The following is a 112,757-nucleotide window of genomic DNA, read 5'->3' as shown; positions in this document are numbered from 1 at the left end:
GGAGGCGCCCGAGGTGAGGCCGACCGTGGTCACGCCCTCCAGCCAGGCCTCGTCGATCTCGTCGGCGTTGTCGACGAGGTGCGAGGCGGCCGCGCCCGCGTCCAGGGCGACCTCGACCATGCGGATCGAGTTCGAGGAGTTCTTGGAGCCGACCACGATGACCAGCTCGGCGTCCTCCGCCAGCTTCTTCACCGCGACCTGGCGGTTCTGCGTGGCGTAGCAGATGTCGTCGCTGGGAGGGGAGATCAGGCCGGGGAACTTGGTCTTCAGGGCGTCGACCGTCTCCATGGTCTCGTCGACCGAAAGCGTGGTCTGGGAGAGCCAGACGACCTTGTCCGGGTCGCGGACCTCGACGTTCGCGACGTCGTCCGGGCCGTCGACCAGCGTGATGTGGTCGGGAGCCTCACCGGACGTGCCGATGACCTCCTCGTGGCCCTCGTGGCCGATCAGGAGGATGTCGAAGTCGTCCTTGGCGAACCGGACGGCTTCCTTGTGGACCTTCGTGACCAGGGGGCACGTCGCGTCGATCGTCGCCAGTTTCCGCTCGGCGGCCTCCGCGTGGACCGTCGGCGCCACGCCGTGCGCGGAGAACATGACGATGGAGCCCTCGGGGACCTCCGCCGTCTGGTCGACGAAGATGGCCCCCTTCTTCTCGAGGGTCTGCACCACGTACTTGTTGTGAACGATCTCGTGGCGGACATAGATCGGAGACCCGTACTGCTCAAGGGCCTTCTCGACGGCGATCACGGCACGGTCCACACCCGCGCAGTAGCCGCGGGGGGCGGCGAGCAGGACTCGGCGGGCAGGAGTCGAAGCAGTCATACCCCCCATCGTAAGGCCGAGCCCAGCGCGTCAAAGATCGGCTTCTTGGGGAGACTGGAGGCCTGCGTTCACTTACGGAGGCACGATGTCCGGCAGCCAGTCCGGTAACCCCGGCAAGTCCGGTGACCCCGGCACCTCAGACACGACCGGCGGTGCCCGCACCGCCGGTGCCACCGCTGCCGAGGGCGAGGGGCTGCGGCGCAGTCTCGGCTTCCGTGATCTCGTCGTCTACGGGTTGCTGTTCATCGCCCCGATGGCGCCGGTCGGGGTCTTCGGGACGCTGGACGCCAAGTCGCACGGCGCCGTGGCCCTCGTCTACATCATCGCCACGATCGCGATGGCGTTCACCGCGTTCAGCTACGCCCAGATGGTGAAGGTCGTCCCCCAGGCGGGTTCGGTCTTCGCCTACGCGCGCGTGGGGCTCGGCAACGGACCCGGATTCATCGCCGGGTGGATGGCGATGCTCGACTATCTGCTCATCCCCGCCGTCGCGTATCTCTTCTCCGGGATCGCGATGGAGGCGCTCGTGCCCTCCGTCTCCCGGTGGGTGTGGACGGCGCTCGCGGTCCTGGTGACGACCGCGCTGAACCTGTGGGGCGTACGGGCGGCCGCGCGGGTCGGGTTCCTCGTGCTCGCCATGGAGATCGTGGTCCTCCTTGTCTTCGTGGTGTCGGCGATCGTCGTCCTCGCGCAGGACGGGGCCCAGCGGGGCTGGCTCTCGCCGCTGAGCGGGGACGGCTCGCAGGGGGCGTTCGCGCTGGGTGCCGTGGTGGGGGCGGTGTCGGTGGCGGTGCTCTCGTATCTGGGCTTCGACGCGATCGCCTCGTTCGCGGAGGAGGTGACGGGGGGCTCGGAGAAGGTGGCGCGGGCGGTGCTGGTGTGTCTGGCGGTCGCCGGTGTGCTCTTCGTCGCCCAGACGTATCTGGTGGCGCTCCTCGAGCCGATGTCGTCGGCGCAGCTGGCCGCCGAGCCGGCCAAGCAGGGGTCTGCTTTCTACGATGCGGTCGACTCCGGGGTCGGGGACTGGCTGCACGATCTGGTGGCCGTCAGCAAGGCGATCGGCGCGGCGTTCGCCGCGTTGGCCGGGCAGGCTGCCGCGGGGCGGCTGCTGTACGCCATGGCGCGTGACCGGCGGCTGCCGGGTGCGCTGTCCAAGACCGATTCGGGGACGCCTCGGCTCGCGCTGCTGTGCGCTGCTGTCGTGACGCTGGTGGCCGCGGTGTGGGCGGCTCGGCGGGACGACGGGATGGATCACCTGGTGTCGGTGGTGAATGTGGGTGCGCTGACCGCCTTCGTGTTGCTCCACGCGAGCGTGGTGGGGTGGTTCGCCGTCCGTCGGCAGGGGGGTCCCGTGAGCTGGTGGCGGCATCTGCTCGTGCCCGTGCTCGGGGCGGCCATCACCATTGCGGTGATCGTGGAGGCTGCGGGGTCCGCGCAGGTCGTGGGGGCGATTTGGCTCGCTGCGGGGCTTGCGGTGCTCTTTGGCCAGCGGGCTCGTCGTGGGGAGTCCTAGGCCGCCGCTTCGCGGCGGATGTTTCTCGCCCGCCCACCCGAAACTCCGGGTCCAGTCCTCGGCGTAGGAACAACGGTGGGCGGAGAAGCACGGCCGCCGCCCCTCGCCGCAACGGAAACCCCGTCCTGTCAGACCCTGCCGATACGCTCGTCGCATGGCCTTGAATACGTCCGCTGATGCTCCGCTGCCTGTCGGCGAGGTGTCGCGGCTCATCGGTGGGTGGATCGACCGGCTCGGTGCCGTGTGGGTCGAGGGGCAGATCACCCAGCTGTCCCGCAGGCCCGGCGCCGGCGTCGTGTTCATGACGTTGCGCGACCCCTCGCACGACATCTCCGTGAGCGTCACCTGTTACCGCCAGGTGTTCGACGCCGTGGCGGACGTCGTCTCCGAGGGCGCCCGCGTCGTCGTCCACGCCAAGCCCGAGTGGTACGCACCCCGGGGGCAGCTGTCCCTGCGGGCCGTCGAGATAAAGCCCGTCGGCGTGGGCGAACTGCTCGCGCGCATCGAGTTGTTGAAGAAGAGCCTCGCCGGGGAAGGGCTCTTCGCCGCCGACCGGAAGAAGACGCTCCCCTTCCTCCCCCAGCTCATCGGACTCGTCACCGGCCGCGCCTCCGCCGCCGAGCGTGACGTGCTCGAGAACGCCCGGCACCGCTGGCCCGCCGTCCGCTTCGAGGTGCGCAACGTCCCCGTCCAGGGTGTGCACGCCGTACCGCAGGTCGTGCAGGCCGTGAAGGACCTCGACTCGATCGACGCCGTGGACGTGATCATCGTGGCGCGCGGCGGCGGCAGCGTCGAAGACCTGCTGCCGTTCTCGGACGAGCAGCTCGTACGTGCCGTCGCCTCCTGTCGTACGCCCGTCGTCTCGGCGATCGGCCACGAGCCGGACAACCCCCTGCTCGATTACGTGGCCGACCTGCGCGCCTCCACCCCGACCGACGCCGCCAAGAAGGTCGTGCCGGACGTCGGCGAGGAGTACGAGCGCGTGCGATGGCTGCGGGACCGGGCCCGGCGCTGCATGGACGCCTTCCTGGACCGCGAGGACCGCGGCCTCGCGCACGCCCTCGCCCGGCCCTCCATGGAGAATCCGCACCGCATGATCGAGGAGCGCGAGGAGCAGGTCTCGGCCCTCGTCGACCGCAGCCGCCGCACCCTCGGGCACCTCCTGGACCGCGCCGAGTCGGAGCTGACGCACACCCACGCGCGCGTGGTGGGCCTCTCCCCCGCCGCGACGCTCCAGCGGGGGTACGCGGTGCTGCAGAAGCCGGACGGCGCCGTCGTGCGGGCCCCGGAGGAGGTGACCCCCGGCGAGGAGCTGCGGGCACGGGTCGCCGAGGGCGCGTTCACCGTACGAGCCGCGGAGCCCGCGCGGCCCGCGGAAGCCGGACCAGCCGAGTAGGGCTCAGAGCGCAGGACGCGCGAGCCGCACAAGCCGTACGAACCGACATTTAGGGTGGGGCACATGACCAGCAAGACGGACGAGGCCACGAGCCCGGCGGACGCACTCGGCTACGAGCAGGCGCGGGACGAGCTCATCGAGGTCGTACGCCGCCTGGAGACGGGCGGCACCACCCTGGAGGAGTCGCTCGCCCTGTGGGAGCGCGGCGAGGAACTGGCCAAGGTGTGCCGCCGCTGGCTGGACGGCGCCCGCGCTCGCCTGGACGCCGCCCTTGCCGGTGGCGACGGGGACGCGGACGACGGCGACGAGGACGCCTGAGACAGAGGATCGACCCCCACCTCACGGCTGTGAAGCGGATCACCACCCCCCGCTTTTTGTTGAAGATTAAACCGCAACGCCGTACCGTCGGTGACGCAAGCTGATCCACGCACGCACCGAGAAGGTTGATCATGTCTCTCGTCCTTGACCCCGCCGCACAGGACCTGCTCTTCCGCGAGGCCCGCACCGCGAACTCCTTCACCGATGAGCCGATCACCGACGAGCAGGTGCAGGCGATCTACGACCTGGTCAAGTTCGGCCCGACCGCCTTCAACCTGTCGTCGCTGCGCATCACGCTGGTCCGCTCCCCCGAGGCCCGCGAGCGCCTGGTCCAGCACATGGCCGAGGGCAACCAGCCGAAGACCGCCAGCGCCCCGCTCGTCGCGATCCTCTCCGCGGACAACGAGTTCCACGAGGAGCTGCCGGCGCTGTTCCCGCACTTCCCGCAGGCCAAGGACGTGTTCTTCGCGGAGCGTCCGGTCCGCGAAGGCGCCGCCCACCTCAACGCCGCGCTGCAGGCCGCCTACTTCATCATCGGCGTGCGCGCCGCCGGCCTGGCCGCGGGCCCGATGACCGGCTTCGACGCCGCCGGCGTCCAGAAGGAGTTCCTGGACGGCGACCACACCCCGCTGATGGTCGTCAACATCGGCAAGCCCGCCGAGAACGCCTGGTTCCCGCGCTCCCCGCGCCTCGAGCTGGACCAGGTCATCCAGACCGTCTGACCGGCCGAGCGGCTGACCGGCTGACAGCAGTACGAGTGAGTGAGGGCCCCGGCGAATGTCGCCGGGGCCCTCACTCACTCGTACCGTCAAACCACTCAGGACGTCTTCAGCGCCTGCGCCATCTCCGTCAGCTGCCCGAACGACGCCGTGCCCGCGACCACCGTCGTCGCGCCCTTGTCCTCGCGCACCAGGGCGTCGTACGTCTGCCCCTCGTAGCGGTGCCACGTCTGGCCGGCGATCTTCTCGGTGGCCTTCGTCCGCACGGCCCGCTGCGTGGCCTCCTCGATGAACTTGACCGGCTTGGCCGTGGACTGCTTGACCGCGACGTACTCACCGGACGGGTCGAGGAAACCCAGGTGCCAGCTGTCGCCCTTGGAGCCGTCGAACCGCACCGACGTCGGCTTCCACGCCTTGGCCAGGCCCTCGGGGGCGGCCACGGGGTAGGCCGCCGCACGTCGCGCGGTCAGCAGCTCGATGCTGTAGTCGACGCGCTTGACGGGGGCCTTGGAGTCGTCGTGCGGGATGAAGACGTAGATCACGCCGGCGACGAGGGCGATCACCGCCATCGACCACAGCATGTTCCGTACGGTCTGCTTGCCTTGTCTGCCTGCCACGCCCCCATGTTCTCAGGCCCCGGCCACGCCTCCTCCCCCGGTGCTCCCCTCACCTCCCCCGGCGCCCGATCCGCTCATGCGTGGGGCCCTCTGCTCATTTTGTCGGCCTACGGATAGAGTCGTGCCACACCCTCATCCGGCCGTCGTCGTATCAGCAGAAAGGTGCGCTCCGATGACCGAGCATCATCTCCCTTCCGAGCTCGAAGTCTCTCCCGAGGCTCCCGACCGCAACCTCGCCCTGGAGCTCGTCCGGGTCACCGAGGCCGCCGCCATGGCCGCGGGCCGCTGGGTCGGCCGCGGCGACAAGATCGGCGCCGACGGCGCCGCCGTCAGGGCCATGCGGACCCTCGTCTCCACCGTCTCGATGAACGGCGTCGTCGTCATCGGTGAGGGCGAGAAGGACGAGGCCCCGATGCTCTTCAACGGGGAGCGCATCGGCGACTCCACCGGCGCCGAGGTCGACATCGCCGTCGACCCGATCGACGGCACGACCCTGTGCGCGAAGGGGATGCCGAACGCCATCGCCGTGCTCGCCGCCGCCGACCGCGGTGCCATGTTCGACCCGTCCGCGGTCTTCTACATGGACAAGCTGGTCACGGGCCCGGAGGCCGCCGACTACGTCGACATCAACGCCCCGGCGTCCGTCAACATCCGCCGCGTCGCCAAGGCCAAGGGCCGCTCGCCCGAGGACGTCACGGTGATGATCCTGGACCGCCCCCGCCACGAGGGCATCGTCAAGGAGATCCGCGAGACCGGCGCGCGCATCAAGTTCATCTCGGACGGCGACGTCGCCGGTTCGATCATGGCCGTGCGCGAGGGCACCGGCGTCGACATGCTCATGGGCATCGGCGGCACCCCCGAGGGCATCATCTCGGCCTGCGCGATCAAGTGCCTCGGCGGGACGATCCAGGGCAAGCTGTGGCCGAAGGACGACGCGGAGCGCCAGCGCGCGCTCGACGCGGGCCACGACCTGGACCGCACGCTGTCGACGACCGACCTGGTCCGCGGGGACAACGTCTTCTTCGTCGCGACCGGCATCACGGACGGCGAGCTGCTCCAGGGCGTGCGCTACGCCGCGGAGACGGCCTCGACCTCGTCCCTGGTCATGCGCTCCAAGTCGGGCACGATCCGCAAGATCGACTCCGACCACCGGCTGGCGAAGCTGCGCGCCTACAGCGCCATCGACTTCGACCGCGCCAAGTAGCCGCGGGGCCGAGCAGGAACATCGCCAAGTAGGCTCAGGAGCGCGCGAGTTGCGCACACCGGAGGGGGCGCCCCGTGCGGGGGACGCCCCCTTCGGCGTACGCAGGAACCCGACCGCGGAACGGACCAAGGGAACGGACCGGCGAACCGGAGCCGGAGGAACTAGCCGGCGGCGGCGATCGGGCCCGCGGACGTGTGCGCGGCCTTCTTGAGCTCCACCTCGCGCCGGCGCCGCCGGGCGAGCACCACGCGGCGCTCCGCGGCCGTGAGGCCGCCCCAGACGCCGTACGGCTCGGGCTGGAGCAGGGCGTGCTCCCGGCATTCGACCATCACCGGACAGCCGCCGCAGACGCGCTTCGCGGCTTCCTCCCGGGACAGGCGTGAGGCGGTTGGTTCCTTTGACGGGGCGAAGAACAGCCCGGCCTCGTCTCGTCGGCACACCGCCTCGGTGTGCCATGGGGCGTCCTGGTCATGACTGCGCACTGGCACCCGCTGGGCCGGAACGGCGACCTGCAGGGACTGATGCGACGGCTGCAGCACGGGTCTACTCCTGACGACGGCTTCGCGAGCGAGAGACGATGCAGCAAGCTCTACCCGCTGTGCACACGCCTATGCACTGAGTTCCGATGAACGGAATATCGCGCCGCCAGGGGCCCTGATACGCCCCTCAGTGGCCGAGATGTCTACGCAGGTGCTTGTGCAGGTCCCGGACGATTTTGCCCCGCTTTGCCTTCGCCTCGATGTTGCCGAGGACCGCGAAACCGTCGACGAAGACGACCGGCGCGTCCCGCTCGGCCGAATCGAGCGTGTCCACCTCGAAGTTGCCGAGCACTCCGGTGCCGTTGCCCCGCAGCGAGACGTTCTCCGGGACGCGGATCTCGACGTTCCCGAAGACGGAGATGGCCCTGATCACGACCTGACGCTGCTCGAAGATCGCCTCGCTGAGGTCGATCTCCACGTTGCCGAAGATCGCGTACGCGTGCGTGCGGCGGCTCACGCGCCAGCGGCCCTTGCGGACGGAGCTGCTGAAGACCGCGACCATGTTCTCGTCGGCGACCGGGGGCACCACGCCGTCCGACGGCCGGGAGGGGACGGGCTCGGGCGCCACCCTCGGGTGGGCCGCGCCGCTCGCCGCGGGCAAGTCGCTGACCAGCGGCTCCAGTTCACCCATGGTCTTGGCGCGGTAGACCCCGTCGATCCGCTCGCCGTGCTCCTCGGCGGTCAGCCGGCCCTCGGCGAGCGCCTCGCGCAGGATGTCCGCCGTGCGATCCCGGTCGGCGTCCGACGCACGCAGGCCTGCGGGCCGCGGTTCCGGGTGGGTCTGCTGAGGGCGCTTTTCTAGGTCCACACCAGTCAGCGTACCCAAACGCGATAGATCGCGACTACCCCTGTGGACAACCCGGTGACCGACCCGGTGTACGGCGGCGAGCTCTACTGAGCCTTACCTCACAAGCCCGGCCGTCCCGTCGCGTTCTACGCTGGATGGCGCGTCGCCAATGGAGGCCGCGCCGCTGTCTGCCGAGTGAGGAATGGCCGTAATGCCAGAGTTCGAGTACTCCGATCTGCTCCCCCTGGGAGAGGACACCACCCCGTACCGGCTGGTGACCTCCGAGGGTGTCTCCACGTTCGAGGCCGACGGGCGGACGTTCCTCAAGGTCGACCCCGAGGCGCTGCGCACGCTCGCCGCCGAGGCGATCCACGACATCCAGCACTACCTGCGGCCCGCGCACCTGGCCCAGCTGCGGCGCATCGTCGACGACCCGGAGGCGTCGGGCAACGACAAGTTCGTGGCCCTCGACCTGCTGAAGAACGCGAACATCGCGGCCGCGGGCGTGCTCCCCATGTGCCAGGACACCGGCACGGCCATCGTCATGGGCAAGCGCGGGCAGAACGTCCTGACCGAAGGTGAGGACGAGAAGGCGCTCTCGCACGGCATCTACGACGCGTACACGAAGCTGAACCTGCGCTACTCGCAGATGGCTCCCCTGAACATGTGGGAGGAGAAGAACACCGGCTCCAACCTCCCGGCCCAGATCGAGCTGTACGCGACCGACGGCGGCGCCTACAAGTTCCTCTTCATGGCCAAGGGCGGCGGCTCGGCGAACAAGTCGTTCCTCTACCAGGAGACGAAGGCCGTACTGAACGAGACCTCCATGATGAAGTTCCTGGAGGAGAAGATCCGCTCCCTCGGCACGGCCGCCTGCCCGCCGTACCACCTGGCGATCGTCGTCGGCGGCACCAGCGCCGAGTTCGCCCTGAAGACCGCGAAGTACGCCTCCGCGCACTACCTGGACGAGCTGCCCGCCGAGGGCTCGCCGACCGGCCACGGCTTCCGTGACAAGGAACTTGAGGAGAAGGTCTTCGAGCTGACGCAGAAGATCGGCATCGGCGCGCAGTTCGGCGGCAAGTACTTCTGCCACGACGTCCGTGTGGTGCGCCTGCCCCGGCACGGCGCCTCGCTGCCCGTCGCCATCGCCGTCTCCTGCTCGGCCGACCGCCAGGCGACCGCGAAGATCACCGCCGAGGGCGTCTTCCTGGAGCAGCTGGAGACGGACCCGGCGCGCTTCCTGCCGGACACCGAGGACTCCCACCTGGACGAGTCCGCTGACGTCGTGAAGATCGACCTCAACCAGCCCATGGACGCGATCCTCGCCGAGCTCACCAAGCACCCGGTGAAGACCCGCCTCTCCCTCACCGGCCCCCTCGTCGTGGCCCGCGACATCGCGCACGCCAAGATCAAGGAGCGGCTCGACGCGGGCGAGGAGATGCCGCAGTACCTGAAGGACCACCCCGTGTACTACGCGGGCCCCGCCAAGACCCCCGAGGGCTACGCCTCCGGCTCCTTCGGGCCGACGACGGCCGGCCGGATGGACTCCTACGTGGAGCAGTTCCAGGCGGCGGGCGGCTCCAAGGTGATGCTCGCCAAGGGCAACCGCTCGAAGCAGGTCACCGACGCCTGTGACGCGCACGGCGGCTTCTACCTGGGCTCGATCGGCGGACCCGCCGCGCGTCTCGCCCAGGACTGCATCAAGAAGGTCGAGGTCGTCGAGTACGAGGAGCTCGGCATGGAGGCGGTGTGGAAGATCGAGGTGGAGGACTTCCCGGCCTTCATCGTGGTCGACGACAAGGGCAACGACTTCTTCCAGAACCCGGCCCCGGAGCCGACGTTCACGTCGATTCCGGTGCGGGGTCCCGGTCTGGCGTAAGCAGTAAGTACTGCGGTCGGGCCCCTTCACACGCGCGTGGAGGGGCCCGACCGCATCCGTCAGGCGAACCGCTGGTTCGCCGCCCCCGTGCACTTCTGCAGCCGCACCGGCTCCTTGGCCCCCGCCAGGGTCAGGCAGAGCCCGGTGGCGGCGGCGGGACGCACCGTGCCCGCCTCACGCACGAACTTCTGGTTGCCGCCGCCGTGGCAGTTCCAGAGGGTGACGGCGGTGCCTTCCTTGTACGCGCTGTCGGGCACGTCGAGGCATCGGTCCTGGGTCAGGCCCGTGTGCAGCGACCGCTGCCCGCCTGGCCCGCCGTCGTACCACCACGTCTGGTTGCGGTTGCCGGTGCAGTCCCAGCCCTGGACCTTGGTGCCGTTGCGGCTCTTGGACGCGTCGGCGTCCACGCACGTCCCCGTGCCCGCGTTCTTCAGCGGCTTGTACGCGTCGTCCCAGGCACCCGGATACAGCTTCGGGCTGCCCGTGCTCGCCGGGTCGGCGCAACTGGCCTCGCTCCGGCCCGAGTTGTAGATCTGCGTCAGGCAGGACGCGAAGGCCGCGTGGCCCCGGGCGTTGGGGTGGAAGGACTGGCGTACGGAATTGGAGTCCGGCGGGAAGGGGTTGGAGAGGTCCACGTAGAGGCCGCGCGCCCAGGTGTCCTCCATGCAGACCTCGTGGCCGTGGAAGAGGCGGGAGTTGTCGAGGTAGGTGGCGCCCGCGTTCTTGGCGGCCTTGCGCATGCCGGTCGCGAAGGTCGGCACCGCGTAGTTGCGGCCCCATTCGGTGTCGGAGTCGTAGCCGAGACCGCCGCAGGCCAGCTTGCCCGGGAACGTGGGGTTGTCCCGGAAGTCGGGGCCGATCGGGCTCGGGTAGCCCATGGCGACGAGCTTGTAGTCGCCCTCCTGGTAGCCCGCGTCCTTCATGACGGTCTTCAGGTCACGGATGGACTGCTCGACCTTGGGCACGAGGCCGTCGACCCGGGCCTGCCAGCCGTCGTTGTACTTGCCCGCGCAGGCGCCCTGGCTGAGCAGGAAGCGGGTCACGCAGTCCGTCATCACGCCGGAGAAGTCGAGGTCGTCATTGGCCCCGATGACCAGCAGGATCGTCTTGATCTTGGTGTTCCGGGCCTTGATGGCGAGGTTGTCGCTCTGCACCAGCTCGTCGGCGTACTGCTTCTGACCACCGATCCTGATGTTGGCGGTCTGCGCTCCCGAGCAGGCGACGTTGTACGTCTCGTCCGCGGGGATGCCGGTGTGGTGGATCGCGGCGTCCGGGGAGCGGTGGCACCAGTTGTCGGGGCCGTCGGTGCCGGGTTCGTACGTCCCGACGCCCTCCCCCGAGATCTCGCTGTCGCCGAGGGAGATGAGGCCGGTCCTGCGGTCGGCGAGCGGGCGCTCGGCCGGGTCGCCGTACAGCTTGGTGGCCTCGGCCGCCCTGATCTTCTCCAGTTCGGGCGGCAGGGGCGTGGAAGCGGGTGCGACGCTCCCGCGGTCCGTGCCGTCCGGCGCGCCGTCCGCCGCCTGGGCGGGTGTGCCCGCCACGGTGCCGAGCACCGCCGCCATCGCCACGGCCGCCGCGAACGTACATCGCGGCCTGCCCCGGCGGCCCTGTCTGGTGCGCTTCATTGCGCCTCCCCGGTTGGTGTTACCCACGGTTTTACTGGTGAGTAGGAGCCGGGGGAATACCTAGAACAAGACAAGTGCTCAACTTTTCAGCGGGGTGTGACGGAGAGGTAGGTTCGAGGCATGACCAGCGACGCCAGCGCAAGCGCAAGCGGTGAGTACCGGATCGAACACGACTCCATGGGCGAGGTGCGGGTCCCCGCACACGCCAAATGGCGGGCGCAGACGCAGCGGGCGGTGGAGAACTTCCCCGTCTCCGGACAGCGCCTGGAGCGCGCGCACATCGCCGCGCTCGCCCAGGTCAAGGCGGCGGCCGCGAAGGTCAACGCGGACCTCGGGGTGCTCGACAAGGACGTCGCCGAGGCGATCGCGGACGCGGCGGGCGAGGTGGCCGAAGGACGCTGGGACGAGCACTTCCCCGTGGACGTCTTCCAGACCGGCTCCGGCACGTCGTCCAACATGAACACGAACGAGGTCCTCGCGACGCTGGCCTCCGAGCGGCTCGGCCGCAGCGTCCACCCGAACGACCACGTGAACGCCTCCCAGTCCTCGAACGACGTCTTCCCCTCCTCGATCCACATCGCGGCCACCGGCGCCGTGACACAGGACCTGATCCCCGCGCTCGACCATCTGGCGGCCGCCCTGGAGCGGAAGTCGGCGGAGTTCGCCGACGTGGTGAAGTCGGGGCGCACGCACCTGATGGACGCCACGCCCGTGACCCTGGGCCAGGAGTTCGGCGGGTACGCCGCCCAGGTGCGCTACGGCGTGGAGCGCCTCAAGGCCTCCCTGCCGCGCCTGGCCGAACTGCCGCTCGGCGGCACGGCGGTGGGCACCGGGATCAACACCCCGCCCGGCTTCTCCGCGGCCGTGATCGAGGAGGTGGCGCGGGTCACGGGGCTTCCGCTCACCGAGGCCAGGGACCACTTCGAGGCGCAGGGCGCGCGGGACGGCATCGTCGAGACCAGCGGGCAGCTGCGGACCATCGGCGTCGGCCTCACGAAGATCGCCAATGACCTGCGCTGGATGGCCTCAGGCCCGCGGACCGGCCTCGCCGAGATCAACCTGCCCGATCTGCAGCCCGGTTCCTCGATCATGCCGGGAAAGGTGAACCCGGTCATCCCGGAAGCGGTGCTCATGGTCGCCGCGCAGGTCACCGGCAATGACGCGACGGTCGCCGCGGCGGGCGCCGCCGGCAACTTCGAGCTGAACGTGATGCTGCCGGTCATCGCCAAGAACGTACTGGAGTCCGTGCGGCTCCTCGCCAATGTCTCGCGGCTCCTCGCCGACAGGACGGTCGACGGCATCACCGCGAACGCCGAGCGGGCCCGGGAGTACGCCGAGTCCTCGCCCTCCGTGGTCACCCCGCTGAACAAGTACATCGGATACGAGGAGGCGGCGAAGGTCGCCAAGAAGTCCCTCGCCGAGCGGAAGACCATCCGGGAGGTCGTCCTGGAGAGCGGGTACGTCGAGCGGGGCGACCTCACCCTGAAGCAGCTGGACGAGGCGCTGGACGTGCTGCGGATGACGCATCCATAGGCTGTTCTCCCAGACTGTTTTCCTTTACGCCCGGACAAGTTCTGACCACCTTGTCCGGGCGCCGACTAATATCTCTGCATGACAGACCTCACCACGCCGCCAACGACGAGCAGCGAAGCAGCACGCTGGGCCCCCGGCTCCCACGTCCTGTGGCGGTACAAGGAAAACGCCGGGAACGGCATTCACATCTGCCGGCCCGTCACGGTCGTGCGGGACACCGAAGAGCTGCTCGCCGTCTGGATGGCCCCCGGCACGGAATGCGTGAAACCCGTGATGGCCGACGGGACTTCCGTGCACCAGGAGCCGCTCGCCACCCGCTACACGAAGCCGCGCGCCCTGCGCAGGGGCCACTGGTCCGGCACCGGCGTGCTGAAGCTGGCCCGCCCCGCGGAGCCGTGGTCGGTGTGGCTGTTCTGGGACCCGGGATGGCGGTTCAAGAGCTGGTACGTGAACCTCGAGGAGCCACGCACCCGTTGGGCCGGAGGCATCGATTCCGAGGATCATTTTCTGGACATCTCCGTGCGGCCCGACCGGACATGGCAGTGGCACGACGAGGACGAGTTCGCCCAGGCCCAGCGCGCCGGTCTGATGGGCGCGGAAAAGGCACGGGACGTATGGGCCGCCGGGCATGCCGCCCTCGACGTGATCCGCTCGTGGGGACGGCCCTTTTCGGACAACTGGCAGCACTGGCGGCCCGATCCGGACTGGGCGATTCCCCCCCTTCCGGATGACTGGGACCGCACGCCCGCGCATGTGACGTCATGAGACCCTTGATGCGCCCCCATGGTTCAAACGTAGGATCGTCCTCCGCAAGGGCGCACAGCAGCAACTCAGCAGCAACTCCCTGAGCTTGCGCGTTGCCTGACAGGATGTCATCGAAGGGCGGCAGAACGTGAGCGAGGCGAGCGAGTTCGAAGGGTACGGCGGGCCATCCGGCCCGCTGCCCGACCGGACGGGCCAGGCCGAGGCCTTCGACGCCATCGGCAGGCACTACGACGAGGCCTTTCCCCACAAGGACGGGCAAGTGGCCGCGGGCCGCCGGCTCGCCGAGGCGCTGCCGCCCGGGTCCCGGGTGCTCGACGTGGGCTGCGGCACCGGCGTCCCGACCTCCCGTCAACTCGCCGAGGCCGGGCATCACGTCCTCGGCATCGACCTCTCCTCGGGCATGCTCGACCTCGCCAGGAAGAACGTGCCCGCGCACCACGCCGAGTTCCGGCAGCTCGACGTGGCGGCGCTGCGCGCCGAAGGCCCGGACGGCGTCGGAACGTTCGACGGGATCGCGGCATTCTTCGCGCTCCTGATGCTGCCGCGCGCCGAAATCCCGTACGCTCTGCGGCTGCTGCACGGACTGCTGCGCCCCGGCGGCCTGCTCGCGCTGTCCATGGTCGAGGCCGACCTGGACGACGCGGGAATTCCGTTCCTGGGGCACACAATCCGGGTATCCGGTTACCTGCGGGAGGAACTGCGGCAGGTCGTGCGTGACGCGGGCTTCGACATCGTCGACGAGGACACGTACTCCTACGCCCCGGCGAGCACCGACGTACCACCAGAACACCAGCTCTTTATGCACTGCCGACGCGGCTGACCCACGTAGCCACCGGACACCAAGGCGCAGCCCCGGACGGACGGATTCGAAACGCGTGACGGAGCACTCCATCCCCGACGAGGGCCGACAGCCCCGAGCTGCCCGGCCCGCCGCCCCCGCGGAACCCCGCGGGGCGCAGGCGCGTGCCCGGAAGGCGCGGGACACCCCCGGCGCCGCCGCTTTCCCCGCACAGGCCCAGGCCCGTACGGGCGACTGCACCGCGAGCCCGAGCGACGAGCACTCCCAGCCGTCCGGGCTCCCCGGACAGCAGCCCGACCCGCACCGGCCGCGCCCCGACCAGGGGTCCGGGCAGGGCGGCGGACACGACGAGCCCGACGGCGTCCCCCCGGGCGCCCCCGGCGGTGAGGAGCGGCGTACGGGACAGCCACGACCTGCGGGCTCCGGTCCCGCGGCGATGCGGCGCGACGGCGACCGGCTGCGCTTCGTGGGCGCCGCGACCCGGCGCATCGCCCGCGGCATCGACCTGGACGAGATCGTCATGGGCCTGTGCCGGGCCACGGTGCCGACGTTCTCCGACGCGATACTGGTCTATCTGCGCGACCCGCTGCCGGTCGGCGAGGAGCGGCCCAGCGGTGCGCTCATCCTGCGGCTGCGCCGCACCGACCGGCTGCGTTCGATCGAGGAAGGCGCGGAGGAGCCCGACACCGACGGCGCCGCCCTGCCCGCCCTGCAGGTGCAGAGCGACCTGGTGACGACCGCCGAGCTGTGCGAGGTGCGCCCCGGCGGCGCCCTCGCCGAGGTCCTGCGCGGCGTGCGCCCGGTCTTCGCCGACGCCCCCGCGGCCCGCGCCGCGCTGCCCGAACTGCTCGGCGAGGGACGGACCGTGCCGTCCGGGCAGCGCACGATCCTCGCCCCGCTGCGGGGCCGGCGCCGGGTGATCGGCGCGGCGGTGTTCCTGCGCCGCCCCGACCGGCCCGCGTTCGAGAACGACGACCTCCTCGTCGCCGCCCAACTGGCCACGCACAGCGCGCTCGGCATCGACAAGGCCGTGCTCTACGGCCGCGAGGCGTACATCGCCGACGAGCTGCAGCGCACGATGCTGCCCGAGACCCTGCCGCGCCCGACCGGCGTGCGCCTCGCGTCCCGCTATCTCCCGGCCGCCGAGACGGCCCGGGTCGGCGGCGACTGGTACGACGCGATCCCGCTGCCCGGCAGCCGGGTCGCGCTCGTCGTGGGCGACGTCATGGGGCACTCCATGACATCGGCGGCGATCATGGGCCAGCTGCGGACGACCGCGCAGACCCTGGCCGGGCTCGACCTGCCGCCCCAGGAGGTCCTGCACCACCTGGACGAGCAGGCCCAGCGGCTCGGCTCGGACCGCATGGCGACCTGCCTCTACGCGGTCTACGACCCGGTCGCGCACCGCATCACCATCGCCAACGCCGGTCATCCGCCGCCCGTCCTGCTGCACCTGGGCGGCCGCGCGGAGGTCCTGCGGGTCCCGCCCGGCGCCCCCATCGGCGTGGGCGGCGTCGACTTCGAGGCCGTGGAGCTTGACGCGCCCGCGGGCGCCACGCTGCTGCTCTACACGGACGGCCTCGTCGAGTCCCGCCTGCGTGACGTGTGGACCGGCATAGAGCAGCTGCGCGAACGCCTCGCCGCCACCGCCCAGTTGACGGGACCGGACCATCCGCCGCCCCTGGAAGCCCTCTGCGACGACGTGCTCGACATGCTCGGCCCCGGCGACCGGGACGACGACATCGCGCTGCTCGCCGCCCGCTTCGACGGCATCGCGCCGAGTGACGTCGCGTACTGGTTCCTGGAGCCGGAGGACGCCACGCCCGCCCGCGCCCGCCGCCTGGCCCGCAGCGCCCTGGAGCGCTGGGGCCTCGAGGAGCTGACCGACTCCCTGGAGCTCCTGGTCAGCGAGGTCGTGACGAACGCCGTGCGGTACGCGTCACGCCCCGTGACCCTGCGCCTGCTGCGTACGGACGTGCTGCGCTGCGAGGTCGGCGACGACGTGCCGCAGCTGCCGAGGTTGCGGCAGGCGCGGGCCACGGACGAGGGCGGCCGGGGGCTTTACCTGGTCAACCGCCTGGCCCGGCGGTGGGGTGCGACCCGGCTCAGCACCGGAAAGGTGGTCTGGTTCGAGCTGAACCACGGCTGAGCGCGCGGCAGTGCACGGCGAAGGCGCCGGAAGCATCCGCTTCCGGCGCCTTCGCCGTGCCGTGTGGCCGTCAGTCCCTGCCGGGCCGCCCGTTCGGGTTCTCCGGGATCTCGATGGAGTCCGACGGGTCCGGCTCCTCCGGATCGTCCGTCGGGTCCTGCGTGGTCGGGTCGTCCGTCGGCGGCTCGGTCGTCGGGGTCTCGGTCGGCTTGTCCGTCGTCGGGTCGTCCGTCGGCGGCTTCGTCGTCGGGTCCTCGGTCTCCGAGGGCTCCTCCGTCGGCTCCTCGGGGGCCTGCGTGGTCGGCTCCGGGGGCGGTGCGATGGCCGCGCCCATCGAGGTGTCCAGGTCGAACTCGCTGGGCGAGCCCATCGCGTCGAAGGTGTACGCCGCCCAGATCTGCGCCGGGAAGCTGCCGCCGTCGACGCGCGGCAGACCGCCCGCGCCCTTCATGGAGACCTGCTTGGACTGCTCGGCGGTGCCCGCCGCGCCCTCGCCGAACAGGCCGACGGAGGTGACCAGCTTCGGCGTGTAGCCGGTGAACCAGGCCGACTTGTTGTCGTCGGACGTACCGGTCTTGCCCGCCACGTCCTGCACGGGGCTGCGCACCGCGCGGCCCGTTCCGTCGTCGACCACGCCGGTCAGGACCGAGGTGAGCGAGTCGGCGGTGCCGCGCTTGACGACCTGCTCGCCGATCGCGTCCGGCAGTTCGATCGAGCGGTCCTTGTGCTCGACGGACGCCACGATCTGCGGGGTGACCTTCTTGCCGTGGTTGTCGAGCGTCGCGTAGACGCCCGCCATCTCCAGCGGGCTCGCGCCCATGGTGCCCAGGGTCTGGGCGGGCACGGCGGGCAGATCCTCGACGTCCATGCCGAGCTTGCCCGCGGTCTCCAGGACGTCGTCCATGCCGACGTCCACGCCCATCTGCGCGAAGACGGAGTTGATGGACTTGTTCATCGCCTTCTGGACGGTGACAGGGCCGTAGCTCTTGTCGTCCTCGTTCGGCGGCGCGAAGGCGACGTCGCTGCCCTTGACCGGGCGCTCGCTGGTGCCGTCGTAGACCGTGCTCGCCGTGATCGGCCGGCCGGACTGCGTCGTGGCGCCCTTCTCCAGGGCCGCGGCGAGGATCAGCGGCTTGAAGGTGGAGGCGGGCTGGTAGTCACGCCGGGTGGCGTTGTTCGTGTAGTGCTTGACGTAGTCCTCGCCGCCGTACATGGCAAGGACCTTGCCGGTCTTGGGGTCGACGGACGCGGCGCCCGCCTGCACCCGGGCGTCGGCCTTGCGCTTGTCGGGGTCGAGCTGCTTGTTCAGCTTCTTGTCGACGGCCTTCTCCAGAAGCTGCTGCTTCTTCTTGTCGATGTTGAGCGTGATCGTGTAGCCGCCCGCGTCGAACTGCTCCTCGCTGAGGTGCCCGGCCTTCATGACCTCGGCCTTGGCCTCCTTCACGAGATAGCCGGCCTGGCCCTCAAGGCCGGGCGCGGCCTTGGGCTCGTCCGGCTTGTCGAAGGTCAGGCCCTCGCGTTCGCTCGCCGACAGCCAGTTCTCCTCGACCATGTTGTCGAGCACGTAGTTCCAGCGGGCCTTGACCAGCTTCTTGCTGGCGGGCGTGGCGGAGCTGTAGTCGTACTGGCTCGGGGCCTGGAGGAGTGCGGCGAGGTAGGCGCCCTGCGTGACGTTCAGCTTCTCGGCGTCGATGCCGTAGTACGCCTGGGCGGCGGCCTGGATGCCGTAGGCGCCGCGGCCGTAGTAGCTGGTGTTGATGTACCCGGCGAGGATCTTGTCCTTGCTGCTGTTCTGGTCCACCTTCAGCGAGATGACCAGTTCCCGGAACTTACGGGTCACCGTCTGGTCCTGCGTCAGGTAGTAGTTCTTGACGTACTGCTGGGTGATCGTCGAGCCGCCCTGCTTGCCCTTGCCGGTGACGGTGTTGATCAGGCCGCGGGCCGTGCCCTTGAAGTCGACGCCCTTGTCCTTGTAGAAGGACTTGTTCTCGGCGGCCACGAACGTGCGCTGCACCTTCTTGGGCACCTTGGCCAGGTCGACGACCTCGCGGTTCAGCTCGCCCGTCCTGGCGATGACATCGCCGTTCTTGTACTTGTAGACGTTGCTCTGGAGCTTGGCCGCGGCGTTGCCCTCGGGCACGTCGACCATCATGTAGAGGACGACGAAGCCGAGCATGCCGAGCAGGCAGAGCCCGAAGAACGTCCCGAGTATCTTCTTCAGCGTGAAGAAGCGGCGTATGCCCGTGCGCTTGGGCTTGCCGCCACCGGCTGGGCGTACGCGCGCTGCCCGGCGCGCGCCGCGCTGCCGCGCCTGTCGCTCTTCCGCTCGGCCCATGGCTCTGAGTGCTCCGCTTCCGTCTAGTCCACATGCGTACGTCGAGTCAGCTCATGAAGCTAACACCGCACCCTGGGACAAACTCCTGCCGATCCGGTCTTTTCCGGACGTGACAATGAGCACCTGTCCCTGATTACCGACGAACGCAGGACCGCAAAGGTTGCCCGGCTTTCGAACCTGTGAGCTCCTCGTGACAGGTATACATGGCACGTATACACACGGTGTAGAGTGCTCCGCATGTCCATCGGTCACACCCTCCTCGGCCTTCTTGAGTCGGGCCCGCGCCACGGCTACGACCTCAAGCGCACCTTCGACGAGAAGTTCGGGCACGACAAGCCACTGCACTACGGGCAGGTCTACTCGACCATGTCCCGCCTCCTGAAGAACGGCCTCGTCGAGGTCGACGGGATAGAGGCGGGCGGCGGCCCCGAGCGCAAGCGGTACGCGATCACGGACGCCGGCATCACCGATGTCGAGCGCTGGCTCGCCACCCCCGAGAAGCCCGAGCCCTACCTCCAGTCGACCCTCTACACGAAGGTCGTCCTCGCACTCCTCACCGACCGCGACGCCTCGGAGATGCTTGACGCCCAGCGCGCCGAACACCTGCGCCTGATGCGCATACTCACCGACCGCAAGCGCAAGGGCGACCTCGCCGACCAGCTGATCTGCGACCACGCCCTCTTCCATCTCGAAGCCGATCTGCGCTGGCTGGAACTCGCCGCCGCACGCCTCGGCAAGCTCGCCCAGGAGGTCCGCTCCGCATGACCCCCGCCGGTTCCCTTCTCACCGCCTCCGGGCTCCGCAAGGCGTACGGTCCGACCACCGCGCTCGACGACGCCGAGTTCTCCATCCACCCCGGCGAGGTCGTCGCCGTCATGGGCCCCTCCGGCTCCGGCAAGTCCACGCTCCTGCACTGCCTCGCGGGGATCGTCAAGCCCGACTCCGGCTCCATCACGTACAACGGCCGCGAGCTCACGGGCCTGCCGGACGCCACGCTGAGCGCCCTGCGCCGCAGCGAGTTCGGCTTCGTCTTCCAGTTCGGGCAGTTGGTCCCCGAGCTGACGTGCGTGGAGAACGTCGCGCTGCCGCTGCGGCTCAACGGCGCCAGGCGCAAGGACGCCGAGGCGACCGCCCGTACCTGGATGGAGCGCCTGGAGGTCGACGACGTCACCGGCAAGCGGCCCGGCGAGGTCTCCGGCGGGCAGGGCCAGCGCGTCGCCGTGGCCCGCGCGCTCGCCACGAGCCCGCGCGTGCTCTTCGCCGACGAACCCACCGGCGCCCTCGACTCCCTCAACGGCGAGCGCGTCATGGAGCTGCTCACCGACGCCGCGCGCTCGACGAACGCCGCCGTGGTCCTGGTCACGCACGAGACGCGGGTCGCCGCCTACTCCGACCGCGAGATCGTCGTACGCGACGGCCGGTCGCGGGACATGGAGCGGGCGATATGAGTCTCGACTCGCGCACCAGGGCCAAGACGGCTCCCCGGCCGCCGCTCGCCGACGCCACCGCGACGGTGTCCAAGGGGGGACCCCGCGCCTTCGTCCGCGACCTCGCCATGGGCATCCGCTTCGCCGTCGGCGGCGGCCGTGAGGGCTGGACGCGCACCCTCCTGACGGCCGTCGGCGTCGGCCTCGGCGTGGCCCTGCTGCTCGGCGCCGCGTCCGTGCCCACGCTGCTCCAGCACCGCGAGGACCGCTCGGTGGCCCGCTCGGCCGAGGACCAGTTCTCCGGCAAGAAGGTCGAGCGGTCGGACTCCACGGTCCTGCAGCGGGACGTTCCCACCGACTTCCGCGACGCGACGGTGAGCGGCCGCGTGCTGCGTGCCGACGGCGCGCACCCCGCCCTGCCGCCCGGCCTGGAGAAGATGCCGGCGGACGGCGAGATGGTCGCCTCGCCCGCCCTGCGCGAGCTCCTGGACAGCTCCGAGGGCGCCCTCCTGAAGGAACGGTTCGGCGACTACCGGATCACGGGCACCATCGGCGACGCGGGCCTGACCAACCCCAGGGAGCTCTACTACTACGCCGGTTCCGACGCCCTCACCCCGGCCAAGGGCGGCCACCGCGTGGCGGACTTCGGCTACAAGGAGCCCGCGGAACCCCTGGACCCGCTGCTGATCGTCCTGGTCGTCCTGATCTGCGTGGTCCTGCTGACCCCGGTGGTCATCTTCATCGGCACGGCCGTCCGCTTCGGCGGCGACCGGCGCGACCGGCGTCTTGCCGCGCTGCGTCTGGTCGGCGCCGACGCCCACAGCGTGCGGCGGATCGCGGCGGGCGAGGCCCTGTGCGGCGCGCTGCTCGGCCTTGCGCTCGGCGGTCTGTTCTTCCTGGGCGTGCGCGAGGTGATCGGCACCCTCGAAGGGTGGAAGATCAGCGCCTTCCCCTCCGACGTGGTGCCGGTGCCCGCCCTCGCCGTCCTCATCCTGCTCGCCGTGCCGGTCACCTCCGTCCTGGTCACGCTGATCTCGCTGCGGGCCGTCTCCATCGAGCCGCTGGGCGTCGTGCGCAGCACCAAGCCCCGCAAGCGCCGCGTGTGGTGGCGCGTCGTGATGCCGCTCGTCGGTCTCGGCATCCTGCTCGTGTCGGGCCGGGTCAGCGGCGACTACGCCCCGCCGGTCTTCGCCATCGGCGCCGGCGCGACGCTCACCCTGGTGGGCCTTGCGGTGCTGCTGCCCTGGCTCGTGGAGACCAGCGTGGCGCGGTTGCGCGGCGGCGGGCCCGTGCCCTGGCAACTGGCCACCCGCAGGCTTCAGTTGAGCAGCGGTACGGCGGCACGTGCGGTCAGCGGCATCACGGTCGCGGTGGCGGGTGCCATCGCCCTGCAGATGCTGTTCGTCGCGATGCACGACGACTTCAACACGACGACGGACAACGACCCCGGCCGGGCCAAGATCTCGGTCCGCGCGGACGTCGGCGACGGCGCGCTCGCAGGGCGGATGATCGAGAAGTTCCGCGCCACCAAGGGCGTCAAGAACGTCATCGCCACGACCTCCTCGTACGTCGTGCGGCCGGGCAAGCTGGAGAGCGGCGAGGACTTCCGGCCCCTGACGGAGCTGACGGTCGGCACCTGCGCGAACCTGCGCGAGCTGGCCCGCATCGGCTCGTGCCGGGACGGCGACACCTTCGTCGTGCACACCGGCAACAAGAGGCTGAACGCGTGGGTCGACAAGTCGGCCCGCCCCGGCAAGCCGATCGACCTGAGCGTCGACAGCTGGGACGACCCCGGCAAGCGGCACGTCCCCTGGACACTGCCCGCCGACGCCCGCACGGTCACGGCCCGCCCCGACCCGGGCGGCGACCTGCACGACGGCATCTACGCGACGCCCGGCGCGATCGACATGTCCAAGATGAAGGACGCGTCGACGACGGCGATGATCCAGGTGGACCCCAAGTCCCCGGACGCCGAGGAGTACATCCGCAACACCGCGGCCCACGTCGACCCGTTCCTTCAGGTGATGACGCTGCGGTCGGTCGAGCGCGACAAGCAGTACGCCACCATCCAGAAGGGCCTGCAGATCGGCGCGATGGCCACGATGGCGCTGATCGCGGCGTCCATGCTGGTCTCGATGATCGAGCAACTGCGGGAGCGCAAGCGCCTCCTCGCCGCCCTCACCGCGTTCGGCACCCGCCGCGCGTCGATGGCGTGGTCGATCCTGTGGCAGACCGCGATCCCGGTGGCGATCGGCCTCGCGCTGGCCGTGGCGGGCGGGCTCGGCCTCGGCTGGGTCATGGTCCGCATGATCGAGAAGTCGGTCACCGACTGGTGGCTCTTCGCTCCCCTGACGGTCGCGGGGGCCGCGCTCGTCGCCGTGGTGACGGTGCTCAGCCTGCCGCCGCTGTGGCGCATGATGCGCCCGGACGGCCTGCGCACGGAGTAACTCCCGCTCCAGGGGCGGCAGGTACGGCGGTACGTTGCCGGTGCGGGGTCACACCACCCGCACCGGCAACGGCTTCACGGCCCCCCGCATCGCCGCGGCGAGCGCCTCGTACTCCGCCGCGCGCGCGGCGCCCGTACGCATCGCCAGGGCGATCCGCCGGGTCGGCGCCGGGTCCGCGAAGTACCCGGTGAGCAGCTGATTGCTGCGGCTGGTCTCGACGCGGACCGCGGTGCGCGGGAGCAGCGTCACACCGAGCCCGCCGGCCACCAGCTGTACGAGGGTGGAGAGCCCGGCGGCCGTCGTGGTCACCGGGGCGTCCGCGCGCCCGGCCTCCCGGCAGATGTCCAGGGCCTGGTCGCGCAGGCAGTGCCCCTCGTCGAGCAGCAGCAGGTTCAGCTCGCGCAGGGCTTCGCGCGGGATTCCCTCGCGTCCGCCGAGCCAGTGGTCGAGCGGCGTGACGAGCACGAAGTCCTCGTCGAACAGCGGGAGTTCGGTGACGCCGGGCACGCCGAGCGGCACGGCGAGAAGGAGCAGGTCGAGACGCCCCGCCCCGAGCCCCTCAATCAGCGACGAGGTCTGCTCCTCATGCACTTGGAGGTCCAGGTCCGGGTACTTCTCGTGGACGAGCCCGATGAGCGTGGGCAGCAGGTAGGGCGCCACGGTCGGGATCACGCCGAGCCGCAGCGCCCCGGTGAAGGGCGCGCGTACCGCGTCCGCCTCCTCCATCAGCGCCCCGACCTCTTCGAGCACGGCCCTGGCCCGCACCGCGAGGCGCTCACCGGCCGACGAGAGAAGGACCTTGCGGGTCGTACGCTCGACCAGGGTGACACCGAGTGTCTCCTCCAGGGCGGACACGGCGCCGGAGAGCGCCGGCTGGCTCATCCCTATTGCTACCGCCGCGTCCCTGAAGTGCAGATGTTCGGCCACGGCCGCGAAGGCGCGCAGCTGCGCCAGGCTGGGCTGCTTGCCCCTATTTATGGCTCTCACTGATAGCCACCTCCGATCAACAGAACAGAGTGTAGCTATTTCCCTAATCAATGCACTCTGTGCCACGATCGACAGCAGTCCAACCCCCTGGAGCCCCTTACCCGGGTTCCTATGCTGCAAGGAGAGTCCGTGCTCACTGTCGGTGACAAGTTCCCCCAGTTCGATCTGACCGCCTGCGTCTCCCTGGAGAAGGGCGCTGAGTTCAAGCAGATCGACCACAAGACCTACGAGGGCAAGTGGAAGATCGTCTTCGCGTGGCCCAAGGACTTCACCTTCGTGTGCCCGACCGAGATCGCCGCCTTCGGCAAGCTGAACGACGAGTTCGCTGACCGTGACGCCCAGATCCTCGGCTTCTCCGGTGACTCCGAGTTCGTGCACCACGCCTGGCGCAAGGACCACCCGGACCTGACGGACCTGCCCTTCCCGATGCTGGCCGACTCGAAGCACGAGCTCATGCGTGACCTCGGCATCGAGGGCGAGGACGGCTTCGCGCAGCGCGCCGTCTTCATCGTCGACCAGAACAACGAGATCCAGTTCACGATGGTGACCGCCGGTTCCGTGGGCCGTAACCCCAAGGAGGTCCTCCGGGTCCTCGACGCCCTCCAGACCGACGAGCTCTGCCCCTGCAACTGGACCCAGGGCGACGAGACCCTCGACCCGGTCGCGCTGCTCTCGGGCGAGTGAACGGAAGGTACTGACATGGCACTCGACGAACTGAAGTCCGCCGTACCGGACTACGCCAAGGACCTGAAGCTGAACCTCGGCTCGGTCATCGGCAACTCGGACCTGCCGCAGCAGCAGCTGTGGGGCACGGTGCTCGCCTGCGCGATCGCCTCCCGCTCCCCGAAGGTGCTGCGCGAGCTGGAGCCCGAGGCGAAGGCGAACCTCTCCCCCGAGGCGTACACCGCCGCCAAGTCGGCCGCGGCCGTCATGGCGATGAACAACGTCTTCTACCGCACGCGCCACCTGCTCTCCGACCCGGAGTACGGGACGATGCGGGCCGGCCTGCGGATGAACGTCATCGGCAACCCGGGCGTGGAGAAGGTCGACTTCGAGCTGTGGTCGCTCGCGGTCTCCGCGATCAACGGCTGCGGCCAGTGCCTGGACTCGCACGAGCAGGTGCTGCGCAAGGCCGGCGTGGACCGCGAGACGATCCAGGAAGCCTTCAAGATCGCCGCCGTGATCCAGGCGGTCGGCGTCACGCTGGACTCTGAGGGATTCCTGGCGTAGTCGCCTCGAGCCCAACTGAGCGGCCCCGCCCAGCTTCTGCTGGGCGGGGCCGCTTTTCGGTTACACCGTGGTGCGCGTACCGGAATCACCGGCTTCGCCGAGTTCGTCCTCAAACGCCGGACGGGCTGAACTCTGCCTACCCGCCCGCACCCGGCGACGGGGAAGCCGGAGGCTCCACCGGGGCGACGTCCACCGCCGTCGCCCCCCGCGGCTGCGGCGCCTGCTTCAGCGCGGCCTCGCGGGAGTACGCCCGCAGGTAGCCCACCACCGTGTTCGTCACGGCGACGAGCGGCACGGCCACCACCGCCCCGCCGATCCCGGCGACAAGACCGCCCGCGGCCACCGAGAGCACCACCGCCAGCGGATGCACCCGTACGGCACGGCCGAGGATGAACGGCTGCAGGATGTGACCCTCGATCTGCTGCACGGCAAGGACCACGACCAGGGTCATCACACCGGTGAAGACGCCCTGCGTCACCAGGCCCACCACCACGGCGAGCGCGCCCGAGATGACCGCGCCCACCAGCGGGATGAACGCGAACAGGAAGATGAAGACGGCCAGCGGCACCGCCATCGGCACCCCGAGGAAGTAGATCCCGAGCCCGATGAAGATCGCGTCGATCAGAGCCACTATCACCGTGCCGCGCACATAGGCCGTCAGCGTGCGCCAGGCACGCGGCCCCGCGCCCGCGATGCCGGGCCGCGCGGGCGCCGGGACCAGCTTCAGGACCCACTGCCAGATGCGCTTGCCGTCGTACAGCAGGAAGAGCGTGGAGAACATCGCGAGCAGGATGCCCGTCATGGCCTCCACGATGACGGTGACGCCTTCGAGGCCCGCCGACGTCAGTTCCTCGGTGTTCGCCCCGACCGCCTCGCGCAGGCTCTTGGCGATGTCGTTGATCTGGTCCTCGGTGACGTGGAACGGGCTGGTGAGCAGCCAGTTGCGCAGATCGTCGATGCCGTCCTGGACCTGACTGGAGAGCGTGTCCGCGTTGTCCATGACCTGCCAGACAACGAACCAGCCGACCAGGCCCATGATGACGAAGCCGAGCACGGCCGTCACGACCGTCGCGAGCCCTCTCGGTAGTCCGAGCCGCTTGAGCCGGGCCACCGTGGGCTGGAGCATCGCGGTGATGAGCAGCGCCGCGACGAAGGCGAAGACGACGAGCTGCACGGCGCTGATGACCTTCATAAGGACCCAGAGCGTGCCCGCGAGCACGAGAAGGCGCCAGCCGGCCTCGGCCGCGACCCGCATCCCCCACGGAACCGCCGCGACGGGGTCGGGGCGTGCCGCCACGTCCGGGGCGTACGAGGGCGGGGCGGGCACGACCTGCTCCTCCGCGGCCGCGTCGCCCTCGGCGGCGGCGGCCTCGTCGGCGTAGGACCGCCGCGAGGTCCTGATGCCGTCCTCAGGGCCGGAGTCGGGCTCGTCCCGCCCCATCCGCTCCCCCATCTGCGACAGCCCGGCACCGAGCCTGCCGATCCACCCTGGCACTCGCGACATGATCCGTCCTCTTCCCCCGTCTTGCCCCACCACTCCCCCCTGGAAGTTGTCGGAATGACCGTACACGGCTGAGACCCCCCACCGAAGGACGGTGAGGGGCCTCAGAAAGGTTGAGCGATACGCGGCTCAGTACCAGTTGTTCGCCTGCCAGAAGTCCCAGGCTCCGCACGGGCTTCCGTAGCGGTCGTTCATGTAGCCGAGGCCCCACTTGATCTGCGTGGCGGGGTTCGTCTGCCAGTCGGCACCGGCCGAGGACATCTTGGAACCGGGCAGCGCCTGGACGAGGCCGTAGGCACCCGAGGAGGGGTTGCTGGCCTTGTAGTTCCAGGTGGACTCGTGGTTGACGATGTTGCTGAAGCACTGGAACTGGTCACCGGGGACCATCTGCCGTGCCATCGCCTGGACCTGCGAGACGGAGTACGAGGACTGCGGGGCGAAGTCCGAGGCGTCGCGCGCGGAAGAACGGCTGGCCTTGGTCTCGGCCTGGTCGCGCTCCTTCTTGGCCGCGGCCTTCTCCGCCTTCTCGGCGGCCTCGGCCTTCTCCGCGGCCTTCTGCTTCGCGATCGCCGACTCGGCGGCCTTCTTGCGGGCCGCTTCTGCCGCGGACTTCTTCGCGGCCGTGTCCGCAGCCATGGCCTGTGCGTCGGCCTGCTGCGTCAGGGACGCGGTCTGCACCTGGGCCTGCTGACCCGCGGGGATGTCTGCGAGGAGTGTCGCGTCGCTTGCTGTCGCCTCGAAGTCGTTGTCATTCGAGGCGCCCGGGGTGCTGCCCGAGGCGACACCGACAACAGCGCCGACGGTGGTGACCGCGGTGGCGGATGCCACGGCGAATCCCCGGACCGAAATCCGGCTCACACGGTTTCCTTCCAGCATCGCCCGCTAGGTGACCTCGCGGACGCAATCTTGCCCCTGACGCTGGCCTCCGCTTGGTATCGGTCACGGGAGGCACGGGCCCGGTGGGCAACTCCCGTGACGGGAGCGCCGCGTGGTGCTCGGGCGGCATGCGACGGCCACTATGAAGTTCTGGGTTTCCTGTGTTGCCGTACCCCTGGGGGTACACGTGTGTCGCATGCGGGGCCTGACAGGACCCAGACTCTGCCCCAGCCGGATGCCGCAAGGCAATTCTCCGTGCCGTGTGAAAGCTCACACCTCGTTTGCCCCAGGAGTTTTTCGGAAAAGGGCGGACGCCATGACGCCGCCCGGCTAAGCTCCTTCGCTTCGCCGGGCGGCGCCAACTACCGCGTAACCAGGGTGAACTGGTCAGATCTGGCCGTCCTCCAGCATTTCGGTCACCAGCGCCGCGATCTGCGAACGCTCCGATCGGGTGAGCGTGACGTGGGCGAAGAGCGGATGGCCCTTCAGCTTCTCGACGACGGCAACTACCCCGTCGTAGCGCCCCACTCGGAGGTTGTCGCGCTGGGCGACGTCATGGGTCAGGACGACCCGGGAGTTCGCTCCGATCCTGGACAGAACGGTCAAAAGGACGTTCCGCTCCAGGGATTGGGCCTCGTCGACGATCACGAACGCGTCATGCAACGAGCGCCCGCGGATATGGGTGAGAGGGAGCACTTCGAGCATCCCGCGCGCCGTCACCTCCTCGATGACCGCCTTGCCCGCGACCGAGCCCAGCGTGTCGAAGACCGCCTGGGCCCAGGGGCCCATCTTCTCGGCCTCGGTGCCCGGCAGATAGCCCAGCTCCTGCCCGCCCACCGCGTACAGCGGCCTGAAGACCATCACCTTCTGGTGCTGGCGGCGCTCCAGGACCGCCTCGAGTCCCGCGCAGAGCGCCAGGGCCGACTTGCCGGTGCCCGCCCGGCCGCCCATCGACATGATGCCGATGTCCGGATCGAGCAGCAGATCCAGCGCGATGCGCTGCTCCGCACTCCTCCCCTTGAGGCCGAAGGCCTCCCGATCGCCGCGTACGAGACGGACATTGCCCTCGGCCGTGACACGGCCCAGCGCCTTGCCCCTCTCCGACTGGATGGTGAGGCCCGTGTGGACGGGCAGGTCGGCCGCCTCGGGCACATACAGGGTGTCCTCCTCGAAAAGGAGGTCCACCTGTTCGCCGGAGAGGGTCAGTTCGGACATTCCGGTCCAGCCGGAGTCCGTGATGGCGAGCTCGGCGCGGTACTCCTCCGCGAGGAGGCCGACCGAGGACGCCTTGATCCTCAGGGGCAGATCCTTCGACACGACGGTGACGTCGTATCCCTCTGCCTGGAGGTTGCGCGCTACGGCGAGAATCCGTGAGTCGTTGTCCCCCAACCGGTAGCCGGCCGGAAGCACGCCGGGATCGGAGTGGTTGAGCTCGACGCGCAGCGTGCCGCCCAGGTCGCCGATCGGGATCGGCGCGTCCAGGCGACCGTGCCTTACCCGGCAGTCGTCCAGGAGGCGCAGGGCCTGCCGGGCGAAGTAACCGAGCTCGGGATGGTGCCGCTTCGCCTCGAGTTCCGTGACCACGACGACGGGCAGCACGACTTCGTGCTCGTCGAAGCGGTACATGGAGTTCGGGTCAGCGAGCAGAACGCTGGTGTCGAGAACATAGGTGCGCCTGTCGGGCATGCGGCGCTTTGTGCTGGTCACCACGGAAGGACGTACCCCCTCGGATGAGGTCGGGGAGCGACGGGAAGGATGCCGGGAGAAGTCCGGACCGGTCTCGTGCCGCATGCGCGGGCCGAGCTCCGGCCCTCCACTTCGCCCGTACTCACCGCACGGTCGTCCTGGTGCAAAGGGCCTCCCGGGCGGACGGCCCCATGCCGTCCGCTGAGATACGACATCCGTGAATCGGATGTCGACCTGGAAGGCTTATTCCCTCGAACGTGCGCAGCCATGCCAGGGCATATGACGGCGCGTCCGTGAACTCTGGGTTACTCGCGCCCCACCGACACGAGCACCTCGCGTGCCCCGTGGGCCGTCAGCCGCCGTAGCGCCGGTGCCTGGCCGCGTAGTCACGCAGCGCGCGCAGGAAGTCGACCTTGCGGAAGGCCGGCCAGAAAACTTCACAGAAGTAGTACTCGGAGTGGGCCGACTGCCAGAGCATGAAGCCGGACAGGCGCTGCTCACCACTCGTTCGGATCACCAGGTCGGGGTCCGGCTGGCCGCGGGTGTAGAGGTGCTTGGAGATCAGGTCGACGTCGACGGTCTCGGCGACGTCCTCCAGGCTCGTGCCCTTATCGGCGTGGTCCAGGATCAGCGAGCGGACCGCGTCGGCGATCTCCTGCCGGCCGCCGTACCCGACGGCCACGTTGACCAGTATTCCCTTGTTGCCGTGGGTGGCCTGCTCGGCCTCCTTGAGGACGGCCTGGGTGCGGGCGGGCAGCAGGTCCATCGTGCCCACGTGGTGCACGCGCCAGCGGCCGTCGGTGGCGAGGCTGCGGACCGTGTCCTCGATGATGCCGAGGAGCGGGATGAGCTCCTGCTCGGGGCGGTCGAAGTTGTCCGTCGACAGCATCCACAGGGTGACGACCTCGACGTCCGTCTCGGCGCACCAGCCGAGGAACTCCTCGATCTTGTACGCGCCCGCCTGGTGGCCCTGTTCGGTGGTCCCGCCGGATGCCTTCGCCCAGCGCCTGTTGCCGTCGAGGATGACCCCGATGTGCTTGGGCACCTGATCGTGGTCGAGGCGGCCTTCCACCCGGCGTGCGTAAAGTCCGTACACCAGGTCGCGCAGGTTCACTTCTGTCAGCCCCTCCATGCAGATGGCAGTCCCCGAAGGCGAAAGCCTACCGCTGTGAGGGCGGGCCTCCGCCCTCGGGTGACGCGGTCCTCCGCCTCCCGGTGGAGCCGGGCCGGCCCTCGGAAGTTGCGTGGCTGAAGTAGCTTCATACCCATGAACGACACGTCTCTGTACCAAGCGGCAGCGGACCGTTACGACGCCATGGAGTACCGGCGCACGGGCCGCAGTGGCCTGAAGCTGCCCGCCGTCTCCCTCGGCCTGTGGCACAACTTCGGCGACGACAAGTCCCTGGAGAGCCAGCGCGCGATCCTGCGCCGCGCCTTCGACCTGGGCGTCACGCACTTCGACCTGGCGAACAACTACGGCCCGCCGGCCGGTTCGGCCGAGCTCAACTTCGGCAAGCTGTTCGCCCAGGACTTCGCCCCGTACCGCGATGAATTGGTCCTCTCGACCAAGGCGGGCTACCTCATGCACCCCGGCCCGTACGGCGAGTGGGGTTCGCGCAAGTACCTGCTGTCGTCCCTCGACGCCTCGCTCAAGCGGATGGGCGTCGACTACGTCGACATCTTCTACTCGCACCGCTTCGACCCCGAGACCCCGCTCGAAGAGACGATGGGAGCGCTCGCCTCCGCCGTGCGGCAGGGCAAGGCGCTGTACGTGGGTGTCTCCTCCTACAACAGCGAGCAGACCGCCGAAGCGGCGCGCCTGCTGCGGGAGATGGGCGTTCCCGCGCTCATCCACCAGCCCTCGTACTCGATGATCAACCGCTGGACCGAGGACGACGGCCTGCTCGACACGCTCGAGGACGCGGGCATGGGCTGCATCTCGTTCGTGCCGCTCGCGCAGGGCCTGCTCACGAACAAGTACCTGAAGGGCATCCCGGAGGGTTCGCGAGCCACGCAGGGCAAGTCGCTCGACCCCGACCTCCTGAGCGACGAGGTCGTACGCCGCCTCAACGGCCTGAACGACATCGCGGCCCGCCGTGACCAGTCGCTCGCCCAGCTGGCCCTCAACTGGGTGCTGCGCGACGAGCGGATGACGTCGGCGCTCATCGGCGCCTCCAGCGTGAAGCAGCTCGAGGAGAACGTCGCGGCGCTGGCGGGCCCGAAGCTCACCGAGGAGGAACTCACCGAGATCGACACCTTCGCGGTGTCGACGCCGGGGACGAACATCTGGGCCGGGCGCGGCTAGTCCTGGCGGAACGCCTCAGCCCGCGTATCCCTGCCCCGGGGCGGGGGTGCGCGGGCGCTTGAACCAGGCGCCCACGTCGCCGGGCGCCAGCAGGATGACCGCCGCGATCGAGCCGAGCAGCGCGAGGGCGCCGCCCGGGTTACCGCCGGCCAGCGCGCCGAGACCGAACGCGATCTGGACGCTCATCAGCACGATGCACGTCACCCGCACTCCGTTGCCCGCGTTCTGGAACGAGAAGGCGAAACCGGCGGCCACCAGCAGGCACACGTTCGCCCCTGCGGCCGCGCCCGCCGTCGTCGCGTCTCCCGAGGCGGCTATCGCGATGGAGCCGAGCACGGTGAGTCCGGCGAGGGCCCAGATGACGATCTGCGCGGCGCGGAGCGAACCAGGCATCTTCTGCGGGGCCATGGGGCCGTACCCGTAAGAGGGGAGGCCGGGCTGGGGGCCCACCTGCGGGCCTGCCTGCGGATCATGGGGCGGCGGAGGGAACTGGTTCGACATGTCCCTGACCATAACCGGCACAAAAAATCGGGCCGGTCCATGGGGGGGAGATGGACCGGCCCGAGGGGGGGTTTCCACCATAACCCTTCGTAAGGGAAGTCGCGCGCATCGGCGTGCCACAACTACTCTCCGAAATCGCGCGGCGACTGCGCGGCCCTGCTCCCACACCGCATTTCGGCCTTGGCGGCATATTCCGGCCCTGCGCGGCAGTAGCCCGTTGGAGGGACGGGGCAGGGGCGCCCGCTTGACGTGGCGGGCGTGGGGGCCGCTAGCTTCGGCCGGCATGGCGACGCTTCTGCTCCCGAACGGCCGGACCCTCCCCCTGGAGATCGCGGACTCCGCGGGCGCACGGCGGCGCGGCCTGCTCGGCCGTGACGGGGTGAGCGGGGCGATGCTTTTGAGCCCGGCGAGCAGCGTGCACACGGTGGGGATGCGGTTCGCCGTCGACGTGGCGTATCTGGACCGGGAGCTGCGGGTGCTGTCCGTGCGGACGATGCGGCCCTGGCGGATCGGCCGCCCCCGGCTGCGGGCCCGGCACGTCCTGGAGGCGGAGGCCGGGGCGATGGCGGGGTGGGGCGTGTGCCGGGGGGTACGGGTGGGGGTCGAGGTGTGACCCGGCCGAGCAGCAGGCCAAGAGATGCAGAGGGAGGGGGCGCGCGGGGCCGCGCAGCCCCCTCCACCGCGCGGCACCGCACACGTGGCTTTGCTCACGCGAATTCGCCTTGGTCTGAACTTACGTGATTCTCGCCGCCGGATCGAGCCAGTCCGGATAACGATGCGGAATCAACGCCACCTGTACCGGGATCACTTGGCTGGTTCGGCCCGCTCGCCACGCTTGGCTAACGATCGACCTCGGCAGGCAACCATCGGCCCGCTTTTCCCGTCAGGCGGCTTTGCCGTCCTTCTTGCACTCGCGGTTGGCCACCAGCTGCTGCATGTTCTCGTCGCCCCACACGCCCAGCGGGATCAGCGCCTCGTTCAGGGACGTGCCGAGGGGGGTGAGCGAGTACTCCACCTTCGGCGGCACCTCCCGGTACACCTCGCGATGGACGATGCCGTCGGACTCCAGCTCGCGCAGCTGCTGGATGAGGACCTTCTCGCTGATGCCGGCGATGTGCCGCCTCAGCTCGCCGAAGCGCAGCGTCCTGCCCGCGTAGAGCGCCCAGAGGATCATCGGCTTCCACTTGCCGCCGACGACGTCCACGGCGGCGTCGAGCCCACAGACGTACATCGCCTTGGTCTCCTTGCCGCTCTCCCCGGCACTCCCGGCGCCGCTCCCGCTCCCCGGATTACCCTCCGCGCCGCTCTTCGGCATGGTCCACTCCTCGTGTCCGCAGAGCCACTTCCCCCGTCGACAGTACCGAAGGAGACCCCCGATGAGCGCCCCTTCCACCGTCACGTGGAGTGCTGCCAACGCCCGGCGCATGGAGCGGCAGTTCCTACGGACTCCGGCGGCGCCGGGTGAGGCCGGACCCGGCGAGGTGGTCGACGCGATGCTCGCCGCGCAGGCCCAGGTGATGTCGGCCGCGGAGCTGTCGGTGGGGCTGCGGATGGACGGGGCGACCCGGCAGGACGTACGGGCCGCGTTGTGGGGCGAGGAACCGAGCCTGGTCAAGACGTACGGGCCGCGCGGCACGATCCACTTCCTGCCGACCGCGGAACTCCCGTTCTGGACGGCCGCGTTGTCCGCGATGTCGTCCGGACCGAGCCCGTTCAAGGCGGAGGACCGGCTGACGCCCTCCCAGACGGAGGAGATCGTGAGCGCGATCGGCGAGGCGCTGGACGGCGTCCGGCTGACCATCGACGAGCTGAGCGAGGAGGTCGTGGCGCGTACGGGGCCCTGGGCGGGCGACCTGGTGCTGCCCGCCTTCCAGGGGATGTGGCCGCGGTGGCGCTCGGTCATGCATCTCGCGGGCCACCGCGGGGTGCTGTGCTTCGCACCGAACCGGGGCCGCAAGGTGACGTACACGCGTCCGCCGCTGTCCGATGCCCCACAGCTCTCCGCGGGGGAGGCGACGGAGCAACTGGTCCAGCGCTTCCTGTACGCGTACGGGCCCGCGAGGCCGCACGAGTTCGCCAAGTGGGCGGCTGCGCCGGACGGCTGGGCGAGCGGTGTGTTCGCGACGCTGGCATCCGCCGGAAAGATCGAGGCGGTGGAGATGGAGGCCGTGGAGACGGAGGCGGCGGGCGCGGGGGCGAGTGGGACGGTGTCCGCGTGGGTGGTCGCGGAGGACACGGAGTTCGCGGGTGAGCCGGTGCGGGGTGTGCGACTGCTGCCGTACTTCGACGCGTACGTGATCGCCTCACACCCGCGGGCCGGCCTCTTCCCGGGCCGGGCGTACGAACGAGCACTGGCCGGGGGCCAGGCGGGCAACTTCCCGGTGCTGCTGATCGACGGAGTCGTGGCGGGAGTCTGGCACCAACGCCGCTCCGGCCGCCGCCTGACGGTCACGGTGGAACCTCTGAAGGCACTGAGCACCGCCGAGGGGCGGGAGCTGGCGGGGCAAGTGGAGCGGGTGGGGGAAGTGTTGGAGGGGGTGGCGGAGTTGGTGGTGGGGAAGGTGACGGTGGGGGCGCACGCGTAGGCCGGGGCTGCGGGCGCCACTGCTCCTCACCCTGTTTACCGCTTGCGGGCGTCGAAGAGGTGGCGGGTGCTGTGGGCGACGAAGGAGCCGTCGGTCTCGATCCGGTCGTGCAGTTCCCGCAGCCGCGACCAGTACCGCTCCACCGAGAAGTCCGGCACCATCCACACCACCTTGCGCAGGAAGTGGACGACGGCGCCGACGTCGTAGAACTCCATCCGCAGCCGTTCCGCCCGCAGGTCGACGATCTCCAGGCCCGCCGCTTCCGCCTCGGCCCGTTCGGCGTCGGGGTGGCGGGCGTTGCGCACGTCCTCGGGCTGCGGGCCGAGGAAGTACTCGACGACCTCGAAGGCGCTGGCGGGGCCGACGTGCTGGGCGAAGTACGTGCCGCCGGGGCGCAGCACGCGGGCGATCTCGTCGAAGTGTGCCTTCACCGGGTGCCGGCTGGTGACGAGGTCGAACGCCTCCGCCGCGAACGGCAGCGGCGCGTCCTCCGGCGAGGCCACGACCACCGCGCCGCGCGGATGAAGCAGCGAGGTCGCCTTGGCCACGTTCGGCGCCCACCCCTCCGTGGCGACGACGAGCGGCGGCAGGGAAGGCGCGGACGCGAGGACCTCGCCGCCGCCGGTCTGGATGTCGAGGGAGGCGGTGGCGTGCCCGAGCCGCTCTCCCATGGCGTGGGCGTACCGCCAGGAGGGCCGCTCCTCGGTGGCCCGCCCCTCGAACCACGAGAAGTCCCACCCCTCGGTCGGGGCCGACTCCGCTTCCGCCACAAGTACGTCGAAACCGCTCATGACCCGATCTTCGCATCACACAGGGTCACAACTCACGCGCATTTCCGCTGATGGTCGCCTCCGGCAGCGAAACCCTGGGCTGTGTTTCGTGACGCAAGGTCGTGGTCTTCCGCACCTCGCATTACTGGAACGTCTGCTTCCACTGCGGGGGCGGGCAGCGGGGCGGGGCGCAGGAAAGTCCCGGACCCGGGCACCACCGCCACCACGCATCTGCTTCACCGAGGCACAGACGCGCAGGTCAGGGTAGGCGTGCAGTCGAGTACGATCTTTGGCGACCAAGAACAAAATGGGGGAACGCAAATGCGCCTGAGCTCGACGACTCGCATCGCCGGAACCGTACTCGCCCTGTCCGCGGCGCTGCTGGCCACCGCCACTGCCGCGCACGCGAGCGCACGATCCGCGCACGAGGACGCCTCACCCACCGCGAAGCCCGGCATATCGACCAGGGCCGCGGTCGGCAAGTACAGCAAGCTCATCAATAAGTCGAAGCAGACGAACTACACGAACCAGAAGGACGAGATCGCCCGCTGTACGGCCCAGACCAAGGGCATGACGTGCATGATCAACAAGACGGCGTCGGCGACGCGCACCATTGACGCGGGTTTCGGCCTCAGCCGCGGCGCCGTCGCGGGCAGCCTGAACATCAGCCAGGCCAAGACCCAGTCCGTCGCCGTGACGTGCAGCTCCCCGGTGAAGAAGGGGCACTCGCTCGTCGCGTACCCGATCGGCACCCGGTACAAGTACAAGATCGAGAAGCACATCACCACGCCTCTCGACTACAAGGCCGGTACGAGCGGGTGGAAGCACGCCTTCAACCCGGCTCCCGCGAAGGTGAGTTGCAAGGTCAAGTGAGTGTTCTCCGCCCTGACCGAGCCATGCCCGCTCGACGCGGCGCGCGCAGCGTGTCGGTCCGTCGGCGCGTCGTGGCCGGGGCCGCTGCCATCGCCGTCGGCGGAGCCGCGATGCTGCTGAGCGGGTGCGGCAGCCACGACGACCCGGACACGCCCGCCCACGTGCCGGTCACCTCGTTCGTCGGTCAGACCGTCGCGCAGGTGGAAGAGGGGCTGCCGGCGGCCTCGTCGATGGTGTCGTACGACCTGTCCAAGCCGGTCACCGGTGAGAAGGCGACCTACGGCACCGCGAAGGACAAGGGGACGCACGCCGACTGGATCGTGGTGGCGGCATGCGCGGACACGAAGGACCTCGAGGACGACACCCGCCTCGCGGCCGGGGTCCTGCGCGCGGACGCGTACACGGACGCCATCGCGCGGGGCGCCAAGGACCATGCCTTCGACCGCTACTTGGCGGAGTGCGGCAAGTAGCTGGCCGCCGGTGGCCGCCGCCTAGCTCTGCGTCCCCGCGTCGCTTGCTCCTGTTTCTCCCCGGGGGAACGTGACCTCGACGCGGCGGTTCTTCTTGCGGCCCTGCTCGGAGGTGTTGTCCGCGATCGGATAGTCCTCGCTGTAGCCGCGTACGGAGTACGTGACCTCGGGGCCCAAGTAGCTCGCCAGCTTGTCGTGCACCGCTTCCGCGCGCTTGCGGGAGAGGGTCTTGCCGTGGCTGTAGGAGCCGAGGTTGTCCGTGAAGCCGAACACCCTGACGGTCGTCGCCTTCTGCGCCTTGGCCTCTTCCGCGATCGCCTTGATACGGGCGTTCGCCTCGGGGTTCAGCTTGTTGCTGTCCTTGGGGAAGAGGACTTCCGCCTGCAGCGCGAACTTCACGTCCGTGTTGGTGTCCTCGCGGCGTTCCTCGCCGCCGAGGTCCTCGACGACCGACTTGATGTCCAGCACCTTCGCCGGGGCAAGGGTCGCGCCATCGGCCAGCTTCAACCCCGGGCTGTTGGAGTCGACCTCGGGGGGCGGTGATGTGGTGGTGCTGCCCGGGGGTGCGCTGGGGTCTTCGTCGTCGGCGAAGGCTGGGGTGCCGGTGAGGAAGACCAGGGCTGTGAGGGTGACCGTCGCCGTCGCCGTCGCTGTGGCGAGGGTACGGGTGCGGGTGCGTGATCGTGGGTGGCCCATGGGTCACTCGCCCTCGGAGATCTCGATGGAGGCGGGGGGCATCGCTCCCACCTGGAAGGCGACCTTGGACGTGCCCTCCGGCGGGGCAGGGAACTGGGCATACCAGTCAGCGGTCTGGCCGGGCTTCACACCGCCGGTGAATTTGGTGCACAGGCACCGCCCCTCCGTGTCGCGGAGAACCAAGTACTTCTTCTTCCCCGCGTTGTCGACCAGGCTCGCCCCGGCCACCGATGACCCGTTCTTGTTCAGCTCGCGCTCTTCGCCTCGCCAGTTGGCCGCAGCCCAGAACTTGCCCCCACTGTTGGTCACCTTGCCGGAAACCGTGACGAAACCACCCTCATCACGGGTGGCGGACGAGACCGTGAGGGTGATGTTCTCCTCCCCCTTCACCTCTGCCAGCACCTGGTCCGTCGCCGGAGCTTTGGACTTCTCGTCCTTGCCCTCGTCGCCCTCACTGCTCTTGGTCGTCGCAGGTGACGAAGCGCCTTTCTCCGGCTTGTCATCACCGCCGTCGTCCCCACCACCACAACCGGCGACCGCAAGGACCAGCCCAGTAGTGATCGCCACAGCGGTCATTGCCCTGCGGGTCTTTTTGGTGCGCCGAATGCTCATCGGTACGGATTCCTTCTTTCGTCGGCCACTCATCAGTCAGCCAGGTGAACAGAGAAGAGAACGGACGCATCCGGAAGATCGTCCAGCTCGAAGTCTTCCGGATCGATCTCGATGGATTCGCCGCCGTCGCATTCGAATTCCACGGCCTTCTCGGGGTCCGCCGAAGGAGCAACATCGCAGCGCGGCTTGATGATGGCGGTGGCTTCGGCCCGGGCGTGCTGGGACTCCGTACCGGGGATGATCGAATCCCCCACCGTGTAGTTGGTCTCGATCTCCGCTCGGAACCCCGGAAAGCCGTTCACTTCGGCCGGGCCGAAGCCGATGACAGACGAGTCGTTGTCCGCAGCCAGCGCGTCCGCCGCACCTTCGGCGCCGTCACCGTCGAAGTTGTCGCCGGCGAGCCAGTCGAGCCAGTCGTCGCCCTCGCCGATGGACGCCCCCAGCCCGTCGACAAGTTCCTCTCTTGCCTCCTGCGCGGCCGCCAACGCAGCGGCGTCCGCAGCGGATTGAGCCCCGTTCCGCGCGGATGCGGCTTGCGCGAACGCGAAGAACGCGAACGCAACAAAGAGCAGAATCCCCGTCACCCAGATGTAGATGGGGAGAGTCTGCCCTGTGTCATCGAGGCGACGACTGCGCCTCAGCCGCCGATCACGTCCGACACCGCGTCCTGGATCGCTCCGGAGATCTGGCCGTCGAGACCCAAGCCGTCGATCAGAACGAAGATCCCCGCAATAAGAATCATCAACCCCGCATACTCCACAAACCCAGCCCCCGCATCCCGCTCCCTCCCCCGAACCCGGGAAGTCACGGTCACCGTCCAGTCGATCCAGACTCTGAGTACGCGTTCCTTCAGCACGACGGCCCCTTCTTTCCCACCCGATACACGCACACGTACACGCATCCGTACTCGCGCCCGCATCGCGGAACACACCGCGAATCGCACTGCCGGCGCAACCGATTCCGACGCCGCTGTCGTCATAGGCAACGTACGCGAGATCTTGTGACCCAACAGCCACTCTCCGCAACCAATACCTTCTGGTGCGCGGAAGTTGGCGAGTTCCCTTCCCCGGTGGCGAGGTCATCACGCGCCTCGGGGGCTTGCGGTGGAGGTACCGGTCGGGTCGTTCGGTGGTTGCTTGCGGTTCACGACTTCCCCTTCCGCGCGTAGCGTGAACTCAGCTTTTGCAAAGGTCAGTTGCGGGATCGCAGGGCGGGCGAAGCCGCGCCCGGGGGGACTGGGGCGATTCTGCCCTTCGGGTGACTGTCCCATATTCAGTTGCACGCGCGAAGTGGTTTCGGCGAGTGGCTTGATATCGGCGTCTGGCCCGCAGTGGTCCGGAGCGGTCATGGCTTCCTCACTTTCCCAGGATCGAGCCGAAGTCCGAGCCCGAGCCGAGAAACATTCCCGCCGCGATCAGAATCATCGTGGCCGGAAGCATGAAGACCAGCGTGACCATCGTTGCCTTGGGGATCGTCTTCGCCGCCCTGCGGCGGGAGTTCTGCGCGTCCGTGCGGCGCATGTCCGTGGCCAGTTGGATCAGTGTGTCCGCGATCGGTGATCCCAACTCCTCGCCCTGTTGGAGTGCCGAGACGAACTGGGAGACCTGTTCGGAGGCGTTCCTGCGGCGCAACTCGTCGAAGGCCTGTCTGCGGCTCACTCCCATGTCCATCTGGCGGAGCGTGATGCGGAGTTCGTCCGCCCAGGGGCCCTCGTAGCGTTCCGCGACCCGGTCCAGTGCCTGGCGGAAGCCGAGGCCCGCCGAGACCACCACCGCGAGTACGTCCAGGAAGTCCGGGAGCGTGCGGTCGATGACCTCGCGCCGTTCCCGTATCGCCTGCCAGATCAGCGCGTCCGCCGCCGTCACGCCGAAGGCGAAGGTCAGGAGGCCGAAGAGCGAGGCGCCGTTGGTGAGGAACACCAGGCCCATTACCACGCCGAAGATGCCGTAGACCGCCCTGCGTGCCGCATAGCGGTCGATCGTCAGGCCTCCCGGGTTGCCGGCCATGTCGATCTTGCGGCGCTTGGCGTCCACCCGTTTCGGGCCCATCAGGCGCAGGACCAGGGGGGCGAAGCGTATGCCCAGGCGGTCCACCGCCGACCCCGCCGTCGATACGCGGGTGGCGCCGACCTCCAGGGCTATCGCCAGGTCCGAGGGGAGTTTCGCCTCCGCCCGGTACATGCGGATGCCCTGGCACACTCCCGCCACCGCCAGGCCCATCACGGCCGCCATCGCCAGAGCGAACATGTCCACCTCTCCTCCCCCTCCCTACACTTCGATCTTGCCGAGGCGTCTGATCACGAAGAAGCCCACCGCGTACAGGCCCAGCGCGATCAGGATCAGCGTCTGTCCCATCGGTGAGCCGGTCACCCGGGCCAGCGCGCCCTCGTTGGACGAGTTGATGAGGAGCAGCGAGCCGAGGCCGAGGAGCGGGACCGTGAACGCCGTCGCGTGCACCTCCGAGAGCATCGTGCGGACCTCGCGTCGCGTCTCCTTGCGGTCCTCCAGGGTCTGGGTGAGGTTCCGGAGGGAATTGACCACCGAGCCGCCCGCCTTGTTGGAGAGGACCAGGGTGGTGACGAGGACGACCAGTTCGCGGGACGGGAGACGTGCCGCCAGTTCGCCCAGGGTGTCGTCGATCGAGCGTCCCAGGGTCAACTGGTCCGCCACCATGGACAGTTCCTCGCCCGCCGGGGACTCCAGTTCCTCCGCCGCCATCGCCAGGGAGGTGCGCAGGGCCAGGCCCGCCGCTGTCGCGTTGGCCAGGATGCGGGCCACGTCCGGGAGTTGGTTGATGAACGCCTCAATGCGTTTCTGGCGTTGCCAGTTGAGGAAGACGACCGCGCTCCAGACCGCCACGATGCCCGCGATCGGGCCGAAGAACGGGGCCAGCGTGGCCGCCGCCATGAGCCAGAGCGCGGCGACGACCGCCACGACGTAGATGAAGAATTCGCCCGCCGTGAGGTCGAGTCCCGTCGCCGAGAGGCGCAGGTGGATGGCCCGGCCGAGGCGGGTGCGGCGCAGGCGGCGGTCGACGGCCGAGAAGCGGCGGCCACGGCCGGCGGCGTCGGCCGTGCCGGGGCCGATCGACAGGCGGTCGACCAGTTCCTGGCGCTGGGCGCGGCCCGAGGCGTACGCCTGGACTCCCGCGACGGCGAGCGTGCAGGTCAGGATCGTCGCGCCGATGGCCAGGAGGGCAGGGTTGTCCATCACGCTCCCGCCGTCCTTCTCGTCGCCGTCATCAGCCGATCGCCTCTCTCGTGTTCAGTACGTCGATGGCCTGCGCCACGCCGAAGCCGGGCGGCACCGGCTCGCCCGCGACGTACAGCCGCTCGGCGACGGAGCGCGGCAGCGGCAGGTGCTCGAAGTAGCCGTGGACGCGGCGGTCCAGGCCGTTGCCGCCCGGCTGGTGCGGCACGAAGCGGGTCACCGGGGCGATGCGGAACTGTTCGCGGCCGTGCGAGACGAGCAGGACGATCTCGGCGATCTTGCGGGAGCCGTCCGCGTGCCGGGCGAGCTGGACGACCACGTCGACCGCCGAGTTGATCTGGTCCTTCAGGGCCTCGAAGGGGATCTGGACCTCGGACATCGAGCCCAGGGTCTGCAGGCGCATCAGGGCGTCCTCCGCCGTGTTCGCGTGGACCGTGGCGAGGGAGCCGTCGTGGCCCGTGGACATCGCCTGGAGCATGTCGAGGGTCTCGCCGCCTCGGACCTCACCGACGATGATGCGGTCGGGGCGCATGCGGAGGCTGTTGCGGACCAGGTCGCGGATGGTGATCTGGCCCTTTCCCTCGACGTTCGGGGGGCGCGATTCGAGGCGGATCACGTGGTCCTGCTGGAGTTGCAGTTCCGCCGAGTCCTCGATGGTGATGATGCGTTCGTGGGCCGGAAGGAGGCCGGAGAGCGCGTTGAGCAGCGTCGTCTTTCCGGAGCCCGTGCCGCCGCTGACGATGATGTTGAAGCGGGCGCGCACGAAGGCGGAGAGCAGGAGCAGCATGTGCTCGTCGAGCGACCCGAGGCCGATGAGCTCGTGCAGCGTGTACGCGCGCGGGAAGCGGCGGATGGTGAGCGTCGCGCCGGTGAGGGCGAGGGGCGGGATGATCACGTTCACGCGCTCGCCGGTGGGCAGGCGCGCGTCGACCATGGGGTTCGACTCGTCGACGCGGCGGTTGACCGTGGAGACGATGCGTTCGATGGTCTGCATGAGCTGGTCGTTCGACGCGAAGCGGAGGGGGAGCTGCTCCACCCTCCCGGCCCGCTCCACGAAGATCGAGTCGGGGCCGTTCACCATGATCTCCGTGATGGAGGCGTCGGCGAGGAGCGGTTCGAGTACGCCGAGTCCCAGGGCCTCGTCCACGACGCGGCGGATGAGCTGGGAGCGTTCCGAGGTGGAGAGGACGGGGCCCTCGCGGCTGATGATGTGGCCCATGACGCGTTCCAGGCGGACGCGGCGGTCCGCCGCCGTCAGGGACGACATCTCGGCGAGGTCGATCTCTTCGAGGAGCTTGGAGCGGTAGACGGCGACGAGGCTGTCGTCGCGGCTCGGGCCGCTGCCCTTGCCGTGGTCGTGCGGGGTCGCCACGCGGTCGCGGAGGCTCATCTGGCTTGCTCAGCTCCCCTCTTCGTCGTCGTCGTTGGGCATCGTGGCCGACTTCGTGACGGACCAGCCCGCGTCCACGAAGGGCAGCAGTGTGGGGACCTGGACGGTGACGTCCGCCGTCGTCGTGGCGCCGCCGCCGCTGATGGCGACCTGGGCGTCGAGGCCGCCGTCCATCGCGGCCATGCCCGCGGCTTCCCCGCCCTCGCCCTGGGAGGCGACGCGGGCCGCCGCGCGGGCGCCCGAGCCCGCCTGGTTGACGGCGTATCCGACGAGGCCCAGCTGGATGGTGGCCAGGCCGATGAGGAGCAGGATGGGCAGGAAGCCGGCGAATTCGAGCATGGAGACGCCTCGGTCGCTTCTCAGGCCGCTTTTGAGACCGCTTCCGAGGCCCTTGCGGCGAGGATTCTCGCGCCGGAGCCGGTGATCGGCGGTGCGCCCGAGCCGACGGCAGCCCCTCACCCGTCCTCACCCTCCTTCGCCGCCCCCGCCTCGCCGCTCACGCTCCACCCCGCGTCGATCCCGGGGAAGAACAGCGGGACGTCCGCGTCCACGTGGGCCTTCCACACCGCTCCCTCGTCCGTGCAGGCCACCTCCGCGCCCTGCCACGCCGACGGCAGATGCTCCTTGGCCGCGGCCTCGCACGCCGCCGCGCCGCCCTCTCCCACCGCGTACGCGGCCGTGGCGGCCCGCGCCGCCTCGTCGGCGGCGTTTCCCGCCAGGGAGAACGTGTAGCCGTACAGCGCGCACTGCCACAGCAGGCCCATCACCGCGAGCAGCAGCGGGAACATCCCGGCGAACTCCAGGGTGACCGCGCCCCGGTCGCCGCCGACGCGCTTGCGCAGGGTCAGTCGCCTGGACCCGCCGGACGAGGCCGCCTCCGGGTCCACCAGGCCGAGCTCGCCCGCCAGCGCCCACAGCGCCTGCTTGACCGTGGACTTGCTGTCCAGGTCCTGCATGCGGCCCGCGTCGACCGCGCCCTGCAGTTCCTTGAAGTGCGCGGGGATGGTCGTACGGGCCACCTTCGTCCCCGTCACCCGTTCCACCAGCGAAGGCTGGATCTCCGCGCCCTTGCCGTGGCGGTTGACGACCGTGAGCGTCTCCTCCGCCTTGCGGATCTGGAGGCGGTCCCACAGGCGCACCATGCGCTTGGCGGCGCGTACGGAGACGACGTCCGGGGTGACCAACAGGATGGCCTGGTCGGCGAGTTCGATGGCCGCCGCGCTCGCCCCGGTGACGTACGTGCCGCAGTCGACGAGGACGACGTCGTAGCGGCTGCGCAGGGCGCTGAGCGTCTGGCGGGCCACCCGGTCGGTGATCTCCTCGCCCCGCTCGCCCTCGCCGGGGGCCAGGAGGAGGCCGATGCCGGTCTCGTGGGTGTAGACGGCGTCCTGGAGGACGCGGGGCGTGATGTCGGTGATCGACGCGAGGTCGGCGATGGAGCGGCGGAACTGGACGTCCAGGTAGGAGGAGACGTCGCCGGCCTGCAGGTCCAGGTCGAGGAGCGCGACGGTGCGGCCGGATGCCCTTGCTGCGAGGGCGAGTTGGACGGCGGCAAGGGTCGTCCCGACGCCTCCCTTGGCCCCACTGACGGCGACGACGTGGCCGCCGCCCGGGGTCTCCCCCGGCCCGGCGTAGAGCTCCATGCCCGCGCTGCCCAGATGCCGGCGCATCCCCGCGGACCAGGCGGCCGCCGCGTGCACGCGCTCGGCGAGGGCGTCGTACGCGAGGGGGAAGCCGACGATGCCGCGGGCACCGGAGTCCATCGCGGCGGTGAGGAGGGCGGGGCTGGTGTCGGCGGTGATGAGGACGACGCCTACCGCGGGGAAGCGGAGCACGAGGTCGCGGATGAGGTCGAGGGCGGGGACGGGGCCGATGCGCTCATGGATGAGGACGACTTCGGGGAGCTCGTCGATGGATTCCGCGGCGAGACGTGCCAGGTGGTCGAGCAGGGCGGTGGAGTCCGCCACCGGTAGTGCGGGCTCCGCGTCCGGCAGTTGTCCCATGAGGGTGGAGAGTGCGCGGGCCGCATCCATGTCTCCCACGGCGGGGAGGATCCTGGTCGTCATGCGCGATCGCCTCCCGGCAGGGGTTGCGGGCGTCCTGCGGCGGCCTGCACGCCCCGTGCACTTCCACTCGGCAGCGGGCGCCTTCCGCCTGGAGCGGCCTGCACGCCCCGAGAACTTCCACCCGGCAGTGGGCGCCTTCCGCCTGCGGCGGGGTGCACGTCCCTAGCACTCCCACCCGGCGGTGAGTGCCGCCGAACAGGCTTTTCCCGCCCACCCACCCGATTGCCCCGCGGGGTAATCGGGTGGGTGGGCGGGAAAGATCCGCCGCGAAGCGGCGGCCCAGGGCGGCCGACCACGGCGGGAGCAAGCGCTTCGACGCCCAGCGACGGTTCAGACGTGCGGCACATCCCCAGGCCCCCTACTTGTCCTCGTCGAGTGTGTACGTCCGGTCGCCCCGCGGGATCGCCGCCTCCTCGCCCTGGCCCACCAGAGCCAGGCGGACATGCGTGGCGAACGACTCCGCGTACGCGACGCGCTGCGCGTCCGCGGTGTCCAGGGCGAACGTGATCGGCACGGCCTCCGTCGCCCTACGACGGCTGCTGCGGTCGTCCTGGTCGGGGTCGAGGGCCGTCAGCTTGCCCACGTCGATCACCTTCGCGGATTCGACGATGACCTTCGACTGGTCCTTGGCGTTGTCGGTCTCGCCCTTGAACGTGGCGTAGATGTTGACCGTCGAGCCCGGCGTGATCTTGCCCGCGACGCCCGTCGCCGCGTCGATCATGATGGCGATCTCCTGCTGGCCCGGCTCCAGTTCGGGACGGTTCACGATCATGTCCGTCTGGAGCAGCGAGCCCTTGCGCAGCTCGGTCACCGCGATCTTGCCGCGGACCTGGCGGAGATCGGTGACGGCGTTGTCCGAGAGCCACCTCTCGGGCATCTCGACCTTCTCGAACTGGTCCGCGCTCAGCTCCTTGTAGGGGGCGATGTCCCCCTTCAGCTTGTACGCGGCCACCTCGGGGCCCACCTTCGAGTTCACGTCCCGGATCACGGAGAGGACGCCCGCGAACGCGCCGAACGCGGCCAGGACCGAAAGGACCAGCAGGATGACGCCGCGGCGCTGGCGTGAGTTCATGGACCGGACTACCTCGATCGGATGCGGGCGGCTACGGACAGTGATCGTTGTGGCGCGCGTTCAGTTCGGGTTCGTACCCAGAGGAGCCTGGCCTTACGTCCTGCCTCGCGGAAGCGCGCGTACGGCGCGAGCCGAGGCAGGGGCGGGAGCGGAGGCGGCGGCGGGCGCCGCGCGTTCCGGTGGTGGCAGCAGGGGCGCGGCGCAGAACCCGCAGCGGTCACCGATGAGTTCGAGGCCGCACCAGTGGCAGTCGTCCCGCCGGACGGACGACACCAGTTGGTAGAGCACCGAGATGTCGGGGATCGCCGCGGCGAACTCGACGAGCTTGCCGGTGGCCCACCAGCGCGCGGAGTCTCCCGGAAGCCGCGCTTCCGCGACCCCTTGGGTCCGCCAGGCCGGCGCGAGCGTCTCGGTGACCCAGTCGGATCCCAGCTGTCCGGTGGCGTACAGCATCTTCGTGCCGAAGCCGGGGCCCGGCAGCGTCGCGTCGCCCGTCACCTTGATCAGCTCGGGGCGCGGCGTGGCGAGGACGGCGAACTGAGCGCCCGGCACCCATGACTTGGCGTGGGACTGCAGCGTGACCGGGACCCGGTCCAGCTTCGCCACCGAGCCGAGCAGCGCGCCCGCGTAGATGTAGTGGGAGAGAAGGCGGGCGGCGGAGGCGAGGACCCCCGGGCTGAAGTCGCAGATCGACAGCTGGCGGAGCTGGAGCGCAAGGACCGCGAGGCCGAGCGGCGGCAGGTCGGGGCGCAGGATCGCGATGCGGTCGCTCTCCAGGACGGAGCGGATCGCGTGCATGCGCTGGACGAGGGCGGGTGGCGCCGACGCGGGGCAGAGGACGATCACATAGCCGTGGTGCTCGATCAGCGTGTGCATCTCGGTGAGCGCCTGGTCCAGGGAGTACGTCCGCGGTGACTGGACGGCGCTCTGCAGGACGGCCGCGGACGGGGTGTGCCGGTCGGGCGAGGGCAGCACCAGGTCAGGGCCGGTGACGGCTATGGCGGTCGGCATACGTACACCCCCCGGTCTTCGTGCACTTCTGCCTCAGCACCTTATCCAGGTCATCGCCACCTCAACACCCAACTTCCCACTGTTCACGCAGAGGTTGGCCGGACTCGCGGGGTCCGGGTGATGCCAGAGGTCTTGACAACGCAATTGGTCTGGACCAGCTTGTACGACCAGGCAAGGCGCCGGGCACCCCCCTCGTACCGCCCGGCGAAAGCTCTCCGAGCGCCCCAATTCCCCCCACCGGAGGCAGTAATGGACCACGCACGCGGCAGGACACGCAGGAAGGCAGGGTCCGTCATCGGTCTGACAACGGCACTCGCCCTCGCGCTCACCGGCCTGCTCACCGGCGGCGCCGACGACGCCGACGCGGACACCCGCGCCGTGCCGAAGCACGCGGTGACCGGCTACTGGCAGAACTTCGACAACGGCGCCACCGTCCAGAAGCTGAGCGACGTCCAGGACGCGTACGACATCATCGCGGTGTCGTTCGCGGACGCGACCGGCACGCCGGGCGAGCTGGCCTTCAACCTGGACTCCGCCGGGCTCGGCGGATACACCGTCGAGCAGTTCAAGGCCGACGTGAAGGCCAAGCAGGCGGCCGGGAAGTCCGTGATCCTCTCGGTCGGCGGCGAGAAGGGCGCGGTGTCCGTCAACGACTCGGCGTCGGCGAGTGCCTTCGCGGACTCGGCGTACGCGCTCATGCAGGAGTACGGCTTCGACGGCGTTGACATCGACCTGGAGAACGGGCTCAACTCGACGTACATGTCGCAGGCCCTGAGGTCCCTGGCCGGGAAGGCCGGTTCGGGGTTCGTGCTGACCATGGCGCCGCAGACGATCGACATGCAGTCGACGTCGAACGAGTACTTCAAGACGGCGCTCGCCGTGAAGGACATCCTCACGGTCGTCAACATGCAGTACTACAACAGCGGTTCGATGCTGGGCTGTGACGGCAAGGTCTACAGCCAGGGCTCGGTCGACTTCCTCACCGCGCTCGCCTGCATCCAATTGGAGGGCGGCCTCGCCCCGTCGCAGGTCGGCATAGGTGTCCCGGCCTCGGCGAAGGCGGCAGGCGGCGGTTACGTCTCGCCGTCCGTCGTGAACCAGGCCCTGGACTGCCTGGCGAAGGGCACGAGCTGCGGCTCCTTCAAGCCGTCCAGGACGTACCCCGGCATCCGGGGCGCGATGGCCTGGTCGACGAACTGGGACGCGGCCGACGGCAGTTCCTGGTCCAAGGCGGTCGGACCGCACGTCCACGGTCTGCCGTAACGGGCGACCGCCCCCGCACGCCTGCAGCGCCGCCGCTCCCCCGGCGGCGCTGCGGTGCTCCCCGAGCGCGGGCCTACCAGGGCAGGTCGCGCACCTGCTGTACGCACAGGACGAGGAAGAGCAGTCCGGCCCCCGCGAGCATCACGTTGCTCAGGATGCCGTTGCGCCACTGCTTGGGTGTGCGCGAGGAGTTGAGCAGCCAGAGCAGCGTGAGCGCGAGGAACGGCATGAAGAACGCGCCGAGCACGCCGTAGGCGACGACCAGGCCGAACGGCTGGTCCAGGAAGAGCAGGCCCATCGGCGGGAAGGTGAGCCACAGCAGATACGCCCGGAAGGGCACCGACTTCTCCCGCTTGCCGGCCGCGACCTCCTTGACCATCTCGTCGGCGCCCGCGGTGACCTCACCGGCCTCCGGGGCCTTCGGGGCGGACCCGTCCCGCTCGCGCCGCAGCCGCTCCACGAAATCCGCGAACATCAGGCTCACGCCGTGCCACACGCCCATCAGGGCGCCGAAGGACGTGGCGAAGAAGCCGATCAGGAAGAGATTCGCGGTGACCGCCCCGAACTTGTCCTCCAGGACGTTGCCGAGGTCGATGAGGCCACGGTCGCCCGAGGTGAGGGCGATGTTCGTGGAGTGCAGGAGCTCGGCGCCGATGATCATCATCGCGACGACGAAGACGCCCGTGGTGATGTAGGCGACGCGGTTGTCGAGCCGCATGACCCGGAGCCAGCTGATGTCGGTCCAGCCCTTGGAGTTCACCCAGTACCCGTACGCGGCCATGGTGATGGTGCCGCCGACGCCGCCGATCAGGCCGAGCGTGTAGAGCAGCGAGCCGTCGGGGAGGACCGGCGCGAGGCCCGCGAACGCGTTGCCGAGGTCGGGGGCGACGCGGATGGCGACGTACACGACGATCAGGAACTTCATCCCGATGACGACCGTCATGACCTTCTCGAAGACGGCGTACCGGTTGAACCAGACGAAGGCGAGCCCGATCAGGCCGCAGAGGATCGCCCAGGTCTTCAGGCTCGGCCCGTCGGGGAAGAGCGCGACGAGCGGCAGGGCGCTCGACGACATCGCCGTGGCGCCGTAGACGAAGCCCCAGACGACGACGTAGATCGCGAAGTACCAGGTGGTCCACTGTCCGAGGCTGCGCCAGCCCTCGAAGAGGGTGCGGCCGGTGGCGAGGTGCCAGCGGCCGGTCGCCTCGGCGAGCGAGATCTTCACAAGGCAGCCGATGATCGCGGCCCACAGGAGCGTGTAGCCGAACTTGCTGCCCGCGATGAGCGTCGCGACGAGGTCACCCGCGCCGACGCCGGTCGCGGCGACGACGATCCCGGGGCCGATGTACTTCCAGCTCGGCTTGCGGAGCCGGGGAGCCGCATCTCCCGTGGCAGCGTCACTGCCTGTCGTTTCAGCCATGCCGATCAAGAAACCTCATGGCGGCGCGCGACACAAGGGGTTGGCCGAAGACAGCGTTGACCTGAGCATGCCACGCCTCCACGATGGGCGCGCGCAACCCGCACCGCACCTCCCGCGCCTCTGCACAAACCGCACCGCGCACCCCGCACGACGACCCGCACCACACGCGTCGCACTGAACCACCCCCCCCACCCCCAGGAGACTTCATGCGACTCCGCATACGCGGCAGAAGATCCGCCGCCCTCGCGGTCCTACTCGCCCTCGCCGTGGCGGCGCCCATCACCGCCACCGCCTCACCGGACACCGCAGCACCCGCCGCGCGCGGCACGACCGCCGCCGCTTCCGACAACGAGACGCGCCAGTACGAGATCCCCCTCGGCGACGATCCCGCCGCCCGCACCGCGCTCGCCCGCACCGGCGTCGCGATCGACGAGGTCGACGCCCGCGCGGTGGTCGTCTCGGCCGACGGCCGCGAGGCTGCCGGGCTCCGGGACGCGGGCTACGAGCTCAAGGCCCTGGCCGGACCCCCGAAGCGTACGAACGGGGAGCCGGTGGAAGCCAAGGACTTCCCGCCCGCCGACGCCAGATACCACAACTACGCGGAGATGAACGCGGAGATCAACCAGCGCATCGCGGCCCACCCGACCCTGATGAGCAAGAGGGTCATCGGCAAGTCCTACTCCGGCCGGGACATCGTCGCCATCAAGATCAGCGACAACGTGGGTACGGACGAGGCGGAGCCGGAAGTCCTCTTCACCCACCACCAGCACGCGCGCGAGCACCTGACGGTCGAGATGGCGCTGTACCTCCTGCGCGAACTCGGCGACGACTACGGCACGGACGCGCGGATCAAGAAGATGGTCGACGAGCGCGAGATCTGGATCGTGCCGGACCTGAACCCGGACGGCGGCGAGTACGACATCGCGACCGGCTCCTACCGCAGCTGGCGCAAGAACCGCCAGCCCAACAGCGGTTCGTCGAACGTCGGCACCGACCTGAACCGCAACTGGGCCTACCGGTGGGGCTGCTGCGGCGGCTCGTCCGGCTCCACGGGCTCCGAGACCTACCGCGGCCCGCGCGCCGAGTCGGCACCCGAGACGCAGGTCGTCTCCAACTTCGTGCGCAGCCGCGTCGTCGGCGGCAAGCAGCAGATCAAGGCCTCCATCGACTTCCACACGTACAGCGAGCTGGTCTTGTGGCCGTACGGCTACACGTACAGCGACACGGGACCCGGCCTCACCCAGGACGACCGCGACGCGCATGCCGCCATCGGCCGGAAGATGGCCGCGAGCAACGGCTACACGCCGCAGCAGTCCAGCGACCTCTACATCACTGACGGGTCGATCAACGACTGGCTCTGGGGCAACCAGAAGATCTTCAGCTACACCTTCGAGATGTACCCGTCGTCCGCGGGCGGCGGCGGCTTCTACCCGCCCGACGAGGTGATCGAGCGGGAGACGAACCGCAACAGGGACGCGGTCCTGCAGCTCCTGGAGAACTCGGACTGCATGTACCGCTCCATCGGCAAGGAGCAGCAGTACTGCACGAGTTGAACCCGCACGGCAAACAGGGGGCGCCCGGCGATTCGCCGGACGCCCCCATCAACGTACGGACCCGCTACACGAACAGGCTCACCACGGCCGCGACCGCGAAACCGGCCAGGGAGAGGACCGACTCCAGGACCGTCCACGTCTTGAGCGTGTCCCGCTCCGAGATGCCGAAGTACTTGGCCACCATCCAGAAGCCGCCGTCGTTCACGTGCGAGGCGAAGATCGAACCCGCCGAGATCGCCATGATGACCAGGGCGATGAAGGCCTGGGAGTAGTCACCCTCGGAGAGGAGCGGGGCCACGATGCCCGCCGTCGTCACGATCGCCACCGTGGCCGAGCCCTGGGCGACACGGAGCACCAGGGAAAGCAGGTAGGCGAGGACGATGATCGGCAGGCCGACGTCCTGGAAGGTGTCCGAGAGGGCCGTGGCCACACCGCTCGCCTTGAGGACCGCGCCGAAGATGCCGCCCGCGCCGACCACCAGGAGGATGTTGCCGACCGGCTTCAGGGACGAGGTCGACACCGTCTCCAGGGACTTGCGGGACCAGCCGCGCCGGATGCCGAGCAGGTAGTACGCCATCAGCAGGGCGATCGTCAGGGCGACGAAGGGGCTGCCGAAGAACTCGATGACCGAGCGGAAGGTCGAGGGGTCGAAGGCGATCGACGAGAAGGTCGCGAGGAGGATCAGGAAGAGCGGCGTTCCGATGATCGCGAAGACCATGCCGAGCGGCACCGGCTTCTCACGCGGCTCGACGCCGGCCGCACGCTGCTCGGCGACGACCGCCTGCCGCGCCTCGTCGGCGGCCTCGACCATGTCCTGCGGGACGGCCACGAAGATGCGCTTGCCGATCCACGCGGAGTACACCCAGGCGGCGATGACGGCGGGGATGCCGCAGATCAGGCCCATCAGGATGACCCAGCCGAGGTCCACCTTGAGCAGGCCGGCCGCGGCGACCGGGCCGGGGTGCGGGGGCAGGAACGCGTGGGTCATCGACAGACCCGCGAGCAGGGGCAGGCAGTAGAGCAGGATCGACTTGCCGCTGCGCTTGGCGGCGGCGTACACGATCGGCGCGAGGACGAAGATGCCCACGTCGAAGAAGACCGGGATACCGAAGATGAGGCCCGTCAGGCCCATCGCGAGGGGCGCGCGCTTCTCGCCGAAGAGTCCGAGCAGGCGAGAGGCAAGGACCTCGGCGCCTCCCGACACTTCCAGGATCGCGCCGAGCATCGTGCCGAGGCCGATGATGATCGCCACATGGCCGAGGATGCCGCCCATGCCGGACTCGATGACGGAGACCGCGTCGGACTTCTGGACCGTGCCGAAGAGTTCGGTGACGGAGAGGCCGGCCGAGAGGCCGACGACTATGGACACCGCGAGCAGCGCCACGAAGGGCTGCAGCCTGACCTTGATGATCAGGAAGAGCAGGAGCACGATGCCGAGCGCGGCGACGGTCAGCAGTCCGGCGGTGCCGTCGATCAGGGTGAGGATTCCACCGGTGTGCGGTGGGGTCTCGGCGGGGGCGGCGGCCGCGAGCGCGGCGAAGGGGGACGACGGGGACATCTTTGACCTCGTAAGTGCATGGAGCTTTCGGGGCAGGGGGGATCACGGCGCGGCGCCCGAAGGGGGGAGTTGGGCGCCGCGCCGTGACGACTGGTGGCTTGCGGGGGGTGTGTCAGGTGACGGGCTGCGTCAGCTCAGGACGGCGAGCGCGTCGATCTCGATGAGGAGACCCTTGGGCAGGCCCACGTAGACCGTGGTGCGGGCCGAGGCGGGGGCCTTGAGGCCCTGCTCCTCGAAGTACGCGTTGTAGATCTCGTTCATCTCGGCGAAGTGGTCCACGTCCGTGAGGTAGACGCGCATCATCATCACGTCGTCCCAGGTCGCGCCGCCCTCTTCGAGGATCGCCTTGACGTTGGCGAAGGTCTGGAGGGTCTGCTCGCGCAGGGTCGGGCCCGCGGGGGTGGGGGCCTTGCCCTCCTCGGCGGGGAGGAAGCCGACCTGACCGGCGACCTGAAGGATGTTGCCCTTCTTGACGCCGTGGGAGAACTTCGCGGGCGGGGTGGTGTGGGTGGCCGGGGTGAGAGCGATCTTCTCGGTCATGACGTGCTCAGGCTTCCTTGAGGGGTGACTTGCCGGAGTACTCCCGGCTGATGGCGTCCGCCGTACGGCGCACCAGTGGGAGCAGCGTGAGGAGTTCCTCGGCGGTGACGACGACATTCGGCGCGGAGACCGACATGGCGGCGACGACCCGGCCGTCCGCACCGCGGATGGGGGCCCCGATGCAGTTGATGGACTCCTCGTGGCCACCGAGATCGGTGGCCCATCCCTGCTCGCGCACCGTCGCCAGCTCCTTGAGGAACGCGGCGGCGTTGGGCGTCGAACGGGACGTGTACGTGGGGTAGTCGAGCTTCTCCGCGATCGCGCGGCGCTCGGCCTCGGGAAAGTCGGAGATCAGCAGCTTGGCGACGGCGGCGACGGTGATCGCCACCGGCTTCCCGATGCGCGAGTACATCCGCACCGGATAGCGGCTCTCGACCTTGTCGATGTAGAGGACTTCCTGCTCCTCGTAGACCGCGAGGTGCACGGTGTGGCCGCACTTCTCGTTGAGGGCGAGGAGGTGGGGGTGCGCGATCTCGCGTACGTCGAGGTTCTCGACGGCCTCCTGGGCGAGCGCGAAGAGGCGTGCGCCCAGGCGGTAGCGCTGGTCGGACTGGCGGTAGACCAGGCCGTGTTCGTGGAGCGTGCGCAGGAGCCGCAGGGCGGTGGACTTGTGCACCTCGAGGCGCTCGGCGACCTGGCCGAGATCGGCGGGGCCTTCGGCGAGCAGCGGCAGGATGGACAGGGCGCGGTCGACGGTCTGGCTCATGTACGTGCCTCCTCCTTGGCCTCGGTGTTCGGGGGGACGCCGTCGGTCCAGCCCGGGCCGAGACGAAGTGTCCCCCAGGCGTCGGCGTCCAGTGCGGCAAGACGGTCGGTGTGCGCCCTCGCGGGAGGGGTCGCGAGGTCACCGGCGACGGTGAGCGCGGCGGCCGCCATGAGGTGCCCGTGGCGCAGGCGCCGGCCGGCGGGCAGGCCGCGCAGGGTGGCGGAGAGGAACCCGGCGGCGAAGGCGTCACCGGCGCCGACGGGGGCGACGACGTCGACCTTGAGCGCGGGCTGATGGACGGCGGTCTCCCCCTCGGCGTAGAGGGTGGCGCCCTGGCTGCCCTGCTTGACGACCAGGGTGGCGGGCTCCGGGAGCGCGGCGCGGATGGCGTCGGGTCCTCCGGTGATGCCCCAGGCGTCGGCGGCCTCGTCCTCGCCGACGAAGACGAGGTCGGCGCCGCGGGCGAGGTCGAGCAGGACACGGGGGCCTTCGCCCTCTTCGCCCGCCGCGCCGCTCCACAGACCCGGCCGGTAGTTGACGTCGAAGGACACCAGCGGGCGGCCGGGGCGGGGCGCGGTCAGCTCGCGCAGGAGGGCCAGGCAGTCCGCGGAGAGGGCGGCGGTGATGCCGGACAGGTGCAGGATGCGGCCCGCGTCGAGTGCCTCGCGGTCCACGCTGTGGGGCGCCATCGCGGAGGCGGCCGAGCCGGCGCGGTAGTAGAGGACCTCGTGGGCGTCGGTGTCGCGGTCGTCGGCGGTGCGGAAGTAGATGCCGGTGGGGCGGTGCGGGTCACGTCCGACAGACCCGGTGTCCACGCCGTAGCGGGCGATCGCCTCGACGAGGTGGTCCCCGAAGCCGTCGGCGCCGACGCGGCTGACCCAGCGGGTGCGGTGCCCGGCGGCGGCGAGCGCGCAGGCGACGTTCGACTCGGCGCCGCCGATTCCGCGATCGAAGGAGGGGACGTCGGCGAGGCGTCCGGCGCGTGAGGGCAGGAACGTGACCATGGACTCGCCGAGCGCGACGACGTCCAGTGCTGCCTGTGCGTCCGTCGCTGCCTGCGCGGCCTCTGCCGTCACGATCTTCCTGCCCCTCAACCGACTGCCGACCGACTGCCGGGATCCGTTGACCCGGCGTTGGCTCGGATGTTAGACAGCAGTAAGCGACATACGCAATGACCGTTGCATATCATGCAACGCACCTTTTCGAGGAGGCGCCATGGCCGCCGACAACGCAGTCGACCGCTCCGCCGGACGTCTGGCCCGGGAGCTCGAACGGCTCGCAGAAGAGCGGGTCGACCACCGCTTCAAGGGCCTCCCGCCGGACGCGGAGGGCCTGACGGTCGGCGAGCTCGCGGCCCAGCGCCGGAACCTCTTCACGGGCGGATTCACCACCCCCGTCCTCGCCCTCTCCGCCGAGCGCCTCGAGCACAACCTCGCGCTGATGGAGGCGTACTCCGAGCGGCACGGCCTCGCCTTCGCCCCGCACGGCAAGACGTCCATGGCGCCGCAGCTCTTCGCCCGGCAGCTGGAGCGGGGCGCGTGGGGCATCACCCTGGCCGTACCGCACCAGGTGCGGGTGGCGCGTGCGTACGGCATCGAGCGGATCTTCCTCGCCAACGAACTGGTGGACGCGGCCGCGCTGCGCTGGATCGCGGGCGAGTTGGCGGCGGACCCCTCCTTCCGCTTCATCTGCTACGTCGACTCCGTCCCCGGCGTCGCCCTGATGGACGCCGCTCTGCGCGAGGCGGGCGCGACGCGTCCCGTCGACGTCGTGGTGGAGCTCGGCGCGGGTGACGGGGCGCGCACCGGTGTGCGTACGGAGAGCGAGTGCGTGGAGATCGCCAACGCGGTCGCCGCCGCGGACACGCTGCGTCTGGTGGGCGTCGCCGGTTACGAGGGCGAGGTGCCGGACGCGACTCCCGAGCGGGTGCGGGCCTGGCTCGGCCGGCTCACCGCGCTCGCCGTCGAGTTCGACAAGGCGAACCGGTTCGCGGATCTGGACGAGATCGTCGTCAGCGCGGGGGGCAGCGCGTGGTTCGACGCGGTGGCGGATGTCTTCGAGGAGATTCCCGAGCTGTCGGTGCCGGTGCTGAAGCTGCTGCGCTCCGGGGCGTACGTGTCCCATGACGACGGCCACTACCGGCATTTGACGCCGTTCAACCGCATCCCCGACGAGGGTGCGCTGCATCCCGCGTTCCGCCTCTGGACGCAGGTGGTGTCGCGGCCTACGCCGGAGCAGGCGTTCACCAACGCGGGCAAGCGGGACGCGGCGTACGACATCGACCTGCCCGAGGCGCAGGTCGTCCACCGGGGCGGGGTGGACCGGCCCGCCACCGGGGTGACGGTGACGGGGCTCTCCGATCAGCACGGGTGGGTCCGTACTGGTCCGGAGGCGGATCTCGCCGTGGGGGACTGGGTGGGGCTGGGCCTTTCCCACCCGTGCACGTCCTTCGACAAGTGGCAGTTGATTCCCCTGGTGGAGGCGGACGGGACGGTCACGGAGTACATCCGCACTTATTTCTGACCCCTGGGTCCTGAGCGGGTCCCCCGAACCGCCCGCTCCGCGGCGGATTTCCCCACCCACCCACCCGATCACCCCGCAGCGAACCCGCGGACGAAGAACCAGACCCGCCGCTCCGCGCCGGAACGCTCCCCACCCACCCACCCGATTGCCCCGCAGCGAGGGGTGGGCGGGTGGGCGGGGCCCTCCGCCCGCACACGGGGCGTGGGGCGTCACACCCGCCCAGAGCGGTGGGGCCGTCTCCCATCCAGGGGGCGTGGCCGTCGCTCCCACCCGGACCGGTGGGGGGCCGCCGCTCCCGCACGGAGGCGGGGGGACTCCGCCCCGTGCGGGGCGGTGGAGGACTCCGCCCCGTGAGGGGCGGTGGAGGGTTCGTCCCGCAAGGGGCAGTCGCCGATGGTGGTTCGCCCCCATCGGGGCCGCCCGCACCCGACATCGAGAGCCGCACGGGTGGTGCGGGTGGGAGCAGCAAGCCGGCCGGAGGCCGGGTGCAGTACACGCAGCGCGCAGCCGAGCGAAGAGAGAGATACCCCCATGGACCTGGACCTGGTGATCCAAGACGCCCGCGTCATAGACGGCACCGGAGGTGCCTCCTACCGAGCCGACGTCGCCGTACGCGAGGGCCGGATCACCGAGATCCGGAGGGAGGGTGAGGGCCCTCGGCCGACCGGGGGCAAGACCCTGGACGCCCACGGCCTGGCGCTGACGCCCGGTTTCATCGACATGCACGCCCACAGCGACCTCGCCCTCCTCCGCGACCCGGACCACAGCGCGAAGGCCGCCCAGGGCGTCACCCTGGAGGTCATCGGCCAGGACGGCCTCAGCTACGCCCCCGTGGACGACCGCACCCTCGCCCAGGTCCGCCAGGCCATCACCGGCTGGAACGGCGACGGCAGCGACATCGACTTCGACTGGCGCACGGTCGGCGAGTACCTGGACCGCCTCGACCGGCAGGGCACCGCCGTCAACGCGGCCTACCTCATCCCGCAGGGCACCGTCCGCATGTACGCGGTCGGCTGGGACGACCGCCCGGCCACCCCCGCCGAGGTCGACCGCATGAAGCAGCTCGTCGCCGAAGGCATGGAGCAGGGCGCCGTGGGGATGTCCTCCGGGCTCACCTACACCCCCGGCATGTACGCCGACGACTCCGAACTCACCGAACTCTGCAAGGTCGTGGCCCAGTTCAACGGCTACTACTGCCCCCACCACCGCAGTTACGGCGCCGGCGCCCTCCAGGCGTACGAGGAGATGGTCAACCTCACGCGCACCGCGAACTGCCCCCTCCACCTCGCCCACGCCACCATGAACTTCGGCGTGAACAAGGGCAAGGCGCCCGACCTGCTCGCCCTCCTCGACGACGCCCTCGCGCAAGGCGCGGACATCACCCTGGACACGTACCCCTACACCCCCGGCTGCACGACCCTCGTCGCCATGCTGCCGAGCTGGGCCAGCGAGGGCGGGCCCGACGCGATCCTCGCCCGCCTGAAGGACGACGCGACCGCCGAGAAGATCCGCCACCACATGGAGGTCATCGGCGCCGACGGCTGTCACGGCGTACCGATCGAGTGGGACACGATCGAGATCTCCGGCGTCTCCGACCCGGGCCTCGCCTCCTGCGTCGGCAAGACCATCGCGGAGTCGGCGGCCCAGCGCGGCGAGGAGCCCTGGGTCACCGCCCGGCGCCTGCTCGTCAACGACAGGCTCGGCTCGACGATCCTCCAGCACGTCGGCCACGAGGAGAACGTCCAGGCGATCATGCAGCACCCGGTGCACACCGGCGGCAGCGACGGCATCCTCCAGGGCTTCAAGCCGCACCCGCGCGCGTACGGCACGTTCCCCCAGTACCTCGGCCGCTACGTACGCGACCTCGGCGTCCTCTCCCTGGAGGAGTGCGTCGCCCACCTCACCGGCCGCCCGGCGGCCCGCCTCCGCCTCCCCGACCGTGGCCTCGTACGCGAGGGCTACCGCGCCGACCTGGTCCTCTTCGACCCCGAGACGGTCGCGGCGGGCTCCACCTTCGACGCGCCCCGCACGCTTCCCACCGGCATCCCGCACGTCCTGATCGACGGCAAGTTCGTGATGGAGGACGGCCGGCGCACGGACGTCCTCGCGGGCCGCTCCGTGCGCCGCACCCCGTAACTCCGCCGAGCCCGGGGTTACTTCCTCACTTCCTCACTTCTTCTTGCCCTTGATGTCGATGTGGGCGTTGAACTTGGCGCCCACGATCGTCACGAACACGTTGCCCTGCCGACCCCGCGTGTCCAGGGTGTCCCCGACATTCCCCTTGCCGAGGGCCGCCTTGTCCTGGATCGCGGTCGAGTAGAGGTTCGTGAACTGGCTGTAGCGCTGCCCGGCCACTTCGGCGGCTTCCTCCCACTCCTCCTGGAAGGAGGCGTACTCGGCCTCCGTCATGCCGGAGCCGAAGGTGAAGTTGGGGTGGTTGGCCTGCTCGTAGTGGTGCCTGCACAGGTCGAGGAGCGAGCCGGCGCTGCTCTTCACCCCGACCGCGTTCACGAAGGAGTCGGCCTGCTTCTTGATCTCCGCCGTGCGTTCCGCGACCCGTTCCGCGCGCCGCTGCTCGGCCACGTCGTCGTCGAGGGTCTTCTTGGCCGCGGCCAGGCCGTTGTTCTTGTCCTCGTAGGTCGCGATGCGCACAGAGGCCTCGCGCTTGCGCTGCGGGATCACTCCCCAGGGGAGACCGATCGACTCGCTGTACTCGGTGAGCAGCTTGGTCGCTTCCGTCTCGTCGTTCGCGTACTCCACGTGACCGATCATCTTGGTCATGGTGTCCCCTTCCTCCCCGCCGGTCCGTCCGGCGACGAGTGCCGCAGGCAACGTCTCACCGGAGCGGACAGCCGTCACCGGGTGGCGTCGGGTCCGGTTCTGTCGCGAGGGGGGGCCGGTTCGTAGGAAACTCCCGCTCCACGTCGGATCACGCAGACTCAGAGCGGGATTTCCCTGCAGTTCCCGCTACCTCTGGGCGGCGGCTGCCGGTCGTGGCAGCTTGCAGCCCTTGCGGCCGAGGTCGATCTTGCTGTCGTGGCCGACGCACGGCACGATCCCGTACGTCTGCTGCGCGTAGTTGATGCCGTGGCGGACCGTCACGTTGCCCTTCCGGTCCACCTCACAGGGGTTGTTGAGGGTGCAGCGCTCGCCGTCCTCGTTCCCCGTGTTGTTGACCGCGGTGACCTTGCCGGTCTTGTGGTCGATCACCGGCGAGCCGGACGTGCCGCCGATGGTCTGGCACTCGGGGGTGTAGCGGACGGAGTCCTTCCAGGTCCACTCCCCCTCCTTGAGGCGGTACGCGAACCCGTCGATCTTGCAGGTGTACGTCTCTTTCCAGTAGCCGGAGACGACCGTGATGGCCCGCTTGGCGACCGGGTGGGCGTCCTCGATCTCCAGCGCCTTGATGCCGTACTTCTTCTTGATGTCGGCGTAGCTGGTGGTGAGTTGGTAGAGGCTGATGTCGGTGTCGGTCATCGTCGCGTACGAGAGCTTGCTCGCCGTGAGCGTCGCCTTCTCCGCGCCCTTCGCGTCGAGCAGCTTGAAGGTGCGGGTGGACGGCTGGTCGACGATGACCTCGCCCGCCGCCGGGAATCCGCTCTCCAGGCAGTGGCCGTTGGAGAGGACGAGCGCGGGGTCGTCCGCCTTCGACTGCGGCACGCGGACGACGGAGCCCGAACAGTTGCTCAGCGCCACCGTGCCCGCGAAGTCGACGGCCTTCTTCGCGGTCTCCCCCGCCGCCCGCGTCGAGGGTGCGCTGTCCGGTGCCGCGAGGGCCGGTGCGGAGCCGAACCCTACGAGGGTGAGGGCGAGTAAGCCGCCCGCGAGAGCCTTCTTCATGTGTGGAGCCCCCCTGTAGCTGTGTCCTGAGTGGTTGTCATGGGCATTCTTTGGGGGCCCACGGATCAGGAACAAGGGGTGAGAACCCTTGCATTTCGCCGCAACGGCGGGGGCTGCCCGGACGAAGCCGCCCCCGCCGTTGCCGCGTGCCTTACGGCTTCGGGAGCTCGCAGCCCTCCCGGCTCAGGTCGATCTTGTTGCCGGGTGCCACGCACGGCACCACGCCGTACGTCTGCTGGGCGTAGTTGATGCCCTCGCGGACCGTCACCTTGCCGTTCTCGTCGACCTCGCACGGGTTGTTGTCCGTGCACTCCTCGCCGCTCTCGTTGCCGGTGTTGTTGACGGCGACGACCTTGCCGGTCGCGTCATCGATCACCGGGGAGCCCGAAGTGCCGCCGATCGTCCGGCAGTCGGGGGTGTAGCGGACCGAGTCCTTCCAGGTCCAGTTCCCCTCCTTGAGGCGGTGGGCGAAGCCGTCGATGCTGCACTTGTACATCTTCTTCCAGTAGCCGGAGGCGACGGTGATCGCCGTGCCCTGCTCCGGCCGCGCCGCGTTCAGCTCCAGCGCCTTGATGCCGAACTTGCTCTCGATCTCGCCGTAGGTGGAGGTGAGTTCGTAGAGCGAGAGGTCGGTGTCCGTCATCGTCCCGTAGGCGATCTTGCTCGCCTTGACGGTGCCCGCGTTGCCACCGGCGGCGTCGAGGAGGGTGAAGCTGCGCGAGGACGGCTTGTCGACGACGACCTCGCCGGGCGCCGGGAAGCCGGCCTCCAGGCAGTGGCCGTTGGACATCACGAGCGCCGGGTCCTCCGGCTTGGAGTCCGGCACGCGGACGACGGAGCCGGAACAGTTGCTCAGCGCCACCGTGCCCGCGAAGTCGACTGCCTTCGCCTTGGCGGGCCGTGCGTCGCTGACAGCCGTCGCGGGCACCGCCGTTGCTCCGAGGAGCAGGGCGGAGAAGCACGCGACGACGAGAGGCTTGTGCATGTGGGGGGTCCCCTCTGTTGACTATGTGACCGAAGTTGCTTCGGTTTTGTCATGCGCATTGTTGGGGGTGCACGGCCGCGAGAACAAGACCGCATGCGGACACAACTGACCGCTGAGAGGACACTCCCGGGGCAGCGGCATGTCGCATCAGGCCCGTTCGCCTCCCGCGACACGGCCGGGAGACACTCCCCGGCCCGACGTGGCGCAAAACACGAGGCGGGTGTCCTTACGCGCCCGTAAGCTCGCGGACATGCAGGTCATCCAGTCGACGAAGCTCGCCAACGTCTGTTACGAGATCCGGGGCCCGGTGCTCGAGGAGGCGATGCGGCTGGAAGCGGCGGGCCACCGCATCCTGAAGCTCAACACCGGCAACCCCGCGGCCTTCGGGTTCGAGTGCCCGCCGGAGATCCTGGAGGACATCCTCCGCAACGTCGGCGACGCGCACGGCTACGGCGACGCGAAGGGTCTGCTCGCCGCCCGCCGCGCGGTCGTCATGCACAACCAGACCCTGGGCATCGAGACCGACGTCGAGCACGTCTTCATCGGCAACGGCGTCTCCGAGCTCATCGTCATGGCCATGCAGGGCCTGCTCGACGACGGCGACGAGGTCCTCGTACCGGCGCCGGACTATCCGCTGTGGACGGCCGCGGTCTCGCTCTCCGGCGGCACGGCCGTGCACTACCGCTGCGACGAGCAGGCGGACTGGATGCCGGACCTCGCCGACATCGAGCGCAAGGTGACCGACCGCACCAAGGCGCTCGTCATCATCAACCCGAACAACCCGACGGGCGCCGTCTACAGCGAGGACATGCTGCGCGGCCTGACCGACATCGCCCGCCGCCACAATCTGCTGGTCTGCTCGGACGAGATCTACGACAAGATCCTCTACGACGGCGCGGTCCACACCCCGACCGCCGCCATCGCCCCCGACCTCCTCACCCTCACCTTCAACGGCATGTCGAAGGCGTACCGGGTGGCCGGTTACCGCGTCGGGTGGGTGGCCATCTCGGGCCCGAAGGCGCACGCGTCCTCGTACATCGAGGGCCTGACGATCCTCGCCAACATGCGCCTGTGCGCGAACATGCCGGGCCAGCACGGCGTGGTCGCCGCGCTCAGCGGGCGGCAGACCATCAACGACCTGGTGCTTCCGGGCGGGCGGCTGGTGGAGCAGCGCGACACGGCGTACGACCTGCTTACGCAGATCCCGGGCGTGAGCTGCGTGAAGCCGAAGGGGTCGCTCTATCTCTTCCCGCGGCTCGACCCGAAGGTCTTCAAGATCAAGGACGACCGCCAGATGGTGCTCGACCTGTTGCGGGCCGAGAAGATCATGGTCGTGCACGGCACCGGCTTCAACTGGCCCGAACCCGATCACTTCCGGGTCGTCACGCTGCCCACGGCGACGGACCTGGCCGAGGCCGTGACCCGCATCGGCACTTTCCTGGACGGCTACAGCCAACCCTGACCCGCACGCACGACCCGACTCAACTTTAGACTGAATCTAATGTAGGATGGCTTTCAAGCTACCCGCCAGGAGGCCATCCCATGTACGAGCCGATCCGCACCAAGTCGGTCCATGCCATGGCCGACCCGGGCGACTTCCCGCACCGCTCCCGCGAGGAGGAGCTGGACATCCAGCTCGCCGCGCATCTGGCGGCGCTCCTCGCCGTCACGGACGAGCTGCGCGTCCTCGCGCCCTCCGCCGACCTGGACGACGCCGCCGAGCAGCTGTCGTCCGAGGTGGCCCGGCTGCGCGGCGGTCTGCCGCCCGTCCGCTCGGCCGTGGTGACCGCGATCCACGAACCGCACCTCACCGCCCTGCACCAGCGCGCCCACGCCCTCGCGGGCCGCGCCCTGGTGGTGGCCGCTTCCCGCGCGGACACCGCGGCGGCGATCCTCGCCGCCCACCGCATGGACGCACACGCAGACGCGGCCCGGCTGGTCGGCGCCCACTGAGCTGCCGCACAGGCGCCCAGGCGGCGGAGCCGCACGGGCCACAGCCCCGCGCCCCTTCGGGCGCGGCCCATGGACGGCCCCGGTCCGAACGCCTCGAGGCGTTCGGACCGGGCGCCACCGACGGCGACGACGGCTGGGGATACCCGCCGTCTAGCCGGTGATCTTCACGGTGGCCTGGGCGGACGATCCGCTGTGCAGGTCGTCGCCCTCGTAGCTCACCGCGTACACGGTCTTGCCCTTCTTGCTCGGCAGGTCCCTGATCCGGAACGTGCCGTCCGCGGCCACCGACGCCGACGTGAGTTCACCCGTCGTGCCGAACCGGTCGGTCCGCGTCACCTTCAGGGCGATCCCGGACGGCAGCGAACGACCCTGCCCGGTCAGCTTCCCGGTGATCTCGACGCCACCCGCGCGGGTCGCCTCGGCGGGCGCCGTCAGCTCGATCGAGGTCGGCGCCTTCGCCACGTCGACGGTGAGCGTGACGTCCTCGGCGGGGCGGTGCGTGACATCGCCGAGGAACCGCAGCGTGTACGTCGCCTCGCCGAGCCGGTCCGGTACGTCGAGGACGGTGAAGCTCCCGTCGGCGGCGACCCTGGCGGGGGCCACCTCCGTCGTGCCGTCCGTGTCCTTGCGGACCGCCTCGACCTTCACCGCCTCGGCGGGCGCGGGCCCGTCGAGCTCCAGCTTGCCGCGGATGCCGAGCGGTTCACCGACCACGGGCTTCGACGGCGTGGTGCTCAGGGTGCCCGTGAAGCGCGAGTCGTACTGGGCGGCCGGCGGCTTGATGACGTGCAGCCAGTGGTTGTAGCCGTCCGTGGTGACCGCGAAGAGACGCGAGCCGTCCTTGGCCCAGTCCAGGCCGCGCGGCACGACCCGCGAGCCGTCGAGCTCCCCCTCGAAGGCGAACTCCATCGGCGTGGTGCCGTCGGCCGGGTCGGCGGGCTGGATCAGCAGGTCGGACACGCTGCCCGAGGCGTCCGCACCGCGCGCCACGTACTTTCCGTCGCCGCTGAACGCCACCGCCGAGGCCTTCGCGCCCGTCGGCAGCGGCTGGTAGCCGGCCGGTGCGTCCGCCAGGTCGGAGGCGTCGAGCAGCCGGGTGCCGTACGCCGCGTCGGCGACGGCGATCCGCTTGCCGTCGGCGCTCTGGGCGATGTCCTTCAGGTCGAGCGCGCCCTTGCCCTCGGCGTCCGCGAAGCGCCGCTGCGGGCCGCGCACCAGGTTGTCGCCGCTCGCGTCGAAGGTGGCGAGGAAGGCGTTGTTGGAGCTGTTCGTGCCCGCCTGCCCCATCACGAGCCGGTCCGGGGCCCCGGGACCCGACTCGATCCTCAGCCGGCCCTCGCTGTTCCAGCCGGTGTTGACCGAGGATGTGCCGTTGACCCCGTACAGCAGGGCGCTGTTGTCGGGCCTGTCGCAGTACGAGCCGCCGGTGTACGGCGTCTCCGTGAACCAGGTCTTGCCGCCCGCGACGGCCACTTCCCGGCCGCAGGGGGTGTCGTACGGCGTGCTCGAGGCGCCCGTCCTGGTCTGGGTCGCCGTGTCGAACGTCAGGATGCGGTTGGACTGCGACACGTGCAGGGTCGCTCCGTCCGCGCTGAGCGCCATGCCGGACGCCGGCTGGTCGGTGGCGAGCGAACCGACGCGCTGGCCCTCGAAGTTGTAGACCAGGACGGAACTCGCCCCGCTGTAGTTCTTGTTTCCGTCGGTGACGTAGACCCGCTCGTGCGCGTCGTCCACGACCATCGCCCCGAACGAGGTGAACGGCAGCTTCGCCACCTCGTCCGACGGCGTGGCGGCGTACGCGGCGGGCGCGGCGACGGCGACCAGGCCGGCCGAGCTCAGGACCGCCGCGAGCGCGGCTCCCGTCGCACGTCTTAACCGCTGAGACTTCTTCAACTTGGCCCCCCACAGGCTTCGTTGGTGGCCCGAAATGATCGACGGGCCGCCTTGTGGGGTCATTGAAACATGTGAGGGGCATGTGAAGACGGCGTATGCGAGAGGCGGACATACGCGGATGAGCCCCGCACGCCGTTGTGCGGGGCTCATCCGGAATGCGCGGTACGTCTAGCCGAGACGCTGCACCAGGGCGCGGTACTCGTCCCACAGCTCCTTGGGCGTGTGGTCGCCGAAGGTGTTCAGGTGCTCGGGGACCAGAGAGGCCTCGTCGCGCCAGACCTCCTTGTCGACCGTGAGCAGAAACTCCAGGTCATCCTTGGCCAGGTCGAGGCCCTCGGTGTCCAGCGAGTCGACCGTCGGCAGGATGCCGATGGGCGTCTCGACGCCCTCCGCCTTGCCGTCGAGCCGGTCCACGATCCACTTCAGGACGCGGGAGTTCTCGCCGAAACCGGGCCACACGAACTTGCCGTCGGCGTTCTTCCGGAACCAGTTCACGTAGTAGATCTTCGGCAGCTTGGACTGGTCGGGCTTGTCCGCGCCGACCTTGACCCAGTGGGCCATGTAGTCGCCCATGTTGTAGCCGCAGAACGGCAGCATCGCGAACGGGTCGCGGCGCAGCTCGCCGACCTTGCCCTCGGCCGCGGCGGTCTTCTCGGACGCCACGTTCGCGCCGAGGAAGACGCCGTGCTGCCAGTTGAAGGACTCCGTGACCAGCGGCACCGCGCTCGCGCGACGGCCGCCGAAGAGGATCGCCGAGATCGGCACACCCTTGGGGTCCTCCCACTCGGGCGCGATGATCGGGCACTGCGAGGCGGGCGTGGTGAAGCGGGCGTTCGGGTGGGCCGCGGGGACGCCTGATTCCGGGGTCCAGTCGTTGCCCTTCCAGTCGGTGAGGTGGGCGGGAGTCTCCTCCGTCATGCCCTCCCACCAGACGTCGTTGTCGTCGGTGAGCGCGACGTTCGTGAAGACCGAGTTGCCCCACAGGGTCTTCATGGCGTTGGCGTTGGTGTGCTCGCCGGTGCCGGGCGCGACGCCGAAGAAACCGGCCTCGGGGTTGATCGCGTAGAGCCGGCCGTCCTCGCCGAACCGCATCCAGGCGATGTCGTCACCGATGGTCTCGACCGTCCAGCCGCGGACCGTCGGCTCCAGCATGGCGAGGTTGGTCTTGCCGCAGGCGCTCGGGAACGCGGCCGCGACGTACTTCGACTCGCCCTGCGGGGGCGTGAGCTTGAGGATCAGCATGTGCTCGGCGAGCCAGCCCTCGTCGCGCGCCATGACGGAGGCGATGCGCAGGGCGTAGCACTTCTTGCCGAGCAGGGCGTTGCCGCCGTAGCCCGAGCCGAACGACCAGATCTCGCGGTCCTCGGGGAAGTGCGAGATGTACTTCGTGGAGTTGCAGGGCCACGGCACGTCGGCCTCGCCCGCTTCGAGCGGCGCGCCGAGCGTGTGGACGGCCTTCACGAAGAAGCCGTCCTCGCCGAGCTCGTCCAGGACGGCCTGGCCCATGCGGGTCATCGTGCGCATGGAGACGGCGACGTACGCGGAGTCGGTGATCTCCACACCGATGGCGGACAGCGGTGAGCCGACCGGCCCCATGCAGAACGGCACGACGTACATCGTGCGGCCGCGCATCGAGCCGCGGAAGACACCGCCCTCGCCGTTCGCGCCCTGGAAGATCTCCCGCATCTCGGCGGGGGCCTTCCAGTGGTTGGTCGGGCCCGCGTCCTCTTCCTTCGCCGAGCAGATGAAGGTGCGGTCCTCGACGCGCGCGACGTCGGTCGGGTCGGAGGCCGCGTAGTACGAGTTGGGGCGCTTGATCGGGTCGAGCTTCTTGAACGTGCCCTTGGCGACGAGCTCCTCGCACAGGCGCTCGTACTCGGCCTCGGATCCGTCACACCAGACCACGCTGTCCGGCTGCGTCAGTTCGGCGATCTCGTTCACCCAGGAGACGAGCTCCCGGTGGTTGGTGGGGACAGTGCCCAGGGGCTCTGCGAGAAGGGGAGCCGCGATGTCGCGCGCCACGATTGCTCCTATACGAGGGGTTTATAGGTTTTGTTGCCCCGTGGGGGCTGCGACCCGGACGCTTCACGTGGTGTTCCCTCAGGCGCTCATCCGGTGCCGACCGCACTCATTTGATCATCCGACGCATCCGCGCATATGTCCAGAGGGCCTCACAGGTGAGCGGCGTGAGTATCGCCACTCATCAGGTCGGCCTTCCGGCCACGAATCCGTCACTTGTACGCTCGGGTATCACCGTGAGCATCGCCACTCGTAGGCCACGGTCCCCCCTGACCTGATACCTAACTTACGGTTGCGTAGGTACGATGCCGATATGACCGCTCCCGTCCCTGACGCGATCACGAACAACCAGGACACCGGCCGCGACGCGGCATCCAGCTCCGACTCGTCCGTGCTCGACGCCCTGCCGCTTCCCGACCTCGCGGAAGTGAAGCCCAAGATGCGCGGCTGGCTGCACGCGGGCATGTTCCCCGCGGTGCTCGTCTCGGGCATCGCGCTGCTCGCGCTCACGGACTCCACGCGCGCGCGGATCGCCTGCGGGATCTATGTCCTGTCGGCCTGCCTGCTCTTCGGAGTGAGCGCGATCTATCACCGGGGCACCTGGAGTCCGCGCGCCGACGGGGTGCTGCGCAGACTCGACCACGCCAACATCTTCCTGATCATCGCGGGCACGTACACCCCGCTGACGATGCTGCTCCTGCCCGGCTCGAAGGGGCAGTGGCTCCTCTGGGGCGTGTGGGGCGCTGCGGTGGCCGGCATCCTCTTCCGGGTCTTCTGGGTCGGCGCGCCGCGCTGGCTCTACACCCCGTGCTACATCGCGATGGGCTGGGCCGCGGTCTTCTTCCTGCCCGACTTCATGCGGGCGGGCGGCATCGCCGTCCTGGTCCTGGTGATCGTGGGCGGCCTGCTCTACAGCGCGGGCGGCGTGATCTACGGCATCAAGCGCCCCAACCCCTCCCCGCGGTTCTTCGGCTTCCACGAGGTCTTCCACTCCCTCACGCTGGCCGCCTTCGCGGTGCACTACGTGGGCATCTCGATGGTGGCGTACCAGCACGGATAGAGCCTGACGGGCGTCACGCCCCTCCCCTCCCTTCATGGCCGCGGCTTTCGAGCCGCGGCCATTGGCGTGCGCGTGGGCGCGTCGACACTTGTACGACTTGACCGTGACTCCTATTTGAGAGTTACTCTCATTTCATGGCCACTGTCACAAGCTCGCCTGCCACGCACCGGCAGGACCCACGCCGCTGGTGGGCGCTCGCCGCCCTCGTCGCGAGCATGCTCGTGCTCGGTTTCGACATGACGATCCTCAACGTCGCCCTGCCGACGATGGCCGGGCAGCTGGACGCGAGTACGGGCGAGCAACAGTGGATGGCGGATGCGTACGTCATCGTGTTCGCGGCCCTGATGCTCCCGGCCGGGCTCCTCGGCGACCGCTTCGGGCGCCGCAGGATTCTGATCACCGGGCTCGGGATCTTCCTGGTGGGCTCGTTGATCGGCACCCTCGTCGACTCCGTCGAGCTGGTCGTCGTGGCGCGGGCGATCATGGGCATGGGCGGCGCGCTGGTCATGCCCCTCGCCATGGCCGTGCTGCCCGCGCTCTTCGCACCCGGCGAGCGGACCAAGGCCGTGGGCATCGTCTCGGCGGCGTCCGCGCTCGGCGCGCCGCTCGGGCCGATCGTGGGCGGCTGGCTCCTCGACCACTTCTGGTGGGGTTCGATCTTCCTGATCAACGTCCCGATGGTCGCGATCGGCATCACCGCCTGCGTCTTCCTGCTCCCGGAGACGACCGACCCGTCGTCCCCGAAGGTCGACGTCGCCTCCACCGCGCTCACTGCGGCCGGGCTCGGCGCGCTCATCTACGCGATCATCGAGGCCCCCGTTCGGGGCTGGGGAGACCCGCTGATCCTCGCCATGTTCGCCGGCGCGGCCGTCCTGATCACCGCACTCGTCCTGCGGGAGCGCAGAATGCCGCGCCCGATGCTCGACATGTCGCTGCTGCGCAACCGCGGCTTCCTGCTCAACACCATCGCGGCGACGCTCGTCATGTTCGTCCTGTCGGGCCTGATGTTCGTGCTCCCGCAGTATCTGCAGGCGGTGCTCGGCCATGACGCCTTCGGCACCGGCGTGCGGATGCTGCCGATGATGGGCGGTCTCCTGGTCGCGGCGCGGGGCGCGGAGCCCGTCGTACGGAAGTTCGGCCCGCGCGCGGTGATCAGCGCGGGGCTCGTCGTCCTCGCCTTCGCGGCGATCCTCGGCAGCCGCACGACGGCCGACTCCGGGTACGGCCTCACCGCGCTGTGGCTCACCATCGCCGGCATCGGCGTCGGTTTCGCCGTCGTGCCGTCCATGGACTCGGCCCTCGGGGCGCTCCCCGTGGAGCGTGCGGGTTCCGGCGCCGGGCTCATGATGACCGTGCGGCAGGTGGGCAGCGCCATCGGGATCGCGCTGCTCGGCTCGCTGCTCTCCGGCGTGTACGTCGACCGCCTCGACACCGGCAAGATCCCGGACGCGGCAGCGGACACCGCGGGAGAGTCGGTGGTGGCCGCCCACGCGGTCGCCGAACGGCTCGGGGTGTCACGCCTCGCCGACGCCGCCGACCAGGCGTACATCGACGGCATGGTGACCGTCCTCCTCGTCAGCGGCATCGCGGCGCTGGTCACCGCGCTGCTCGTGGCGGCGCTGCTGCCGAAGGCGCCCCCGCCGCCGGACGACGCCGACATGGCACGGCAGCCGGAGGATGCCCGACAATGAGCGCCATGACGGCCGCACGCATCACCGCTCCCTCGCAGGGCTCCCCGCTGGGACTTCGCGAACGGAAGAAGCTCAAGACGCGCATCGCGATCCGTGAGGCCACCTACCGGCTGATCGACGAGCAGGGGTACGACGCGACGACCGTAGAGCAGATCGCGGAGGCCGCGGAGGTGTCGGCGTCGACCGTCTTCCGCTACTTCCCGACCAAGGAGGACATCGTCCTCACCGACGAGTACGACCCGCTCCTCGAGGACGAGCTGCGGGCGCGCCCCGTGGACGAGCCGATCGTCGAGTCCCTGCGGCACGTGCTGCGCAGGGCGGTGGGCCTCGGCTTCACCGAGGAACCGGAGATCTCACGCCTCCGTACGCGCCTGATGATCGAGGTCCCCGCCGTGCGCTCCCGGCTCCTGGAGAGCATGTCGGTCACCGGCCGGATGCTGTGCCGCGTCATCGCGGAGCGGGCCGGCCGCGACCCCGGGGAGCTGGAGGTCCGGGTGTTCGCGATGAGCCTCATCGCGGCGCTCACGGAGACGGCGGCGTACTGGGCGGAGCACGGCCACGAGGACGACCTGGGCGAGCTCCTCGACCGCGCCCTGTCCATGCTGACCACGGGCTTCGGGACGGGGGCGCCCGGGGCCTGACGCCGGTGCGGCGGTCCGGGGGAAATCCTCGGGTGCCGCTGCTCCCCCCATGCCATCCTGACCGCATGAATGGTCCGGAGATCCTCATCCGCTTCGCCCCTGAGCTGGGGCTATTCGTGCCGCATGGGCGAAGGGGCGGGCCCACCAAGGCAGTTACGGACGGCGTGTCCACGCTCGGGCACGTCGTCGAGTCGCTCGGGGTGCCGCTGACGGAGGTCGGCTCGCTCGTCGTGGACGGCGCCGAGGTCCCGGTCTCGCACATCCCGGTGGCGGACGAGTCGGTGGAGGTCCGCGCCGTGACCCGCCCCCAGCCCGTCCCCGGCGCTCCCCTCCGCTTCCTCCTCGACGTCCATCTCGGCACGCTGGCCCGCCGGTTGCGCCTCCTGGGCGTCGACACGGCGTACGAGAGTACGGACATCGGCGACCCCGCCCTCGCGACGCGCTCGGCCGCCGAGCGGCGGGTGCTGCTCAGCCGGGACCGGGGCCTGCTGCGACGCCGTGAGCTGTGGGCCGGGGCGTACGTCTACAGCGACGCGCCGGAGGAACAACTCCGGGATGTGCTGAGCCGGTTCGCCCCCGTGCTGTCCCCCTGGACCCGGTGTACGGCGTGCAACGGCTCCCTGCGGGCGGCGACGAAGGAGGACGTGGCGGACAGGTTGGAGGGCGGCACGCGGGGGACGTACGACGTGTTCGCGGAGTGCGGGGGGTGCGGGCGGGTGTACTGGCGGGGGGCGCATCATGACCGGCTGGAGGGGATTGTGGCGGGGGCGGTACGGGATTTCTCCCCAACACCGCCCCTTCCCGGCTGCATCGATTAGCGGCTCCGCCGCGCAGGGGCTCCGCCGCGCAGGGGCTCCGCCCCGGACCGGCGGTGAATCTCCAGCCCGTCCGGCGTTTGAGGACGAACTCGGCGGAGCCGGTGATGACGGTGCGCAAGGCTCCCGCGCCGAGCGGGTTTTCGGGAAGGGGCGGGGTCGGGGAGAGCCCCGCAGGGCCCGCCCGAACCCCAGCACAGCCTCAGCCCGAAAGCTTCGCCGCCAGCTCCCCCACGTCAGTGGTAGGCGCGTCGCAGACGAACCGCCGGCAGACGTAAGCCGCAGGCAGCTCCCTCCCCGCGAGCAGCGGAAACTCACCGCCGCCCGCAGGGCCGACGGCGACGACAGCCCCCGGCGCCGTCCCAAGCAGCGCGGTCCGGTGCAGCTCCCCACCCACGGGACCGATCACCGCAACCTCACGCGGACCGTCCAGCGCCGCCTCGGCCACCGCCAACCCATGCCCGATGAACCGAGGCGCCCGCGGCGCGAGCCCCTTCACCACACCGAGCGCCCGCTCCGCCGCGAGGCGATGCGGCTCGGCCCCGGTCTGCGCCGCGTACGAGAGCAGCGCCCCCGCGGCAGCCGTCCACCCGGACGGTACCGCGTTGTCCGTGGGGTCCTGCGGGCGCCGGATCAACTGCTCGGCGTCCGCGGCGGTGTCGTACAGGGACCCGGACTCCGCGTCCACGAACTGGGCGAGCACGTGGTCGAGCAGGAACCCGGCGAACTCCAGCCAGACCCCCTCCCCCGTCACGGAGGCCAGCGCGAGGAAGCCCTCGGCGACATCGGCGTAGTCCTCCAGCACGCCCGCGTTGGCGCCGACTTGGCCGTCCTTGGACGTACGGGAGAGCCGCGCCCGGTCGTCCATGTGGAGCCGTACGAGAAGGTCACCGGCGCCGACCGCCGCCGCCACCAGGTCAGGCCGGTCGAAGTACGCGCCGACCTCGGCGAGCGCGGCGACGGCGAGTCCGTTCCAGGCGGCGACGACCTTGTCGTCACGGCCGGGCGCGGGCCGCAGCGAGCGGGCCGCGAGCAGCCGCTCCCGGATGGAGCCGAGCCGCTCGGCGTCGGCCACCACACCGGCCTGCGCCGGGAGTTGGAGCACCGAAGCGCCTTCCTCGAAGGTGCCTTCCTCGGTCACCCCGAAGTACGTGGCGGCCAGCTCGGCGTCCGCGTCACCGAGCACGTCGCGGAGCTGCTCCGGCGTCCAGACGTAGTACGCGCCCTCGACGTGCTTGCCGGTCGCCGCGTCCTCGCTGTCCGCGTCGAGCGCCGAGGCGAAACCGCCCTCGTTCGTGCGCAGTTCGCGCACCATGAAGTCGGCGGTCTCCAGGGCGACGCGCCGGGCGAGGTCCGAGCCCGTGGTCCGCCACAGGTGGGCGTAGACCCGGCAGAGCAGCGCGTTGTCGTACAGCATCTTCTCGAAGTGGGGCACCACCCACTCCCGGTCCACGGAGTAGCGCGCGAAGCCGCCGCCGAGCTGGTCGTAGATCCCGCCGCGCGCCATCCGCTCGCAGGTGTCGGCGGCCATCTGCAGGGCGCCCTCCGAGCCGGTGCGGGCGTAGTGCCGCAGCAGGAACTCGATGACCATGGACGGCGGGAACTTGGGGGCGCCGCCGAAGCCGCCGCGCGAGGCGTCGTAGTCGCGCGTCAGGCCGAGCAGCGCCTGGGCAAGCTCGTCCTCGCCGGGCAGCTCGTCCGAGCCGAAGGCCAGCTGCCGGTCGGCGAGGTCCCGCACGATCTTCCCCGCGACGTCGTTGACCTCGTCGCGCCGGTCCGCCCAGGCGCGCCGGACGCCGTCGGCCACCTGCTGGAAGGAGGGCATGCCGTGCCGGGGCTCGGGCGGGAAGTACGTGCCGAAGTAGAAGGGCTCGGCGTCGGGCGTCAGGAACACCGTCATGGGCCAGCCGCCCTGCCCGGTCGCGGCCTGTACGGCCTCCATGTAGACGGCGTCGATGTCGGGCCGCTCCTCACGGTCGACCTTGACGTTGACGAAGTGCTCGTTCAGGAAGGCGGCCGTGTCGGCGTCCTCGAAGGACTCGTGCGCCATGACGTGACACCAGTGGCAACTGCTGTACCCCACGCTGAGCAGCACGGGCACGCCCCGCTCACGGGCCTGCGCGAAGGCCTCCGCCGACCAGGGCCACCAGTCGACGGGGTTGTCGGCGTGCTGAAGGAGGTAGGGGGACGTCTCATGGGCCAGTCGGTTCGGCATGCCTTCCATCCTCGCGCACAGGGAAGGGAGCCGCGCAGGTGCCACGGGTTCGCGGCGAGCCGCACCCGTCAGGCTTCGCGGGCCCGCAGCCTCCGGGCGATCTCGATGTCGGAGGTGAGCGCGCTCAGGCGGGGCGGGTTCCTGGAGGCGTCGAGCACCACGACGTGCAGCCGGTCGCCGGCCCGGGGCGGGGGCGCGTCCGTCCACCAGGACGGGTGCTTGGCCTGGTCCACAAAACCCTCTCGCCCGTCCACCTGCCCGTCGATGATCACGAAGCAGCCCACCGGGGCGACGGCCCTGACCGTCACGTCGAGCTCCTGATGAACTGCGATGGTCACCTCAACCTCCCTCCGCGACAGGGGGATACTCCCACGTGATCCGTGGACTCCCTCGCGTCCGAGGCCCGTACGCAGGACACTTGTGCCCGCAGGTGACCATTGCACTCGGAGGGGGAGCCATATGCGGGACAGCCATCGGGCCGAGGCCGAGCGGCTGTTGGTGCGGGCGGTGGAGGAAGAGGTGCGGCGCTCCGGCGGTCGTGTCGACGGGGGCGTGCTGCTCTCGCGGGCCCGGGGCGCGCTGGACGCCATGGGGCAGACCGCCGCCGAGGAGTACGCCGCCTATACGCAGGCGGTCGACGAGGCGGAGGCCGGGCAGCTCTCCTTCGGGCAGCGGTATGCCAAGGAGGGGGCCGGAACTCCGCTGCTGGTGGCGGCCGTCGCGGCCGTGGGCGCGTGTCTCGCCGACCTGGTCCTCGGGACCGGGGTCTCGACCGCCATGGGTGCGGGCGCCGCCGTCGCCGTCGTCGGCGCGGCCACCACCGTCGTGAAGGTCACCGCCTCCCACGTGCCCGCGGCCAGCCGCCGCGCCGGCGCGATCAGCCAGCCGGGCGGGCCCGAGCAGCTGCGGCTGCAGTGGCTCACCGCCCTGGAGGTGCGGGGCATCCGGCCCTTCCTCGACCAGCAGCGCGTGCTGCAGGCCCCCTCCGGCAAGAAGAAGACCTCACCGCAGCTGCGCGGCACGGACAAGAGCGCGGCGGCCCGCAGGCGTACCGTGCTGGAGCAGTCCTTCGCCCAAATTCCGCAGCCCGAGGGCCCGTTCGCCGGGCGGCGTGCCGAGCTCGCGCGGGTCGCCCAGTGGGTGCACGCCGCGCGGGCCAGCACCGAGACACGGCCCACCGTCGTCGTGCTGCACGGCGCGCCCGGCTCCGGGCGCTCCTCGCTCGCCGTGCGGGCCGCCCACGATCTGCGGGACCAGTTCCGGGGCGCCTGCGTCGTCGACCTGCGGGGCGAGAGCTCCCAGCCGCTGTCCACGCGGGACGCGCTCCTGCATCTGCTGAATCGATTGGGCGCCCCGCGCGAGCAGCTCCTGTTCCGTGAGCGTTCCTCGCAGGAACAGCAGGTCAAGCGGCTCAGCGAGCTCTACCACCAGCATCTGACCGGCCTCCCCGTGACCATCGTCCTCGACGACGCGAGCGACCCGGAGCAGGTGCGCACCCTCGTGCCCGAGCGCTCCGACAGCCTCGTCCTCGTCACCACCCGCAAGCCCCTGGAACTTGCGGCGGACCTTCCCGCCTGGGTGCACCAGCTGCCGGTGGAGCCGCTCGACGCGGCGGGCGCGGAGCAGCTCCTGCGGGACGCCGCGGAGGACACCTCCGAGCCGTACGACGCCGAATCCGCCGACGCCGTGCGGGAGTTGTGCGGCGGGCTGCCGCTCGCCCTGCGCGTCGCCGGGTCCTCCATCGGCGCGCGTACGACACGCCAACTCGCCGCCGACCTGGCCGCGTACGGCCCCTCCGAGAAGGTCGCGCCCGTGGAGCGCGTCCTGTGGCTGCGCTACACCGACCAGTCCGAGTCCGCCCGGCGTCTCCTGCGCAGACTCGCGCTTGCCGGGCGCGCCTCCATGGGGGCGGCCGCCGCCGCTGCCCTGCTCGGCGCCGACGAGCAGGAGGCGGCCCGCCGGCTGACCGCGCTCTCCCGCGCGGGCCTCGTCGACCACGTGCGCGGCAGCCGCTACCGCCTGCACGATCTCGTACGCGCCTTCGCGCTCGCCCGGCTCATCGACGAGGAGGAGCCCGCGGAGCGCACCGCCGCGCAGGAACGCCTGGTCGTCAGCTACAGCGAGCTCGCCGGATCGGTGATCCGCCTGGTCGACGGGAAGATGTCGACGCGGGCAGGCCAGTTCGACCGGCACGGCTTCTCCTCCCTGGAGGCGGCCCTGCGCTGGCTGGACGACGAGTCGAGCTTCATCACGGCGGCCCTGCGGCACGCGGAGGGCGTCGACCAGGAGGCGGTGCTGAATCTCCTGGGCGCGCTGTGCGACTACTGCCTGCTGCGCGGCGACCTCTACCGCCTGGGCGAGATCAGCGAGCTGACGCAGGCCGTCGACCAGGGTCTCCTCTCCCGGAGCGTGCGGTGGCGCACCGGCATCGCGTCCCGCCAGCTCGGCGAGCTCGACCAGGCGCGGACGACCCTGACCTCGGTCGTGGACCTCTACATGGAGGCGCACCAGGACGCGGGCGCCGCCCTCGCCCTGTGTTCGCTGGGGATCACCCTGCACCACCAGGGCAATCTGACGGAGGCGGCCGCGCGCCTGAGCGAGGCCCTCGAACTGCAGGGCGCCGACGAACTCGCCGGTGACCGCGCCTGGACGATGCACGCCCTCGCCGCGGTGGAACGCGACCGCTCCAACCTCAACAAGGCGCTGGGGCTCCTGGAGGCCTCCCTGACCCTGCACCGCGAGAACGACTCCCTGCACGGCGAGGCCTGGGCGCACTTCCAGCTCGGCCAGCTCTGCCTGCGCATGGGCGACGTGCCGCGTGCGGAGGAGCAGCTGCGGGGCGCCCTGGACCTGTACGGGCGCACGCGGGACGGCCGCGGCGAGGCCTGGGCCCTGACGCAGCTCGCGCGGGCCCGCCTGGTGGACGGCGACGCGTCGGCCGCGGTCGACGGGCTGCGGCAGGCGGTGTCCCGGCACCGCGACAACGAGGACGCGCGCGGCGAGGCGTGGAGCGCCTACTACCTGGGCCAGGCCCTGGAGGAGGCGGGCAGCCTGGACCAGGCGGTGCGGGAGCTTGAGCGCTCACGGACGATGTTCTCGCGGATGCGCGACGTGTACGGCCTGGCCTGCGCCCGGCACCACTCGGCCCGGGTGACCCGCGACCAGCGTGCCGCGCAGACGGGCTCGCTGCGCAACTCCGGCTTCGCCCGCCAGCTCCTGGTGGACGCCCGCGCCGACTTCCAGCGCATCGGCGTCGCGCACGGCGAGGCCTGGACGTGCCTGGAGCTCGCGGTCGTGGACGCGGGGAACACGCGGGCCCAGCAGGCGCTGGCCCTGTGCGACGAGGCGGCCGCGCTGTTCGCGTCGTACGGCGACCGCAGGGGCGAGGACTGGGCCCGCTTCCTGCGCTGCACCCTGCTGCCGTACGGATCGCCCGGCGGCTGGGAGATCGGCACCGCCGTCGCCCAGGAGGAGCTCAGCCAGCTGGCACGCGCCGGTCATCCGACGCGCGACGGCAAGCTGGACGACTACATGGAGGCGTTCGGACTGCTCCTGGAGCGCGGCGCCGACCTGGAGGCGGGCTGGCAGGCCTGGCGCCTGGGCATGGTGCCGAACCGTCACTCCCGAGAGGTGATGGGAGTGACGGTGGCGAGGGCGGGCTAGCCCTTGCGGGACTCGGCCTCGGCGGGCTTCGCCTCGCCGGAGGCCGACTCCGCGGGCTCCTTGAAGTCGACCTTCCGCATGTGCTTGTTCATCGACTTCATCAGCCCCCAGACGGCGACAGCCATCACCGCGAAGACGATGAACCCGAGAACACCCGGGGTCACCTTGTCATCGTCGACCTCTTTGGCGAGAGGGACGAGATGCGTCATTGCCAGATGTACGTTCACGCTAGGCATTGTCGCGGATGCCCGCAAAGAGGTCGTCCTCGGGGAGGGATGTATCGACGAGCGACTTCGCGAGCTCGTACTCCTCCGTGGGCCAGACCTCCTTCTGGAGCTCCATGGGCACCCGGAACCAGCCGCCCTCGGGGTCGATCTGCGTGGCGTGCGCGATCAGCGCCCGGTCGCGGACCTCGTAGAAGTCGGCGCAGGGAACGTGCGTGGTCAGCGTCCGCTCGACCCGCTCGAACTCGTCCCACCGCTTCAGCCAGTCCCCGTAGGGCGACTCCAGGCCGCGGTCGAGCATGGCCTGGTGGAGCGCCTCGGTGCGCGGCCGGTTGAAGCCCTGGTTGTAGTACAGCTTCTGCGGCTGGAAGACCGGGCCGTACTCGCTCTCGGGGTACTTCTCGGCGTCCGCCGCACCGTCGAACGCCACCATCGTGATCTTGTGGGTCATGATGTGGTCGGGGTGCGGATAGCCGCCGTTCTCGTCGTACGTCGTGATGACCTGCGGACGGAAGGAGCGGATCTGCCGGACCAGCTCGCCGGCCGCCTTGTCGACGTCCTCCAGGGCGAAGCAGCCCTCGGGCAGCGGCGGCAGCGGGTCGCCCTCGGGCAGGCCCGAGTCGACGAAACCGAGCCAGTCCTGCTTGACGCCGAGGATCTCGCGGGCCTCGTCCATCTCCTTCCTGCGCACCTCGTGGATGTTCTCCTGGATGTACGTGTCACCCTGGAGCTTGGGGTTGAGGATGTCGCCGCGCTCCCCGCCCGTGCAGGTGACGACGTGCACGTCCACCCCCTCGGACACGTACTTGGCCATGGTGGCCGCGCCCTTCGACGACTCGTCGTCGGGGTGGGCGTGCACGGCCATCAGTCGCAGCTGCTCAGTCAAGACTCGATCCTCAGTGATCCGGCGCCGCCCTGGTCAATTCGGCGCAATGAACGGCTTCTATAGTGACGGAACCGGGGGGCAGAAAATTCCGGCATCCCCTTTTACTGGAGGACGATCATGGCGGCCGTGAGCGAGAAGCTCCCCGATGGCCGGTACGGCCGCGAGCGCACGGCCGACGAGCGCGCGGACCGGAAGCTGAAGGTCATCGGCTCGGTCCTGGGTGTGCTCTTCCTCCTGATGATCGGCTGGTTCGGATACGACTACGTCTCCGGCACCAAGGTCAGCGGCGAAGTGATCAAGTTCGACGTCGTCTCGGACAGCGCGGTCAAGGTGCACCTGGAGGTGCGCAAGGACGCGGACGCGAAGGGCTACTGCACCCTGCGTTCCCAGGCCGAGGACGGCGAAGAGGTGGGTCGCGCGGACTTCCGCTTCGACCAGCACGAGGGCCGGATCGACAAGGTCGTCACGTTGCGCACGAAGGCGCAGGGGACGAGCGCCGAGCTGCTCGGCTGCCACTCCGACTGACTTCCGGCTTCGGCTGGCTTCCGACTTCGGCCGGCTTCCGACTTCGGCTGGCTTCGACCCGCCCCGGCCGGTCCCTCGCGTCACGCTGACCGGCCGACGCCCCGTGTGTACCGGGGCTCACCTGCGTCGACGTATTTCTGATGGCTTATGTCCTCCCCCTCACGCGCCTGAATTGTTAGGCTCGTGGTTTCGCCCACCCGTGAGGGAACATCCTTCTGGGTAGGGCGATGCTTTGTATTCCCAGTACCTACGAGGAGCACCTGTGACCCAGACCAGCGAGAACGTCACCTGGCTGACCCAGGAGGCGTACAACCAGCTCAAGGCCGAGCTGGAGTACCTGTCTGGTCCCGCGCGCACCGAGATCGCTACGAAGATCGCGGCGGCACGTGAGGAGGGCGACCTGCGCGAGAACGGCGGGTACCACGCGGCCAAGGAGGAGCAGGGCAAGCAGGAGCTCCGCGTCCGCCAGCTGACCCAGCTCCTGGAGCACGCCAAGGTCGGCGAGGCGCCGGCCGCGGACGGCGTGGTCGCGCCCGGCATGGTCGTGACGATCGCCTTCGACGGTGACGAGGACGACACCCTGACGTTCCTCCTCGCCTCGCGGGAGTACGCGAGCTCCGACATCGAGACGTACTCGCCGCAGTCCCCGCTCGGCAGCGGCGTGAACGGAAAGAAGATCGGCGAGGACGCGCAGTACGAACTGCCGAACGGCAAGCTCGCCTCGGTGAAGATCCTCCAGGCGCAGCCGTACCAGGCCTGAGGCACGCATCGGCGACGCGAAAGGCCCCCTGCACCGAGCGTGCAGGGGGCCTTTCGCATGATCAGCCGTCCGCGCGGCGGTACTTGCGGACCGCGAGCGTCCGGAACGCCACGATGATGAGCACGGACCAGATCAGCGACGCCCAGACGGGGTGCTCCATCGGCCAGGCTCCGGTGACCGACTTCGGAACTCCTTCGATCGTGTTGCCGAACAGCTCTCGGGCCGCCGCCACCGTGGCACTGAACGGGTTCCACTCGGCGACGTACTGGAGGAACTTCGGCATGCCGTTGACCGGCACGAACGCGTTCGAGATGAACGTCAGCGGGAAGAGCCAGATCAGCCCTCCCGAGGTCGCCGCCTCGGGGGTCCTGACGGACAGGCCGATCAGCGCGCCGATCCAGGTGAACGCATAGCCGAGCAGCAGGAGCAGGCCGAAGCCGGCGAGGACCATGCCGAGGTTCTCGTGCGTGCGCCAGCCGACGACCAGGGCCACCACCGCGAGCACGGCCAGGGTCACGGCCGTCTGCACCAGATCCGCGAGGGTGCGTCCGGTCAGGACGGCGCCACGCGCCATCGGCAGCGACCGGAAGCGGTCGATCAGACCCTTGTGCATGTCGTCGGCGATGCCCGCGCCGGCGCCCGCCGTGGCGAAGGTGACGGTCTGCGCGAAGATGCCCGCCATCAGGAATTCCTTGTAGGCGCTCGCGCTGCCGGCGGGTGCGCCCGGGATGTTGATGGACCCGCCGAAGACGTACGTGAACAGGACCACGAACATCACCGGCTGGATGACCCCGAAGAGGATCATCTCGGGAATCCTGGTCATGCGGATCAGGTTCCTGCGGGCCACGACCAGCGAGTCCCTGGCCGACTGGACGATGCCGCCCTTGGGGCGCGGCGCCAGGGTCTGTCGGGTGTCGGATACGGCGCTCACTTCGCGTCCCCCTCGTCCTTGACGTCCGCGCCGGTCGCGCCGGTCGCGCCGTCTTCGCCGTTCTCGCCGTTCGGCGCCGTCTCGGCCGCGTGGCCCGTCAGCGAGATGAACACGTCGTCCAGGGTCGGGCGGCGCAGGCCGATGTCGTCGATCTCGATGCCGCGGGCGTCCAGCTCGCGGATGACCTCGGCGAGCAGCTTGGCGCCGCCGGAGACCGGGACCGTGAGCTTGCGGGTGTGGTCCTCGACGGCGACCTCGCCCTTGCCGAGGCCGCGCAGGACCTCCGTGGCCGAGGTGATGTCCTCGCGCTCGTGCACCACGACCTCGACGCGCTCGCCGCCGGTCTGTGCCTTGAGGTGGTCGGATGTGCCGCGCGCGATGACCCGGCCGTGGTCGATGACGCAGATGTCGTGCGCCAGGTGGTCGGCCTCTTCGAGGTACTGCGTGGTGAGCAGCAGGGTCGTGCCGCCGGACACCAGCTCCTGGATGACCTCCCAGAGCTGCTGGCGGTTGCGCGGGTCCAGGCCCGTGGTCGGCTCGTCCATGAACATCACCGGGGGCGACACGACGAGCGCGGCCGCGAGGTCGAGGCGGCGGCGCATGCCTCCCGAATACGTCTTGGAGGGGCGGTCCGCGGCGTCGGCGAGGTTGAAGCGGTCGAGCAGCTCGCCCGCCCTGACCTTCGCCTCCTTCGCCCTCATCTGGTAGAGCTGGCCGACCATCTGGAGGTTCTCGCGGCCCGTCAGGTACTCGTCGACGGCGGCGAACTGGCCGGAGAGGCCGATCGACCGCCGCACTTCGTTCGGATGCTTCAGTACGTCGATGCCCGCGACGACCGCGCGGCCCCTGTCCGGCGTCAGAAGCGTCGTCAGACAGCGCACCGCCGTGGTCTTGCCCGCGCCGTTCGGCCCGAGGAGGCCGAGCACGGTGCCTTCCGGGACATCCAGATCGACGCCGTCCAGAGCCCTTACGTCGCCGAAGGTCTTCACCAGGCCTTCGGCGTAGATGGCGCCTGGCATGTGGGTTCTCCCAGTGGTTTGGGTGACTTCCTACGGAAAAGCTTAGATTTGCCGGGTACCAAGCGCCCGGTGACCAATGACGTGAGACACACCATAACGCGATACATCGCGTCTGTTCAACGGAATGGGTGAGCCTGTGGACAACGCAAAATAGCCGGGGACCGCACCCTGACGCAGGCGATTTTCGCCGTGGCACAGGCGTTTTACGCCGTGGCCGGCCGGTGGCGGGCTCGGTCGGCCGATGACGGGCTTGCTCAGCCGATGACGGTGTAACCCGCCTCGCGCAGCGCCGCACCCACCTCGGTGCAGTGCGCGGGCCCCTTGGTCTCCAGCTGCAACTCGACCTCCACCTCCGTGAGTCCGAGGCGCGGATCGGTCCGCACATGGCCCACGTCCAGGACGTTGGCGTCGACCACTGACAACACTCCGAGGAGCGTGGCCAGGGCACCCGGCCGGTCCGTGAGGCGCAGGCGCAGCGACAGGTAGCGGCCGGCCGCCGCCATGCCGTGGCGCAGGATCCGCTGCATCAGGAGCGGGTCGACGTTGCCGCCCGACAGAAGCGCGACCACCGGCCCCTCGAAATCCTGCGGCCTGCTCAGAAGCGCCGCGACCGGGCTCGCGCCCGCCGGCTCGACGACCATCTTGGCCCGCTCCAGGCAGAGCAGCAACGCGCTGGACAGCTCGTCCTCGGAGACGGTCACCACGTCGTCGAGGAGCTCATCGATGATCTTGAACGGAACGTCGCCGGGGCGTCCGACCTTGATGCCGTCCGCCATCGTCGCGGGGTTCTCGATCGACACAGGGTGGCCTGCCGCGAGCGAAGGCGGGTACGCCGCGGAACCCGCCGCCTGCACACCGATCACCTTGACGTCGGGGCGCAGCGACTTCACCGCCACCGCGATGCCCGCCGCGAGCCCGCCGCCGCCGACCCCCAGGACCAGGGTGCGCAGCTCGGGGCACTGCTCCAGGATCTCCAGGCCCACCGTGCCCTGCCCCGCGATGATGTCGGGGTGGTCGAAGGGGTGGATGAAGACCGCGCCCGTCTCGTCCGCGTACTCCTGAGCGGCGGCCAGCGTCTCGTCGACGACCTGACCGTGCAGCCGCACCTCCGCGCCGTACTCCCGGGTGGCCGCGACCTTGGGCAGTGGCGCGCCCACCGGCATGAAGACCGTGGACCGCACGCCGAGCAGCGAGGACGCCAGGGCCACGCCCTGCGCGTGGTTGCCCGCGCTCGCGGCGACCACACCGGCCGCACGCTCCTCGGGCAGCAGGCCCGCGATCCGTACGTACGCGCCGCGCAGCTTGAAGGAGCCCGTCCGCTGGAGGTTCTCGCACTTGAAGTGGACCGGCGAGCCCACCAGGCCCGACAGATGCCTGCTGCCTTCCATCGCCGTCACCCTGGACACACCCGAGAGCATCTTCTGGGCGCCGCGCACATCGTCGAGGGTGACCGAAGGCAAGGAGTGACGCGTGCGGTAGCTCATGACCGCAAGTCTCCCAGTTCACACCGGTGTCCTCCTGCGGTGACCACGGGGCGAGACTGGTTTGCGCAGCGCCGGTACGCCCCGCGTCCCGGCCGCGTACCCTGTCCCCCAACCCATCGCCCTCGCATGAAGTGAGCCCCCGGCCATGCCCACAACTCCGGACATGACGACCGCCAGCGATCCCGGCCTCCTCGACACGCTGCAGCACCAGGTGGCCGTGTTCGCCCGCCGTGCGGAGCAGACACGCCTCGGCGGCGTAGGACAGGTCCGCAACTCCATGGACCGCGCCGCGTACCTGCTGCTCAACCGCCTCGACAAGGAAGGGCCGATGGGCGTCAAGGCGCTCGCGGCGAGCATGGGCATCGACTCCTCGACGGTCACCCGGCAGGTCGCCCCGCTGGTCGACACGGGGCTCGTCAAACGCACCTCGCACCCCGAGGACGGCCGTGCCGTGGTGCTCCAGCTCTCGCCGCGCGGCGAGGCCCGCCTGAACGAGGTCCGCTCGTCCCGGCGTGACCTCATGGCCGAGCTGACCGGTGACTGGTCCCCGGAGGAGCGCGAAAGCTTCTGCACGCTCCTCACGCGCTTCAATTCGGCGCTCTCCGCCCGCCAGACCTCGCAATCGGCTCCGGACGCGCCCGAGTCCTGAGCCCTGGGCCCCGACTCCCGGGGGTTCCCGCCTCTTGACCTGGCCCAGGTGCCTGGCCTCATATGAGACCGGGGGCCCGGACCCCCCAGGCGGGAGGCGCGGTGCGCGAACGGCAGGCGTCGGTGAGCGCCCGCCGGGCCCGGGAGTTCGAGGCGTTCGTCGCGGGCGCGGCAGGGCGGCTGCTGCATGCCGCGACGCTGCTCACCACCGAGCCACCGGACGCCAACCCACGCGCGCGTGCCCTGCTCACCGCATCCCTCGCGCACTCGTACGCGAGGTGGGACCGCATGCGCGGCGAGGACCCGTACGACCGCACCCGCCAGCAGCTCGCCGTCCGCTTCGCGCGCGGCGCCTGGCGCAGGCACCGCAGCCACGGCGGCGTCCTGGCCCGGCTCACGCCCCAGGAGCGGCTGATCCTCGTGCTGCGGCTCTACGAGGGCGTCGCCGAGGAACAGACAGCGGCGCTGCTCGGGCTGCCCACCGACCGCGTCGAGACGATCTGCGCCCGCGCCATGGAGACGGTGCTCCACCCGCCCCGCGGCCCCGCGCCGACCGTCCCCCTGGGGGAGGCGGCCCCGTCATGAACCAGTACGACCGCAAGGCGGGCCAGGTCCGCCACCTCCTGGACGACGGCACGCCCCCGTCGGCCCCGCCCGAGCTGTACGAGGAAGCCGTCCGCATCGGCGGCCGCATGCTGCGCCGCAGAAGGGCGCTGCGCCGGCTGCTGTGGCTCATGCTGCTCGTGGCGGCGGTCGCCTTCGTGGTGTGGGCGTCGGTCGAGCAGCCCTGGGTGGAGCCGCCGTCGGAGACGACCCCACCGCTGACGCGCTGGTGACGCGCGGCCCGCTCTAGCCCAGCGCCTGCTGCAGGTCGGCCAGCAGGTCGTCCGCGGACTCGATGCCCACGGAGAGCCGCACCAGGTCGGCCGGCACCTCCAGGGCCGAGCCCACCACCGAGGCGTGCGTCATCCGCCCCGGGTGCTCGATCAGGGACTCCACGCCACCGAGCGACTCCCCCAGGGTGAACAGCTTCGCGCGGTCGCAGACGGCCACCGCGGCCCCCTCGCCCCCGGCGACCTGGAAGGACACCATCCCCCCGAACGCCTTCATCTGCTTGGCCGCGGTCTCGTGACCGGGGTGCTCCGGAAGCCCCGGGTAGAGGACACGCGTCACGCGCGCGTGCCGCGACAGCATCTCGGCGACCTTCGTCGCGTTCTCGCTGTGCCGGTCCATCCGGACGGCCAGCGTCTTGATGCCGCGCAGGACCAGCCACGCGTCGAAGGGCCCGGCCACCGCGCCCATCGCGTTCTGGTGGTACGCCAGCTCCTCGCCCAGCTCGGCGTCACCGACGACGAGGGCGCCGCCCACGACGTCCGAGTGCCCGCCCATGTACTTCGTCAGGGAGTGCACGACGACGTCCGCGCCGAGCGCGAGCGGCTGCTGCAGGTAGGGGCTCGCGAAGGTGTTGTCGACGACGAGCCGGGCCCCCGTCTCCTTGGCGACCTGCGCGACCGCGGCGATGTCCGTGATGCCGAGCAGCGGGTTGGAGGGGGTCTCCACCCAGATCGCCTTCGTGCGGTCGGTCACCGCGGCCCGTACCGCCGCCGGGTCGGAGGTGTCGGCGACCGACCACTCCACGCCCCACCGGGACACGACCTTCGCGAAGAGCCGGAACGTGCCGCCGTACGCGTCGTTCGGGATGACCACGTGGTCACCGGGAGCGAGCAGCGTACGCAGGAGGCAGTCCTCGGCGGCGAGACCCGACGAGAAGGCGAGCCCGCGCCTGCCCCCCTCCAGGGCCGCCAGGTTCTCCTCCAGGGCGGTGCGGGTGGGGTTGGCGCTGCGGCTGTACTCATAGCCGCCGCGCAGACCGCCGACGCCGTCCTGCTTGTACGTCGACACCTGGTAGATCGGCGGGACGACCGCGCCCGTGAGCGGGTCGGCGGTGTTGCCCGCGTGGATCGCGACGGTCTCGAAACTCTGGCTGCTGAAGCTGTCACTCATGTGGCCAGAGCCTAGTCCGGGACGGGAGAAGAGCCGACGAGTTCGAGACTGGTTCGCCAAGTGTCAGACCGGTCTGGTTCGCTTGTACTCATGGAGATTCTCTGGGTGCTGATGGCGGCGATCATGATCGGGGCGGTGCTCGGCCCGTTCCTGCTGCGCAGGCGCGGCGGAATCCGCCAGGTCGCGCCCGGTTCGCCGGACGCCGCGGACCCGGCGGACTACGGCTTCGCGCGTCAGGAGGAGCTGGACATCCGCATGCCGGGCCCGGACCGCGACCTCTTGGACGTCCTTGACGTGGTCCAGCAGTCGCAGAGCTGGAAGGCGGCCTCGCAGCTGCTCGCGGGCACGGAGGTGCACGGCGAGGTGCGCTGGCAGCGCGTGCAGGCGTTCGCGGGCGCGGCCTCCCTCGAGCTGCAGCAGCGGCCCGGCGGGGTCAGCGACCAGCCCGGCGGGCAGTGGCTGCGGGTGTGGCGGGCCGAGGCGCCCAAGGACGCGGGCGGCGCCGCGGTGCACGCGGAGTTCCTCGTCCAGCAGGCCTGGCGGTCCTCGACCTCCGGGACGGACGAGTTCCGGATCATCCTGGAGGAGGCGAAGGAGGCCTGCGCGCAGGCGGCGCTCCTCTCCCCCGGCGACCCCGTCCCGTACATCATCGAGCTCTCGATCGCGCGTGGCCTGGCGTATTCGCGCGCCGAGTTCGAGCAGCTGTGGCTGAAGATCCTGGACCGCGCGCCCGCGCACATGGGGGCGCATCTCGCGGCCCTGCACTACTGGTGCGAGAAGTGGCACGGCTCCCGCGAGCTGGCGGCCGACTTCGCGGAGGCCGCGGCGGCCCGCGCGCCCAAGGGCTCGCTCCTGTCCGCGACCCCCCTGTTCGCGGTGTACGAGCACCTTCCCGAGGTGAACCTGGTCCGTGGGTTCTACGAGAGCGAGGTCGTCACCAAGGCCGTCGAGGGCGCGCTCTACGCAGTGCACTCGGCCCGTCCCGACGACCCGATGCTGGCGCACGTGCGGCATCTCCTGGTCTTCTTCCTGGTCCGCAGCGAGCGCTGGGGCGAGGCGATGAACCAGCTGATCCACGTGGACGGCCACGTCGGCGCCCTGCCCTGGACGGTCTCCCCCGACCCGGCCGCGGACTACGCGGTGTACCGCGCGCTCGCGGTCGCGGGGTACGAGGCGAACGGCGGAAGCCCGGCGACGCTGTCGCACTGAGGCGGCCCGCCCGCCCCGGCCGAGGAATGCGGCTCACCCCGCGCACGTTGACGTAGAAGCCGTCGGCTCCGCCCACCAGCACCCGCCCGCCGTCACCGCCCACCAGAGCGTCCCAGGAGGACCGTCCCATGCTCTTCGGCCGTACGCCCGAGCTCCCCACCCCCGAGCAGGCCCTCAAGGGCCGCGCGACCCCCGAGTTCCAGGTCCCGTCCCGCCACACGGTCCTCGGCAACCCGCTCCTGGGCCCCTATCCCGAGGGCCTGGAGATCGCGGACTTCGGCCTTGGCTGCTTCTGGGGCGCCGAGCGCAAGTTCTGGCAGACGGAGGGCGTCTGGACGACGTACGTCGGCTATCAGGGCGGCTCCACGGAGAACCCTTCGTACGAGGAGGTCTGCTCGGGCCTGACCGGTCACGCGGAGGTGGTCCGCGTGGTCTTCGACCCGGCCGTCGTCTCGTACGCCGAACTCCTGAAGCTCTTCTGGGAGTCCCACAACCCCACACAGGGCTTCCGCCAGGGCAACGACGTGGGCACCCAGTACCGCTCGGCGGTCTACACCCACTCCGCCGACCAGGAGGCCGCGGCCGTGGCCTCCCTGGACGCCTACCAGCAGGTCCTCACGGCGGCGAACCTCGGCACGATCACGACAACGATCCTCCCGGCGGACTCCCGCCCGCTGTGGCCGGCCGAGGGCTACCACCAGCAGTACCTGGACAAGAACCCCGACGGCTACTGCGGAATCGGCGGCACGGGCCTCCAACTGGACAGCCCCTCGGAGACGAACTGGGGCCGGGCCTGCCCCACGGGAATCGCACCGGCACCTTCCGACGGCTGAGTGCGAAGCGGCCCCCTCGCTCGACTGCTCGCGGGGCCGCCGGTAAGAGGTGACGGTGCCCTCCCGGCCTATCGTGGGTGGCATGGCTTTGAGTGACATAGGCAATCGGGAAGTCCTGCTGGCCGTCGAAGAGTTCGACCGATGTGGGCGGAGCGCCTTCCTGCGCAGCTACGGCTTCAAGCCCTCCCGTGCCTATTTCCTCGTCGTCGACGGCCGGTACTACGACTCGAAGGCCATCGTCGGCGCCGCCCACGGCTACCTGGCGGGACAACTGCCCCTGACGGCTTCGGAGTTTTCCGGTGGCCGGGATCATGCCGCGAAGCTGCTCGGTGCTCTGGGGTTCCAGGTGGTGCCCCGGGGAGCGCCGGCCGATGCCACCCCTGACGGCCTCGTCGACCACATCGCCCGACTCCGCGTGGCCCGTGCGGAAACAGGCCCCCGCCTCTACCAGCCGATCACCCTTCTGTGGGCGATCGGACGAGCGTTCCGTGGCGAGTCACGCACGCTGCCCTGGAGCGAGACGAGCGCGGCCCTGAGTGACCTGCTGCAGAAGTACGGCGTCCGGGGCGAGCGTCCGCGCCCCGACTACCCTGTCCTGGCTCTCTACCACGCCGGACTCTGGACTCTCCACGGCCATGAGAACGCGGTTCCGCCAGCCCACGGCGACGCCGTGCCCCGCCGGTGGTTCGCCGAACAACGGCCGGAGGGGGGCCTGGACCCATCGGCGTACGACCTCATACGGTCCTCCGGGCAGACCCGCGTCACCGTGATCCAGACGATCACGGATCGGTTCTTCGGCGACCTCGACGAGGTTCCGCTCCTCACCGAAGTGGGCCTGTACGACGAGTCGGTGGCCGACGACCGGCGCGGCGGGTCTCGAGGCGCCTCCGTGCCGTCCCTCGCTGGGGACGCGATCACCTTGGCGGCGCAGTACGAGAGGTTGTGCGCGCTTGTGGACCGGCGCGAGCAGGCTCATGGCACCGGGCGGCGTCGCGAGAGCATCTCCCGCGACCCCATCCGTTCGGGATCGGCCAAGCGAGCGGTGCTCCTGCGGAGCAGAGGACGTTGCGAGAATCCCGCCTGTGGTGGACAGCCCGACGATGTGACGGACTCGGGCGATCCGATACTGGAAGTCGACCACATCGTGGAGATCGCAGGAGCCGGCCGCGATCATCCGGCCCAGATGATCGCCTTGTGCCCAAACTGTCACGCCGTCAAGACTCGTGGCAGCACGAGGGACACCCTGCGCCCGGTCTTTCTCGAAGTGGTGCGGGAACTTCACCAACGGGCACGCAAGCCCTAGAGGGGGCCGCTCCTGGTCTGCTCGCCGAAAATGTCAGTGCCAGGCACCAGAATCACGCCCATGGATGTCAGGTCTGACTTCGCGCTGCGGTTACAGCTGAAGCACGTCAATGAGTGCGCCTCGGATTGCGGCGTGAAGGAAGCGCTCGCGGCAACTCACCGGCACATGACCGGCGGTAGGAGCGGTTACCGAGGGGGCCGGACGCTCATATCCCTGCTGGAGACAGTGCGCACTCTGGCGGCAGCCGCGCAGGAGTGGCAGGTCGTGCGACTGGTACAGGACTCCCTGGATTACGCAGAGGGGCGCATCCTCCGGCCGGACTTCGAGGAGCGGTATCAGCTCTTTCAACGGTCGACCGCTCCGCTGAGCTCTCACCAGGACTTCGCGGCGCGGACGCTTTCCTCGACCTTGGAGTTCTTCACCCAGCTCGGGAACGCCTACCTCGCCGAGCAGCCCGATGCGACGACGGGCGAGCTGCTCAGCCATCTCGGGGCCGTCAGCCGGGACGCCCGCTATATGCAGCAGGCCCAGGAAAGGCCGGGGCGGTACCGGATCCTTCGCGGAAGCGCCGAAGTCGCCGCGTGGTTCGAGCAGGTCTTCCGGGAGCGAGTCGACGTGGTGGACCCCGAGGAGGCCGCCCGCCGCATCGTCATGTCCCCGGACTCTCTGGCGGTTCTGGCGGCCGACGCGGAGGGACAGTTGCTGCTCAGGGCGGCGGAGGTCCAGCGGCGTCGGCGTGATCTGAAAGCCCTCCGCAGAGTGACGGAGGACCCTCGAGCGAGCGAGAGCGACCTGCAACGTGCCCTGGAGAGGCAACACTGGATCTTCGGTGGCCAGTACGTGGGCCAAGCCGTGCAGCGCAGACTGGTTCCGGGGGACGAGGTCGACATCCCCTTGATCCGAGGGGACGGGACGCTGCACATCGTCGAGCTGAAGCGGTCCATGAGCCTTCAGGGCCCCCTCGTCAAGAGGTACCGAGGGTGCTGGGTGCCGACGGCGGAGGTGCACGACGCGGTGAGCCAAGCGGTGAACTACCTGGTCGGATTGGACGAGCATCGGTTGCGGATCCGCGATGAGCTGGGCATCGAGACCCGCCGGGCCTGCGCTCTTGTCCTCATCGGGCATCCGACGCTCCAGCCGGACGTCGCCGAGGAGGACATCAGCGAAGCCTTGCGCACGCTCAACACTCACATGAGCCGGGTCGAAGTGGTGACGTACAAGGAGTTGGTCGACAACGCTCATCGCGCGTTGACGGGCTGGGGCTGAGCGCCCAGAACTCGCGCGCCCTCTGCCGTCAGCGAATCTGCCGCGGGCCGAGAATTCTGACGTGGCGGGCAGGGGCGGTCGAAGGTGGTGGGACAGCGGCCGGCACGTGTGCCGCTTCCACCGTCTGGAGGACGATCGATGCCACCCATCGTCAAGGCCCCGTACGCCTCCGAGGGCGAGACGCCCTCGTCCCGGTTCGACGATCATCTGGCCGCGCAGTTGCTGACCCAGCGGATCATCCTCCTCGGGACGCAGGTCGACGAGGTCTCCGCGAATCGCGTGTGTGCGCAGATGCTGTTGCTGTCCGCCGAGGACCCGCGGACCGACATCAGTCTCTACATCAACAGCCCCGGCGGTTCCGTCACCGCCGGGCTCGCCATCTACGACACCATGCGGCTGATCCCGAACGACGTGTCGACCCTGGCCATGGGGTTCGCCGCCAGCATGGGGCAGTTCCTGCTGACCGTCGGCACTGCGGGCAAGCGCTACGCCCTGCCCAACGCGCGGATCATGATGCACCAGCCGTCCGCGGGCATCGGCGGGACCACCGCCGACATCGCGATCCAGGCCGAGAACCTGGAGTTCACGAAGAAGTCCGTCGAGCGGATCACCGCCGAGCACACCGGACAGACCGAGGACGTCATCTCGCGTGACGGCGACCGCGACCGGTGGTTCACCGCCGAGCAGGCCAAGGAGTACGGGATGGTCGACCAGGTGCTCGACTCGCTCGCCGACGTGCGGCCCGCGGCCTCCAAGCCGCGCATGGGACTGGGGGTCTGACCGACATGAGCCAGTACACGATCCCCACCGTCGTCGAGCGCACCCCCCAGGGAGAGCGCGCCTACGACGTCTTCAGCAGGCTCCTCTCGGAGCGGATCATCTTCCTCGGCACCGAGATCGACGACGGCGTGGCCAATGTCGTCATCGCCCAGCTGCTCCATCTGGAGTCGTCGAACCCCGAGCGTGAGATCGCCGTCTACATCAACTCGCCCGGTGGGTCCTTCACTTCGCTCATGGCCATCTACGACACCATGAGCTTCATCAGCGCCCCGATCTCGACGTTCTGCGTCGGGCAGGCCGCGTCCACCGCCGCCGTGCTGCTCGCGGGCGGCGACCCCGGACGGCGCTTCGTGCTCGAACACGCGCGCGTTCTGCTCGGGCAGCCCGCGAGCGGCGGGCAGCAGGGGACGGTCTCCGACCTCAGTCTCCAGGCCAAGGAGATGCTGCGGATCCGCTCGCAGGTGGAGGAGGTCCTGTCCCGGCACTCGGGGCACGACGTCGCCACGCTGCGCGCGGACATGGACCGCGACAAGGTGTTCACCGCCGAGGACGCGGTGGCGTACGGGCTGGCCGATGAGGTGCTCAGTCGGCGGGCGCTCGCCTCCGCGGCCTAGCGGTTCTTACGCCGCCAGGCGGATGTCTCCCAGGCTCGGGCGCGTCGACCGTGTGCGCTGCATGCGCTGCGTCCGCTGCGTGGAGCGCGTCAACTCGGTCTGGGCCAGGGAGAGGAGGTCCGCCAGGCTCAGGCCAAGGGCGCGGGCGCCGGCCGCGAGGACTTCGGACGAAGCCTCCTTGCGGCCGCGCTCCAGCTCGGAGAGGTACGGCATCGAGATGCGGGCCGCCTCGGCGACATCCTTGAGCGTCCGCTCCTGGGCGAGGCGCTCGCGGCGCAGCACGTCACCGACCACGTCCCGCCACAGGGGCTCTTTCGCCGTCGGTGGCACGGGAGTTGTGCGGGGGCGCAACGGAATGACGCGGGCCTGCCGCTCCGTCTTCGGGGCCTGCTCCGGGTCAGGGGAACGCTCTTGGCTGCTCACCCTTCCAGGGTAGAAGCCACCCGGCCTCCCGGGCAGTGATCAGCGTTCCGCCCCCGGCGAACGCCTCCCGCGAGCCACAGCTCACGTCAACGCTTCCGCCAGCGCCTCCGTCGCCTTGATCACCCACGCGGGGTCCCCGTGCCGCAGCCCCCAGTGCGCCGCCGTCACCGCCCGCGCCTGCGCCCACCGCCTGGCCCGTTCACGGTCCACCTCGGCCGCGTCGGCGAAGACGGCCAGGCGGCGCAGGGCGGCGGCGCGCGGGTCGGGTGCGGTGAGCAGCGGCTCGAAGCGGGAGCGCAGCAGGGTGATCGAGTCGTACGCGGGGTCGCCGACGTAACCCTTGGGGTCGATGGCCAGCCAAGGCTCGCGTTCCGACCTCAGTACGTTGGTGAAGTGCAGGTCGCCGTGGATCAGGGTGTCCGGCTGGTCCACGCCCAATTCGCGTACGGTCGCGATCGCCGCGGCCACGACACGCGCGGGCAAGGGTGAGCCCAACTCCCGGTCCTCGTCACGCAGTTCACACTCCCACTCGGCCACGAGCGAGCTCATCCGCGGCAGCCCCTCGGGCGCGGGCACGGCGAGGCGGCGCGCCAGGCGTCCGGCCACGGCCACCGCCTCGTCGGTGTCCTCGACGTCGGCGAGAGAACCCCCGCCTGTCTCGGCCTCCGCCCCCGCTCCCGCCCGCTCGAGCAGCATCGCGAACCGTGCGTCGTCCCGCTCGTACAGGCGGACCGCGCCGCGGCCCGACCACACGGCGAAGGCGTGCGGCTCGTACGCGTTGCCGGGGTGCGGGAAGGAGATCTTCAGGACGGCGGGCGACCCGTCGTACCGCCGTCGCACGGGGACGACGATGCCGACCTGCCCGTGTGTGGCTGCCCCGGCCGGCTCGCAGTCCCAGCGCCCGAGCAGCTCGGCGGCCAGCCCCGGCAGCGTCGCGAGCCACGCCTGGCCCCGCTCGCCCTCCCGCTGGACCGTGCCGAGCGCGAAGTCCTCTGGTACCTCGATGGATGTCGCGGTCATCCCGGCACCCTAGGGCCTGCCGCCCCGGCGAGGAGGCCGAGGGCGGCCCGAGGCTACCGTTCCCCCATGCCCCTCGCTGAAGCCGCCGACGGCACCGCCCTGCACTACGAAGTCCACGGCTCCGGCCGCCCCCTGGTCCTGCTCAGCGGGCAGTCCAACAGCCGCCGCTGGTGGGACCCGGTGCGGGACGACTTCGCCGCCGCGTACCGGACCGTCGTACTCGACTGGCGCGGCACCGGCGGGAGCGGCCGCCCCGACACCGACAGCTACAGCACGCCCGGCTTCGCCCGCGACGTCGTCGCCGTGCTCGACCACGCGGGCATCGACCGCGCCCATGTGTACGGCACGTCGATGGGCGGCCGGGTCGGTCAGTGGCTCGCCGCCGATCACCCCGAGCGGGTCGACCGGCTCGTCCTCGGCTGTACGTCGCCGGGGGCGCCGCACGGCGTCGAGCGCGGGCCCGAGGTGCGCGCGGCCCTCACCCAGGGCGATCCGGCCGCCGCGCATCGCGCCCTGAAGGAGCTGATGTACACCCCGGCCTGGCTCGCCGAGCGGGAGCGCGGACCCGAGAAGCCCGTGTTCCACACGCTCGGCGACCCGGACATGCCCCCGCACGCCCGCCGGCGCCATCTGCGGGCCAGCGCCCGGCACGACGCCTGGGACGCCTTGGTGCGGATCACGGCGCCGACGCTCGTCGTGCACGGCACCGACGACGTGTTCAATCCGGCCGCCAACGCGCCCCTGCTCGCGGAGCGCATCCGCGGGGCCCGCATGCGGCTCATCTCCGGTGCGCGGCACGCGTACTTCGAGGAGTTCGCGGACGTCGCGACACCGCTGGTGCTCGGCTTCCTCACGGAGAAGTGGGCTTAACTCCCGCTGCCGTACGGCCTCGTGAGGATTTCCAGGCTGTGTCCGTCCGGGTCGTCCCAATAGACGCCCCGGCCACCGTCGTTGGTGTTGATCTCGTTCACGACCGTGTGGTGCGGGTCGGCCCAGTGGGTGAGCCCCGCGTCCTTGATCCGCCCGAAGATGGCGTCGAACTCGTCCTCGGAGACCAGGAAGGCGTAGTGCTGGGAGGTGATCGGCCGGCCGTCGCCGTCCATGTAGTCCAGCGTCACGCCGTTCGGGATCTCCACGGGGAGGAACGGGCCGTACTGCGGGCTCACTTCGAGGCCGAGGATGTCGGCGAGAAACTGGGCGGACGCCTTCTTGTCCGTCGCCGTGACGATGGTGTGGTTGAGCGAGATGGACATCGTGCGACCTCTTCCCGTACCTGGTGTGGTGAGTGCCCCCGTAGACACCCACCACACTAGGTACGGGTCACACCCCTGACATCCGCCACCAGGCCCCCACCTGGTGCGCAATGGGTCCTAGGGCCGCGGGCCGAGGCGGGTTCAGGCCACGAACGGCTCAGATGGTGGCCGCGTCGATCACGAAGCGGTAGCGCACGTCGCTGGCGAGGACGCGCTCGTACGCCTCGTTGATCTGGCTCGCCTCGATCAGCTCGATCTCCGAGCCCAGGCCGTGCTCGGCGCAGAAGTCCAGCATCTCCTGGGTCTCCCGGATGCCGCCGATCATGGAGCCGGCGAGGGTCTTGCCGCCGCCGATGACCGAGAAGAGGTTGAGCGAGACGGGCTCCTCGGGGGCGCCGACGTTCACGAAGGCACCCTCGGGGCGCAGCAGGCCCAGGTATTTGTCCAGGGGCAGCGGCGCGGAGACCGTGGAGAGGATCAGGTCGAAGGAGCCCGCGAGCTCATCGAAGGTGGCCTCGTCGCTGGTCGCGTAGTAGTGGTCGGCGCCCAGGCGCAGGCCGTCGTCCTTCTTGCGCAGGGACTGCGAGAGGACGGTGACCTCGGCGCCCATGGCGTGCGCGATCTTGACGGCCATGTGGCCGAGGCCGCCGAGGCCGACGACGGCGATCTTCTTGCCGGGGCCCGCGTTCCAGCGGTGGAGCGGGGAGTACGTGGTGATGCCGGCGCACAGCAGGGGCGCGGCCACGTCGAGGGAGAGGCCGTCGGGGATGCGCAGGGTGAAGGCCTCGTCCACGACGACGTGGGTGGAGTAGCCGCCGTAGGTCGGCTCGCCGTCCTTGCCGAGGGCGTTGTACGTCTGGACGTTGCCCTTGTCGCAGTACTGCTCGAGGCCCGCCTTGCAGTTCTCGCACTCGCGGCAGGAGTCGACCATGCAGCCGACGCCGACGCGGTCGCCGACGGCGAACTTGGTGACGGCGGGGCCGACCTCGGTGACGACACCGGCGATCTCGTGGCCCGGGACCATCGGGAAGATGCCCTCACCCCAGCCGTCGCGGGCCTGGTGGATGTCCGAGTGGCAGATGCCGGCGTACTGGATGTCGATCAGCACGTCGGTCTCGCCCACCGGGCGGCGCGGGATGGTGGTCCGCTCCAGGGGGGCCTTGGCGGACGGGGCGGCGTAAGCGGAAACGGTGGTGGTGCTGGTCTGTGCGGTCATGCCATCCACCGTGCCAGCCGTAGAGGCATCTACCCAGGTCACGGCTCTGCCTACGTCCAGTGGTCCTACTACTGGCGGGGACAGGCTCACGCGCCCGCGAGCCCTGATACTGGGAAGCATGGACGATCAGGCCGCGCACTCCCCCGCCCCCGAGCCCCTCGACGGCCGGGCCGAGCTCAGTGAGTTCCTGCGCACCCGCAGGGCTCGGCTGCAGCCGGAGGACGTCGGCCTGCCCCACTTCGGGCGGCACCGGCGGGTGCCGGGGCTGCGCCGCGAGGAGCTGGCGCAGCTGGCGGGGGTGTCCGTGGCGTACTACACCCGTCTTGAGCAGGGCAACGGCCGCAACGTCTCGGGCGAGGTCCTGGACGCCATCGCGCGCGCCCTGCGCCTCACGGACGCCGAGCACGCCCATCTGACGCACCTGGCCAAGCCGACGCAGCACAAGAAGAAGCGTGCGGTCCGCCCGCAGCGCGTACGGCCGGCGTTGCTGCAGCTCATGGACGCGATGGACGGCATCCCCGCGTACGTGGCGGGCCGCCGTACGGACATCCTCGGCTGGAACCGCATGGCCGCGGCGCTCTTCGGCGACTGGGGCGCGCTGGCGCCGGAGGAGCGGAACTGGGCACGGATCTGTTTTCTGCGGCCCGAGTCGCGTGTGATGTTCCGGGACTGGGAGCAGAAGGCGTCGGACATCGTGAGCTATCTGCGGATGGACGCGGGCTGCTATCCGAACGATCCGCTGCTGTCGGCCCTGGTCGGTGAGCTCTCCGTGAAGAGCGAGGAGTTCCGGAGCCTGTGGGCGACGCATGACGTGCGGGAGAAGGGCCACGGGGTCAAGCGTCTGCACCACTCCCTGGTGGGCGATCTGACGTTGTCGTTCGAGACGCTGCGGCTGCCCGACGACCACGATCAGTCACTGATGACGTACCACGCGGAGCCGGACTCGGCGTCGGCGGAGGCGCTGCGTCTCCTTGCCAGCTGGGGCGCGGACGCGACGCGTACCGGCGCGGCGGGCGTCCCGGGCGCGGAGCAGTAGCCCACCTCCCCGGAACGCCTGCCGCACGGGCCCTCAGGGCTGGTACGGGGGTGCCGCGCCCCAGTTCCACAGCGGCACCGGCTGGTCGGTGGGACGGGTCGCGTCGGGGCCCGAGAAGTAGACCGCGAGGCGGGTGCCCCACTCGACGTAGGCGAGGAAGGCGGAGCGGAACTCCGCGTCCGTCGGCAGTCCCGCGTCGTCCGCCGCGTCCTGCATCAGATTGACCCAGCGGCGGCGCTGCGGCTCGGTGATGCCCTTGCCGAGGTGCTTGCCGACCATGTGGGTGTGCCCGCCGTGCTCCGCGGAGTACGTGTCCGGGCCGCCGAAGACCTCGCCGAGCCACTGGGCGACGTGCCGGGCGTGCTCGGCGGGCAGGCCCTCGAAGAGCGGGGCGAGGAGGTCGTCCTTGAGCACTTTCTCGTAGAAGACCTCGGTCAGCCGCGCGAGGTTCTCCTCGCCGCCCGCCCACGCGTAGAGGGTCGGCGTCGAGGCGCCCGTGCCGCGTACGGCGGTGGGCGTGTAGTGGCGCATCTCCTCGATGTTCTCGACGTACGGGCGGATCTCCGCGAAGAAGTCACGGAAGAGCTCCGAGCGGCGGAAGCCCTCCAGGTGGTCCTTGGTCGACGTCCAGGTGATGCGGAGGATGTAGTGCTCGAAGTCCTCCTCGCAGCGGGCCAGTTCGAAGTCGACGCACTGCGGTGCGGCGGCGAGCGGGGCCGCGGCACGGGTGTAGGCGGAGAGGAACTCCGCGGAACGCTCGGGCGGTATGCGGTAACGGATGTACTCGACGGTGTGGGCGGTCATGTGACGTCGGCTTCCTCTGCGGTGGGCGGAGCCGGGACGCGCGCTCCCGGTCCACACCCTGTTCGACAACTCCGGGGGTGTGCGGGGCAGTTCGCTCTGCGCGTAGGAGCAGAACCGCAGCGGTCCCCGCGCCCCTGAGGGGCGCGGGGACCGCGCTGGTTCAGCCGCTGAACTACTTGCCGTAGTAGGCGTTGTAGATCGACAGCGTCGACTTGTTCCCCTTCTTGTCCGTGATCTTGGCGTGGAAGGAGATCCCCTTGCCCGCGGCCGGGTTCTTGACCTTGATCTTGCCGCCGCTGACGGTGGCCTTCTTCCAGGTCTGGCCGTAGTCGTACGACACGTACGCGGCGAGGGACTTGAGGTTCGAGCCCGCGGCCGCGCCCTGCACCGTCACCGGCACGGACTGGGTCTCGCCGGCCTTGGCCTTGCTGCTCAGGTCGACCGCCGCGGCGAACCGCGCCGTGGAGAGCGGCAGCTTCGCGTTGTCGGCCTTCTTGGAGCGGAACGTCCAGCTCGCGTCGATGCGGGTGGAGGCCGCGGCGACCTTGACGCTGCGCTTCACGGACGTCGACAGCTTGTACTCGGCCTCGGCCGCAGGGACCTTGAACGTGGCGCCGCCGACCAGCGGGTCCTCGTTCTCGCCGATCTTGGTGGAGCCCTTGTAGAGGGTCGTCTTCACCGAGGAGTAGAGCGAGGAGCCGACGTGCGTCTTGCCGTCGGCGAACAGCGGCAGATTGCCGGCGATCTCGTTGTCCTGCCGGAAGACGCCGTAGTTGCCGCCGATCCGCGGGCCGAAGACGGCCGTGTTGAACGTCTTCTCGTAGGTCTTGCCCGCCGTGAACTGCTGCGCCGCGCCCAGCGTGTAGACCGCGTCGAGGATCGGCCAGCCGTCCGGGTCGACCCCGGACTGCTGCTCGAAGTCCATGTTCCACTTCACGTCGTCGGCGGTGGACAGGTACAGCGTCCGGGTGCCGGGCAGCTGGGTCGGGATGCCGATGGAGGAGCCGCCCGAGCTGCTGGGGAGCCAGCCCGTGGCGTTGAACGTGCCCTTCTTGCCCTTGGCCGACGCGCCCAGGTTCGCCTTCACCGTGGCCAGCTCGGACGCCTTGAAGTGCTTGGTGTAGCCCGTGGCGACCTGCTTGACCTTGCCACCGAGCACGGTGTTGTACTCGCTGTCGTCACCCTTGACCCAGTGGCCGTCCCACTGCTGGGACAGCGAGCCGTCGGTGACCTGCGGACCCAGGTGCGCGGTCCGGAAGTTGATGTATCCGTCGAGCCACCAGCCGAAGGAGTAGCCGGTGTGCGGCGTGTCGACCGAGAACTCGGGTGAGGCGAAGTACGGCTTGGCGTCCGCCGCCGGGACGGTGATGTCGACCGGCTTCGTCTTGCGGGCGTCCAGCGTGACCGTCGTGTCCTTGGTGACGCTCAGCTTCGGCTGGGCGATCCAGTCGGCGCCCTTGGTGAAGTCCCGCGGGTCGGCGTACATGCCGGTGTTCAGCACGTAGCCGCCCTTGGGGACACGGATCTTGACCGTGCCGGAGGCGTCGAACGGGTTGTAGGACTTCTGCGTGGCGAGCCCGGAGATGCCCTCCAGGTCGCTGTCGTAGTACTTCGGCGCCTGGCCGTCGCGCCCGATGTGCTTCAGCGTCAGCTCGTACGACTCGACCTCGCGCTCGACCGCGGCCGCCGTGCGCACGGACTGCCCGCCGCCGGTCGCCACGACGTACGCGGTGTACGCGCCGTCGACGGTGCCGCCCAGCTTGGTGTCGGTGGTCAGGTCGACCGCGGCGGTGCCGCCCGCGGGGACCTTCACCGTCTTCGCGCCGAGCTTGAAGAAGCCCGCGGGAGCCGGGGCGCCCTTGGGGTTCGTGCCCGTCACGGCGAGATCGAGGGTGACGTCCTCCTTACCGAGGTTCTTGTACGTCACCTTCTTCGTGACCGGCTTGTCGTCGGTGTGCGGCCACGCCTGGGTGGCGAAGGAGAGCGACACCGGCTCGGCGATCACCGACTGCTTGATGACCTTGTCGACGGCGATACGGCCCGAACCCTGCTGGAACGGCGTGTACTTGCCACCCTTGGTGGAAGCGGTGAGGGCGCCCTTGAGCTCGGCGTACTTCCAGTCCGGGTGCTGCTGCTTGAGCAGCGCGGCGGCGCCCGCCACATGCGGGGTCGCCATCGACGTACCGGAGATCGTCAGATAGCCCTCGGGCTTCTGGCCGACCTCCTGGTCGATGACGCTGCCGGGTGCCGCGGCCGCGGTGATGTCCACGCCGGGGGCGGTGACGTCGGGCTTGATGGCGCCGTCACCGACGCGCGGGCCCTGGCTGGAGAAGTCGGCGAGCTTGTCGTTGTCGTCGACCGCGCCGACGGTGAGGGCCGCGTCCGCGCTGCCCGGGGAGCCGACGCTGCCGGGCTCTCCGTCGTTGCCCGCCGCGATCGCGAAGAGGATGCCCTTGTCCGCGGAGAGCTTGTCGACCTCGGCCTCGAGCGGGTCGATGCCGGGGGTGTCGCCTCCGCCCAGGCTCAGGTTCACGATGTCGGCGCCCTGCTCGGCCGCCCACTCCATGCCCGCGATGATCCCGGAGTCGTCGCCGGAGCCGCCGTCGTCCAGGACCTTGCCGTTCAGGAGCTTGGCGCCGGGCGCCACGCCCTTGAGCTTGCCGCCCGACTTCGCGCCGGTGCCGGCCGCGATGGAGGCGACGTGGGTGCCGTGGCCGTAGCGGTCCTTGGCGTCCGCCGCCGGCGTGAAGTTCTTCTCGGCGACGACCTGGTCCTTCAGGTCGGCGTGCGTGGCGTCGACGCCGGTGTCCAGGACGGCGACCTTGACGCCCTTGCCGTCGAAGCCGGCCGCCCACGCCTTGTCGGCGCCGATCTGCGGCACGCTCTTGTCGAGGCTCGCCTTGCGGACGCCGTCCAGCCAGACGCGGCTGACGCCGGCCGCGGTGGCGCCGCCCTTGTCGGCGACGAGCGCCGACCACAGGTCGGTGGCGTCCTGCTTCGGGGTCGTGATGGCGTCGGCGTTCAGGGACTTCAGGGTCCTGCGGACCGTGGTGTCACCCGCGGCGCGCACATCGGCCCTGGCCCCGGCGGCCGATCCCTTGTAGCCGACGATCAGCTTGAGGCCCTTCTTCTGGGCCTTGCGGTTGTCCTTCTTGATCAGCTCGGTGACGTCGAAGAGCCGCTGGTCGAGCTTGCCGGTGGCTATCAGGCGCTGCGCGTCGGCCGGGATCACGAGGCTGTGACCGCCGACGCGCTTGGTCTGTACGGGTATTCCCTCCCGCCCCTTCGCCCGCTCGAAGGCGGTGACGCGCCCCTTGGCGTCGGCGGTGACGCGGTCACCGGTGATGAGGGTGATGCGGTGCGTGGTCCGTTCGGCGCTCGTGAGGCCTGCCGTCTTCGCGGCTGCCGCCAGTTCGTCCGGCGACTGCTTCGCCGCCGACGCCGGGCTGGTCATGCCCGCGGCAAGGGCCACGGCCGCCGCTGTGGCGATCGTGGCCCCATAGGCTCTCTTCACTTGTCTGCGCAAGTCTCCCCCTGGAGGTCAAGGGGCTCTCGCCCCTGGACGAGGAAGTATTGCCCAGGGTCGAACATCTGCTCAATAGTGCGTCAGAAGTGACGAGTTGGCAGCGGCCCGCACCCCTGGAGAGGGGTGCGGGCCGCTGCCGTACGCGTGGAGGAGGTACTACTCGGGTCTCAGACGGCCGAACCGGCCTTCCACTGCGCCCAGTCCATGACCCAGCCGTTGAAGCCGTTGTCGGGCTGGACCGTCTTGTCGCCGGTGTTCCGGACGTCCACGACGTCACCGATCATCGAGTTGTCGTAGAACCAGGCGCCCGGGGTGCTCTTGTCGCCCGCACCCTTGGCGTCCTCGAGGCCGACGCAACCGTGGCTGGTGTTGGCGCCGCCGAAGATGGACTTCGCGCCCCAGTAGTTGCCGTGGATGAACGTGCCCGAGTTCGACAGGCGCATGGCGTGCGGCACGTCCTTGATGTCGTACTCGCCCTTGCCGTCGTCGTCCGTGAAGCCGACCGTCGCGCCGTTCATCCGGGTCTCCTTGAACTTCTCGGAGATCACCATCTTGCCGTTGTACGTCTTGTTCTCCGGCGAGCCCGCGGAGATCGGGATGGTCTTGATGACCTTGCCGTCCCGCATGACCTTCATCTGCTTGGTCTTGGCGTCGACGACGGAGACCTGGTTACGGCCGATCTTGAACTGGACCGTCTTCTCCTGGACACCGGTGACGCCGTCCGCGCCCTCGACACCGTCCAGGGCCAGCTTCATGGTGACCGTGGAGTTGCCCTGCCAGTAGTCCTCGGGGCGGAAGTCCAGGCGGTTGTCGCCGAACCAGTGGCCGACGACCTCCTGGCCGCTGCTCGACGACACCTTGATGTTCGACTGAACATCCTTCTTGTTCGTGATCGCCTTGTCGAAGTTGATCGACACCGGCATGCCCACGCCGACCGTGGAGCCGTCCTCGGGCGTGAAGTTCCCGATGAAGCTGTTGTTCGGCGAGACCGTCGTGAACTTCGAGTTCTCGTGCGCCTTGCGGCCGTCGGAGTCCTTGGCGGTCGCGGAGATCTTGTACGTGGTCGCACGCTCCAGCTGGCCGCTGGGCTTCCAGCTCTTCTTGTTCGCCGCTATCTGCCCCTCGACCGCGGCGCCCGTCTCGGTCGTCATCTTGACGTCCGTGAGCGAGCCCTTGCTCACCGTGACCTTGGCCGCGCTGTTGATGCTCGCGTTGTCGGAGCCGTCCTTGGGCGCGATCTTGATGTCGGCCTCGGAGGTCTTCTTGGCGGCGGCCTCGTCGACCTGGTTCTGTGACTCCTTGCCGCTGCCGGCGCTGCTCTTGTCGCCGTCGTCGCCACTGCAGGCCGAGAGCACAAGGACGCCGCCGACCAGAGCGGACACGGCCGCAAGACCCTTGCGCCGTCCGCGCCGCCGCCTACTGTCCGTCATCACACGCTTCTCCATCGTTGCCGAAATCCCCAACACGCCAAGAACGCCGGGAGTCCCCGTAATCCCGCATAACGTCCTGCCCGGTTCGTCCCGTTCCACTTCTGCGGAAGATGTGGGGAACACCACGTCATGCGAGGCGCCGGTGACAGCCGTGCACCTCTGAGACGACGGAACCCCGGGCGGCGGTTGCCGTCCGGGGCTACGGGTTCCGTTTTTTCCGTCCGGTAGACGTACTACTTTCCGTCCACCGCCTACAACCCCCGGCCACCGCCCCCGGCCACAACTTCCCCGGCCGTGTCGTCGTCCTCGTCGTCATCATCCTCGTCCGGGTCCCAGTCCGGCGAATCGGGGTCGTAGTCGATCTGCTCGCTGCTCCAGGACGCCTGCGAGAGCTCCACCCCCGGCACCCCGCTGACCAGGTCGAAGGGGTCCACCAGATAGGCGAGCGCCTCCGCGTCGTCCTCCTTGACGGCCGTCTCGGCGTGCAGCCGCTCCTCGGCGGGCATGTGCTCGTCCTCCGCGATGCGGCGCAGCGCCGACGAGGCCAGCTCGCCGGAGTCGTCGACCTCGACCACCAATTCGACGCGGAGACGGACAAAACGTGATGACTCTGATGTGCTCATGGGTCGGAGCGTACGACCCATGACCCCCGCGACTTTCCCACGACCCGCGCCTTTCATTACCATCGCCCCACACGGCCAATTCGCCAGCGCCACAAGGGGGATCCGATTCCGTGTCCGCACGTCGATCGCTGCTCACCGCCACTGCCGCCGGGACCCTTCTCGGCGCCCTGTGGTTCGTTCCCTCCGCGAATGCGACGGCGACGTTCAGATCCGCGCAGGCCCCTGACTCCTCCCGGGTCGTCCACACCGAACAGCGCCGCGCGACGCTGAACTCGCAGAACACCGCCGCCACAGCCTCCGACGACCGCCTCGCCGACACCGGCGCGGGCGTCGACACGACCCCGTACCTGATCGGCGGGACGGCGTTCCTGGGCCTGGGGGCGGGCTTCGTGGCGTTCTCGGTCCGCCGGGAGCGCCAGGGCCCCGCCTACTGAGGGCGCGTTCCCCGGGAAGCGGGGCGCACGCCGGGCAGTTGGGTGACCTGGCCGCGCGGCAACATGGCCGCGTACGGGGCGAGGGCTAGGCATGCGGTATGAGATTCGAGCCCCGGCACAACACATCCAAGACCTCCCGCGCCCGCCGTCTTCGTCTCGTCGGCGCCCTGTGCGCCGTCGCGGCGTCGGCGGCGCTGGTGACGGGCTGCGGATCGGACAGCGACAAGGCGTCCGACGAGGCGACCTCCAAGGCGGCGAAGACCGTCCCCAAGGAGGCGCCGTCGGAGAGCCCCACGGGCAGCGCGTCCCTCACGCAGGACCAGCAGGAGCGCAAGGCGCTGCTCGCCGACACCAAGGTCACCTACGACAAGGCGGCCTCCGCCGCGGTGGACAAGGTCCCGGGCGGCAAGCTGACCGACCTCGACCTCGAGGGCGTCGACGACGACAAGGACGACGACGGCGACGACGATGACGCCGCGAGCGCGAGCCCCAGCGCCAGCGCGAGCCCCAGCCCGAGCGGCAGCTCCACGGGCCCGCAGTGGGTCGCCGAGGTCGCCGAGAAGGACGGCACCGTGCACGACGTCCGCATCGACGCGGTCTCGGGCAAGGTGATCAGCTCCGCGCCCGACAAGGACCAGGACGCCGACGACAAGAAGGAGACGGCCGACTGGCTGTCCCGCGTCAAGCAGACGCCGGAGCAGGCGGCCAAGGCGGCGACGGACAAGAAGAAGGGCACGGTCACGTCGATCGGCCTGGACGACAACGACGCCAAGGCGCTCGTCTGGTCCGTCGACGTCGTCACCGACGACTGGACCAAGACCGACTTCGAGATCGACGCGGTCAAGGGCGGCATCACCCGCGAGCACGTCGACCGCGACTGACCAGCGGCCGACGTACGAGGAGGGGTGCCGCCAGAACCTGGCGGCACCCCTCCTCGGCGTACGGAACTCTCGTCGCTAGGCCAGCGGGCCCGTCACCGGCTCGACCGCGGCGAGCAGCGCGCCGGAGCGCACGAACTCGTCCGCCGCCGCCAGGTCGGGGGCGAGGAAGCGGTCGGGGCCCGGCCCCTGGACGCCCGCCTTGCGGACCGCCTCGATGACCGCGCGGGTCGCCGGGGCCGGCGTGAGGCCCTCGCGGAGCTCGACCGCGCGCGTCGCGGCGTACAGCTCGATGGCGACGATGCGGGTCAGGTTGTCGACCGCGGTACGGAGCTTGCGGGCCGCCGACCAGCCCATCGACACGTGGTCCTCCTGCATCGCGGAGGACGGGATCGAGTCGGCCGACGACGGGACGGCGAGCCGCTTCATCTCACTCACCAGCGCCGCCTGCGTGTACTGGGCGATCATCAGGCCCGAGTCCACGCCCGCGTCGTCCGCGAGGAACGGCGGCAGGCCGTGCGAGCGGTTCTTGTCGAGCAGCCGGTCGGTGCGGCGCTCCGCGATCGAGCCGAGGTCAGCCGCGGCGATGGCGAGGAAGTCCAGCACGTACGCCACCGGGGCGCCGTGGAAGTTGCCGTTGGACTCGACGCGGCCGTCGGGCAGGACGACGGGGTTGTCGACGGCGGCGGCCAGCTCGCGCTCGGCGACCGTACGGGCGTGGGCGATGGTGTCCCGGCCCGCGCCCGCGACCTGCGGGGCGCAGCGCACCGAGTACGCGTCCTGGACGCGCGGCGCGTCGTCCTGGTGGTGGCCGGTCAGCCCCGAACCCTCGAGCACCGCGAGCATGTTGGCGGCGGAGACGCCCTGGCCCGGGTGCGGCCGGATGGCGTGCAGCTCGGGGGCGAGGACCTTGGCGGTGCCGAGGAGCGCCTCCAGAGTGAGGGCCGCGGTGACGTCGGCGGACTTGTAGAGGGCGTCGAGGTCGGCGAGGGCCATCACCAGCATGCCGAGCATGCCGTCGGTGCCGTTCAGGAGGGCCAGGCCCTCCTTCTCGCGCAGCTCTACGGGGGTGATGCCGTGCGCGGCGAGCAGTTCACCGGCCGGCTTCAGCTCACCGTCGGGTCCTTCCGCGTCGCCCTCGCCCATGAGCGTGAGCGCGCAGTGGCTGAGGGGGGCGAGGTCGCCGGAGCAGCCGAGCGAGCCGTACTCGTGCACGACGGGCGTGATGCCCGCGTTCAGCACGTCGGCCATGGTCTGCGCGACCTCGGGGCGTACGCCGGTCCTGCCGGAACAGACCGTTTTGAGCCGCAGGAACATCAGCGCGCGCACGACCTCGCGCTCGACGCGCGGGCCCATCCCCGCCGCGTGCGAGCGGACGATGTTGCGCTGCAGCTGGGCGCGGAGGTCCGGGCCGATGTGCCGGGTGGCGAGCGCGCCGAAGCCGGTCGACACGCCGTAGACGGGCTCGGGCTTGGCCGCGAGGGCGTCGACGATCTCACGCGAGGCAGCAAGAGCGGCCACGGCTTCACCCGACAGCTCGATACGAGCGTTCCCGCGCGCAACAGCAATAACGTCCACAGCGGACGTCCCGGACGTCCCCAGGACCACGGTATGCATATCCATATTCAGCAGCGTACGGATTGAATCGCCAAGTGTCACGGTCGAATACGGGGTGAGCCTGTTACGAGCCCGGAAACCGGGCCCCGCAAGGGGCACGAGGAACGGCGCGAGCAACTCCCACGGCGGGGCGGCGAACAAGGGGCGCAGTGGCCGGGCGCGACAAGCCCCGGGGTGACGCGGCGGGCTTAGGGGCGCGGGGAACGGCGCGACAAGCCCCCGCGGCGGGCCCGACGACGACGCACACCAGCCCCACCAAGGGGCGCGGGGAACTGCGCGAGCAACCCCCACCGCGCCGCGGACAACGAACACGCCCGGCCCCGCAACCCCTCACCCCCCGCCCCCCGGAGCCCCGCGACTTCGCCCACGAAACCGCCGCCTCTCCCCAGCGGGACGCGACCCCGCGGAATCCGCGAGCCGGACCACGGGATCGTCCGCCCCCTCGCGCCCCGCAACCACCGGCTTCGCCGCACGCGCGGCCTTCGCGCGGTACTGCGCCGCGTCCGCGAGACGGAACAGGCGCCGGGCCGAACGCACCTCGCCGATCGGATCCTCCGTGGAGGCGACCCCGCACGCGACCCCGTCCCCCTGCTCCAACTCGGCGGCCCGTACGCAGAGTTCATCCGCCACCCGCACCACCTCATCGGCCGAAGGCCCCACCGAGAGCAGACAGAACTCATCGCCACCGAGCCGCGCGGCCAACGTCCCCGGCAGCATCGCCCCGCACAGCGAAAGCACCGAGCCGAAACGTTCGAGCAGCCGGTCACCGACCGCGTGCCCCTGGGTGTCGTTGACCCATTTCAGCCCGTTCACGTCGCACACCACCAGACTCACCACGACCCCCTCGGCCCGGTGCCGCTCCACCGCCTCCTCGAGCCGCAGATCGACCGCACGCCGGTTGGCGAGGCCCGTCAGCGCGTCGGTGAAGGCGAGCCGGCGCGCCTCCTCGAGACGCTCGGTCTGCGCGATGCCCGCCGCGACGACCGAGGCGAGCACCGTCGCGAAGTCCGCGTCCGCGCGCCCGAAGGGCGCCGCCCCCACCGGCCGGGCCACATACAGCTCGCCCCACGCCCGCCCGTGCAGCACGATCGGCGCGACCACACAGCAGCCACGGCCACGCCTGCGCAGCGCGGCGACACGCTGGTGGCAGTACCCGGGGGCCGTCACCTCCGAGGGCCCCCGCGCCGTCTCGACCCAGGCGTGCGGCTCACCCCCGCCCGCCCAGCGCTCGTGCAGGAACTCGGTGATCTCCGGGAACTCGTTCACCGGATACGCCTCACGCTCCGGGAACTCTTCCTCCCCCTCGGCCCGTTCGCCCACGTTCACGAGCACCCTCAGCCGCCCGAGGTCACGCTCCCAGACGGACAGCGCCGCGAAACTCCCCGCCAGCGCACGGCACGCGCCACGCGCTGCCGCCCGCCAGGACTCACGCGGAGTGTGCGCGGCGGCCATCCCCTGCGCCAGCACGACCACGGCCCGCAGCCGGACATCCTCTCCCATCTCCCTAGGCTAGGAGATATGCGGCAATTTGGGCGTTTGGAACATTACGCAGCGTGTGGGCCCCTCCCCGGACCCACCGCCCGCTTCACCCCCCCACACTCCCGCTTCACTCCCCGGGCCACTGCGGCTTCCGCTTCTCGTTGAACGCGGCGACGCCCTCCGCCCGGTCGCCGGAGAAGGCCACCGAGCGCCAGGCCGCGTCCTCGACCTCGAGGCCGGCCCGCAGGTCGAGCCCGTGCCCGAGCCGCAGGGCACGCTTGGCAGCCCGCAGCCCGACGGGCGAGTTGGCGGCGATCCGGGCGGCGAGCGCGAGGGCCTCCGTACGGTCCTCACCCTCAGCCACCAGCTGGTCGACGAGCCCCAACTCCCGCGCCTCGGCCGCCTCCAGACGCCGCGCGGTGAAGATCAGCTCGGCGGCCCGCGCGGCACCCACGCGGCGCGGAAGGAGCTGCGTGCCGCCGCCGCCCGGGATCACGCCGACCGACACCTCGGGGAGCCCGACCACGGCGGTCGGATCGGCGACGATGATGTCGCAGGCGAGCGCCAGCTCGAACCCGCCGCCGAGCGCGAAGCCGTGCAGGGCCGCGACGGTCGGCACGGGCAGTTCGAGTACACCGGTGTAGGCGGCCCGCGCCGTGGGCCGCTGGCGCACCAACTCGGCGTCGGAGAAGGAATTGCGCTCCTTCAGGTCGGCGCCGACACAGAACGCCCGCTCATGGGTGGACGTGAGGACCACGACGCGGACGTCACGGTCCTCGGCGAGGGCGGCGCAGGCCGAGCCGATGGAGCGGGCCATGTCCGTGGACACCGCGTTCATGGCCTCGGGCCGGTCGAGGACGAGCTCGGCGACGTGGCCGTGCCGCCTGACCCCGACGAAGTCCCCGTACCGCTGCTCGCCGCCCTGCTCGCCACCCATGACTGCCTCCACGTCCGGTTAACGCCCGTTACCAGGGCGCCCTGCGGATCATGCCACCGCCACGGGGCAATCGGGTGGCCGAGCGGGAAAAAACCGTCAGCTCCGGCGGGCAAGCAGCCAGGGCTCGACGACACCGAGGCCTCGTACGGGCCGCTGCCACATCGGCTGCAGGGCGAAGCGGTACGAGGGGGGCTCCGTGCCCTCCTTCTCCGCCTGCTCGGCCGCCTGGGCCGCCTCGGTCTCGGAGGCGGGCGCGTCTCCCGTACGCGTCAGCTCCTCGGCGAGCGCGCCGTCCACCAGGACCGCGTCCCGGGGCGCTATCGACGTGAGGCGGCTCGCGAGGTTCACCGTCGTGCCGAAGACGTCGCCCATCCGCGTCGTGACCGTGCCGAACGCGATGCCGACGCGCAGCTCGGGCATCGTCTCGTCGTTGGCCATGGTCTCGATGAGGCGCAGCGCGATCTCCGCGGCGACGCCCGCGTTCTCGGCGGCGTACAAAACCTCGTCGCCCAGCGTCTTGATGAGCCGTCCGCCGTGCGCGGCGACGAGATCCGCCGCCGTGGTCTCGAAGGCCTCGACGAGCTCGCCGAGTTCCTCCTCCTCCATGCGCCGGGTGAGGCGCGTGAAGCCGACGAGGTCGGCGAAGCCGACGGCGAGGCGCCGGTCGACCATCTCCTCGTCGTCCGCGGCCTGTACGACCCGGCCGGTGGCGGCGGCGAGCTGGCGCCGCCACACGTAGACGAGGAACTCCTCCAGCTCGGGCAGGAGCAGCTCTATCAGCGGATACGTGACCTCGGTGCGCGTCATGCCGGGCTCGGGCGGCTCCGTCAGGCCCTCCAGGAAGGAGTCGATCTGCCATTCGGCCAGGCGGGCGGTGGTCTGCCCGGTCGACCGGGCCACCTGCACGGCCATCGCCTCGCTGAGCAGGCCCGCCTCGACGAGGCCCGCGAGGCGGCGCAGCGCGAGTACGTCCGCCTCGGTCAGGGCCTTGGCCTGGCCGATGTCGGGAAAGCCCATGGCCCGCCAGAAGCGGGATGCCAGCTCCATCGAGACGCCGGCGCTGCGGGCCGCCTGGAACGGGGTGTAGCGGCGGTCCGCGCCGAGGATCAGCCCTTCGAGGCGCAGGGCCAGGGGGTCCTTCTCCGGATCCCCCGGCTTCTCGTCCCCGGAGTCCATCGAGTCGAACGCGTCTGGGGCGGCCCCTGCGGTACGTCCGGGCTCACCGTCGGGGCCGGGGGATGCACCCGTGCCGGAGCCCGTGTCGTCGACGGTCACGCCTGCTGCCCTTCCGATCTGCCGCGGTCAGGTATCGACCGGCGCCAACTTTACGGCAGGTGTGCCGCAGCTCACGCCTTTCTCTGGCGGGGGCGCCTTGGACAGCGCTTTCCCCTGCGGGGTGGGTGGGAACACCCTTTTCCCACCCACCCGCCCGTTTGCCCCGCATCCTCACCTGGACGAACAAGCTTTTCCCACCCACCCGCCCGATTGCCCCACAGTTCCCTCTACACCCCCCTCAAATGCACGACATCCCCCGCCCCCACCGGCTCCTGTACCCCCTCCCCGGTGGCCAGGATCAGGCGGCCGTCGCTGTCCACTGCTACCGCCTCGCCCGTGATCGACCGGTCGCCCGGGAGTTCTGCTCTGACCTTGCGGCCCAGCGTCGCGCAGCCCGCGGCGTAGGTTTCCTGGAGGCGGGAGGCTGCCGGGTCGCCCTCTGCCGTGCGCCAGTCGCCGTACCACTGCTCGAGGGAACGCAGCACCGCCCGCAGCACCGTGTCCCGGTCGGTGCTCGCCGCCCCTGCGAGCGCGAGGGACCCGGCGGTGGGCACCGGCAGTTCGTCCGCGCGCAGCGTCACGTTGATGCCGATGCCGACCACGACGCCCCCGCCGTCCGCGGAACCCGCCCGCTCGGCGAGGATGCCGCCGGCCTTGCGTTCCTCTCCGGCCACCGTCACGAGGAGGTCGTTCGGCCACTTGAGGGCCGTGTCCACTCCGGCGGCCCGCGAGAGCCCCGTGGCGACGGCGACCCCGGTCAGCAGCGGCAGCCACCCCCAGCGCGCGACCGGGACCTCGGGCCCCGGCTTCAGGAGCACCGAGAAGAAGAGGCCCGAGCGGGCCGGCGCCGACCAGCGGCGGTCGAGGCGGCCGCGCCCCGAGCTCTGCTCCTCGGCGACAAGCACCGCCCCCTCGGGCAGCTCGTCCGCGCGGGCGGCCAGGTCCGTGTTGGTCGACCCGGTCGCGGGCACCACATCCAGGGAGGTCCAAAGACCCCCGTCCCGCAGCAGCGCACGCCGCAGCGACGCGGCGTTCAGGGGCGGTCGGTCGAGGTCGGACCACCGGCCGTCACCCGTGCCGGAAGGAGTGTCCGAAGGGTCGTCTGAAGCATCTCGCGGCGTCATGCAAGCCACCTTAGGTGTGGTAAACGCCGCACTGCCGATCCGTAGGCACGCCGATACCCTACGAGTCAGTAGCAAGCGATCACCAGCAGCCGCAAGCCGCCAGTCGCCCCTTTGAGCAGGCAGGGAGCCGCATCCCTATGTCCGAGCCGGAAGAGCCCAACGTGCCCGTGCAGAGCGCCGCAAGCGATACCTCCGCCCCCACCGCCACCCCGGAGGCAGGTATCGACATCCATACGACTGCGGGCAAGCTCGCTGATCTGCAGCGCCGCATCGAGGAGGCCAAGCACGCCGGTTCGGCCCGCGCGGTCGAGAAGCAGCACGCCAAGGGCAAGTTGACGGCGCGCGAGCGCATCGAACTGCTCCTCGACGAGAGCTCCTTCGTCGAGTTCGACGAGTTCGCCCAGCACCGCTCGACCGACTTCGGGCTCGAGGCCAACCGCCCGTACGGCGACGGCGTCGTGACCGGTTACGGCACTGTCGACGGCCGCCCGGTGGCCGTCTTCTCGCAGGACTTCACCGTCTTCGGCGGTGCCCTCGGCGAGGTCTTCGGCCAGAAGATCGTCAAGGTCATGGACTTCGCCCTGAAGACCGGCTGCCCGGTCATCGGCATCAACGACTCCGGCGGCGCCCGCATCCAGGAGGGCGTCATGGCCCTCGGGATGTACGGGGAGATCTTCCGCAGGAACACCCACGCCTCCGGTGTGATCCCGCAGATCAGCCTGGTCGTCGGGCCCTGCGCGGGCGGTGCCGTCTACTCCCCGGCCATCACCGACTTCACGGTCATGGTCGACCAGACCTCGCACATGTTCATCACGGGCCCCGACGTCATCAAGACGGTCACCGGCGAGGACGTCGGCTTCGAGGAGCTCGGCGGTGCCCGCACCCACAACAGCACCTCCGGTGTCGCGCACCACATGGCGGGCGACGAGAAGGACGCGATCGAGTACGTCAAGTCCCTTCTCTCCTACCTGCCTTCGAACAACCTCAGCGAGCCGCCCGCCTTCCCCGAGGAGGCGGACCTGGCGCTGACGGACGAGGACCGCGAGCTCGACACCCTCATCCCGGACAGCGCCAACCAGCCGTACGACATGCACACGGTGATCGAACACGTCCTGGACGACGCCGAGTTCTTCGAGACGCAGCCGCTGTTCGCGCCGAACATCGTCACCGGCTTCGGCCGGATCGAGGGCCGCCCGGTCGGCATCGTCGCCAACCAGCCGACGCAGTTCGCCGGCTGTCTGAACATCGACGCGTCCGAGAAGGGCGCCCGCTTCGTCCGCACCTGCGACGCCTTCAACGTCCCCGTCATCACCTTCGTCGACGTGCCGGGCTTCCTGCCGGGCGTCGAGCAGGAGCACACGGGCATCATCCGCCGCGGCGCCAAGCTGATCTACGCGTACGCGGAGGCGACGGTCCCGCTGATCACCGTCATCACCCGCAAGGCGTTCGGCGGCGCGTACGACGTCATGGGCTCCAAGCACCTGGGCGCCGACCTCAACCTGGCCTGGCCGACCGCGCAGATCGCGGTGATGGGCGCGCAGGGCGCGGTCAACATCCTGCACCGCAAGACCATCGCGGCGGCCGACGCCGCCGGCGACGTGGAGGCCACCCGCGCCCGCCTGATCCAGGAGTACGAGGACCGTCTCCTCAACCCGTACACGGCCGCCGAGCGCGGTTACATCGACGCCGTGATCATGCCGTCGGAGACCCGCTCCCATCTGGTGCGCGGCCTGCGTCAGCTGCGGACGAAGCGGGAATCCCTTCCCCCGAAGAAGCACGGCAACATCCCCCTGTAGACCGTGCGGACCGTGCCTCAGCGAGGAGAGCGAGGAGACCCTTCATGATCAAGGTCGTACGGGGCAATCCCACCCCGGAGGAGCTGGCCGCCGCGCTCGCGGTGGTCCAGGCGCGCGCCGCGGCGGTCGCGAACCAGCCGTCCGGCGCGCCCGCGGTGCTCGACGCGTGGGCCGACCCCGCGCGGGTGGCCCAAGCGCGCTGACTTCGACGGTGTGGGCCTCCGGCGTGACAGGCGGCTCCAACTGCCGTCCGGAGAGGCGGTGTTCCGAGGAGAGTTCGCGTCCGTC

104 protein-coding genes (1 of these 104 running past the window's edge) are annotated in these 112,757 nt (G+C 70.2%); 48 read left to right on the top strand and 56 right to left on the bottom strand.

All coding sequences use genetic code 11. From position 1 onward, the window contains the following. Positions 1–831, bottom strand: partial view of a 4-hydroxy-3-methylbut-2-enyl diphosphate reductase gene (locus AB0M70_RS14440; protein ID WP_363208989.1) — the 5' portion only. Its footprint begins 162 nt before the window's first position; 831 of the gene's 993 nt are visible here — the first part of the coding sequence; the start codon lies at positions 829–831; its stop codon lies off the left edge, out of view. A gap of 76 nt (positions 832–907) precedes the next feature. On the opposite strand from AB0M70_RS14440, the gene AB0M70_RS14435 reads away from it, so the two are divergent. From AB0M70_RS14435 to AB0M70_RS14420, 4 genes are all read left to right on the top strand, one after another. Then, entirely contained in the window at positions 908–2,335 is a 1,428-nt protein-coding gene (locus AB0M70_RS14435; RefSeq protein WP_365820013.1) for an APC family permease, read from the top strand. Positions 2,336–2,489: 154 nt separating this feature from the next. Next, positions 2,490–3,731, top strand: coding sequence for an exodeoxyribonuclease VII large subunit (xseA, locus tag AB0M70_RS14430; protein WP_365820011.1), 1,242 nt, complete (start codon positions 2,490–2,492; stop codon positions 3,729–3,731). 63 nt (positions 3,732–3,794) lie between these two features. Then, positions 3,795–4,049 (top strand): exodeoxyribonuclease VII small subunit, encoded by a 255-nt coding sequence (locus tag AB0M70_RS14425; protein WP_365820009.1) that lies wholly within the window; start codon positions 3,795–3,797, stop codon positions 4,047–4,049. Positions 4,050–4,180: 131 nt separating this feature from the next. After that, entirely contained in the window at positions 4,181–4,771 is a 591-nt protein-coding gene (locus AB0M70_RS14420) for a malonic semialdehyde reductase (RefSeq protein ID WP_365820007.1), read from the top strand. A 95-nt stretch (positions 4,772–4,866) separates the two neighbouring features. On the opposite strand, the gene AB0M70_RS14415 is transcribed toward AB0M70_RS14420, so the two are convergent. After that, positions 4,867–5,385, bottom strand: a complete 519-nt coding sequence (locus tag AB0M70_RS14415; RefSeq protein WP_365820005.1) for a DUF4245 domain-containing protein — start codon at positions 5,383–5,385, stop codon at positions 4,867–4,869. A 172-nt stretch (positions 5,386–5,557) separates the two neighbouring features. On the opposite strand from AB0M70_RS14415, the gene glpX reads away from it, so the two are divergent. Further along, positions 5,558–6,589: a class II fructose-bisphosphatase gene (glpX, locus tag AB0M70_RS14410; protein WP_363208983.1), complete on the top strand. Its 1,032-nt coding sequence runs from the start codon at positions 5,558–5,560 to the stop codon at positions 6,587–6,589. 161 nt (positions 6,590–6,750) lie between these two features. Here the strand turns inward: glpX and AB0M70_RS14405 are convergent, their stop codons facing one another. Further along, a complete protein-coding gene (locus AB0M70_RS14405; protein ID WP_363208982.1) occupies positions 6,751–7,128 on the bottom strand; it encodes a WhiB family transcriptional regulator in 378 nt (125 codons plus the stop codon). A 127-nt stretch (positions 7,129–7,255) separates the two neighbouring features. Further along, positions 7,256–7,936, bottom strand: coding sequence for a DUF1707 domain-containing protein (locus AB0M70_RS14400; RefSeq protein WP_365820003.1), 681 nt, complete (start codon positions 7,934–7,936; stop codon positions 7,256–7,258). Positions 7,937–8,126: 190 nt separating this feature from the next. Here AB0M70_RS14400 and AB0M70_RS14395 point away from each other — a divergent pair, with 190 nt between their 5' ends. Then, entirely contained in the window at positions 8,127–9,794 is a 1,668-nt protein-coding gene (locus tag AB0M70_RS14395) for a fumarate hydratase (protein WP_365820001.1), read from the top strand. Positions 9,795–9,853: 59 nt separating this feature from the next. On the opposite strand, the gene AB0M70_RS14390 is transcribed toward AB0M70_RS14395, so the two are convergent. Then, positions 9,854–11,419, bottom strand: coding sequence for a ricin-type beta-trefoil lectin domain protein (locus AB0M70_RS14390; RefSeq protein ID WP_365819999.1), 1,566 nt, complete (start codon positions 11,417–11,419; stop codon positions 9,854–9,856). Between the two features lie 120 nt (positions 11,420–11,539). Here AB0M70_RS14390 and AB0M70_RS14385 point away from each other — a divergent pair, with 120 nt between their 5' ends. The 4 genes from AB0M70_RS14385 to AB0M70_RS14370 all read left to right on the top strand — a co-directional run bounded on the left by AB0M70_RS14385 (position 11,540) and on the right by AB0M70_RS14370 (position 16,665). Then, positions 11,540–12,952 (top strand): class II fumarate hydratase, encoded by a 1,413-nt coding sequence (locus AB0M70_RS14385; RefSeq protein ID WP_365819997.1) that lies wholly within the window; start codon positions 11,540–11,542, stop codon positions 12,950–12,952. A 78-nt stretch (positions 12,953–13,030) separates the two neighbouring features. Beyond that, entirely contained in the window at positions 13,031–13,717 is a 687-nt protein-coding gene (locus tag AB0M70_RS14380) for a DUF402 domain-containing protein (RefSeq protein ID WP_365819995.1), read from the top strand. A 127-nt stretch (positions 13,718–13,844) separates the two neighbouring features. Next, positions 13,845–14,537 (top strand): class I SAM-dependent methyltransferase, encoded by a 693-nt coding sequence (locus AB0M70_RS14375; RefSeq protein WP_365819993.1) that lies wholly within the window; start codon positions 13,845–13,847, stop codon positions 14,535–14,537. 55 nt (positions 14,538–14,592) lie between these two features. Next, entirely contained in the window at positions 14,593–16,665 is a 2,073-nt protein-coding gene (locus AB0M70_RS14370) for an ATP-binding SpoIIE family protein phosphatase (protein WP_365819991.1), read from the top strand. Between the two features lie 70 nt (positions 16,666–16,735). On the opposite strand, the gene AB0M70_RS14365 is transcribed toward AB0M70_RS14370, so the two are convergent. Further along, positions 16,736–19,000 carry a transglycosylase domain-containing protein gene (locus AB0M70_RS14365; RefSeq protein WP_365819989.1) on the bottom strand — a complete coding sequence of 755 codons (2,265 nt, stop codon included), beginning with the start codon at positions 18,998–19,000 and terminating at the stop codon, positions 16,736–16,738. Between the two features lie 237 nt (positions 19,001–19,237). Here AB0M70_RS14365 and AB0M70_RS14360 point away from each other — a divergent pair, with 237 nt between their 5' ends. From AB0M70_RS14360 to AB0M70_RS14350, 3 genes are all read left to right on the top strand, one after another. Continuing rightward, on the top strand, positions 19,238–19,765 hold the full coding sequence (locus AB0M70_RS14360) for a PadR family transcriptional regulator (RefSeq protein ID WP_365819987.1): 528 nt from the start codon (positions 19,238–19,240) through the stop codon (positions 19,763–19,765). Continuing rightward, the gene (locus tag AB0M70_RS14355) at positions 19,762–20,448 is read left to right on the top strand and encodes an ABC transporter ATP-binding protein (RefSeq protein WP_365819985.1); all 687 of its coding nucleotides are present in this window, start codon (positions 19,762–19,764) and stop codon (positions 20,446–20,448) included. Before AB0M70_RS14360 ends, AB0M70_RS14355 begins: the two co-directional genes overlap by 4 nt. Positions 20,449–20,555: 107 nt before the next feature. Further along, positions 20,556–22,874 (top strand): FtsX-like permease family protein, encoded by a 2,319-nt coding sequence (locus AB0M70_RS14350; protein WP_365820673.1) that lies wholly within the window; start codon positions 20,556–20,558, stop codon positions 22,872–22,874. 48 nt (positions 22,875–22,922) lie between these two features. Here the strand turns inward: AB0M70_RS14350 and AB0M70_RS14345 are convergent, their stop codons facing one another. Next, entirely contained in the window at positions 22,923–23,861 is a 939-nt protein-coding gene (locus AB0M70_RS14345; RefSeq protein ID WP_365819983.1) for a LysR substrate-binding domain-containing protein, read from the bottom strand. Between the two features lie 129 nt (positions 23,862–23,990). On the opposite strand from AB0M70_RS14345, the gene AB0M70_RS14340 reads away from it, so the two are divergent. Beyond that, positions 23,991–24,545 (top strand): peroxiredoxin, encoded by a 555-nt coding sequence (locus AB0M70_RS14340; protein WP_361832984.1) that lies wholly within the window; start codon positions 23,991–23,993, stop codon positions 24,543–24,545. A gap of 15 nt (positions 24,546–24,560) precedes the next feature. Beyond that, a complete protein-coding gene (locus AB0M70_RS14335) occupies positions 24,561–25,091 on the top strand; it encodes an alkyl hydroperoxide reductase (protein WP_365819981.1) in 531 nt (176 codons plus the stop codon). Between the two features lie 136 nt (positions 25,092–25,227). Here the strand turns inward: AB0M70_RS14335 and AB0M70_RS14330 are convergent, their stop codons facing one another. From AB0M70_RS14330 to AB0M70_RS14315, 4 genes are all read right to left on the bottom strand, one after another. Next, a complete protein-coding gene (locus AB0M70_RS14330) occupies positions 25,228–26,595 on the bottom strand; it encodes an AI-2E family transporter (RefSeq protein WP_365819979.1) in 1,368 nt (455 codons plus the stop codon). Between the two features lie 126 nt (positions 26,596–26,721). Then, positions 26,722–27,468, bottom strand: coding sequence for a lytic transglycosylase domain-containing protein (locus tag AB0M70_RS14325; RefSeq protein ID WP_365819977.1), 747 nt, complete (start codon positions 27,466–27,468; stop codon positions 26,722–26,724). A 387-nt stretch (positions 27,469–27,855) separates the two neighbouring features. After that, positions 27,856–29,178: a PhoH family protein gene (locus tag AB0M70_RS14320; RefSeq protein WP_365819975.1), complete on the bottom strand. Its 1,323-nt coding sequence runs from the start codon at positions 29,176–29,178 to the stop codon at positions 27,856–27,858. A 328-nt stretch (positions 29,179–29,506) separates the two neighbouring features. Further along, positions 29,507–30,268, bottom strand: a complete 762-nt coding sequence (locus tag AB0M70_RS14315) for an isoprenyl transferase (RefSeq protein ID WP_365820672.1) — start codon at positions 30,266–30,268, stop codon at positions 29,507–29,509. Between the two features lie 153 nt (positions 30,269–30,421). On the opposite strand from AB0M70_RS14315, the gene mgrA reads away from it, so the two are divergent. Next, the gene (gene mgrA, locus AB0M70_RS14310) at positions 30,422–31,459 is read left to right on the top strand and encodes an L-glyceraldehyde 3-phosphate reductase (protein WP_365819973.1); all 1,038 of its coding nucleotides are present in this window, start codon (positions 30,422–30,424) and stop codon (positions 31,457–31,459) included. Between the two features lie 15 nt (positions 31,460–31,474). Here the strand turns inward: mgrA and AB0M70_RS14305 are convergent, their stop codons facing one another. Next, on the bottom strand, positions 31,475–31,960 hold the full coding sequence (locus tag AB0M70_RS14305; RefSeq protein WP_365819971.1) for a hypothetical protein: 486 nt from the start codon (positions 31,958–31,960) through the stop codon (positions 31,475–31,477). Between the two features lie 283 nt (positions 31,961–32,243). Here AB0M70_RS14305 and AB0M70_RS14300 point away from each other — a divergent pair, with 283 nt between their 5' ends. Continuing rightward, positions 32,244–32,573 (top strand): DUF192 domain-containing protein, encoded by a 330-nt coding sequence (locus AB0M70_RS14300; protein ID WP_365819969.1) that lies wholly within the window; start codon positions 32,244–32,246, stop codon positions 32,571–32,573. 270 nt (positions 32,574–32,843) lie between these two features. Here the strand turns inward: AB0M70_RS14300 and AB0M70_RS14295 are convergent, their stop codons facing one another. Then, a complete protein-coding gene (locus AB0M70_RS14295) occupies positions 32,844–33,191 on the bottom strand; it encodes a helix-turn-helix domain-containing protein (RefSeq protein ID WP_365820671.1) in 348 nt (115 codons plus the stop codon). Between the two features lie 145 nt (positions 33,192–33,336). Here AB0M70_RS14295 and AB0M70_RS14290 point away from each other — a divergent pair, with 145 nt between their 5' ends. Then, entirely contained in the window at positions 33,337–34,545 is a 1,209-nt protein-coding gene (locus tag AB0M70_RS14290; protein WP_365819967.1) for a winged helix DNA-binding domain-containing protein, read from the top strand. A 35-nt stretch (positions 34,546–34,580) separates the two neighbouring features. Here the strand turns inward: AB0M70_RS14290 and AB0M70_RS14285 are convergent, their stop codons facing one another. Beyond that, on the bottom strand, positions 34,581–35,336 hold the full coding sequence (locus tag AB0M70_RS14285; protein ID WP_365819965.1) for a class I SAM-dependent methyltransferase: 756 nt from the start codon (positions 35,334–35,336) through the stop codon (positions 34,581–34,583). A gap of 300 nt (positions 35,337–35,636) precedes the next feature. Between AB0M70_RS14285 and AB0M70_RS14280 the strand changes: the two genes are divergently transcribed. Both AB0M70_RS14280 and AB0M70_RS14275 read left to right on the top strand, forming a co-directional pair. After that, positions 35,637–36,188 carry a hypothetical protein gene (locus tag AB0M70_RS14280; protein WP_365819963.1) on the top strand — a complete coding sequence of 184 codons (552 nt, stop codon included), beginning with the start codon at positions 35,637–35,639 and terminating at the stop codon, positions 36,186–36,188. 23 nt (positions 36,189–36,211) lie between these two features. Further along, the gene (locus tag AB0M70_RS14275) at positions 36,212–36,658 is read left to right on the top strand and encodes a hypothetical protein (RefSeq protein WP_365819961.1); all 447 of its coding nucleotides are present in this window, start codon (positions 36,212–36,214) and stop codon (positions 36,656–36,658) included. 21 nt (positions 36,659–36,679) lie between these two features. Here the strand turns inward: AB0M70_RS14275 and AB0M70_RS14270 are convergent, their stop codons facing one another. From AB0M70_RS14270 to AB0M70_RS14220, 11 genes are all read right to left on the bottom strand, one after another. Next, entirely contained in the window at positions 36,680–37,354 is a 675-nt protein-coding gene (locus AB0M70_RS14270) for an OmpA family protein (RefSeq protein WP_365819959.1), read from the bottom strand. A gap of 3 nt (positions 37,355–37,357) precedes the next feature. Further along, on the bottom strand, positions 37,358–37,966 hold the full coding sequence (locus tag AB0M70_RS14265; RefSeq protein WP_365819957.1) for a hypothetical protein: 609 nt from the start codon (positions 37,964–37,966) through the stop codon (positions 37,358–37,360). A gap of 32 nt (positions 37,967–37,998) precedes the next feature. After that, complete coding sequence (locus AB0M70_RS14260; protein WP_365820670.1) at positions 37,999–38,607, bottom strand: pilus assembly protein TadG-related protein; 609 nt, start codon at positions 38,605–38,607, stop codon at positions 37,999–38,001. After that, positions 38,604–38,822: a hypothetical protein gene (locus AB0M70_RS14255; protein WP_365820669.1), complete on the bottom strand. Its 219-nt coding sequence runs from the start codon at positions 38,820–38,822 to the stop codon at positions 38,604–38,606. The genes AB0M70_RS14260 and AB0M70_RS14255 overlap by 4 nt, the downstream gene beginning before the upstream one ends. A gap of 499 nt (positions 38,823–39,321) precedes the next feature. Then, the gene (locus AB0M70_RS14250) at positions 39,322–40,212 is read right to left on the bottom strand and encodes a DUF5936 domain-containing protein (RefSeq protein ID WP_365819954.1); all 891 of its coding nucleotides are present in this window, start codon (positions 40,210–40,212) and stop codon (positions 39,322–39,324) included. Positions 40,213–40,233: 21 nt separating this feature from the next. Further along, a complete protein-coding gene (locus tag AB0M70_RS14245; RefSeq protein ID WP_365820668.1) occupies positions 40,234–41,175 on the bottom strand; it encodes a type II secretion system F family protein in 942 nt (313 codons plus the stop codon). A gap of 31 nt (positions 41,176–41,206) precedes the next feature. Continuing rightward, positions 41,207–42,565: a CpaF family protein gene (locus AB0M70_RS14240; RefSeq protein ID WP_365819952.1), complete on the bottom strand. Its 1,359-nt coding sequence runs from the start codon at positions 42,563–42,565 to the stop codon at positions 41,207–41,209. 9 nt (positions 42,566–42,574) lie between these two features. Continuing rightward, positions 42,575–42,904: a TadE/TadG family type IV pilus assembly protein gene (locus AB0M70_RS14235; RefSeq protein ID WP_365819950.1), complete on the bottom strand. Its 330-nt coding sequence runs from the start codon at positions 42,902–42,904 to the stop codon at positions 42,575–42,577. 116 nt (positions 42,905–43,020) lie between these two features. Continuing rightward, positions 43,021–44,631 carry an AAA family ATPase gene (locus AB0M70_RS14230; protein WP_365819948.1) on the bottom strand — a complete coding sequence of 537 codons (1,611 nt, stop codon included), beginning with the start codon at positions 44,629–44,631 and terminating at the stop codon, positions 43,021–43,023. A gap of 358 nt (positions 44,632–44,989) precedes the next feature. Then, the gene (gene cpaB, locus AB0M70_RS14225; protein WP_365819946.1) at positions 44,990–45,703 is read right to left on the bottom strand and encodes a Flp pilus assembly protein CpaB; all 714 of its coding nucleotides are present in this window, start codon (positions 45,701–45,703) and stop codon (positions 44,990–44,992) included. A gap of 93 nt (positions 45,704–45,796) precedes the next feature. Then, positions 45,797–46,714, bottom strand: a complete 918-nt coding sequence (locus tag AB0M70_RS14220; RefSeq protein WP_365819944.1) for a hypothetical protein — start codon at positions 46,712–46,714, stop codon at positions 45,797–45,799. A 249-nt stretch (positions 46,715–46,963) separates the two neighbouring features. Here AB0M70_RS14220 and AB0M70_RS14215 point away from each other — a divergent pair, with 249 nt between their 5' ends. Then, complete coding sequence (locus AB0M70_RS14215) at positions 46,964–47,977, top strand: chitinase (protein ID WP_365819942.1); 1,014 nt, start codon at positions 46,964–46,966, stop codon at positions 47,975–47,977. 73 nt (positions 47,978–48,050) lie between these two features. On the opposite strand, the gene AB0M70_RS14210 is transcribed toward AB0M70_RS14215, so the two are convergent. After that, complete coding sequence (locus tag AB0M70_RS14210; RefSeq protein ID WP_365819940.1) at positions 48,051–49,397, bottom strand: Nramp family divalent metal transporter; 1,347 nt, start codon at positions 49,395–49,397, stop codon at positions 48,051–48,053. A gap of 206 nt (positions 49,398–49,603) precedes the next feature. On the opposite strand from AB0M70_RS14210, the gene AB0M70_RS14205 reads away from it, so the two are divergent. Beyond that, the gene (locus AB0M70_RS14205; RefSeq protein WP_365819938.1) at positions 49,604–50,950 is read left to right on the top strand and encodes a M14 family metallopeptidase; all 1,347 of its coding nucleotides are present in this window, start codon (positions 49,604–49,606) and stop codon (positions 50,948–50,950) included. A 64-nt stretch (positions 50,951–51,014) separates the two neighbouring features. On the opposite strand, the gene AB0M70_RS14200 is transcribed toward AB0M70_RS14205, so the two are convergent. The 4 genes from AB0M70_RS14200 to AB0M70_RS14185 form a co-directional block, all read right to left on the bottom strand. Beyond that, a complete protein-coding gene (locus AB0M70_RS14200; RefSeq protein WP_363208947.1) occupies positions 51,015–52,508 on the bottom strand; it encodes a gluconate:H+ symporter in 1,494 nt (497 codons plus the stop codon). 129 nt (positions 52,509–52,637) lie between these two features. Beyond that, entirely contained in the window at positions 52,638–53,048 is a 411-nt protein-coding gene (locus tag AB0M70_RS14195; RefSeq protein ID WP_365819936.1) for a RidA family protein, read from the bottom strand. Positions 53,049–53,055: 7 nt separating this feature from the next. Next, the gene (locus tag AB0M70_RS14190; RefSeq protein ID WP_361832935.1) at positions 53,056–53,814 is read right to left on the bottom strand and encodes an IclR family transcriptional regulator; all 759 of its coding nucleotides are present in this window, start codon (positions 53,812–53,814) and stop codon (positions 53,056–53,058) included. Then, on the bottom strand, positions 53,811–54,890 hold the full coding sequence (locus tag AB0M70_RS14185) for a sugar kinase (protein WP_365819934.1): 1,080 nt from the start codon (positions 54,888–54,890) through the stop codon (positions 53,811–53,813). The genes AB0M70_RS14190 and AB0M70_RS14185 overlap by 4 nt, the downstream gene beginning before the upstream one ends. A gap of 139 nt (positions 54,891–55,029) precedes the next feature. Between AB0M70_RS14185 and AB0M70_RS14180 the strand changes: the two genes are divergently transcribed. Then, entirely contained in the window at positions 55,030–56,337 is a 1,308-nt protein-coding gene (locus AB0M70_RS14180) for an amino acid deaminase (protein WP_365819932.1), read from the top strand. Between the two features lie 537 nt (positions 56,338–56,874). Beyond that, the gene (locus AB0M70_RS14175; RefSeq protein ID WP_365820667.1) at positions 56,875–58,473 is read left to right on the top strand and encodes a D-aminoacylase; all 1,599 of its coding nucleotides are present in this window, start codon (positions 56,875–56,877) and stop codon (positions 58,471–58,473) included. A 33-nt stretch (positions 58,474–58,506) separates the two neighbouring features. Here AB0M70_RS14175 and AB0M70_RS14170 read toward each other — a convergent pair whose 3' ends face one another. From AB0M70_RS14170 to AB0M70_RS14160, 3 genes are all read right to left on the bottom strand, one after another. Further along, positions 58,507–59,118 (bottom strand): hypothetical protein, encoded by a 612-nt coding sequence (locus AB0M70_RS14170; RefSeq protein WP_365819930.1) that lies wholly within the window; start codon positions 59,116–59,118, stop codon positions 58,507–58,509. 186 nt (positions 59,119–59,304) lie between these two features. Next, positions 59,305–60,177, bottom strand: a complete 873-nt coding sequence (locus AB0M70_RS14165) for a trypsin-like peptidase domain-containing protein (RefSeq protein ID WP_365819928.1) — start codon at positions 60,175–60,177, stop codon at positions 59,305–59,307. A 151-nt stretch (positions 60,178–60,328) separates the two neighbouring features. After that, entirely contained in the window at positions 60,329–61,162 is an 834-nt protein-coding gene (locus AB0M70_RS14160; RefSeq protein WP_365819926.1) for a serine protease, read from the bottom strand. 250 nt (positions 61,163–61,412) lie between these two features. Between AB0M70_RS14160 and AB0M70_RS14155 the strand changes: the two genes are divergently transcribed. Next, a complete protein-coding gene (locus AB0M70_RS14155; RefSeq protein ID WP_365819924.1) occupies positions 61,413–62,624 on the top strand; it encodes a pyridoxal phosphate-dependent aminotransferase in 1,212 nt (403 codons plus the stop codon). 80 nt (positions 62,625–62,704) lie between these two features. After that, positions 62,705–63,115, top strand: a complete 411-nt coding sequence (locus AB0M70_RS14150; RefSeq protein WP_365819922.1) for a hypothetical protein — start codon at positions 62,705–62,707, stop codon at positions 63,113–63,115. A gap of 150 nt (positions 63,116–63,265) precedes the next feature. Here AB0M70_RS14150 and AB0M70_RS14145 read toward each other — a convergent pair whose 3' ends face one another. Together AB0M70_RS14145 and AB0M70_RS14140 are read right to left on the bottom strand one after the other, a co-directional pair. Then, on the bottom strand, positions 63,266–65,008 hold the full coding sequence (locus AB0M70_RS14145; RefSeq protein ID WP_365819920.1) for an Ig-like domain repeat protein: 1,743 nt from the start codon (positions 65,006–65,008) through the stop codon (positions 63,266–63,268). 168 nt (positions 65,009–65,176) lie between these two features. Continuing rightward, positions 65,177–67,030: a phosphoenolpyruvate carboxykinase (GTP) gene (locus AB0M70_RS14140; RefSeq protein ID WP_365819918.1), complete on the bottom strand. Its 1,854-nt coding sequence runs from the start codon at positions 67,028–67,030 to the stop codon at positions 65,177–65,179. Positions 67,031–67,340: 310 nt separating this feature from the next. Here AB0M70_RS14140 and AB0M70_RS14135 point away from each other — a divergent pair, with 310 nt between their 5' ends. The 4 genes from AB0M70_RS14135 (at position 67,341) to AB0M70_RS14120 (ending at position 71,237) form a co-directional block, all read left to right on the top strand. Beyond that, positions 67,341–68,087 carry a hemolysin III family protein gene (locus AB0M70_RS14135; RefSeq protein ID WP_365819916.1) on the top strand — a complete coding sequence of 249 codons (747 nt, stop codon included), beginning with the start codon at positions 67,341–67,343 and terminating at the stop codon, positions 68,085–68,087. 134 nt (positions 68,088–68,221) lie between these two features. Next, entirely contained in the window at positions 68,222–69,778 is a 1,557-nt protein-coding gene (locus AB0M70_RS14130; RefSeq protein WP_365819914.1) for an MFS transporter, read from the top strand. Next, entirely contained in the window at positions 69,775–70,419 is a 645-nt protein-coding gene (locus tag AB0M70_RS14125) for a TetR family transcriptional regulator (protein ID WP_365819913.1), read from the top strand. Before AB0M70_RS14130 ends, AB0M70_RS14125 begins: the two co-directional genes overlap by 4 nt. A 65-nt stretch (positions 70,420–70,484) precedes the next feature. Then, positions 70,485–71,237: a Mut7-C RNAse domain-containing protein gene (locus AB0M70_RS14120; RefSeq protein WP_365819911.1), complete on the top strand. Its 753-nt coding sequence runs from the start codon at positions 70,485–70,487 to the stop codon at positions 71,235–71,237. Between the two features lie 199 nt (positions 71,238–71,436). On the opposite strand, the gene AB0M70_RS14115 is transcribed toward AB0M70_RS14120, so the two are convergent. Beyond that, positions 71,437–73,449 (bottom strand): thioredoxin domain-containing protein, encoded by a 2,013-nt coding sequence (locus AB0M70_RS14115; protein WP_365819909.1) that lies wholly within the window; start codon positions 73,447–73,449, stop codon positions 71,437–71,439. A 68-nt stretch (positions 73,450–73,517) separates the two neighbouring features. Continuing rightward, on the bottom strand, positions 73,518–73,787 hold the full coding sequence (locus AB0M70_RS14110; protein ID WP_365819907.1) for a hypothetical protein: 270 nt from the start codon (positions 73,785–73,787) through the stop codon (positions 73,518–73,520). 121 nt (positions 73,788–73,908) lie between these two features. Here AB0M70_RS14110 and AB0M70_RS14105 point away from each other — a divergent pair, with 121 nt between their 5' ends. Continuing rightward, complete coding sequence (locus AB0M70_RS14105) at positions 73,909–77,112, top strand: tetratricopeptide repeat protein (protein WP_365819905.1); 3,204 nt, start codon at positions 73,909–73,911, stop codon at positions 77,110–77,112. Here AB0M70_RS14105 and AB0M70_RS14100 read toward each other — a convergent pair. After that, on the bottom strand, positions 77,109–77,321 hold the full coding sequence (locus tag AB0M70_RS14100; RefSeq protein WP_365820666.1) for a hypothetical protein: 213 nt from the start codon (positions 77,319–77,321) through the stop codon (positions 77,109–77,111). The genes AB0M70_RS14105 and AB0M70_RS14100 overlap by 4 nt on opposite strands. Positions 77,322–77,340: 19 nt before the next feature. Beyond that, entirely contained in the window at positions 77,341–78,222 is an 882-nt protein-coding gene (gene mca, locus AB0M70_RS14095) for a mycothiol conjugate amidase Mca (protein WP_365819903.1), read from the bottom strand. A 117-nt stretch (positions 78,223–78,339) separates the two neighbouring features. Between mca and AB0M70_RS14090 the strand changes: the two genes are divergently transcribed. After that, positions 78,340–78,747, top strand: a complete 408-nt coding sequence (locus AB0M70_RS14090; RefSeq protein WP_363208930.1) for a DUF4307 domain-containing protein — start codon at positions 78,340–78,342, stop codon at positions 78,745–78,747. 262 nt (positions 78,748–79,009) lie between these two features. After that, complete coding sequence (gene greA, locus AB0M70_RS14085) at positions 79,010–79,507, top strand: transcription elongation factor GreA (RefSeq protein ID WP_365819901.1); 498 nt, start codon at positions 79,010–79,012, stop codon at positions 79,505–79,507. Positions 79,508–79,568: 61 nt separating this feature from the next. On the opposite strand, the gene AB0M70_RS14080 is transcribed toward greA, so the two are convergent. The 3 genes from AB0M70_RS14080 to ilvA form a co-directional block, all read right to left on the bottom strand. After that, a complete protein-coding gene (locus tag AB0M70_RS14080) occupies positions 79,569–80,438 on the bottom strand; it encodes an ABC transporter permease (protein ID WP_365819899.1) in 870 nt (289 codons plus the stop codon). After that, entirely contained in the window at positions 80,435–81,457 is a 1,023-nt protein-coding gene (locus AB0M70_RS14075) for an ATP-binding cassette domain-containing protein (protein WP_365819897.1), read from the bottom strand. Before AB0M70_RS14075 ends, AB0M70_RS14080 begins: the two co-directional genes overlap by 4 nt. A gap of 254 nt (positions 81,458–81,711) precedes the next feature. Continuing rightward, positions 81,712–82,941, bottom strand: a complete 1,230-nt coding sequence (gene ilvA, locus AB0M70_RS14070) for a threonine ammonia-lyase (protein WP_365819895.1) — start codon at positions 82,939–82,941, stop codon at positions 81,712–81,714. Positions 82,942–83,086: 145 nt separating this feature from the next. Here ilvA and AB0M70_RS14065 point away from each other — a divergent pair, with 145 nt between their 5' ends. The 3 genes from AB0M70_RS14065 (at position 83,087) to AB0M70_RS14055 (ending at position 84,425) form a co-directional block, all read left to right on the top strand. Then, a complete protein-coding gene (locus AB0M70_RS14065; RefSeq protein ID WP_365819893.1) occupies positions 83,087–83,590 on the top strand; it encodes a MarR family transcriptional regulator in 504 nt (167 codons plus the stop codon). 101 nt (positions 83,591–83,691) lie between these two features. Further along, the gene (locus AB0M70_RS14060; protein WP_365819891.1) at positions 83,692–84,174 is read left to right on the top strand and encodes a sigma factor-like helix-turn-helix DNA-binding protein; all 483 of its coding nucleotides are present in this window, start codon (positions 83,692–83,694) and stop codon (positions 84,172–84,174) included. Beyond that, complete coding sequence (locus tag AB0M70_RS14055) at positions 84,171–84,425, top strand: hypothetical protein (RefSeq protein WP_365819889.1); 255 nt, start codon at positions 84,171–84,173, stop codon at positions 84,423–84,425. The genes AB0M70_RS14060 and AB0M70_RS14055 overlap by 4 nt, the downstream gene beginning before the upstream one ends. A gap of 13 nt (positions 84,426–84,438) precedes the next feature. On the opposite strand, the gene AB0M70_RS14050 is transcribed toward AB0M70_RS14055, so the two are convergent. Then, the gene (locus AB0M70_RS14050) at positions 84,439–85,593 is read right to left on the bottom strand and encodes a cystathionine gamma-synthase (RefSeq protein ID WP_365819887.1); all 1,155 of its coding nucleotides are present in this window, start codon (positions 85,591–85,593) and stop codon (positions 84,439–84,441) included. 90 nt (positions 85,594–85,683) lie between these two features. Between AB0M70_RS14050 and AB0M70_RS14045 the strand changes: the two genes are divergently transcribed. The 6 genes from AB0M70_RS14045 to AB0M70_RS14020 all read left to right on the top strand — a co-directional run bounded on the left by AB0M70_RS14045 (position 85,684) and on the right by AB0M70_RS14020 (position 91,598). Beyond that, positions 85,684–86,802 (top strand): hypothetical protein, encoded by a 1,119-nt coding sequence (locus AB0M70_RS14045; protein ID WP_365819885.1) that lies wholly within the window; start codon positions 85,684–85,686, stop codon positions 86,800–86,802. A gap of 128 nt (positions 86,803–86,930) precedes the next feature. Then, positions 86,931–87,635 (top strand): peptide-methionine (S)-S-oxide reductase MsrA, encoded by a 705-nt coding sequence (gene msrA, locus AB0M70_RS14040; RefSeq protein ID WP_365819882.1) that lies wholly within the window; start codon positions 86,931–86,933, stop codon positions 87,633–87,635. A gap of 82 nt (positions 87,636–87,717) precedes the next feature. Further along, positions 87,718–88,938, top strand: coding sequence for an HNH endonuclease signature motif containing protein (locus AB0M70_RS14035; RefSeq protein ID WP_365819880.1), 1,221 nt, complete (start codon positions 87,718–87,720; stop codon positions 88,936–88,938). Positions 88,939–89,202: 264 nt separating this feature from the next. Beyond that, entirely contained in the window at positions 89,203–90,204 is a 1,002-nt protein-coding gene (locus tag AB0M70_RS14030; protein WP_365819878.1) for a Shedu anti-phage system protein SduA domain-containing protein, read from the top strand. 138 nt (positions 90,205–90,342) lie between these two features. Next, positions 90,343–90,984: an ATP-dependent Clp protease proteolytic subunit gene (locus tag AB0M70_RS14025; protein WP_365819876.1), complete on the top strand. Its 642-nt coding sequence runs from the start codon at positions 90,343–90,345 to the stop codon at positions 90,982–90,984. 5 nt (positions 90,985–90,989) lie between these two features. After that, complete coding sequence (locus AB0M70_RS14020) at positions 90,990–91,598, top strand: ATP-dependent Clp protease proteolytic subunit (protein ID WP_365819874.1); 609 nt, start codon at positions 90,990–90,992, stop codon at positions 91,596–91,598. 6 nt (positions 91,599–91,604) lie between these two features. Here the strand turns inward: AB0M70_RS14020 and AB0M70_RS14015 are convergent, their stop codons facing one another. Both AB0M70_RS14015 and AB0M70_RS14010 read right to left on the bottom strand, forming a co-directional pair. Further along, positions 91,605–91,955, bottom strand: a complete 351-nt coding sequence (locus AB0M70_RS14015; protein WP_365820665.1) for a helix-turn-helix transcriptional regulator — start codon at positions 91,953–91,955, stop codon at positions 91,605–91,607. 147 nt (positions 91,956–92,102) lie between these two features. Further along, on the bottom strand, positions 92,103–93,041 hold the full coding sequence (locus tag AB0M70_RS14010; RefSeq protein ID WP_365819872.1) for an aminoglycoside phosphotransferase family protein: 939 nt from the start codon (positions 93,039–93,041) through the stop codon (positions 92,103–92,105). Positions 93,042–93,107: 66 nt separating this feature from the next. On the opposite strand from AB0M70_RS14010, the gene AB0M70_RS14005 reads away from it, so the two are divergent. Then, entirely contained in the window at positions 93,108–93,911 is an 804-nt protein-coding gene (locus AB0M70_RS14005; RefSeq protein WP_365819870.1) for an alpha/beta fold hydrolase, read from the top strand. Here the strand turns inward: AB0M70_RS14005 and AB0M70_RS14000 are convergent. After that, positions 93,908–94,294, bottom strand: coding sequence for a VOC family protein (locus AB0M70_RS14000; RefSeq protein ID WP_365819868.1), 387 nt, complete (start codon positions 94,292–94,294; stop codon positions 93,908–93,910). The genes AB0M70_RS14005 and AB0M70_RS14000 overlap by 4 nt on opposite strands. A gap of 157 nt (positions 94,295–94,451) precedes the next feature. After that, positions 94,452–95,510, bottom strand: a complete 1,059-nt coding sequence (locus tag AB0M70_RS13995; protein ID WP_365819866.1) for an NAD(P)-dependent alcohol dehydrogenase — start codon at positions 95,508–95,510, stop codon at positions 94,452–94,454. Positions 95,511–95,628: 118 nt separating this feature from the next. Between AB0M70_RS13995 and AB0M70_RS13990 the strand changes: the two genes are divergently transcribed. Beyond that, positions 95,629–96,546 carry a helix-turn-helix transcriptional regulator gene (locus AB0M70_RS13990; RefSeq protein ID WP_365819864.1) on the top strand — a complete coding sequence of 306 codons (918 nt, stop codon included), beginning with the start codon at positions 95,629–95,631 and terminating at the stop codon, positions 96,544–96,546. Positions 96,547–96,579: 33 nt separating this feature from the next. Here AB0M70_RS13990 and AB0M70_RS13985 read toward each other — a convergent pair whose 3' ends face one another. The 4 genes from AB0M70_RS13985 to AB0M70_RS13970 all read right to left on the bottom strand — a co-directional run bounded on the left by AB0M70_RS13985 (position 96,580) and on the right by AB0M70_RS13970 (position 102,929). Continuing rightward, complete coding sequence (locus AB0M70_RS13985; RefSeq protein ID WP_365819862.1) at positions 96,580–97,350, bottom strand: antibiotic biosynthesis monooxygenase; 771 nt, start codon at positions 97,348–97,350, stop codon at positions 96,580–96,582. 172 nt (positions 97,351–97,522) lie between these two features. Further along, positions 97,523–100,864, bottom strand: a complete 3,342-nt coding sequence (locus AB0M70_RS13980) for a S8 family serine peptidase (RefSeq protein WP_365819860.1) — start codon at positions 100,862–100,864, stop codon at positions 97,523–97,525. A 179-nt stretch (positions 100,865–101,043) separates the two neighbouring features. Next, on the bottom strand, positions 101,044–102,306 hold the full coding sequence (locus AB0M70_RS13975; RefSeq protein ID WP_365819858.1) for an Ig-like domain-containing protein: 1,263 nt from the start codon (positions 102,304–102,306) through the stop codon (positions 101,044–101,046). A 251-nt stretch (positions 102,307–102,557) separates the two neighbouring features. Beyond that, positions 102,558–102,929, bottom strand: a complete 372-nt coding sequence (locus AB0M70_RS13970; RefSeq protein WP_365819857.1) for a hypothetical protein — start codon at positions 102,927–102,929, stop codon at positions 102,558–102,560. A 110-nt stretch (positions 102,930–103,039) separates the two neighbouring features. Here AB0M70_RS13970 and AB0M70_RS13965 point away from each other — a divergent pair, with 110 nt between their 5' ends. Together AB0M70_RS13965 and AB0M70_RS13960 are read left to right on the top strand one after the other, a co-directional pair. Next, positions 103,040–103,363, top strand: a complete 324-nt coding sequence (locus AB0M70_RS13965; protein ID WP_365819855.1) for a hypothetical protein — start codon at positions 103,040–103,042, stop codon at positions 103,361–103,363. 98 nt (positions 103,364–103,461) lie between these two features. Beyond that, entirely contained in the window at positions 103,462–104,244 is a 783-nt protein-coding gene (locus AB0M70_RS13960; RefSeq protein ID WP_365819853.1) for a PepSY domain-containing protein, read from the top strand. A gap of 75 nt (positions 104,245–104,319) precedes the next feature. Here the strand turns inward: AB0M70_RS13960 and hutH are convergent, their stop codons facing one another. The 5 genes from hutH to AB0M70_RS13935 all read right to left on the bottom strand — a co-directional run bounded on the left by hutH (position 104,320) and on the right by AB0M70_RS13935 (position 110,673). Beyond that, entirely contained in the window at positions 104,320–105,858 is a 1,539-nt protein-coding gene (gene hutH / locus AB0M70_RS13955; RefSeq protein WP_365820664.1) for a histidine ammonia-lyase, read from the bottom strand. A gap of 330 nt (positions 105,859–106,188) precedes the next feature. After that, positions 106,189–107,358, bottom strand: coding sequence for a diguanylate cyclase (locus AB0M70_RS13950; protein ID WP_365819851.1), 1,170 nt, complete (start codon positions 107,356–107,358; stop codon positions 106,189–106,191). Positions 107,359–107,464: 106 nt separating this feature from the next. After that, positions 107,465–108,274 (bottom strand): enoyl-CoA hydratase-related protein, encoded by an 810-nt coding sequence (locus AB0M70_RS13945; protein WP_365819849.1) that lies wholly within the window; start codon positions 108,272–108,274, stop codon positions 107,465–107,467. Positions 108,275–108,370: 96 nt separating this feature from the next. Next, positions 108,371–109,549, bottom strand: coding sequence for an adenylate/guanylate cyclase domain-containing protein (locus tag AB0M70_RS13940; RefSeq protein WP_365819847.1), 1,179 nt, complete (start codon positions 109,547–109,549; stop codon positions 108,371–108,373). Positions 109,550–109,776: 227 nt separating this feature from the next. Beyond that, positions 109,777–110,673 (bottom strand): biotin--[acetyl-CoA-carboxylase] ligase, encoded by an 897-nt coding sequence (locus AB0M70_RS13935; RefSeq protein WP_365819845.1) that lies wholly within the window; start codon positions 110,671–110,673, stop codon positions 109,777–109,779. Between the two features lie 137 nt (positions 110,674–110,810). Between AB0M70_RS13935 and AB0M70_RS13930 the strand changes: the two genes are divergently transcribed. Further along, positions 110,811–112,469 (top strand): acyl-CoA carboxylase subunit beta, encoded by a 1,659-nt coding sequence (locus AB0M70_RS13930; protein WP_365819843.1) that lies wholly within the window; start codon positions 110,811–110,813, stop codon positions 112,467–112,469. Between the two features lie 44 nt (positions 112,470–112,513). Next, the gene (locus tag AB0M70_RS13925) at positions 112,514–112,672 is read left to right on the top strand and encodes an acyl-CoA carboxylase epsilon subunit (protein WP_365819841.1); all 159 of its coding nucleotides are present in this window, start codon (positions 112,514–112,516) and stop codon (positions 112,670–112,672) included. The last annotated feature ends 85 nt before the right edge of the window (positions 112,673–112,757 follow it).

This window comes from Streptomyces sp. NPDC051214 (genome assembly GCF_040682375.1).
Classification (GTDB): Bacteria; Actinomycetota; Actinomycetes; order Streptomycetales; family Streptomycetaceae; genus Streptomyces.
The sequence above is the reverse complement of the archived record's forward strand: the minus strand, read 5'-3'. Positions and strand labels throughout refer to the sequence as shown.

Coding starts and splice junctions, on each gene's coding strand:
- AB0M70_RS14435 (WP_365820013.1), top strand. CDS start 908: ATGTCCGGCAGCCAGTCCGGTAACCCCGGCAAGTCCGGTGACCCCGGC.
- xseA (WP_365820011.1), top strand. CDS start 2,490: ATGGCCTTGAATACGTCCGCTGATGCTCCGCTGCCTGTCGGCGAGGTG.
- AB0M70_RS14425 (WP_365820009.1), top strand. CDS start 3,795: ATGACCAGCAAGACGGACGAGGCCACGAGCCCGGCGGACGCACTCGGC.
- AB0M70_RS14420 (WP_365820007.1), top strand. CDS start 4,181: ATGTCTCTCGTCCTTGACCCCGCCGCACAGGACCTGCTCTTCCGCGAG.
- glpX (WP_363208983.1), top strand. CDS start 5,558: ATGACCGAGCATCATCTCCCTTCCGAGCTCGAAGTCTCTCCCGAGGCT.
- AB0M70_RS14395 (WP_365820001.1), top strand. CDS start 8,127: ATGCCAGAGTTCGAGTACTCCGATCTGCTCCCCCTGGGAGAGGACACC.
- AB0M70_RS14390 (WP_365819999.1), bottom strand. CDS start 11,419: ATGAAGCGCACCAGACAGGGCCGCCGGGGCAGGCCGCGATGTACGTTC.
- AB0M70_RS14385 (WP_365819997.1), top strand. CDS start 11,540: ATGACCAGCGACGCCAGCGCAAGCGCAAGCGGTGAGTACCGGATCGAA.
- AB0M70_RS14380 (WP_365819995.1), top strand. CDS start 13,031: ATGACAGACCTCACCACGCCGCCAACGACGAGCAGCGAAGCAGCACGC.
- AB0M70_RS14365 (WP_365819989.1), bottom strand. CDS start 19,000: ATGGGCCGAGCGGAAGAGCGACAGGCGCGGCAGCGCGGCGCGCGCCGG.
- AB0M70_RS14360 (WP_365819987.1), top strand. CDS start 19,238: ATGTCCATCGGTCACACCCTCCTCGGCCTTCTTGAGTCGGGCCCGCGC.
- AB0M70_RS14355 (WP_365819985.1), top strand. CDS start 19,762: ATGACCCCCGCCGGTTCCCTTCTCACCGCCTCCGGGCTCCGCAAGGCG.
- AB0M70_RS14350 (WP_365820673.1), top strand. CDS start 20,556: ATGGGCATCCGCTTCGCCGTCGGCGGCGGCCGTGAGGGCTGGACGCGC.
- AB0M70_RS14335 (WP_365819981.1), top strand. CDS start 24,561: ATGGCACTCGACGAACTGAAGTCCGCCGTACCGGACTACGCCAAGGAC.
- AB0M70_RS14330 (WP_365819979.1), bottom strand. CDS start 26,595: ATGTCGCGAGTGCCAGGGTGGATCGGCAGGCTCGGTGCCGGGCTGTCG.
- AB0M70_RS14325 (WP_365819977.1), bottom strand. CDS start 27,468: ATGCTGGAAGGAAACCGTGTGAGCCGGATTTCGGTCCGGGGATTCGCC.
- mgrA (WP_365819973.1), top strand. CDS start 30,422: ATGAACGACACGTCTCTGTACCAAGCGGCAGCGGACCGTTACGACGCC.
- AB0M70_RS14305 (WP_365819971.1), bottom strand. CDS start 31,960: ATGTCGAACCAGTTCCCTCCGCCGCCCCATGATCCGCAGGCAGGCCCG.
- AB0M70_RS14300 (WP_365819969.1), top strand. CDS start 32,244: ATGGCGACGCTTCTGCTCCCGAACGGCCGGACCCTCCCCCTGGAGATC.
- AB0M70_RS14295 (WP_365820671.1), bottom strand. CDS start 33,191: ATGTACGTCTGTGGGCTCGACGCCGCCGTGGACGTCGTCGGCGGCAAG.
- AB0M70_RS14290 (WP_365819967.1), top strand. CDS start 33,337: ATGAGCGCCCCTTCCACCGTCACGTGGAGTGCTGCCAACGCCCGGCGC.
- AB0M70_RS14285 (WP_365819965.1), bottom strand. CDS start 35,336: ATGAGCGGTTTCGACGTACTTGTGGCGGAAGCGGAGTCGGCCCCGACC.
- AB0M70_RS14280 (WP_365819963.1), top strand. CDS start 35,637: ATGCGCCTGAGCTCGACGACTCGCATCGCCGGAACCGTACTCGCCCTG.
- AB0M70_RS14275 (WP_365819961.1), top strand. CDS start 36,212: ATGCCCGCTCGACGCGGCGCGCGCAGCGTGTCGGTCCGTCGGCGCGTC.
- AB0M70_RS14270 (WP_365819959.1), bottom strand. CDS start 37,354: ATGGGCCACCCACGATCACGCACCCGCACCCGTACCCTCGCCACAGCG.
- AB0M70_RS14265 (WP_365819957.1), bottom strand. CDS start 37,966: ATGAGCATTCGGCGCACCAAAAAGACCCGCAGGGCAATGACCGCTGTG.
- AB0M70_RS14250 (WP_365819954.1), bottom strand. CDS start 40,212: ATGTTCGCTCTGGCGATGGCGGCCGTGATGGGCCTGGCGGTGGCGGGA.
- AB0M70_RS14245 (WP_365820668.1), bottom strand. CDS start 41,175: ATGGACAACCCTGCCCTCCTGGCCATCGGCGCGACGATCCTGACCTGC.
- AB0M70_RS14240 (WP_365819952.1), bottom strand. CDS start 42,565: ATGAGCCTCCGCGACCGCGTGGCGACCCCGCACGACCACGGCAAGGGC.
- AB0M70_RS14235 (WP_365819950.1), bottom strand. CDS start 42,904: ATGCTCGAATTCGCCGGCTTCCTGCCCATCCTGCTCCTCATCGGCCTG.
- AB0M70_RS14230 (WP_365819948.1), bottom strand. CDS start 44,631: ATGACGACCAGGATCCTCCCCGCCGTGGGAGACATGGATGCGGCCCGC.
- cpaB (WP_365819946.1), bottom strand. CDS start 45,703: ATGAACTCACGCCAGCGCCGCGGCGTCATCCTGCTGGTCCTTTCGGTC.
- AB0M70_RS14220 (WP_365819944.1), bottom strand. CDS start 46,714: ATGCCGACCGCCATAGCCGTCACCGGCCCTGACCTGGTGCTGCCCTCG.
- AB0M70_RS14215 (WP_365819942.1), top strand. CDS start 46,964: ATGGACCACGCACGCGGCAGGACACGCAGGAAGGCAGGGTCCGTCATC.
- AB0M70_RS14210 (WP_365819940.1), bottom strand. CDS start 49,397: ATGGCTGAAACGACAGGCAGTGACGCTGCCACGGGAGATGCGGCTCCC.
- AB0M70_RS14205 (WP_365819938.1), top strand. CDS start 49,604: ATGCGACTCCGCATACGCGGCAGAAGATCCGCCGCCCTCGCGGTCCTA.
- AB0M70_RS14200 (WP_363208947.1), bottom strand. CDS start 52,508: ATGTCCCCGTCGTCCCCCTTCGCCGCGCTCGCGGCCGCCGCCCCCGCC.
- AB0M70_RS14195 (WP_365819936.1), bottom strand. CDS start 53,048: ATGACCGAGAAGATCGCTCTCACCCCGGCCACCCACACCACCCCGCCC.
- AB0M70_RS14190 (WP_361832935.1), bottom strand. CDS start 53,814: ATGAGCCAGACCGTCGACCGCGCCCTGTCCATCCTGCCGCTGCTCGCC.
- AB0M70_RS14180 (WP_365819932.1), top strand. CDS start 55,030: ATGGCCGCCGACAACGCAGTCGACCGCTCCGCCGGACGTCTGGCCCGG.
- AB0M70_RS14170 (WP_365819930.1), bottom strand. CDS start 59,118: ATGACCAAGATGATCGGTCACGTGGAGTACGCGAACGACGAGACGGAA.
- AB0M70_RS14165 (WP_365819928.1), bottom strand. CDS start 60,177: ATGAAGAAGGCTCTCGCGGGCGGCTTACTCGCCCTCACCCTCGTAGGG.
- AB0M70_RS14160 (WP_365819926.1), bottom strand. CDS start 61,162: ATGCACAAGCCTCTCGTCGTCGCGTGCTTCTCCGCCCTGCTCCTCGGA.
- AB0M70_RS14155 (WP_365819924.1), top strand. CDS start 61,413: ATGCAGGTCATCCAGTCGACGAAGCTCGCCAACGTCTGTTACGAGATC.
- AB0M70_RS14150 (WP_365819922.1), top strand. CDS start 62,705: ATGTACGAGCCGATCCGCACCAAGTCGGTCCATGCCATGGCCGACCCG.
- AB0M70_RS14135 (WP_365819916.1), top strand. CDS start 67,341: ATGACCGCTCCCGTCCCTGACGCGATCACGAACAACCAGGACACCGGC.
- AB0M70_RS14130 (WP_365819914.1), top strand. CDS start 68,222: ATGGCCACTGTCACAAGCTCGCCTGCCACGCACCGGCAGGACCCACGC.
- AB0M70_RS14125 (WP_365819913.1), top strand. CDS start 69,775: ATGAGCGCCATGACGGCCGCACGCATCACCGCTCCCTCGCAGGGCTCC.
- AB0M70_RS14120 (WP_365819911.1), top strand. CDS start 70,485: ATGAATGGTCCGGAGATCCTCATCCGCTTCGCCCCTGAGCTGGGGCTA.
- AB0M70_RS14115 (WP_365819909.1), bottom strand. CDS start 73,449: ATGCCGAACCGACTGGCCCATGAGACGTCCCCCTACCTCCTTCAGCAC.
- AB0M70_RS14105 (WP_365819905.1), top strand. CDS start 73,909: ATGCGGGACAGCCATCGGGCCGAGGCCGAGCGGCTGTTGGTGCGGGCG.
- AB0M70_RS14100 (WP_365820666.1), bottom strand. CDS start 77,321: ATGACGCATCTCGTCCCTCTCGCCAAAGAGGTCGACGATGACAAGGTG.
- AB0M70_RS14090 (WP_363208930.1), top strand. CDS start 78,340: ATGGCGGCCGTGAGCGAGAAGCTCCCCGATGGCCGGTACGGCCGCGAG.
- AB0M70_RS14075 (WP_365819897.1), bottom strand. CDS start 81,457: ATGCCAGGCGCCATCTACGCCGAAGGCCTGGTGAAGACCTTCGGCGAC.
- ilvA (WP_365819895.1), bottom strand. CDS start 82,941: ATGAGCTACCGCACGCGTCACTCCTTGCCTTCGGTCACCCTCGACGAT.
- AB0M70_RS14065 (WP_365819893.1), top strand. CDS start 83,087: ATGCCCACAACTCCGGACATGACGACCGCCAGCGATCCCGGCCTCCTC.
- AB0M70_RS14055 (WP_365819889.1), top strand. CDS start 84,171: ATGAACCAGTACGACCGCAAGGCGGGCCAGGTCCGCCACCTCCTGGAC.
- AB0M70_RS14050 (WP_365819887.1), bottom strand. CDS start 85,593: ATGAGTGACAGCTTCAGCAGCCAGAGTTTCGAGACCGTCGCGATCCAC.
- AB0M70_RS14045 (WP_365819885.1), top strand. CDS start 85,684: ATGGAGATTCTCTGGGTGCTGATGGCGGCGATCATGATCGGGGCGGTG.
- msrA (WP_365819882.1), top strand. CDS start 86,931: ATGCTCTTCGGCCGTACGCCCGAGCTCCCCACCCCCGAGCAGGCCCTC.
- AB0M70_RS14035 (WP_365819880.1), top strand. CDS start 87,718: ATGGCTTTGAGTGACATAGGCAATCGGGAAGTCCTGCTGGCCGTCGAA.
- AB0M70_RS14025 (WP_365819876.1), top strand. CDS start 90,343: ATGCCACCCATCGTCAAGGCCCCGTACGCCTCCGAGGGCGAGACGCCC.
- AB0M70_RS14020 (WP_365819874.1), top strand. CDS start 90,990: ATGAGCCAGTACACGATCCCCACCGTCGTCGAGCGCACCCCCCAGGGA.
- AB0M70_RS14010 (WP_365819872.1), bottom strand. CDS start 93,041: ATGACCGCGACATCCATCGAGGTACCAGAGGACTTCGCGCTCGGCACG.
- AB0M70_RS14005 (WP_365819870.1), top strand. CDS start 93,108: ATGCCCCTCGCTGAAGCCGCCGACGGCACCGCCCTGCACTACGAAGTC.
- AB0M70_RS14000 (WP_365819868.1), bottom strand. CDS start 94,294: ATGTCCATCTCGCTCAACCACACCATCGTCACGGCGACGGACAAGAAG.
- AB0M70_RS13995 (WP_365819866.1), bottom strand. CDS start 95,510: ATGACCGCACAGACCAGCACCACCACCGTTTCCGCTTACGCCGCCCCG.
- AB0M70_RS13990 (WP_365819864.1), top strand. CDS start 95,629: ATGGACGATCAGGCCGCGCACTCCCCCGCCCCCGAGCCCCTCGACGGC.
- AB0M70_RS13985 (WP_365819862.1), bottom strand. CDS start 97,350: ATGACCGCCCACACCGTCGAGTACATCCGTTACCGCATACCGCCCGAG.
- AB0M70_RS13975 (WP_365819858.1), bottom strand. CDS start 102,306: ATGACGGACAGTAGGCGGCGGCGCGGACGGCGCAAGGGTCTTGCGGCC.
- AB0M70_RS13970 (WP_365819857.1), bottom strand. CDS start 102,929: ATGAGCACATCAGAGTCATCACGTTTTGTCCGTCTCCGCGTCGAATTG.
- AB0M70_RS13960 (WP_365819853.1), top strand. CDS start 103,462: ATGAGATTCGAGCCCCGGCACAACACATCCAAGACCTCCCGCGCCCGC.
- hutH (WP_365820664.1), bottom strand. CDS start 105,858: ATGCATACCGTGGTCCTGGGGACGTCCGGGACGTCCGCTGTGGACGTT.
- AB0M70_RS13950 (WP_365819851.1), bottom strand. CDS start 107,358: ATGGGAGAGGATGTCCGGCTGCGGGCCGTGGTCGTGCTGGCGCAGGGG.
- AB0M70_RS13945 (WP_365819849.1), bottom strand. CDS start 108,274: ATGGGTGGCGAGCAGGGCGGCGAGCAGCGGTACGGGGACTTCGTCGGG.
- AB0M70_RS13935 (WP_365819845.1), bottom strand. CDS start 110,673: ATGACGCCGCGAGATGCTTCAGACGACCCTTCGGACACTCCTTCCGGC.
- AB0M70_RS13930 (WP_365819843.1), top strand. CDS start 110,811: ATGTCCGAGCCGGAAGAGCCCAACGTGCCCGTGCAGAGCGCCGCAAGC.
- AB0M70_RS13925 (WP_365819841.1), top strand. CDS start 112,514: ATGATCAAGGTCGTACGGGGCAATCCCACCCCGGAGGAGCTGGCCGCC.